Genomic DNA, 101,870 nt, shown 5'->3' on the forward strand with positions numbered 1-101,870 from the left:
ACTCAAGGCCACCCGGTTCGTCGGACGACTGGATCATGAGGAACTGTTGGCGATGTTGCACCGCGCGGACGCCGCCGTGCTGCCCAGCCACTACGAGCCGTTCGGGCTGGCCGCACTGGAGGCCGCTGCGGCCGGAACCCCGCTGGTCGCATCGAACGTCGGCGGGCTGGGCGAGGCCGTGATCGACGGCGACACCGGTATGTCGTGTCCGCCGCGCGATGTGCCGGCCCTGGCCTCGGCGGTGTGCGCGGTGCTCGACGACCCGGCCGCGGCGCAACACCGCGCCGTGGCCGCCCGGGAGCGGCTCAGCGCCGACTTCGACTGGCACACCGTGGCCGACGAGACCGCGCAGGTCTACCTGGCCGCCAAGCGTCGCGAGCGGGAACCTCAGCCGCGCCGGCCGATCATCGAGCACGCGCTACCGGACCGGTAACGCCCGGGTGTGGGACCGGATCGCCGCCGTAGTCACGCACCATCGGTCGTGGCTGGTGGCACTGGTGGTCCTGGCCGCCTCCGCCGCACTAATGGCGTTGGGCGGCCACAACACCGACGCCACCGCCTCACCCACGCTGCTGCCCGGGTCCTCGGAGGCCGCTGCGGCCGCCGCGGCGCAGCGCGAGTTCCCCGGGGGCGATCGCGCGACCGCGATCCTGGTCGTCACCCGCCACGACGGCTCGGTGTTGACGCAGGCCGATCTGGCAGCGGTCGCGCAGGCCCGCGACCGGATGCAGCAGGTGCCGCAGGCACTACCCGGCCCGCCGGCGCCGGCACCGGTCTCCGCCGATGGCAAAGCGGCGATCGCCACCGCACAGCTGAGCACCGCGCTATCCGGATTCGAGCTTCGTGACACGGTGCAGACGCTGCGCGAGGCGGTCAGCGACGGGCTGCCCGGTCCGCTGAGCGCGCACCTGACCGGCGGCCCCGCCTTCGGCGCGGACATCGCCAATGCCTTCTCCGGCGCCAACATCACCTTGCTGGCGGTGACCGCGCTGGTGGTCGCCCTGCTGTTGATCGTCACCTACCGCTCCCCGGTGCTGTGGCTGCTGCCACTGCTGGTCGTCGCCCTCGCCGACCGGGTCGCCACCGTGGTGGGCGGGCTGATCGCGAATGCGACCGGGGCCACCTTCGACGGCTCGACGTCCGGGATCACCAGCGTGTTGGTGTTCGGCGCCGGCACCAACTACGCACTGCTGCTGATCTCGCGTTACCGCGAGGAATTGCGCCGCTCCCCAGAGCACCGCAGCGCGCTGCGCGCCGCCGTCCGTGCCGCCGGCCCGGCGATCGTGGCCAGCAACGCCACGGTGGTGCTGGCGCTGCTGACCCTGATCGCCGCGAGTATTCCGAGCACCCGCAGCCTGGGCATCTGCGCGGCCAGCGGGCTGGTGGTGGCCGCGGTGTTCGTTCTGCTCGTGCTGCCCCCGCTGCTGGCGTTGTGCGGACGAAACGTCTTCTGGCCGTTCATTCCCCGTGTCGGCGAGGGCTCGGCGAACACCGGCTGGCGCCGGGTCGCCGACGCGGTGGGCCGCCGGCCGCTCCCGGTCTGCGTGATTGCGGTGGTGGTGCTGGCGCTGTTGACGACCGGGTTGTTCGGGGCCCGGATCGGCCTTTCCCAAACCGAGCAGTTCCGGGTCCGCGCCGACTCGGTGACAGGCTTCCAGACCCTCGCCGAACACTTCCCGGGCGGGGCATCCGACCCGACGGTCATCATCGGGTCCACTGCCCGCACAGCACAGCTGCGGGAGGCCATCACGGCGGTCCCCGGGGTGACGTCGGCGGTTCCCACCGGCGCGTCGCCGGCCGGCTCGACCCGGTGGTCGGTCGTGATCGACGCCGCGCCCTCGACCGGCGGCGCCTTCGACACGGTTACCGCACTGCGGGATTCGGTCCGCACCGTGGACCCCGGTGCGCTGGTGGGCGGTGCCGACGCCCAGGGCCTCGACATCCGCGACGCCGCAGACCGCGACCGCAAGGTGCTGATCCCGGCGATCCTGGCGGTAGTCCTGGTGGTGCTCTACGTGCTGTTGCGGGCCGCGCTGGCCCCGCCGGTGCTGGTCGCCGCGACCGTGCTCAGTGCGATGGCCGCACTCGGACTGGGCGGCTGGGCCAGCATCCACTTGTTCGGTTTCCCCGCGCTCGACGACGGCACACCGCTGTACGCGTTCCTGTTCCTGGTCGCGCTCGGGGTGGACTACACCATCTTCCTGGTGACGCGTGCCCGCGAGGAGAGCGGCGAACACGGCACCCGCGCCGGAATGGTGGCCGCGGTCGCCGCCACCGGCGGCGTGATCACCAGCGCGGGAATCGTTCTGGCGGCGGTGTTCTGCGTGCTCGGCGTATTACCGCTGATCGTGCTGACCCAGTTGGGCATCATCGTCGGGGTCGGGATCCCGCTGGACACCTTCGTGGTGCGGACCCTGGTCATTCCGGCATTGTTCACCCTGATCGGCGACCGGATCTGGTGGCCGTCCAGACCCGTCCGACTCTAAGCGCTTGTCGCGGCCGCGATTCCGATGTCGATCCATTCGCCGAGCCGACGCCTGCTGCGCAGGTACTCGCCATCGATGTGGACCCAGCCGCGCATGGTCCGCCCGCCCATCTGCATGGGCTGCGCGGCGGTGGTTCGCAAAAGCTGTTCGGCGCTGTTGGCACCGACCCGCACCAGCAGCCCGCCCTCAGCGCTGGCCGCGACCGCGATTCTGCCGGCGACGAGGAACGCCAGCCCACCGAACATCGCTTGTTCGCGGACCGGTGGACCATCGGCGAACATCTCCCGCACCCGGGCCGCCAGCTGCCCGTCGTAGGCCACTATGACCCCGACTGTGCGTGCCAGCGCCGGATCGCCTCGGCGAACTGCTCGGGGGCATCGGAGGGCACAAAGTGGCCGGCACCCTTGACGATCACGGTCTCGTGATCAGCCAGCGTCTGCTCCCACCGCCGTAATTCGTTGTCCCCGAAGGCGAAGTCGGCGTCGCCCCAGATGATCAGCGCCGGGAGCGCCGCTATGTCGGGCAACCCGGATTCGATGTCGGCGAGGAAGGCGCGGCTGGCGGTGATCTCGCGGGGAAACACCGCCGAGGCCTCCCGCCGTGCGGCGCTGTCGAGGGCTTTCTGGTAGTGGGCCATCTCCTCGCCGGTGGGCTTGGTGAGCCGGTGGCCGACGGGGATCATGACGTTGACGAAGAGGTTGAACTGCCGGATCAGCAGGCGTCCGATCGGGCTGCCCATCACGTGGGACATGATCTGCACCAGCGGAGCACCGACCGGCCAGGCCCAGGTGTTGGTCAGTACCAGCCGGTCAAAGACCTTCGGGTGTTGCTGCACCGCGGCCAACCCGATCGGCCCGCCCCAGTCGTGGGCCACCACCGTGACCCCGCTCAGCGCGAGTGCTTCGACGAACGCCCCGACCACCGCAGCGTGTTCGGCGGGCAGATACCGGTATCCGGGCGCCGCCGAGGACAGCCCGAATCCGGGGTAATCCACCGCAACGCAACGAAAGTCTGGTCGTAATGCTGCGATGACCTCACGGTAGTCGAACGACCAGGTCGGGTTGCCGTGCAAGAACAGCAGCACCGGCCCCGATCCCTCATCCACGTAATGCACGCGGTGCCCGCCGAGGTCGAGGAATCGGCTCTCGAACGGGAACAACTCGTCGTCGACCCAGGCGGGCCTCTCCGCGACCGTCATGGCCACCCCTCCTGACTGACTTGATATAATCAAGTGAACTTTATAATAGCAAGTAGGTGGCGATGAGTCGAGACTACGGTCAGTACTGTGGACTGGCCCGGGCCCTGGATGTGGTGGGCGACCGATGGAACCTGTTGATCGTCCGCCAGCTCCTTACCGGACCGGCCCGCTACCGCGAGTTGCGCGACGGGCTGCCGGGGATCGCGACGAACCTGCTGACCGATCGCCTCCGCGACCTGGAGACCGCCGGTGTGCTCGAACGGCGCTTGTCCGACGACGGCCGCGCCGTCACCTACGCGCTCACCGAATGGGGCGCGCAACTGCGCGAGCCCATCTACGCGCTGGTCCGCTGGTCGACGCCGCTGATGATCCGCGGCCCGCAGGGCGACGAGTTTCGGGCCGAGTGGCTGCTGCTGGCACTCCCCGCGCTGTTCGCCGGCCGCAAACCTGCGGATCGCTCCACCGTGGGAGTCGCCGTGGACGGCGGAATGGTTCAGCTGCGAGCCACCAAGTCCGGCATCGAGGTGGGCATGCCCGACGGGCGCGAGCTTGACGCCGTGCTGCACACCGAGGCATCCGTGGCTCTCGGGCTCGCGGCAGGTGTGTTGTCCCTTGATGATGTTGCCGCCCTGGTGGAGATCGACGGTGACGAAGCAGCCCTGCGAACCCTTTTCGGCGCGCCCGGCAAGGCGTCTACAGTGCCGCCAGATACCGCACCCGGTCCGCGATAACCCGTTGCGACACATCGGTATCGGGTGCCAGCAGATCGAACGCGTGCGGGCAGCCGGGGTACAGGTGCAGCTCGACGGGGACGCCGGCGGCCAGCAGCCGGTGCGCGAAAATAACGTCTTCTTCGGCGAAGATGTCCAGCCCGCCGACGTCGAGATAGGCCGGCGGCAGACCGGTCAGGTCATCGGCGCGGGCCGGCGCGGCATAGCCGTCGGCGGCCGCACCGGCCAGCAGCGCACCCCAGCCGGTGACGTTGTCGTCATGGCTCCAGGTGAGCAGGGTGCTCGCAGCGTCGGCGCCATCACACGTCCGGTCGTCGAGCATCGGGTAGATCAACAGCTGAGCCGCGATCGCCGGGCCGCCTCGGTCCCGGGCCAGCAGGCACACACCGGCGGCCAGCCCCCCACCGGCGCTGTCGCCCATCACGGCCAGCCGGGCGGCGTCGACGCCCAACTCGGCGGCATGACCGGCCAGCCAGCACAGCGCCGCATAGCAGTCCTGAAGCGGAACCGGATGCGGAAACTCCGGGGCGACCCGGTAGTCGACGACCAGCATCGGCACCCCGGACGCTGCGACGTAGCCGCGCACCGCCGCGTCGTAGAGCGCACCCAGGCGTGCCCAGTCCAGGATCATCCCGCCGCCGTGCAGATACAGTGCCGCACTTCCCGGCTGCTCAACGCCCGAGCACCGATACCATCGCAGTCCGAGCGTGCCGCCCTCGTAAGTCAGCGAGAACTCTTGGACCTCAACGCCGGTGACCGGTGGCCGAGACGCCAACACCTGGTTGAACAGGTGGCCCGCGTTGCGGCGACGCGTGGCGACGTCCCCGACCGCCGGCGGGGGCACCTGCTCGGCGCCGTCGCGCATCGCCAGCAACGCCGCGAGCACCTGAGGGTCGGGCGGTCCGGCCATCAGCGCTCCGTCTCCATCGGTGGATCGTGTCGTCCGCTACGGTAACGCCGGAGGAGGTGACCGGTCAGTCCCATGCCACTACTGAGCGCCCTGCGCCTGAACATGACCAATGTCCCCGGCGCCGAGCATGCCGAGCGTTACCGGACGGCGCTCGAGATGGCGTCCTACGCCGAGGCCCACGGGGTGACCGCGATCGGTTGCGAAGAACATCACCTCGCGGCCACCGGATGGTTACCGGCCCCGCTGCTGATGGCCGCTGCCGTTGCCGGATGCACCACGACCATCCGCATCAGCGTGGGCGCGCTGCTGGTGCCGCTCTACGATCCGATCCGGCTGGCCGAGGACATCGCCGTGCTGGATCAGCTATCCGCCGGACGAGTCAGCTTCGTGGCCGGAATCGGATACCGCCCAACCGAATACCAGGCCGTCGGCAAGGATTTCCGGCGACGTGGCCGGCTGATGGACGAATGCCTGACCGTGCTGCTGCAAGCCTGGGGCGAGGAACCGTTCGAGCTCCACGGCCAGCTGATCGACGTGACACCCAAGCCGTACACCAAGCCGCACCCGATGCTGCTCATCGGCGGCATGAGCGTCGCGGCGGCCCGGCGGGCGGCCCGGTTCGGGCTGCCGTTCTCGCCGCCGATGCCGATGCCCGACCTCGAAGCGGTCTATCTGGCCGAACTCGCGCGCAACGGCACGCAGGGGTTCGTGTTCAGCCCCGAAAACGGCAACACCATCACGCATCTGAGCGCCGACCCGGACAAGGCCTGGGCCCGCTGCGGCGACTACTTCCTCAACGAGGCACGCGAATACGCCTCCTGGGCGGTGCCGGAAGTGCCGCGCCCCAACGAAACCCCGGTGGTCTCCGTCGCGGAGCTACGCCGGGCCGGCACGGTGGAGGTACTGACGCCAAAGGAGCTGATCGCACAGTGCCGCGCCGGCCGGACCGGGGTGACCCTGCATCCGCTGATCGGCGGCCTACCGCTCGACGACGGCTGGGAGAGCCTGCGTCTGCTGGCCGAACAGGTGCTGCCGGAACTGGAAACCTGACGCCTCACGCCTGGACCGCGGCCGCGGGGACCATACGATCGGCGCCCCAGCTGCGCTGGAGGTAGCCCAGCACCCGGTCCAATTCGGTCTGGGTCACCGCGGCCTGCTCGCCCGGTTCCAGCGGATCGAAGTGGAAGATGTAGAGCCGCGACGCGAACTGCTCGAACGGCAGCGACGCCTCGCCGAAGCGTTCACCGTGCCCAGCGGTGCTGACCACCACACCGTCGCCCCAGTCCTGCCCACTGTCGTTATTCGGGTTGTAGAAGTACACCCGCATGGCCCCCTCGGGGTCCAGGCCCACCCGCAGCACGGTGATCGCATGCCAGCCGACGAAGCGGGCGGCGCTGTCGGTCACGGCGATGCCGGCCGGCTGCGGGTGGATCAGCGGCTGATTGCCGTTGTAGAACGGGTGGTAGGCGGCGTAGAAGTGCCGCAGAAACCCTTCGAGCTCAACCAGATTGCCGGTCGCGACGTCGACGTTGATGCGGAAGCCGCGCCCGGACCACCAGCCGTGGAACTCCGGATTGACCCACCGGTGCGGGTCGCCGTCGCGGCCGACGCACCGCCGGAACATCTCGGCGTAGATGCGGTCCAGATGCGGCACCACCAGCAACGAGACCGGATCGAGGTCGACGGGAAGGTGGGCGGCCACCCCGTCCCCGCTGTCCTTCGACGAGATCGGCTGCCCCTCGAAGTGCATGACGATCTCGTCGTCGCGCGCCGCCCAGGCGATCGTCTGCAGCAGGTAGTCGGGATCGTTGTAGGACCACATCGACAGTGCGCGCGCGGCTTGGCAGGTCGGGTTGTCACCCTGCCCCACCCCGAGCGGCAGCCCGAGCATCGACAGCGTCCCCGCCAGCAGCCAGGTGTGCGGATCCTGCGCCGGTCCGAACACCTGGGTGAGCCGCTCCCGGGACGCCTTGGAGACCGGCAGCGCCAATTGACGCCACAGCGACGGCGCCACCGGCGGCTGGTAGAGGATGCCCCGCTCCAGCAGCAGCGCCAGCCCGTAGATGCACTGGGCCGTCTCGACGTGCACCGCCCCCGAGATCAGGCTGTGCACCAGATCGTGGAAGCAGAGCAGGCTGTCCCGGCCGGTGCTGGACAGCCCCAGCGCCTCGCCGAGCAGATAGTCGCTCTTTTCCAGCAGGAAACGCAGCAGCACCGCGTGATACGGCGACACCAGCCCGGTGTCATGCATCGACCGCGCGAAGCCGGCCGCCTCGTACTGCAGGGTCGGCTCGTCCATCGATTCCAGCCGGCTGAGATAGACCTGGACCCCGGGATCTTCCCGACAGCCGTCGGTGGTGCCGTACAGGCTGGTGATCAACCGATCGGTGCCCACCGCACCGCTGCCCAGATCGATGCTGGGATCACTGCGCACGATCGAGATCTGGGTGATCATCGCCTTGATCTGGTCGACCTGGATGGGCCGCTGACGCAGAATCCGCCAGATCTCCTCGACCAGCCGGTCCAGAACGCCTTCGTAACCGATCTCCTCGACCAGGTACCCGAACAGGTCGCGGGTCAGCCGCGCCATCCGGCCCTGCAGTTCGCGCTCCGCCTCGGTCGGCGGGGCCAACAACAGCGACAGGTTGATCGCCAGCACCTGCGCCAGATGGTGCCGCGCCTGCTCCGCGGTGATCAGCGGATGGCTGTACTCGCCGTTGGCCACCGCGAGCAGACGCAGTTCGTTGACCGCCTCCAGCACCACGGTGTCAGGATTCGCACTGCGCAACGAACCGGTGGTCAGCACCGGCAGCAGGGTGCGCGGCGACGCCCAGTCCGTGCCCAGGAACAGCCCGGCCTCTTCCAGCGCCGCACTGCGAGCCCGTACCGCCGCACAGCCACCCGGCTGCAGCAACACCAGCCGCAGCCCGTCCAGAACACGGCGCAGCCGGTCCGCCTTGCCGAGCGTTCCAGCCTCCGCCAACGCCCTGGTCGCGTCGTCGAGCCTGCTCAGACGACTTTCCAGGGTCGCTAGGTCACCGATTGTCTGGCCCTCCGGTGAATTCCCAGTCAACTCAACGGGTTCCTCACGTGCGTGCCGCCTCAGAGGTAGAAGTCAAGCTCTTCTTGCCGCTTGAGCAACTGCCGCATCTCATACGGATCCTCACCGAAGAAGTAGACCAGACCCCAGTGAGTGCCGAACGCGGTGCGCTTGGTGACAGTCTCTTCGAGCGGTGCGGTGAGTTCGTGCGATTCGAAGTATTGGTGGTCCTCGGTCTCCTCCGGGATGGCAAGGGTGCTGACCACCCGGCGGCGCGGATACACCCCGAAACAGCCCGCGTGCCCTTTGGCGTCGATGACCTCGCGCGGGAAGAACTCCTGCAGTTCCTCCTCGGTGGTCTTCGGGTCGAAGGCCAGCACCAGCGCCTGGTAGCCGTTGAATCCGTAGACGCGCTCCAACAGTTCGAAGACCTTGAAACCCGGCGGCCGGTAGGCGACCTCACCGAAGTACATCTCTCCGTCGCTGGTCACAAAGTACTCGGGGTGGACGAAGCCGAAATCGATGTCGAACGTCTTGATCAACTTCTCGATCTGAGCGGTGATCTGCGGCCGGTAGCGTTCCAATTCCGGCGACGCCGGTACGAATACCGAATAGCCGAGGGTGACGTACTCGGAAATATTGAGAAACCGGATCTTCCCGTTGTGCACCCACGCCTCGACGGCAAACTCCCAGCCGTCGAGATGCGATTCCATCAACGCCGGGAATTCTTCGTCGGGAATCGAGTCGATGTCATCGGGAGCCCGGATCACCCGGTGGCCGAGGCAGCCGGCCTTGTCGAAGGCCTTGAAATGGATCGGGTCGTTGGGGTCACCGTCGAGTTTCAACAGCGTCTGGTTGACCCGTTTGAGGAACCGGATGACGTCGTCGCGGTCGTGCGCCTCCTCGAAGATGCCGACCCGAATTCCACCCAGCTGAGCACGGCGCTTCATCAGCGATTTGTCGCGTAGCAGCATCGCTTGACCGAGCAGCCGCGGGTTGTCCAGCAGGACGGAGTTGATCGCCCCCGCCCATTCCACGGTCTCCTCGAAGAGCGGGATCGCGACGTCGACGCCGCGCTCCTTGAGTGTTTCGGCGATCTCCATCGACCGCTCGTTCAGGCGCTCGAAGTTCCAGGCGATGTAGGGAATATCGTGCTGCTGACAGTATTCTTCGGCCCAGTCCGGCGCGACGACCACATATCGGCGGTCGAAACGGTCCACTGCATCGATGGCGTTCAAACTCCAGCCGAGTAACGCGATATAACCCTTCTCCGGGTTGCGGTGGTTCTCGTCATTGCGGGTCTTCGAAACATCTGCCAAATCCGTCAAAGTGCCCTCCCTCTTTTCGACCCTCTTCGCATGCGATCCGCGCCCCACGGTACCCGCGGCGTAGCGCCGCTGAGCGGGTCACCGAAGGCTGATCGGCCCGCCGCTGCGGTCAAGGCCGGGGCTGACCGCCCGCCGACCGGACCGGCTGATCCCCGGCCGATCCACCTGGTCAAACCGCTGTTTCTTCGCCACTTAATGGTTAACCGGCTCCCCATTGTTTGGGTGCAAACCACGGCGGGTACCGCCCAAACCGACGGGCCTGCGGAAGGAGCGTCCGTGGTCGAACGACACACGTGTTCGCTCATCGGCGAAGTCGGCTTGCCGCAGAATTCCTGCGCGGACAGCAAGTGCTTCCAGAGCTGGCAGGCGCACATTCGGCGCAATGTGCTCGCCGCCGTCGCCGATTTCGTGGCGGCTCGCCGTTCGGCTCAGCTCGGCGGTACCGGCGTGCCCATCGCCGGCGACATCTTGGCCGACTTCGTCGACGGCGGCAAATGCCTGCGCTCGACGTTCACCTACCTGGGCTGGCTCTGCGGAGCCGGCGCCAGTCGGGCCGCGCTGGCAGCCGCGTCGAGCATGGAGTTGCTGCACACCTTCGCGCTGATGCAAGACGACGTGATGGACGACTCCGCCACCCGACGCGGCCGGCAGACGGCGCACCGGCAGTTCGCGGACTGGCATCGCCGGCGCGGCCTGTCGGGGTCGTCGCGACGATTCGGCCAATCCGGCGCCGTGTTGCTGGCCGACCTGTGCTTGATCTGGGCCGAGCAGATGCTGCGCGAATCCGGCTTGGAGCGCGAGCAGCTCCAGCGGGCCTGGCCACGCTACGACGCGATGCGCACCGAACTCGCGGTGGGTCAATTCGCGGATCTGGCAAGCGATCTGAGTGACTGTCCGGAGCTGGACGTCGTCCTTGATGTCGCGCGGCGCAAGTCGGGGAACTACACGGTGCGCCGTCCGCTGGAGATCGGCGCAGCCATGGCCGGCTGCAGCGACGCCACCCTGGCCGGGTTGGGTACCTACGGCGGCGAGGTCGGCGAAGCATTCCAGCTGCGAGACGACCTCTTGGGAGTGTTCGGCTCGCCCGACACCACCGGAAAGCCCAGCGGCGACGATCTGCGCGAGCGCAAGCCGACCAGTGTCGTGGTCACCGCCTACCACATGGCCGACGCGCCGACCCGACGCGAACTCGCCGAACTGATGAAGCAAGCCGACGTCGACAGCCGTGCCGTCGACCGGTGGCGCGCGCTGATCGTGCGCACCGGCGCGGTGGAGGCCATCGAGAAGATGATCGCCGAGAATCTGGTAACCGCCCGGATTGCGCTGGACGACATAACAATCGGGGACAACGTTCGGACCGCGCTGGCCCATATGGCCACCGCCTGCACGGAGCGTTCCCGATGACGCGCACCGTAGGCGGCCGCACCGACCATGTCGTGGTGGTCGGTGCGGGCCTGTCGGGCCTGTCGGCGGCACTGCACCTGGCCGGGCGCGGGCGAGAAGTCACCGTGATCGAGCGGGAGCCGTGGCCGGGCGGACGCGCCGGCCGGCTGGACGTCGGCGGCTACCGGATCGACACCGGCCCCACGGTGCTGACCATGCCCGACCTCATCGAGGAGGCGTTCGCCGCCGTCGGCGAATCGCTCACCGACCGACTGAATCTACTCGCCGTGGATCCGGCTTACGAGGCCAGATTCGCCGATGGCAGCACGCTGAACGTCCACGCCGATGCCGACCGGATGGCCTGCGCGGTCGAGGAGTTCGCCGGCCCCGGCCAGGCTGCCGGATACCTCAAGTTGCGGGACTGGCTGACCCGGCTGTATCGCATCGAGATCGACCGCTTCATCGGCGCCAACTTCGACACTCCGCTGGCTCTGCTGAATCCGCCGTTGATGCGGCTGGCCGCAATCGGCGGATTCCGCGCCTGGGACACCATGGTCAAGCGGTACGTCAGCGACCCGCGGTTGCGCCGGGTGTTCACCTTCCAGTCGCTCTACGCCGGCGTGGCACCCCAAGACGCGCTGGCGGCCTACGCGGTGATCGCCTATATGGACACCGTTTCCGGCGTGTTCTTTCCGGTTGGCGGAGTCCGGGCGCTGCCGGATGCCTTGGCTGCCGCAGGTTCTCGCGCCGGAGTGCGGTTCACCTACGGTGCGACCGTCACCGCACTGGAACGCCGCGGAGACCGAATCGTTGCGGTCCGCACCGACCGTGATGATGCGATCCCCTGCGATGCGCTGGTGCTGACCAGCGAACTGCCCCAAACCTATGAACTGTTGGGCCGCACGCCCCGTCGCCTCCGAGCGCTGCGGGCCTCGCCGTCGGCGGTGGTGGTACACGTGGGCTGCGATCGGCTGCAGCCGGCGACCGCGCATCACACCATCCTGTTCGGCGAGGCGTGGCATGAGACATTCACCGACATCATCGGCGCGGGACAACTGATGCGCGACCCGTCGCTACTGGTCACCCGCCCCACGGCCAGCGATCCGGGCCTGGCCCCGGCCGGACGTGACCTGCTGTACGTGCTCGCGCCCGCGCCCAACCTGTCCACCGGGACCGTCGACTGGCCGGCGGTCGGGCCGGCCTATGCAGCGGGCCTGGTCGACACGGTGCGTGATCGGCTGCAGCCGACTCTACGCGACAGCGCCGAACTGCTCGAGGTCGTCACCCCCGCCGACTGGGCCCGCCGCGGGATGGCGGCGGGCACGCCGTTCGCGTTGGCGCACACCTTCAGCCAGACCGGACCGTTCCGCCCGGCCAACACCATCCGCGGCATCGACAACGCGGTGCTGGCCGGATCGTCGACGGTACCGGGCGTGGGGGTTCCGACCGCGCTGATCTCCGGGCGGCTCGCCGCCGACCGCATCACCGGAAGTGTCCGCCGCCACGCCTCGCACCTCGACCTGAAAGCACCCTTGCCATGATCCACACCGAGTTGGCCGCCGCCGGCATCGACGACCCGCAGTTGCGCGCGGCGTATCGCCGCTGCCGAGAAATCAACGCCGCCCACGGCCGCACCTTCTTCCTGGCCACCCGGCTACTGGCACCGGATCAACGCCCCGCGGTCCACGCCCTCTATGGATTCGCCCGCTACGCCGACGACATCCTCGACGACCTGGACCCGGACATCGGCGCCGAGGTTCGTGCCGAGCAACTCCAACGACTCGCCGATCGGTTCTTCGCCGAGGACGAGCGGCACGACGATCCGGTGCTGGCCGCCGTCAGCCACACGGTGCGCCGGTATGGCATCAGCACGGATCTGTTCGACGACTTCCTGGCCTCGATGCGGATGGACCTGACCGTCACCGACTATCCCGACCGTGACGCACTCAACCACTACATGCACGGATCAGCGGAAGCCATTGGTCTGCAACTGCTTCCGATTTTGGGGGCGATCGGACCAACCGACGAGGCCGCCCCCTACGCGGCGGCGCTCGGGCGCGCCTTCCAACTCACCAACTTCCTGCGCGATGTCGACGAAGACTTGATGCGGAACAGGATCTACCTACCCGCCGACGAACTCGATTCCTACGGCGTCGACCGAGAGTTGCTGATGTGGTGCCACAGCGCCCACCGCACCGATACCAAGGTGCGCAGCGCCCTGACGGCCCAACACGCGATCGCCCGGCAGACCTACCGATTCGCGTCCCGCGGGATCGCGCTCCTGGCGCCGCGGTCACGTCCTTGTGTGGCAACGGCTTTGACGCTGTACTCGGCCATCCTCGACCGCATCGAAGACAGCGGCTACGCGGTGTTCAACCGCCGGGCGACCGTTGGCAACGCACGACGGGCGCAAGTCGCAGCCGTCGGCCTGCTGCGTGCCTGGCGGGCGCGGGCCGGCACTACCGCCGGGTCGGGACCCGCAGAGTTCGGTGCGGCATGACCGATCGATGGCAGTATCTGCTGGTGTTGGGCGCCTGCCTCGCCATCACCGCACCGCTGGAAGTGTTCGGCGGCGGCGTCTACCGACGACCGCGCCGGACGCTGCGCGCCGTGCTCCCGGTTGCCGCGGTATTCCTGATCTGGGACGAAGTGGCCGTCGCAGCGCAGGTATGGACCTACGATCCGGCATACATCACCGGGCTGCATATCCCGTTCGGGGTGCCGATCGAAGAAGTGCTCTTCTTCATTGTGATTCCGCTCTGCGCGCTGCTGACCTACAACGCGGTCGACGGCATTCTCGCCAGGATGCGACGACGATGAGCGGTCTGGGTTACACCGCGCCGGCCATACTGAGCGTAATAGCCGTGTGCGCGTTGGAATTGGGCTGGCTGCGCACCGGACTGTTCCGGCGCCCGGCCTACTGGCTGGCGATGCTGATCGCGCTCGGCTTCCAGGTGCCGGTCGATGGGTGGTTGACCAAACTCAGCGCTCCGATCGTCAGCTATGACGAGCGGCACACCAGCGGACTGCGATTCCCGTTCGACATTCCGGTCGAAGACTTTCTGTTCGGCTTCGCCATGCTGACCGCGGTGCTACTGCTCTGGGAGCGTCAACGTGCGCCCCGCTGATCAGCGCGGGCAGCGCATCGACCTGCCGGCAGCATTCGACGCCGGCTCCGGCAGCTACGACCGCCTGGTCGACGCGAACCCCGGCTACCACGACCACCTGCGTCTCTCCGCACGCCGTCTGCGGTTGCCCGGACGCGGCACCGGGCTGCGGCTACTCGACGCCGGATGCGGCACCGGCGCCTCGACAGCGGCCCTGCTGTCGGTGGCCCCCGACGCCGAGATCGTGGCCGTCGACGCCTCGGCGGGCATGCTGGACGCCGCGCGCGCAAAACCGTGGCCGGAATCGGTGCGGTTCATCCACGCCCCGGTCGAGGAGCTGAGCCAACACGGGGTCGCCGGGCCCTTCGACGGCATCCTGGCCGCCTACCTGGTGCGAAACCTGGCCGATCCCGATGCCCAGCTGCGACGGTTCCGACAACTGCTAAGACCGGGCGGCACGCTGGCGGTCCACGAGTATTCCGTGCGCGATTCACCGGCCGCGATCGCGACGTGGCATGCGGTGTGCTGGGGCATCATCATTCCCGCCGGATGGTGGCGCAGCCGGGACACCACCCTGTACCGCTACCTGTGGCGCAGCGTGCTGGCCTTCGACGGCGCGGCGGCCTTCCGACAGCGTCTCGGCGACGCCGGGTTCACCGCGGTGCACAGCGAAACGGTGCCCGGCTGGCAGGCCGACATCGTTCACACCTTCCTGGCGGATGTACCGCGATGAGCGATCCACGCCGCCAAACACACCGGGCCACTGACGGATTGCCCAACGCCGCGGCCTTGCCGTCGCGGCCGCGGGTGGTGATCGTCGGCGCCGGCATCGCCGGGCTGGCCGCCGCGACCGGGTTGGCCGAACGCGGTGTCGCGGTCGTCGTCGCCGAACGGGAGAACTACCTCGGTGGCCGGGTCGGCGGCTGGACCGAACATCACGACGGCACCGAGGTCGCCATGAACCGCGGCTTCCATGCGTTCTTCCGCCAGTACTACAACCTGCGGGCTCTGCTGCGGCGGATCGACCCGCAGCTGCGCATGTTCACTGCTGTCGACGATTATCCGCTCGTCGACGGCGCGGGCCGACTCGACACGTTCCGGGGCCTGCCGCAGCAGCCGCCGTGGAATGCATTGGCGTTCGCGTTGCGCAGCCCCACGTTTCGGCTGCGCGACCTGGTCCGGTTGAATGCGCGAGCGGCCGCGCCACTGGCCGCCGTCTCGGTGCCGGAGGTCTACGAAGCACTTGACGGCATCGACGCGGACACCTTCCTGCGGGCCATCAACTTCCCCGAGGCTGCACGGCATCTGGCCTTCGAGGTGTTCTCCCGCAGCTTCTTCGCCGACCCGGCCGAGCTATCGGCCGCCGAACTGGCGACGATGTTCCACATCTATTTCCTGGGCTCCAGCGAAGGGTTGATCTTCGATGTCCCCGACGCCAATTACGACGTGGCATTGTGGAACCCGCTGCGGCGCTATCTGGAACCCGCCGGGGTCGAGTTCCGGCTCGGCGTCGAGGTGCTGCGCATCGAAGCCGACCCGGTGCCGTCGTTTCGGATCGTGGACACGAAGGGCGAATGCCTCGACGCCGACGCGGTGGTATTGGCCACCGATGTGACAGGCCTGCAGCAGATCGTTTCGGCATCCCCGGATTTGTGCGATGAGCGGTGGCGCACGCGGATACAGAGGCTGCGCACCGCGCCACCGTTCACGGTCCACCGGCTATGGCTGGATCGCCCGGTCGCAGCCGACCGGCCGGCGTTTCTGGGAACCGCCGGCCACCCGCCGCTCGACAACATCAGCGTGCTGGAGCGCTACGAACACGAGGCGAGCACCTGGGCGCGCGAGCGGCGTGGCTCGGTCGTCGAATTGCACTGCTACGCCAACGGTTCGGCCAGTTCGGCAGCGACCGCGGTCCGTCAGCTGCACGCGGTGTATCCGGAGACCGCCCGGGCCGGCGTGTTGGCGCAACGGGAGCTGCACCGCGCCGACTGCCCGCTGTTTCCGCCCGGATCGCACGCGGACCGACCCGGGATCAGCACCCCGCAGCCGGGCCTGGTGCTGGCCGGTGACGGGATCCGGATCGACCTGCCGGTGGCCTTGATGGAACGCGCCGCCACCACGGGCTTCAGTGCCGCCAATCACTTGCTGAGGCAGTGGCGGCTTGCCGGTCACGACCTGCACACCGTGCCCAACCAGGGTCGATCACGGCCGCTGAGGTGGCTGGCGAACCAGCGAAGGCGAAGTGCCACATGAGCCTTCACCGAGACCTACGGCGGCGATGGCCGAAGAACTGGCCGCTGCAACTTCTGCCCTCGCAGTCGTGGGCGGCGCAGCCACCCACCTACTCCGACGCCGATCCGGCCGTCATCAACGCCGCGCTCCGCCGCGCCCAACGTCGAGCGACCGGCAACTGGTACGCCTTCGCCGCCAGCCGCGATGTGCGCCCCGACCGACCGCTGGGCACCACCGTCGCAGGCGTCGAGATCGTGGCGTGGCGCGATCCGCAGCACCGGTTGGCTGTCGGGCCGCGCAGTTGCCCGCATCTCGCCGCCGACCTGGCCACCGGGCGGGTACTCGACGGCGTCCTGATCTGCCGCTGGCACGGGCTGCCACTGGACGGCAGCAGCTGCGTACTGGGCTGGCGGCCGATGACCAGCCACGACGACGGCGTGCTGGCCTGGGTGCGCCTTGATGCCGTCGGCGGCGAAGAACCCCTGGAGCAGCCGGTGCTTCCGGCCAGACCGACGGGCGACACCTTGCACGCCGTCGCCCGGCTGGTCGGCATTTGTGAGCCCGCCGACATCATCGCCAACCGGCTCGACCCGTGGCATGGCGGGTGGTTTCACCCCTACTCATTCAGCAGGCTGGAAGTGCTGGCTACCCCGACCGAGCAGGACGATCGCTTTTTGGTAGCCGTCACCTTCCGGATGGGGCGCTTCGGTGTACCGGTCATCGCCGAGTTCACCGCGCCCGATGCCCGTACCATCGTGATGCGCATCGTGGAAGGCGAAGGGGTGGGCAGTGTCGTCGAAACCCATGCCACACCAATCGGTTCCACCGCCGACGGCCGCCCGCGCACCGCGGTGCTGGAAGCCACCATCGCGCGCTCGGAACGGCCTGGGTTTCAGCGCGCCCTCACCGCGGCTGCGGTCATCACACCGCTGATGCGGTTGGCCGCAACCAGGTTATGGCGCGACGACCTGGCTTATGCCGAGCGCCGCTACCAGGTGCGGGCCACGCAGTGATCGGGTCTCACCCTCCGGAGTGGTGCGCTTTGATCGCCAACCGCTCAAACGGATTGCGCCTGATGCCCGACGGCGCCATGATCAGGCCCTCTGACGTCAGTGTCGGCTGCGGAGCCTCGCCGCCGGCCAAGACGGTTTCCACCGCGCTGCGCAGCCTGCGACTCACCTGCGTGTAGAAGTACAGCTGGAGTCGCCTCCCGAAGATCTCGAAGCCGGCCCGTATCACCGGGTTCGCAATCGGGGCGCGCCGCGAGTAGGCGCTCAACACGAGGTGCACCTGCCCGCTCTGCTCATCTTTGGTCACTTCGTAGAGCAACCGGCCCTGCTCCAAATGCCCTTCAAGGGTCTGGTAGGCCCATCCCCACGCCCGCTTGCCGTCTCGGTAGCCGTCGACCACCTGCGTCACCCGCACCCCCACATAAAACCGCAGTCCGGCAAACCGCGCCTCGAGCAACATGTCTCGGCCCAGCAGTTCACTGTCGGGCCGGTACACCGCGCGGATGATGCGCGGGTCGGCAAATTCATACTCGCGCACCAGCGTGCAGGCGATGTCCCACGGCCCCCCGGGCACCGGTGGGCCGGGCGGCTCGGTGGCGATGAAGGCGCTTGACTCATCGATATGCCAGTCACCGGGATTCCCGGGCCCGGGAGCGTCCGCTTCGTCGTAGTTGATCTTCAGATGCGCCAGCCTGGCCAGTGCGGCGGCGAAGTCGACGCGCCCGTGCCCTGCCTCGATCATCCGTCCACTCCGAAGCGCTGGGGCCCGGCGACCGTATCGGCGGCGACCCACAAGAATTGCGGCCACAACCCGACGAACAACGCCCTGCGTTCGGCGTTGCCTCGTTCTGCCTGGTCAACCGATTTGGCTCGGATCCATAACGTGACGCTCAATCCGACCGAGCCGACCGAGGCGCCCCGTAACGCGGTGCTCAACCACAGCCGTGCGGTCCAGGGCCCTTCCAGAGTCATGGCAACGCGATACCCGCTGAGGAATTGGGGTAACCCTCCGCCTACCGCCAGCGGCGGTGATCCCACGAAGGGGGCAGAACATGCACGCTCCCCGGCAGGTTCTGGCCGGCCTTGCGCGCTACGGCGTCGGCGTGCCGTTGGTCAGCTGGCGCTATCTGTGGTCGACCGTCCCGCTGCACCGCTCGACGGCGCCCGGCGATTACGGCGATGCGCCGCCCGCGGCGCCGCCCGAACACCTCGCTGACCCCGGCGGCCAACTGCTGGCCGGCGGAACCGGACCGCTGTATCACCGGGTGTTCGGCGTCGATATCGACGACGCGCGACTGCGCGCCGATCAGCTTGTCGGCATGCTGGCCGCCGACCTCAACAGCGCGGTGCCCAGCGAAGCCGCGGCGGTCGAACTCCCGGCTCACCGACACCGCGCACTGCACTCCGGGGACCGCATCACGTTCCGGATTCCGGGCCCGTGGAACGGCCCGGTGCGGGTACTTCATCGAGACAGCAACTCTTTTCGGCTGGGTACCCTCGCCGGCCACATGGAAGCAGGGCAGATCGAGTTCCGCGCTCACGACCGAAACGTCGGGCTGCGGTTCGAGATCGAGGTGTGGGCACGGTCGGCTAACCGGGTGGTGGATCTGCTCTACCGGCACCTGTGGGTCGGCAGCGAGATCCAAGTGAACATGTGGATTCGGTTCTGCCTATCCGCTGCCCGCCTCGCCGGCGGAAAGCCGCGAGACGGTGTCACGATCACGACCCGGGTCGTCGGTGAGCCGCGCGCCCTGGCCAGGTGTCTGCAAGCCGAACGGGCGGTCGAGCGCCGGCACCGGTGATCACGATCCGTCGGGCCATGGGTCGCCTCCCCCGTTGTCTCGTCACACGAGCGCTCTCAGCAACCCTTCGCAGTCGGCGACGGTCACAGTGACGCCGGGATGGCGCAGCAGGCCGGTCGGCTCGATCGCGCGAATCGGGGTGTGCAGCCTGATGCACACCCCCTGCTCGGCATTCGTCGCGAAGGTGATGCCCCGATCGGCAAGTGACAAGTGTGCCGGCCCCGCGGTTTTGAGAAAACGATACGGGCCGGTGAACCGAGCGTCGGCGATGTTGTCCCGCTCGACGTTCGCTCGCCACGGCCCGAATCGGATTGCCACGCCGCCGCTGCTCACTCGTACCTGGCATGTCGACGGGCTGACGCCGAAGAGCAACCCGGCGATCAGGTAGGGCCGGGTGAAGTGGAAGTCGAACGCTGGCAAATGCGTCACCCTGATCCGACGCTCAGGAGCGTTGCACGTCGCCGCGCCATGCTCCGGTTTCCACCGGCCGGCTTTCGATGAATTCTTTGAACCGCTCCATATCCCCGTGAACCCGACGGTCCAGAATGCCGAGTTTGTCGGCGACGTTTTCGACGAACCCCTCCGGGTCGATGTCCATCTGCGCCGTCACGCGGGTGACGTCATCGCTGATTCGGTGAAACGTGACGACGCCGGCGTGGTCGGGTCCGTCGTCCGAGTGCCACGCCACCCGCTCCTCGGGGTGCTGTTCGGTCACGGTCGCCCGGAATTCGCGGCTCGCGGGGCCGACGCTGATCCGCCACTTCAGGTGGGTGTCGTCGAGCTGGTCGACCCGCTCCACGCCCTCCATGAATTGCGGGAACGATTCGAACTGGGTCCATTGGTTGTAGACGGTGCGGATGGGGCGATTGACGTCCACCGCGGCGGTGATGTTGCTGGTCATGCTCTGCCCTCTCGATCGAAGTCCTGCCATTCGGCGCTGCCAGACCGGCTACCCGCACCGGGCCAGCAGTCAAACCTGCTGCCCAGCAGTGCTTTACACGAGACAGAAATGTTGACGGTCAGGCACCTTCCCAGCCGCAAGCGGTAGTCGTCATTCAGCGGCTAGCTGAACTGTGTGCAGTGCCGCGAGATCGGGCGTCCCGCAACCGTGCATGCAGATGCGCAGTTCCTCGATGAATCGGTGCAGCCAGGCCGACACCGAATCCGCCGATTCGATCGCGGCGGCCAGCAGCGGTCGCGCGATCGCGACGACGTCGGCGCCCAGGGCGAGCGCCTTGGCCGCGTCCATGCCGGTGCGGATGCCGCCGGAGGCGACCAGCGGGATCTCCGGCAGGGCATCCCGGACTTCGCAGATCGCCCGGGCGGTCGGGATGCCCCATTCGGCCAGATCCGGGTAGCGCAGGTGACCGTAACGGACATACTGCTCGACCCGCGCCCACGAGGTGCCTCCGGCACCCGCGACATCGATGGCCGCCACCGGTGGCCGCGGGCAGCACTTGAGCAGTTCGCCCACTGCTGCAGCGCCGATCCCGTGGCCGACCTCCTTCAACAGCAGCGGGTATCCGATCGCATCGGCGAATTCGCCTAGCCTGCCCAGCGAACTCGAGAAGTCGGTGTCGCCGTGGCGCTGCAGTGCCTCCTGTAATGGATTGGTATGCACCGCAAGAGCATCCGCCCCGACCCGGTCGAGCGCTGCAGCAATGGCCGGGGCCGCGGCTTGCGACAACTGCGCCAACCCGATATTGCCGATGAGCAATACATCGGGAGCCACATCGCGCACCGCGAAGCTGGCCGCCGCCTGTTCGGTCATGTCCGGGTCCAGCATGATTCGCTGCGAACCGAGCATCATCCCGATGCCCAGCTCCTGGGCGGCGGCGGCCAGGTTCCGGTTGATGGTTCCGGCCAGCGCGGGGCCGCCGGTCATGGCGCCGATCAACACCGGCGCTCGCAGCCGAACCCCGAGGAAGTCGGTGGCCAGGTCGATGCCGGTGAGGCTGGTCTGCGTCAGCGCGTTGTACGGCAACCGGTAGCGCTCCAGGCCCGTCGACACCTGTTCGAACTCAACGCGTTCGGTCAGGCACACATCGATGTGTCGCCGCTTGCGGGAGGCGATCAACTCGGGCTCCGCACTCATCGCGCTACCGCCGTCGGCGATTGAGCACCGAGATGTGCCCGGACAACACGGTGGCGAAGGCGCACCACAGCGGGTACAGCACCAGCGGTACCGCCCGCGCCTTATCGACGCTGACCGCTCGACGGGCAAGGTCGGCGCTGCTGACCGTGAGGATCGCACTCAGCAGCGTGGCGGCGCCGAAGCGCCGCCGGTTGAAGAACAACCACGACCATCCGGCGTTGAGTGCCAGGTTGCCGGCGAGCGCGCCCTGATAGGCGCGTTGCTCGCCGGCCTGCCCGGAGTCTCGCAACCGGTCGATCGCCGACGCCGAAACAATGGCGATGTCGGCGTAGAGCGCCGGCCACACCACCGGAAACACCTGCCGGGGCGGTTGATAGGCCGGCTTGCGGAGGTGGTCATACCACGTCGATCGGACCGCCGGGGTGGTCGCGGCGGCGCCGAGCGTGGAGGTCAGCAGGACGGCAGCCGCAGTGCCGACCAGGGTGGGGATGCGCATACCGGCCCTTTCACCAGACGTGTGGGTACCGCTGGCGTATACCCCGTGGCTGACGTTCGGACTCCTGGCCCTTCCGGGTTCGCACGCCGCGCTCGATGCGGATCAACCGCCACCCTAACGCGACCCGCGATCTTTTTCATTTTCTAAAATATTAATTCGGCGAACGTCGATTGCCCTTTGATCCGCTCTCCGGCTTCGGCCCGACAAACTGATACCGGCGCAGCGCTTCCCGGCGTTCGGCACCGTGGTCGACGATGGGGTCCGGGTAACCGGGCGGACGATGCCCACATTTGAGATGGACGTCGTCGATGTCGGCCAATTCCGGAATCCACCGTCGGACATAGGCGCCGTCGGGATCGAACTTGTCGCCCTGGGTGGTGGGGTTGAAGACCCGGAAATACGGTGCGGCGTCGGTGCCCGAACCCGCACACCACTGCCACCCATGCTGGTTGCTGGCCAGGTCTCCGTCGACCAGTTGCTCCAAGAACCAGCGCGCGCCCCACTGCCAGGGCAGGTGCAGGTCCTTCACCAGAAAGGACGCGGTGAGCATCCGGACCCGGTTGTGCATGAAACCGGTCTGGTTGAGCTCACGCATCCCGGCATCGACTATCGGAAATCCCGTTTCGCCGGCCTTCCACAATTCGAAAAGCCGTTGCGCCTCGGCGCCGGTGTCGGTCTCGATGGCGTCGAAATTCCGGTTCCAATTCCACCAGGCGCTGCGCGGCCAGTGATAGAGCACCGCCGCGTAGAAGTCCCGGAACCCCAGCTCGCGCAGATAGGCCTGGGCGCCGGCGCGGCGTAGATCCAAGTCGACCAGCATCGTGCGCGGGTGAATGGTGCCGAACTTCAGGTGCGCCGACATCCGGCTGCTCGCGCGGTCCGGGCGGTTACGGTCCTCGCTGTAGCGCTCCAGCCCGGTCTCGACGAAGTTCGTCCAGTGGCGTGTCGCCGCTGCCTCACCTGCCGCGATGGGCATCGGCAGTCCGGCGTCGGGAATGTCCACCGGTTCGGCCGATCGTGTCGACAGGTCTTGCGGGTCCAGCCAGCGCGCCGAGGTCCGGTCAGACCGGGCCGGGGTCCGCCACCCGTGCTCGCGCCAGCGCCGGAAGAACGGTGTGTACACCTTGAAGGGGTTGCCGTCGTCTTTGAGTACGCGTCCTGGGGAGACCAGGTAGGGCGATCCGGAGGCGACCAGCGGCACCTGCCCCAGAGCCGCCCGGACCCGCTCGTCACGGCGCCGGCCGAACGGCGCGAAATCTTCCGAAATGTGCACCGACGACGCGCCGATCTCGTTGGCTATCGACGGGATTCGCTGCTCGGGCGGTCCCCGGGTCACCAGCAGCCGGCCATCGAGGTCGTCGCGGAGCTGCCGCAGCGAGTCACCCAGGAATTGCATCCGGCGCGGGCCCGACGATGCCTCCAGCCGCGGATCGAGAACGAAGCAGGCCAGCACGTCGTTGCTGTCCGACGCCGCGGACAGCAACGCCGGCAGGTCATGCAGCCGAAGATCGCGGCGAAACCACAGCAGGGCGGGCATTGGTCAAGTCTGCCCGCCGGGGCGGCGCCAAGCAGCGCGATGGGGTTCCGGCCGGACCGCCTAGCTGCGCGCCGCTTTCTTGCGTTCGATGTCGGCCAGCGCGGCGGCCAGCTCGGCCCGCTCGGCGGCAGAGGTCTCCCAGGCCAGCTTGCGGTTCTTGACCACCTTGGCCGGCGCGCCCACCGCGATCGAGTAGTCCGGGATGACGCCCTTGACCACCGCGTGGGCGCCCAGTACGCATCCGCGGCCGATGCTGGTCTCGCGAAGGATGGTGACCTTGGCCGCCACCCAGGTGTCCGGACCGATCCGCACCGGGCTCTTGACGATGCCCTGGTCCTTGATGGGCACGTTGATGTCGTCCATCCGGTGGTCGAAGTCGCAGACGTAGCACCAGTCGGCCATCAGCACCGAGTCACCGAGCTCGATGTCCAGATAGGTGTTGATGACGTTGTCGCGGCCAAGTACCACTTTGTCGCCGAATCGCAGCGACCCCTCGTGCGCCCGGATGGTGTTCTTGTCGCCGATGTGCACCCAGCGGCCGATCTCCATGTACGACATCTCCGGGGTGGCCTGGATCTCCACGCCCTTGCCCAGGAACACCATGCCGCGGGTGATGATGTGCGGGTTGGCCAGCTTGAACTTCAGCAGCCGCCAGTAACGCACCAGGTACCAGGGCGTGTAGGCGCGGTTGGCCAACACCCAGCGCAGCGAGGCCAGGGTGAGGAACTTGGCCTGGCGGGGATCCCGCAGGCGCGAACCGCGCCAGCGTTTGTGGATCGGAGCACCCCACATGGTCGTCATGGCCGGAAAGCCTACGCGAGCGGGTTCGGCGCACGCGCTACCCTCACCTGGACTCGTTCACTCCGGGATTGGGGATTGCCACTGTGTTGCGGCGACGTGGTGTCCTGGCAGCCGTCGCGACGACGGCGGCGATAGCGGTGGCCGTGACGTTGGGCGGCTGCGCCAACACCGATTCGTGGGTGGACGCCGCGCCCGCGCCGGGCTGGCCCGCCCAGTATTCCGACGCCGCCAACAGCAGCAACACCGCCACTACCGGGGCCACCGACCTGCAATTGGACTGGACCCGCTCGGTCAAGGGCGAGCTGGGAGCCGGCCCTGCGCTGGGCGTGCACGGCTGGTTGGTGCTCAACGGGCAGACCGAGACCGGCTGTTCGCTGATGCAGTGGGAGAACGCCGACCACGGCAGACAGCGCTGGTGTACCCGGCTGCATCAGGGCGGCGGGTTCTTCGGCCCGCTCATCGACGGCTTCGACAACGTCTATGTCGGCCAGCCGGGTGCGATGCTGTCGTTTCCGCCCACCCAGTGGATCCGCTGGCGTGCACCGGTGATCGGGATGCCATCGACGCCGCGGATCCTCGGCGACGGCCTGCTGCTGGTGGTGACCCACCTCGGCCAGACACTGGTGTTCGACGCGCACCGCGGCACCGTCGTCGGAACCCCGCTGGACCTGGTGGACGGTGTCGATCCGACCGATTTCCGCCGTGGATTGTCCGACTGCGCCGCCGCCCGGCCGGACTGCCCGGTCGCGGCCGCCCCCGCCTTCTCACCGGCGAGCAACACCGTGGTGGTGAGCCTGTGGCGCCCCGGCGCCGACGAGTCCGGACTCGTCGGCATCAAGTACCACCCGGGTGGCACTCCCCTACTCACCCAGGAGTGGACCAGCGACGCCGTCGCCGCCGGAGTGCTGGCCAGCCCGGTGCTGTCCGCCGACGGCGCGACCGTCTACGTCAACGGGCGCGACCAACGGCTCTGGGCGATCAACGCCGCCGACGGGAAGGCCAAATGGTCGGTGCCGCTGAAGTTCCTGGCGCAGACCCCGCCGGCGGTGACGCCCGGCGGGCTGATCGTCTCCGGCGGCGGGCCGGACACCGACCTGGTCGCGTTCGCCGACCGCGGCGAGTACGCCGAGCAGGTGTGGCGCCGCGACGACACCACTCCGCTGTCGTCGTCGAGCCTGGCCGGAAAGGTCGGCTACACCGTCGTCGCCGGTACCAGTGTCGGCCCGGCCGGATTGTCGCTGCTGGTGTTCGACCCCAACGACGGCCACACCGTCAACAGCTATCCGCTGCCCGAATCGCGCGGGTTTCCGCTCGGGGTGTCGGTCGGCCACGACCGGCGGGTGGTGGTCGCCACCAGCGCCGGGCAGGTTTTCAGCTTCGCCCCCGCCTAAGGTGCGTTCGAGCGCCTCAGAGCCGTTACGGCGACCCGCCGCGCCCGGCTCCGCCGCGCTCGCGATCGCCTCAGACGGCCAGCGGCGGCAGCGCGGTGCGCGGCACCTTCACCGAGGTGGCACCGGCGCTCATCGGCAGCAGCTCGCCGGGCGAGAAGTAGAAGATCACGTCCTCGTTGGTGATGGCGAAGTTCTGGTAGTGCGACGGGTCCATTCCCGAGCCCGGCGAGATCAGGATCGCCGGCACACCGGTCTGGCGCTCGAGGTCGCGCTGCACGACCGGAAAGATCGCTTCCAGCGGCTTGCTGTTCGGCGCGAACAGCGTCTCGAAGGTGATCGGTTTGCGGGCGGTCAGGTCGTAGTTGAAGGACTGGTACCAGGTGGAGGGCTGCGGGCCGCCGAGGTCCTGGAAGATCTTGAGCACGACGCTCTGAGTTCCCTTGGGCGGCTGCCCCGACCGGTGCTGCTCAGAGGTGGCGTCCATTTCGTAGGGCATGTCGCGCGACCCGGGCGACTTGGCGACGGTCAGGAATCCGTCGCGGTTCTGTACCAGGTAGTCGGTCAGCGTCTGCTGATCGGGGTAGTCGACCGGGAACTTCATGTCCAGGGTGTAGCTGGAGTTCGAGGAGTGGACGTGACACAGCCCGCCGGCCTCGACGTTTCCGCCCAGTTCGGCACACGGCGAGGCCGCCATCGCCGAGGGCGGGCCTGGTATGCCCAGCCACCCGCTTACTGCCCCGCCCGCCAACAGGGCGGCCACCACGATGCGCATTGTCGGTTCGTCTCGCTTTGTCTCGACTTGCCGCAGCAAGCAGGAATGGCCCCGAAGCCGATAGCCTACCGGGCCGTTCACCGGGATGGACGGCAGATAAACGCAATTGCCCGAGCCGTTGTCCCGGCCCCGATGCGGGTGATGACCACCGACAGTGGCAGCTGTCCACGCAGCCGCAGCCGCCGGCGCAAGCCATCGGGGTCGGCCTGTACCTCGCGCACGCCGCGCACCAGGATCTCCAGGGTTCCGCAGTCGAGCGCCGCCAGCGCCTGACGCAGCCGCTTCTCACTGTAGGCCAACGTCTCGAGTACCTCGAATCCCCTTACCCCGCAAGGTAGTTCATCTCCAGACAGGTAGGCGATGTCGGGATCGAGCTGCCAGAGCCGGTGCCGGGCGCCGTACTGGCGTACCAGGCCAGCTCGCACCACCGCGCCGTCCGGATCGATGATCCACCGCCCTGCCGGGCGCACGTCGCAGTCGTCGGGTTCGGCGTCGGTGATCTGCTCGTCGCGGTCCAGGATCACCGCGCGGCGGCGTACACCGGGCCCGGACAGTCCGGGCGACCACAGGCAGGCCTCACGTACCGAGGTGCGCCAGGAGGTGACTTCGATCTCGCCCTGGAAGCCGAGCCTCTCGACCTTCTCGAAATCGATTCCAGGAGCGGTCTTTACGACGAGATTGCGGCCGGTGTAGGCGTCCAGCAGCCGGTCCAGGGCGGGTTCGTAATCGGCCGGATCGAAGCGACGCCGTCCACCACCGCGGCGGCCGGGATCGGCCAGCACCACAGTGTTGCGGGTGACCGGGGTCAACGCGTCGGCTTGAACAAGACCGACCATGGCCGCCCCGGCCAGGTTGTGGCGTGCCATGGCCAGCCGAACCGGGTCGAGGTCGCTGCCCAGCACAGCGGCGGTGACCTCGGACAGCGCCGCCAATTCGGTACCGACCGAGCAGGTCACGTCGTGCACGACGGCATCGGGCACGGTCGCGGTGATCCGCTGCGCGCGGTGTCGTGCCACCGGTGCGGCGCTGGCCTGTTGCAGCGCCTCGTCGGTGAACAGCCACTGCGAGGTGTCCGGCAGCTCGGCCAGCTTGGCCGCCGCCCGGCGCCGCAGCAGGACGGTCTCGGCCAGGGCCGGCGTCCGGTCACCGAAGCGACCCCGCAGGGTGGCGATGTCGGCGATGCGGGTGGCATCGGTGAGGGCAAAGCCCGCTACCTCGGCCAGGGCGGCGGTACCGGCCGCCGACCGCAGGTAGCCGACGTCGGCCAGCGAGAAGCGGTAGCTCAGGAGGGCTTGACCCCGGTGACCATCACGTTGTAGTACCAGCCCTTCGGCACAACCCGGCTCAACACGTTGGCGTCCACCCAGCTCAGGGTCGTCCAGCTGCGGAAGGCGAACCTCGCCCATTTGAAGCCCAGCTTGCCCGGCGGCACGGTCGACTCGAAGGTCCGGACCGGCCAGCCCAACATGGCGGCGGTGAACTCTTCGCTGGCGGTGCGCACCTCGACCGCACCGGCGTTGCTGGCCATCCGCTCCAGATCGCTCGGCTCGAAGGTGTGCAGGTCGACCACCCACTCCAGGGCCGCCGCCCGCGAGTTCTCGTCGAGCTCTTCCTGCGGCCGACGCCAGGAGCCCATCCCGGGCAGCTTCATCGCGGCGACCGTGGTCTTCCAGGTCAGGTCGGCCAGCCGGCGGGCGTAGAAGTTGCCGACCGTCGTGGGCTCGCCGGCGAAGATGAACCGGCCGCCGGGCTTGAGCACCCGCACCACCTCACGCAGCGACAGCTCGACGTCGGGGATGTGGTGCAGCACCGCGTGACCGACCACCAAGTCAAAAGTGTTGTCCTCGTACGGGATGCCCTCGGCGTCGGCGACCCGGCCGTCGATCTCCAGGCCGAGGCTTTGACCGTTGCGGGTGGCGACCTTGACCATGCCCGGCGACAGGTCGGTCACCGAGCCGCGTCGCGCCACCCCGGCCTGCATCAGGTTCAGCAGGAAGAACCCGGTGCCGCAGCCCAGCTCCAGAGCCCGGTGATACGGAAGCTTGTCCCGGTCGGCCGCCGGCACGATCACATCGAAGCGGCCCCGGGCATAGTCGATACAGCGCTCGTCATAGGAGATCGACCACTTCTCGTCGTACTGCTCGGCCTCCCAGTCGTGATAGAGCACCTGAGCGAGCTTGCTGTCGTGGCGGGCGGCCTCCACCTGCTCGGCGGTGGCGTGCGGGTTCGGCGTCGGGTCCGTACTCGTCATAGCGAGTCAGCCTAACGGCTGGGCCGACCTCGGGTTAGATCGCTCCCAGCAAGCCGTCGGCGAGTGAGTCCGCGGCCCCGCCGGCGCTGCCCCCAAACGCGCCGGTGATGGTGTCGATCACCGACTGCGGGAAGGCCTCGTACGCGGCGAGGACGTCATTGAATCCGGTCTGCAACGCCGCGCTGATGTCGCTCTGGTCACCACCCTGGATGGCCTCCCAGAGGTGCCACAACGCGATCTGCGGCGCCGTGATCAGGTTGCGGTAGTCGACGAGCAATCCGGTGATCAGATCCGGCGTCGCCGGCACGGCGATGCCGTCCCAGCTGACCAGGGTCCAGCCGTCGGTGGGGTTGCCCGCCAGGATGGCCTCGCCCGCGTTGGGAGGCGGGCCGCCGTTTTCCAGCACCGTCTGCAGAATCGGCCAGATATCGGGGTTCTTGACGTTCATCAGAATCCAGATGGCGATGTCCCCGCCGCTGGAAGACGCCACCGCGGTCGTCGGGCCGTCAGCCGCGATGGTGTTGTCGTACATCGTCTGGACGGCTTGGTTGACCTGATCCTCGAAGACCACCCCGTTGTAGTTGGTGCCGGGCTCCGAAACCAAGAGGTTGCCGAGGATCCATGAGGCCATCGGCAGGAAGAAGTTGGCTTCGGTGATCAGGTCGCGGGGGTGTCCTTCGAAGAGGCCGGCGGGGATCTCGTTGAGATCCGGCAGCACCGTCACGGCCGGCATCCCGGAAAGTGCGGCCAGCGCGGCCATGGTCTCTTGTGTCCGGACCAGCTCCGAGGCGTAGATGCCGGCGATACCGCCCGGAAACTCCTGCTGAATGTCCTGGGCGACCTGCGCGGCCTGTTGTTCTCCCAGGTCGGTGAGGTGGGCGCCGGGCGGCATGGTGCCGAGAATGCCATTGAGGTCGTCGGTCGATTGCCCGTGCCGCACGAAATCCAGCGTGATGTCCTCGGCGGTGAGCTGAACGTCAAAGGCGAGCGCGCCGGCGGGCGGTGGTACCGGCGTCCCGGCGACAAGGCCGGCGCTGACCAGCGTGACCCCGGTGAGCACCCACGAATGGTTGACAAGTCGCTGCATGTCCGTCTCCCCTGGCAGGACATTTATGTGACTCGTACCACGATACATAGACCGTAGCGAGCGCGCCAATACCTAGATTTCAGGGAAATCCGATCTCGGCCTTCAGATGCCGTATCCGGGCGCCGGGGGTTCACCGCCGCGCCCGGCCAAGCCCTGGGTTCAGCTCGCCAGCGCCGCCACCACGTCGCCGACCGCGTCGCCCGTGCTGCTTCCGGCGCCGTCGCCCATCGACCCGGTGATGGTGTCGATCACCGACTGCGGGAACGCTTCGACCGCGGCGACGACTTGGCTGAAGCCGGTCTGCAGCGCCGCCGTGATGTCAGCGGAGTTGCCGCCCTGGATCGCCTGCCAGATGTTCCACAGCGCAATCTGCGGCGCGGTGACCAGGTCGCGGTAGTCGACGAACAATCCGGTGATCAGGTCCGGGGTCGCCGGGACGGGTGTCCCGTCCCAGCTGACCATGGTCCAGCCGTCGGTGGGGCTGCCCTGCAAGATGGCCTGGCCCGCGTTGGGCGGCGGACCGAGGGTTTGGAGCAGCTGCTGCAGAAGCAGGAAGATGGGCGGGTTCTTGACGTTCATCAGGGCCCAGATCGCGATCGGCCCGCCGCTGGAGTAGGCCACATCGGTCATCGGGCCGTTCGGGTCGGCAATGGTGTTGTTGTAGATCGTCTGGACGGCTTGGTCGACCTGCTCGTCGAACACCACCCCGTTGAAGTTGGTGCCGGGCTCCGCTACGAAGAGATTGCCCAGAACCCACGCGGCCATCGGCGCGAAATAGCCGATCTCGGTGAGCAGGTCGCGTGGCTGGCCTTCGAGGATCCCGGCCGGGATCTCGTTGAGCCCCGGCAATGTCTGCACGTCCATGCCGAGCGCCTGGGCCAGCGGGGCCGCGGTCTCCTGGGTCCGGACCAGCTGCGAGTCGTAGATGCCGGCGATGCCGTCCGGGTATTCATTCTGAATGGCAGCGGCGACGTCGGCGGCCTGCGTTTCGCCCAAATCGGTGAGGTGAGAGCCGGGTGGGAGCGTGCCGAGAATGCCGGTGGCGTCGTCGGTCGACTCCCCGTGACGCACCAGATCCAGCGTGATCTGCTCGTCGCCGGCGGCGAGCTGGATATCGGGAATGTGCGCGGCGGCGGGCGGGAGCCCCGGTGTGACGGCGACAAGGCCGGCGCCGATCAAGGTGATCCCGGTGGTGATCCACGAACGGATCTCGAGTCGCTGCATGTCCAATCCTCCCCCGACAGGACATTTGTGACTGAATTCACAGTACGTATTCGGCAAGGAGCTGCGCAATACGCAATTCTCAGCTATAAGCGGGGTCGGTCTTCAGGCGCCGGCGCGCCGGCCTCTCGAACACGGCAAAGCCGGGCGTTGCGGGGCCCACCCGCCGCGCCCGGCTAGGCACCAGCTGCGGTTCAGCCGGCCAGCGCCGCCACCACGTCGCCGACCGCGTCGGCCGCGCTGCTGCCGGCGGCATCGCCCATCGACCCGGTGATGGTGTCGATCACGGCCTGCGGGAACGCGGCGAACGCGGCGAGCACGTCGTTGAAGCCGGTCTGCAACGCGGCGGTGATGTCGGCGGGATCGCCGCCCTGCAGGGCTTCCATGATGTGCCAGCTCGCCATCTGCGGCGCGACCATCAGGTCGCGAAAGTCGACGAACAGCCCGGTGAGCAGCCCGGGGTTTTCCGCCACCTCGGTTCCGTTCCAGCTGACCAGGGTCCAGCCGTCGGTCGGGTTGCCTTCGATCACGACCTGACCGGTGTTGGGCAGCAACCCTTGCATCAACGACTTGAAGTAGATCTCGAAATCGGGGTTCTTGACGTTCATCATCACCCAGGTGGAGATCGCCGCCGCGTGGGAAAACGCCACGCTGTTGAGGTTGCCGTCGGCGTCGACCGGGCCGCCGTTGTTGTAGATCGTCTCGACGGCGTCGCTGAATCGGTCCTGGAACGCCATCCCGTTGGTGTCGATCGTCGAACCCAGCTGCGGCACCCAGTACTGGCCGAACATCCACGCCAGCGGCGCCACCAGGTACAGCATCGCCATCGCCTGGTTGGACTGCGAGCTGCCTTCCAGGAGGCCGGCGTTGAGTTCGTTGAGACCGGCAAGGACCGTCGGCGAAGTCTCCGACGCGCCGGCGGCCGTCAGCCAGTCGGTCGCGGTCTGCTGAGTCCGGATGAACTCCGACGCGTAGACCCCGCCGTAGAAGCTCGGGTCGGCCAGGCGCAGCGGGTTGTCGGGGTCGGCGAGATAGGCCGCCTGGGTCGCACCCTCATCGGTGAGCGCCGCCCCCGGCGGCAGCGTTCCGATGACGCCCTCGACGTTGTCCACCGACTGACCGTGCCGCACCAGGTCGAGCACCATGTCGGCGGCCGCGAGCTGGATGCCGGGCATGGCCGTGAGGGCGGGCAGCGGCCCGCCTACCGGCGCCACCGGGGCGACGGCGAGAAGTCCGGCGCCGACGAGGGCGATTCCGGCGGTGATCCACGGGCGGGTGTGGTTCATGACGTTCCCTTCGGCGAGCGACAGGTTTTCGTTACGCTACGGCGCGTAGCGCAAATGGATTCCCTGAGGCTAATCTGATGTTTTCCTCACTGTCAATGGGTTGCCGGAGAATTCGGGCCGCCGAGTTGGGACTAGCCGCTCAGCGCCCCGCTGAAGGTGTCGATAACCGCCTGCGGGAAGGCGGTGATCGCCGCGACGACCTGGTCGAATCCGGTCTGCAGGGCGGCGGTGATGTCGGCCTGGTCGCCGCCCTGGAAGGCCTCCAGGATGTGCCAGGCGGCGACCTGCGGCGCCGTGGTGAGATCGCGCCAGTCGACGAACAATCCGGTGAGCAGGTCCGGGGTTGCCGACACCTCGTGCCCTTCCCAGCTGACCAGCGTCCAGCCGTCGGTCGGATTGCCCTCGATCACCACCTGGCCGGTGTTGGCCAGCGGAGTGTGGGTGTCGAGCAACTCTTTGATGACCAGCCCGAAGTCGGGGTTCTTGACGTTCATCAACGTCCAGATCGCGATCGTGCCCGCGTGGGCGAACACCGCGCTGCTCAGCGGGTTGTCCGGGTCGGACACGGTGTGGTTGTAGACGGTTTCGATCGCGTCGGTGACGCGGTCGTTGAACGCCACCCCGTTGGGGTCGATCGCGGATCCCATCATCGGTACCCAGTACTGACCCATGACCCACATCAATGTCGGTAGGGCGTAGGCGATCTGGGTGAGCGTGTCGAGTTCGCGCCCTTCGAACCACCCCGCATTGATCTCGTTGAGCCCGGCCAGGTGCGTGACGTCCATTCCCAGCAGATCGGACAGCGGCTGGGCGGTGTGCTGGGCGCGGATCATCTCCGAGGCGAAGAGCCCGGCGATCCCGTCCGGGAACGCCTCATGAATCGCCGGGGCGACGTCTGCCGCCTGCTGCCGGCCGAGCTCGGTGAGCTCCGCACCCGGCGCCAAGGTGCCCAAATAGCCTTCGGCGTTGTCCACCGACTCGCCGTGGCGCACCAAGTCCAGGGTGATGTCCTGGGCGGTCAGCAGTATGTCCACCGCGGCGACGTCGGGCAGCGGCGTCGCGACCGGGGTGGCAGCGACAGCTCCCGCGGCGACCAGCGCAGCGGTCGCGGTGATCCACAGACGGGTGGCAAGTGGCTGCATTGGTCTCTCTCCCTGACGCCGGCACGCGGCGAACATCGCCGCGTGACTGAACGTTAGCTGATAAGAGAGTTAGAACGGGCGATTATCGGGGGTTTTCGCCGAGTCCGGCGGCGAACGCTTGGGCGTAGCGGCGGCGGTCCGCCGCGGCCCGCTCGGCTGGGGACAGCGTGGCCACGGAGTCGATCGATGCCTTGGCCGCGGCCAGCGCCTGCCGCGGGGCATCGACAAACCGGCCGGCCCAACTCATCGCCGCGTCGTAGACCGTGTCGGGGGCGACCATATCGTCGATCACGCCCAGTGCCAGCGCCTCCTCGGCATCGAAGAACCGCCCGCTGTAGGCCAACTCCTTGGTGCGGCTGGCCCCGATGGTGCGGGTCAATCGGGCCAATCCCGCCCCATCGGCAACGAGGCCGGCCAGGATCTCGGTGGCGCCGAACTTGACGTTGTCACCACTGACCCGCCAGTCCGCCGCCAACGCCAGCGCCAGGCCGCTACCCAGCGCGTACCCGGTGACCGCGGCCACCGTCGGCTTTCCGATCGCCGCCACCGCCTCCACGGCCTCCTGTCGGACGGCCGCGAAGCGCTCGGCCTCGGCGGGGATCAGGGTGCGAAGTTCGGGAACGTCGTCACCGGCGCAGAAGATCTCGTGGCCACCGAACAACACCACCGCGGCGACGTCGTCGCGCGCCGAGACCTCCGCGGCCGCCTCGGTGATCTCCCGGTAGACCTGACGGGTCAAGGCGTTGCTCGGCGGACGCGACAGCACCAGGGTGGCCACTCCGGCCGGCGACGGGTGGAGCGTGACGAATTCGCTCATCCGGGCCACCGCGTTCCGCGCGCCTCGTTATAGCGCGTCGAGTCGAAGAACTCGATCTCCCAATTGTCGCCATGCCGGGCCAGCCTCGGCTGGGTCACCACGATCTGGCGCTCCAGCGTCAACACGTCCTGCACGCTGCGCCCGACCAGCGAATCCAGTTGGGTCCAGGTCGGCGGCAGCAGGAAGCTGCGCCCGGCCGCGAAGTCGGCGATCGCGGCGTCGGGGGTGACCCAGCCGGCGCGGTCGGACTCGGTGTTCTCGCCGTCGGCACGCTGCCCGCCCGGCAGCGCGGCAACAAAGAAATAGGTGTCGTAGCGGCGGGTGCGCTCGGCCTCTGGTGTCACCCAGTTCGCCCACGGCCGCAACAGCTCGGCGTGCAGCACCAGATTCTCGGTGCGCAGGAAGTCGGCGAACGACAGCTCGCCGACGGCCAGCGCGCGCCGGGAGTCGGCATACACCGACGCATCGGCGACGACGCGCTGCGGATCGTCGGCGGGGCCGGCGAACAGCACACCGGATTCCTCGAAGGTCTCCCGCACCGCCGCGCACACCAGCGCTGCGGCCAGATCGATCTCGACGCCGAAGCGCTGCGCCCACCAGGACGGGTCCGGCCCGACCCAGGCGATCTCGGTGCTGCGGTCGCGGTCGTCGACCCCGCCGCCGGGAAACACCATCACCCCGGCGGCGAACTCCATGGCGGCGTGGCGGCGCATCAGGAAAACGTCGAGCGCGGTGTCCCCGTCACGCACCAGCATCACGGTCGCGGCGGGTCGCGTCGGCAGGGGTGGTGGCTGGTTCATGCCTGCCTCCGATGAGCGGCCCGGCCGCGGGTCCGGCGGGCGAAGTATCGCCCGTCGATGACGTCCAAGGAGATCGACTGACCGAACGCGGCCGTCAGGTTCTCGGCGGTCATCACATCGCTGAGCAGACCGGCCGCCACGGGGCGGCCCTCGGCCAGCAGCAGGCAGTGACTGAAACCGACCGGAATCTCCTCGACGTGGTGGGTGACCAGCACGATCGCCGGCGCGTCCGGGTCGGCGGCCAGATCAGCCAGCCGGGCGACCAGTTCCTCCCGGCCACCCAGGTCCAGGCCCGCCGCCGGTTCGTCGAGCAGCAGCAGCTCGGGGTCGGTCATCAGGGCGCGGGCGATCAGCACCCGTTTGCGCTCACCCTCGGACAGCGTGCCGTAGGTGCGGTCGGCCAGGTGTTCGGCGCCCAGACTCTCCAGTAGGTCCACGGCGCGGTCGTGATCCATGGCGTCGTAGCGTTCCCGCCAGCGCCCCAGCACCGCATAGCCCGCCGAGATGACCAAGTCGCGGACGGTTTCGTGGTCCGGAATCCGCTGAGCCAGCGCCGAGGAGCTCAATCCGACCCGAGCTCGCAGTTCGGTGGAGTCGACCCGGCCCAGTTGCTCGCCGAGCACAAAGGCCGCGCCCGAGGACGGGTGTTCGGTGGCGGCGGCGATCCGCAACAGCGAGGTCTTGCCGGCGCCGTTGGGCCCGATGATCACCCAGCGTTCGTCGAGCTCGACCGACCAGTCCAGCGGCCCCACCAGGGAGCGCCCGTCCCGGCACAGCGAAACGCCCTCGAAGTGGATCAACAGATCTTGGTCGGCCGCCGCAAGCGGGCCGGGGCGTCCGGTGTCGGGCACGGCCCTATGGTGCCGTACCCCGACCCGGTGGCGACCGGCCGGGGTGCCGGTATCACCGGCCGCCGTGCAAAAAAGGTCGTTGTCATTTCCGCGACAGTGCGCGCACACTGTCGCCTGAGCAATGTTTAAGGGGGGTTCGATGCTTCTCTTTCCCGCCGCACTCGCCGTCGGGCTCGCCGCCGGTCTCCTCGCCTCCCCGCTGCCGGACGCCCAGGAGCAGGCGATACGGCTCACCGCAGCCGACGGCACGTCTTCGCTGGGCGGCGGCACGGCCCTCATCCTGGGTGGCAGCGGCTTGCCGACGCCGAGTCAGACCTACGCCGACTTCGCCGTCAACCAATACCTGGCACCCCACGGCTTCACCGGCACTACGCAGATCGTCACCACCCCCGAAGGGCTCTACCCGTTCCTGGGCCCGTTCGGCCTGGGGTTCGACAAGTCCGAGGCGCAGGGCGCCCAACTGCTGGTCAACGCCATCCAGGACCAGATCGCCGACGGACACGTGGACGCCGCGAACCCGGTGGTCGTGTTCGGCTATTCGCAGGGCGCCGACGTCGAGACCGTCGCCATGTCACTGCTCGCCGAGCAGGGCGTTCCCCGCGACCTGGTGCACTTCGTACTGGTCGGTGATCCCGCCAACCCCAACGGCGGCATGCTGGAACGGTTCAACCTGCCGGACGACAGCATGCCGACGATCCCGAGCCTGGGGCTCACGTTCAGCGGCGCCACCCCGGACGATCTGTATCCCACCGACATCTACACCCACGAGTACGACGGTTTCGCCGACTTCCCCCGGTACCCGATCAACTTCCTGGCCGACCTCAACGCGGCGCTGGGCATCGTCTTCGAACACACCACTTACCTGGGGCTCACCCCCGAGGAAATCGCCGACGCGGTAGCGCTGCCGACCTCGACGGCCGATACCTTGACCAACTACTACATGCTGCCGGCCGACACCCTGCCGCTGCTGGCTCCGCTGCAACTGCTGCCGTTCATCGGTAACCCCCTGGTAGACCTGCTGCAGCCGGCACTGCGGGTGCTGGTGAACCTGGGCTACGGCAACCTCGAGCACGGCTGGGATCAGGGCTTCGCCGATGTGCCCACGCCGCTCGGATTCCTACCGGATGCCAGTGTGCTGCAACAGGTTCCGCAAGCCCTGGCCGACGGCCTGGTGAAGGGCGTCACCGACGCGTTCAAAGATCTGACCGACCCGAACAACTACGTGTACTTCCTGCCGTCATGGGCCGAACAACTCGTCAAATCCGCGGAAATGCTTCCGGGAAGCCAGTTCTCGGTGCTGTCGATGGTGCCCACCACTTGGGGGGACCTCTTCGGCGCCTTCCCACCGCACACCGGAATCCCACCACTGGACATGCTCAGCGCGGTGCTGTTCACGCTGCCGCAACTGGACTACCAGATCTTCACCAGTGAACTCGCCGACGGAAACCTGCTCGACGCCATCGGCACCCCGATCGCCGCTGACCTCGGGTTGCTGCCGCTGATCGTGGTGGGCGCGCTGTTTTAGGGGGCCACGCCGATGGCGGCGACCCGCAGCGCCCGGCTCCGCCGCGCTTGCGATCGCCGCTACTCCGGCGGGATCTCGACCCGGCGCAGCACCCCGTCGTGCGCGTCGGCGGCCTCGATCTCCGCGCGGGTGACACCCAGCAGGAACAGCACCGTGTCCAGGTACGGGTAGCTCAGCGATGCGTCGGCGACCTCGCGCAACGCCGGTTTGGCGTTGAACGCCACGCCCAGCCCGGCGGTGGCCAGCATGTCGATGTCGTTGGCGCCGTCGCCTACCGCGACGGTCTGCTCCAGCGGCACGCCGGCCCGGTCGGCGAACTCGCGCAGCGCATCGGCCTTGCCCGCCCGGTCCACCACCGGCCCGATCACCCGGCCGGTGAGTTTGCCGTCGACGACTTCCAACTCGTTGGCGGCGACGAAGTCCAACTTCAGTTCGTCGGCCAGCGGAGCGATCACCTGGCGGAAGCCCCCGGAGACCACCCCGCACTTGAAACCCAGCCGGCGCAACGTGCGCAATGTGGTGCGCGCCCCGGGCGTGAGCTCGATCTGCTGGGCCACTTCGTCGATGACACCGGCGGGAAGCCCGGCCAGCGTCGCCACCCGGTGATGCAGTGACTCGGCGAAGTCGAGTTCGCCGCGCATGGCGGCCTCGGTGATCGCCGCGACCGCGTCCCCGGCGCCGGCGCGCGCGGCCAGCATCTCGATGACCTCGCCCTGGATCAGAGTGGAGTCGACATCGAAGACGATCAGGCGCTTGGTCCGCCGCGACAGGCTGGCGTCCTGGAAGGCCACGTCGACCCGCTGCTGCGCGGCGACCTGGCTCAACGCGAACTGCAACTGGCCGGCCGCGCCGGGGGGCACCGAAACCCGCAGTTCCAAGCCGGTGACCGGGTAATCCGAGACGCCCCGGATCATGTCGATGTTGGCGTCGATCTCCGCGATCTCGGTGGCCAGCGCTCCGAGGGCGGCGGCGGTCACCGGCCGCCCCAGCACCACGATCCGGTGCGTGGACGGCACCGCGATGATCGGGGCGTCGTCGCTGCGTTCGATCGTGACGTCCAGCCCGACGCCGTGGATGGCCGCGGTGACCTCGGCGGCCAATGCCGTCCCGTCGGCCACCTCCGGTACCGCCGACACCAGCACGCCCAGCGTCAGCCGGCCGCGGACCACGACCTGTTCGACGTTGAGCAGCTCGATCTGATACCGCGACAGCGCTTCGAACAGCGCCGACGTCACGCCCGGCTGATCGACGCCGGTGACCGTGATCAGCACCGGAACCTTGGGCATGCTCACCCGCGGCGGCGGCCGGACCGGACCCGGCGCCACCTCACCCCCAGCGGGCTCATCAAGCGTTTGCGGGCTCGTACAGCTCGTCGCCGGGGTGACGGCCGACGTGCGCCTCGGCACGCAGCCGATCGATCATGTGCGGGTAGTGCAGCTCGAAAGCCGGGCGCTCCGAACGGATCCGGGGCAGCTCGGTGAAGTTATGCCGCGGCGGCGGGCAGCTGGTCGCCCACTCCAGCGAGTTGCCGTAACCCCACGGGTCATCCACGGTGACGACCTCGCCGTAGCGCCAGCTCTTGAACACGTTCCAGGTGAAGGCCAGCATCGAGGCACCCAGGATGAAGGCGCCGACCGTGGAGACGATGTTGAACGGCTGGAATCCGTCGGTGGGCAGGTAGTCGGCGTAGCGGCGCGGCATGCCCATGTTGCCCAGCCAGTGCTGGATCAAGAAGGTGGTGTGGAACCCGATGAACGTCAGCCAGAAGTGCAGCTTGCCCAGCCGCTCGTCGAGCAGCCGCCCGGTCATCTTCGGGAACCAGAAGTAGATTCCGGCGAACGTGGCGAACACGATGGTGCCGAACAGCACGTAGTGGAAGTGCGCGATCAGGAAGTAGCTGTCGCTGACGTGGAAGTCGATCGGCGGGCTGGCCAGCATGACGCCGGTCAGGCCGCCGGCCAGGAAGGTGACGATGAAGCCGAGCGAGAACAGCATCGGCGTCTCGAACGTCATCTGGCCCCGCCACATGGTGCCGATCCAGTTGAAGAACTTCAGCCCGGTCGGGATGGCGATCATCAGGGTCAGCAGCGCGAAGAACGGCAGCAGCACCGCACCGGTGGCGTACATGTGGTGCGCCCACACCGCCGTCGACAGCCCGGCGATGCTCATCGTCGCGTACACCAGGGTGACGTAGCCGAAGATCGGCTTGCGGGCGAAGACCGGGATCACTTCGCTGACGATGCCGAAGAACGGCAGCGCGATGATGTACACCTCGGGATGGCCGAAGAACCAGAATAGGTGTTGCCATAGCAGCTCGCCGCCGTTGGCGGAGTCGTAGATGTGCCCGCCCAGGTGCCGGTCGACGGCCAGGCCGAGCAGGGCCGCGGTCAGCAGCGGGAAGACGATCAGCACCATGATCGAGGTGACCAGGATGTTCCAGGTGAAGATCGGCATCCGGAACATCGTCATCCCGGGGGCGCGCATGCACGCCACGGTGGTGATCATGTTGACCCCACCGAGGATGGTGCCCAGGCCGGCGACGGCCAGGCCCATGATCCACAGGTCGGCACCGGCGCCCGGTGAGTGCACCGCGTTGCTCAGCGGGGTGTAGCCGGTCCAGCCGAAGTCAGCCGCGCCGCCGGGGGTGATGAAGCCGGCCAGCGCGATGGTCGCGCCGAACACGAACAGCCAGAACGAGAAGGCGTTGAGCCGCGGGAACGCCACGTCCGGGGCGCCGATCTGCAGCGGCAGCACCAGGTTGGCGAAGCCGAACACGATCGGGGTGGCGTAGAACAGCAGCATCACCGTGCCGTGCATGGTGAACAGCTGGTTGAACTGCTCGTTGGACAGGAACTGCAGGCCCGGTGCGGCCAGCTCGGTGCGCATCAGCAGCGCCAGCAGGCCACCGATGAAGAAGTACACCATGCAGGCGACGCAGTACATGATGCCGATCAGCTTGTGATCGGTGGTCGTGATCATCTTGTAGAGCAGGCTGCCCTTGGGACCCATCAAAGGGGGGAACGGCCGACTCGGCTCGAGTTCTGCGCGCGGGGGTGCTTCGGCGGTCAACATTCCTCCAAACATGGGCATCCCGGAACTTGGGTCGAATCCTAACCCCGAGCCTCTCCGCGCCGGTATAGCCCTCCTACAAACTGTCGTATTCGTCTCCTCCCCGGGCCGCTGGCGAGCGGGTGTTACCGTCACCGCGTGATCAGGGCGGACCGGCGGACAGTGTCCGCGGCAGCATTGGCCGTGATGCTGATCACGGTCTCGGGTTGTTCCGGCGATGGCGCGGAAACGGCCCCGACGTCCACCACCACCACCATGGTCGCCGGCGCCGGAGTGCTCGGCAACGACCGCCGGCCCGACGAGTCCTGCGCCCCGGAGCCGGCCCGGGCCGATCCGGGACCACCGATGCGGTCGGTCCACAACGCGGCCGGGGTGGAGCCGACCGGCGTCGAGGTACCCGAGGACGCAGAGCGCATCGTGGTGCTCTCCGGCGATCAGCTCGATGCGCTGTGCGCGCTGGGCCTCCAGTCCCGCATCGTCGGGGCCGCGCTGCCCGACGGCGCGGAGAGCCAGCCGTCATATCTGGGCGCCGTGGTGCACGGCCTGCCGGCCGTGGGCACCCGCAGCAATCCCGACACCGACGCCATCGCCGCATTGCGCCCGGATCTGATCCTGGGGGCACAGGGCCTGACGCCGGGATATGCCGAGCTGGCCTCGATCGCCCCGACGGTGTTCACCGGCGCGCCGGGCGCGGCCTGGGAGGACAACCTGCGCGGGGTCGGCGCCGCGACCGCGCGCAGCGGCGCCGCCGACGAGGTGCTGGGCAGGTTCAGCGAGAAGGCCGATGCCACCGGCGAGTCCAGCGACGCCACCCACTTCCAGGCGTCGGTGGTGCAGCTCACCGACAACGGCCTGCGGGTGTACGGGGCGGCCAACTTCGCCGCCAGTGTGCTCAAGGCGGTCGGGGTGGACCGGCCGCCGGCGCAGCGGTTCACCGACCAGCCCTACCTCGAGATAACCGCGGGTGACGGCGATCTGGGCGGCCGCGCGGACTTCTCGGCGGCCGACGGTGACATCGTCTACGTGTCGTTTGCCTCGCCGGCGGCCAAGGCGCGAGCGGCCACCGTGTTCGACAGCGTCTCCTGGCGCCGGCTGGCGGCCAACCGTGACAGCCGGGTGTTTGTGGTGAACAACGAGGTGTGGCAGACCGGGCAGGGACCGATCGCGGCCCGCGGAGTGGTCGACGATCTGCGCTGGGTGAGCGCGCCGATCAACTGAGCGGCCGCTGCGCGATCAGCTGCCGCAGTTCGGCTGAGGCCCGCTGACGGGCCTGCTCGGCCTCATCGCGAAGCCGGCGCACCTCGGAGTCCAACTCACCGACCCGGTCTTGCAGGGCGTTGAGCTCACGCACCTGCCGGTTCCGCAGTTCGCCTTCGGCGCCCTCGGTGCCGAGCACCCGCAGCTGTTCGGCGATGCGGCTCTGCGCGGTGTAGACCTCGTCGCGCTGTTCTTCGGCGCGTTCGCGTTGCGCGTCGAGCCGGCGAGCGTTGTTCTGATGCGCCAGCACCTGCGAGAGCGCGCCGACCGTCCCAGCGTCCAATGACCGGCCGGCCAGCCACTGCTCCAGCCGGCCCGGTTCCAGGTCGTCGTAGCCGATCTCGGATGAGACCGGCCAGGTCTGCAGCACCGTCGCTTCGGCGCTCTGGTGTCCGGCCACCGGGACGCCGAACCGGCACCAGCTCCCGTCCCGGCCGGCCTCAGTGGCGCCGTCCTGCGCGGTGACGGAGTGCTGAGGAGGCACGAACAGTTCGAAGATGACGTCCGCCGGGTCGTCGTGGTCGTTGTCCGCGTGCAGCGTGTGTCGCCGCTCGCAGCGCTGCTCCTCGATCACGGCGTCGGCGGTCAGCCGGATCCGGGTGGTGACGGTCTCAAAGCTCGCGAAGCTGTGGCAGCGAATCGCGAGATCCTTGGCGAACGCCAGCCGCACCTCGGCGTCGCGCGCGGTGAAGCCCAGCATGGCCTCTCCGGCGTAGCCGTCCTGTTCGTAGATGACGGCCGGGCCTTCTTCGAGCACCACGCCGGTGGTGTTGGTGAACGCCAGCACAATGTCGGGGGCGGCCCCGCGGTCCTCGCGCCACACCACCTCCCGGCGAACCGCGTCGACGGGCGCCACCGCCAGCGGGACCATCGCCGCGCCGCCCCGCTTCAACGACACCGGCGCGCCCAGCCGGTATTCGAAATACTCACCGCGGTCTTCGGTTTCGACGTCAGCGGCGGCCGCGTCGTAGCCGCCGGCCGTGAGCATGACGTCCGCCCCCAACCGCGGCGCTGCGGCCATGGCACTGTGGGCGCGCCGGGGCGCCGCGATGCGCTCGCTCTCCTCCACCACCACCCGCTGCACCCGGCGGCCGTGGTAGAGGTCGATGTCGAACGAGATCGGTTGGCCGGTAGTCAAAGTCACCTCGACGTCGGCCAGATCCTCATCGATCGGGTTGTGGATGATGCCCGTCGCCACCAGGGTCACCGTGTCGCCGTCGCGGATCACCCGGTAGGACACCCGCCACATCGGCGCGGCCACCAGATAGGACATCCTGAAGTCGTCGGCGGCACCCCGGATCTGCACGGTGACATCGCAGTTGTGGCCCGCCGTGGCGGCGCGCGACCGGTCGATCAGGTAGTCCAGATCGTCTTGGGACGCCGCCTCCAGCACGTCGAGACGCCGGGCGTCGGCGAGGTCGACCAGCGTGAGCGCGCCGGATTCGGACCGCAGCACCAGCAGCCGGCTGTGCTTACCCGCACCGGCCGCCCCGTCCACACCGATCACCGCACCGCGATGCGCCTGGTCGCCGCAGTGCACCTCGACGGCTCGGCCGCGCAGCGCATCGAGCAGGCCGACGAGCGCCTCCCCCGAGTCCAGCAGCAGATTGCGGTCGGCCAGTTCGGTGTCCGGATCCGCCGGGGTGTCGAAGCAGACCGCGCCGACCGACGCACTCCCGCCGACGGCGTCGACGGTCAGCGACTTGAGCACGTCCTTCATGTCGTCGCGACGAAAGGTCAGCGCGAAGTCGCCGTCCACCGGCCCGCGGCGACTCACGAAGGCCACCCCGTGCTTGTAGAGGACGAGGCGATCGACTTTGGGGCGAGTAACCATTGGCGCACGATAACGTGCGGCACCGACATCATTTTCACGCCGCAAGACGGCACCGAAAATTGCACCACCGTCGACATTGCAGCGAACTCTCAGCCTTACCGCTCAACTTCACAGCAATGCGTCACACGCATTCGCTGACGTGCACCGCTTTCCGGGTGCGAGGAAACGGAAACCTGCTGTATCGCAAGGCTTTCCTTCCGGATGACGCTTCCCGCCGGGGCCGGCGACCGCCCGTGTGATCGGCGTGGTGTCTGGCCACTTCGTTTTCGGCGACGGCTAACCGCGGCCGCAGTACGCTCATTCCGTGCCGGAAACGTCATATGCCAAGTGCGGCGACCTCAGCCTGGCCTATCAGCTATTCGGCGACGGGCCGATCGAGTTCGTCATCGTCGGGCCGTTCGTCACCCATGTCGAGCTGGCCTGGACCCTCCCCCAATTCAAGGCGTTCGTCGACCAGCTCGGTACGTTCTGTCGCGTTGCCTGGTTCGACAAGGCCGGGGTCGGGCTGTCGGACCCGGTGCCGAAAGTTCGCACGCTCGAGGAACGAGCATCCGAGATCGAGGCGGTCATGGATGCGGTCGGCTTCGAACGGGCCGTGGTGTGCGGTCTGAGTGACGGTGGACCGGTCGCCATCATGTTCGCGGCGACATGGCCGACGCGGACGAGGGCGCTAATCCTTTCCGGCACAGTTCCGTATTGGGGTTTCGAGGGCTGGGACGACCTGGATCGAGACCCGGCGGAGCTGCGGGCGCTTTTTCTTGCCGAGCTCGGTGCGGACTACACGCCGTCGATCGAGCAGCTCGCCCGCTTCCAGCAAGCCGGTCGCACGGTGCGGTCCGGGTGGGGCAACGGTGAGACAGCCAGCATCAGTGCCCCATCGTTTCGGTCCCTACGCCAGCTCGCGATGTGCGAACGCATGTGTGCGAGCCCGGGAATGGCGCGGGCATCCTTTGAGGCGGCGTTTCTGATCGACGTGCGGCCGATCCTGCCGACGCTCACGGCACCCACCCTGGTCATCCATGCCCGGGAGGACCCCGCGGTTCCGGTGCAGGGCGGCCGGTATATCGCCGCACATATCCCAGGCGCGCGATACCTGGAGGTCGAGGGTATCGACCACGCACCCTTTCTGACCGAGCCGGACAAGATCCTGACGGAGGTCGAAGAGTTCCTCACCGGCAGCCATGCGGCGCCGGCGCAGTCACATCGGGCCCTGCGCACCGTATTGTTCACCGACATCGTCGCGTCGACGCAACGCGCCGCGGCGACCGGCGACGACCGGTGGCGAGCGGTGCTGCAGCGCTTCGGTGAAATCACCGCCGAACTCACGGAGCGATTCAGCGGCGCGGTGGTGAAGAGCACCGGCGACGGCTACCTCGCCACGTTCGACGGCCCGACGCAGGCGATCCGCTGTGCCGAGGCGTTGCAGACCGACGCCGACGCACTGGGCATCGAGATCCGGGTGGGCATCCACACCGGTGAGTGCGAACTGATCGACAACGACATCGCCGGGATGGCCGTGCACATCGCCGCGCGGATCGTCGGCCAGGCCGGCGCGGGCGAGATTCTGGTGTCGCGTACCGTGCGCGATCTCGTCGTCGGCTCGGGCACGGGCTTCGAGGACCGCGGTAGCGTCGAGCTTCGCGGCGTTCCCGGCACCTGGCAACTTCTGGCCATCGATCGCAACGGCCCGGCGGCCGGATCAGCCGAGGCCGAACTGGCCTCGACGCCGACTCCCGGCCCGCAGGCCTCGATGCGCCGCTCGGACCGGGCCGTAGCCGTGATGGCACGGCAGACACCATGGATCCTGCGCGGGGCAGCCCGTATCGCGCTGACCACCCGCCGCAAATCGAACGCCCGGCACGTCGACCCGCGGCGGGATGTGTCAAAGATTACGTAGCTGCCCCGGCACGCCCTCACGCTGGGCAAATAGGCATCGCGATCGCGCCTAGCCCGGGAACGGACAACCACCACACAATTTACTTCGCTAGGCTATATAAAAACGCCGAGTCGCGAAGAGAGATAATCACCGATGAGCACCGTTTCCGCTTATGCCGCCACGTCGCCGACCGACCCGCTGAGCAAGACCACCATCACCCGCCGGGACCCCGGCCCGCACGACGTCGCCTTCGACATCGCTTTCGCCGGCATCTGCCACTCCGACATCCACACCGTCAAAGCCGAGTGGGGCCGCCCGCAGTACCCCCTGGTGCCCGGACACGAGATCGCCGGGGTGGTGACCGCGGTCGGTGCGCAGGTCACCAAGTTCAAGGTCGGCGACCGCGTCGGCGTCGGCTGCTTCGTCGACTCCTGCCGGGAATGCCCCAGCTGCCTGGCCGGCCACGAGCAGTACTGCACCGGCGGCGGCATGGTCGGCACCTACGCCGGCGTCGGCCGCGACGGCCAGCCCACTCAGGGCGGCTACAGCGGTGCGATCGTGGTCGACGAGAACTACGTGTTGAGCATCCCGGACGAGATTCCGCTGGACGCCGCCGCGCCGCTGCTGTGCGCAGGCGTCACCACCTACTCTCCACTGCGCCACTGGAATGTTGGCCCCGGCAAGCGAATTGCGGTCGTCGGCCTCGGTGGACTGGGTCACCTGGCCGTCAAGCTGGGTGCCGCGATGGGCGCTGAGGTGACGGTGCTGTCGCAGTCGCTGAAGAAGATGGAGGACGGGCTGCGGTTGGGCGCCGAGCACTACTACGCCACCAGCGACCCCGAGACGTTCAAGAAGCTGCGCGGCAACTTCGACATCATCCTCAACACCGTCTCGGCGAACCTGGATCTGGGCGCGTACCTGAACCTGCTCACCCTGGACGGCACGCTGGTCGAGTTGGGCATGCCCGAGGGTGCGCTGGCGGTGCCGCCGGGCCCGCTGGTCCGGATGCGGCGCAGTGTGTCGGGGTCGTTGATCGGCGGGATCGCCGAGACCCAGGAGATGCTGAACTTCTGCGCCGAGCACGGGGTGCGCCCCGAGATCGAAGTAATCGAACCGGACTACGTCAACACCGCCTACGAGCGGGTGCTGGCCTCCGACGTGCGCTACCGCTTCGTCATCAACACCGCGTCACTGCGACAGGTCTGAGCTGGACTTCTGCCTCACACGTAGCGGCCCCGCCCGGCCAGGGCGCCCGCCAGGGTCTGCACCAGGTAGACGGCGAGCATCATCAGCCACGGCACGGTCCAGCCGCCGCTCACGTGGTGCAACAGACCGAACAGGAAGGGGCCGACGCCGGCCAGCAGGTAGCCGAAACCCTGCGCCATCCCCGACAGGCGCGCGGTGTCCTCGGCGTCGCGGGCGCGCAGCGCAATCACGGTGAGCGCCAAGGAGAAAACGCTCATTCCCAGCCCCACCAGCACACTCCACAGCAGCGGTGCGGCGGCCGGCGCGATCAGCAGACCGAGTATTCCGGCGATGCCGAGCACGCCCAGGCCGACGATCCATCCGCTTTGGCTGTCGCGGCGGGCGGCCAGCGGCGAGACGATCAGGCTGATCGGCACCGCGATCAGCGAGATCAACCCGAGCAGCAGTCCGGCGCGCGTTTCGCTGGTGCCGTTCTCGATCAGCACCTCGGGCAGCCAGCCCATCACCACGTAAGCCAGGAACGACTGGGTGCCGAAGAACAGCGTGACGGTCCAGGCCAGCTTGCTGCGCAACAGCGACCGGCCCTTTGTCGCGACCGCGGGTGCGGGTGCGGCGGTGGCCGCCCGCTCGAATCCGCGGGCCCCCACCACCCAGGCCGCCAGCGCCAGCAACGCCAGCGCGCTCCATGCCCCCAGCGCCGAGCGCCAGCCTCCCAACGCGTTGTCGAGTATCGGGGTGACCGCGGAGCCCAGTGCTCCTCCCCCTTGCAGCGCCGCGGTGTAGATACCCGTCATCAGACCGACCTGCGCCGGAAACGACCCCCGGATGATGACCGGGATCAGCACGTTGATCAACGCGATGCCGGCGGTGGCCACCAGTGTTCCGCCGAGCACGACCAGAGGTCCGTCGCACACCCGGATCAGCAATCCCGCCACGAGGGTGAGCAGTGCCGCCGAGACCGTGCGGCCCAATCCGATCCGGCGGGACAACCACGGCGCGCCCAGTCCGGCTCCGGCGAAGCACAGACCCGGCAGGGTGGTCAGGACGCCGGCCCAGGTGTCCGAGACACCCAGTGCTGCCCGCATCTCCGGGAGCAGCGGCCCCACGCTGGTGATCGCCGGGCGCAGGTTCAGCGCGGTCAGCACCACCGCGACGGTCAATAGCGCGCCGCCGGCCGCCATCGTCGCCGGCCGGAACTCGGCGGCACCCTCGAGTTCCAGTTCGAGATCATGCTCGTACTGGTCGCGTGTTGCGGTACGGGGCGCGCGGGTCACCTGAAGTAGGATCGCATACATCCTATGATTGGATGAAGGGAGGATGCTGTGCCGTTGGTCACCACTCGCCGCACCGGCTTGGTAGATCAGGTGATCGAACAGCTTCGCGCCTCGGTGACCGGCGGCGAATGGCCGGTCGATTCACGAATCCCCACCGAGCCGGAACTCGCCGATGCGCTCGGCGTCGGCCGCAACACCGTGCGCGAGGCGGTCCGGGCACTGTCCCATAGCGGCATCCTGGAGGTCCGCCAAGGTGACGGGACCTATGTGCGCGCCACCAGCGAGGTGTCCGGTGCAGTGCGCCGGCTGTGCGGCTCTGAGCTGCGCGACGTGCTGCAGGTACGGCGCTGCCTGGAGGTGGAGGGGGCCCGTCTGGCCGCGACCGCCCGCACCGACGACGACCTGGCCGCATTGCGCGCCCTGTTGGATCGCCGCGACAGCCACCAGCAGCAGGGCCGACACTCCGACTTCGTTCGGTCGGACACCGATTTTCATCTCGCGGTGGTGCGCTGCTCGCACAATCCGGTGTTGACCGAGCTGTACTGCGGGCTCACCGAGGTGGTGATGGCCAGTGTGGCCACGACGAGCGCCACACCGGTGCATTCGGACCAGATCCGGCACCGGGGCCTGGTGGAGGCGATCGCCGCCGGCGACGTCGAGGCGGCCGGACGCGAGGCGGGCGGATTCCTCGACGAGCTGTTAAATCGGCTGCCGCCAAGCTGAGTCGCTCAGGTGCGCCGAATTCCCAACACCCGCAGCAGTTCCGGCCGGCGCAGGATGAGCGCGATCCACACCAACACGCCGACATACACCCCGGACAACACGAAACCCGCCAGCGGCTTGTCGGCATGCAGGTTCATGGTCACCGCCCCGCCCAGGTAGGCGGTGAGGCCAAGGGCACCCAGCACGGCGGTGCGCGGAATCAGGAAGACGATCAGACACACCAGCAGGACCCAGCCGATCACCGCGGTCTTGTCCGGGGAGAAGCCGAGCGCTTCGGTGCCTTCGCGGGCGAAGGACACACCGAGGATCTTCGGGATGCTGTCGAACGCAAAGAACAGCCCCAGCAGAGCGGTGAGCCCGGCTCCGGCGGTCCATGCCCGAGAGCGTCGCGGCGTGGTGGCGTCGCTGTTTGTCGTCATCCTGCACTCCTCGAAGGTGATCGTGATGAGATCGGCGTGACTGCAACACTATGCGGTTGCCGAGGCTTCCGGCTCGCGGGCGTGTAGCCGCAACGCGGTGTAGGCGAACATGATCAGCGCGGTCGCCACCAGCAACAACAGTCCGACGGTGTAGTCGTTGCGCACCGGATCGTAGGTCGCGCCCATCACGATCGGCGGGAAGTAGCCGCCCAATCCCCCTGCCGCGGAGACGATTCCGGTGACAGCTCCCAGTGAGCCGGCCGGAGCGCGGCGGGTCACCCACCCGAAGACGCCACCGGTGCCGATACCCAACCCAACGGCCAGCGTGATGAACGTGGCCGCCGACCAGACGTCGGGCGGCGGCTTGAGAGCGGCGACGGCGGCCATCACCGCGGTGACCGCCAGCGAAGCCAACACCACGTACTTGGGCGCGATACGGTCGGCCAGCGCGCCGCCGACGGGCCTGGCCAACACCGCGGCCAGCGCGAACGCGGCGGTGCGTTCACCGGCAGCCACCTGCGAGAACCCGTAGATGGTCTTGATGTAGATGGGCAGGTAGTTGCTGAACGCTACGAAGCCGCCGAACACCACGCCGTAGAGCAGCGACATCTGCCAGGTGACCCGCAGCCCGGCAGCCGCCTTGAGCTTGGGCACCACCGGCGCGGTGTTGGGAGAGAAGTACTCGCCGTTGCTCATCACCACGACGCACACCACGACGGTGACCGCCAGCGCGGCCGCGACCATGTAGTGGGTGTACAGCAACCCGAATCGCCGCGCCATGCGCGGGGTGAAGAACGCCGACAGCGCCGTGCCTGCCATGCCCATCCCGAACACACCCGTGGAGAAACCGCGGCGAGCCGGCTCATACCAGTTGTTGGCGAACGGAATACCGATCGCGAACACCGTCCCGGGTATGCCCAGCAGCAGAGCCGAGGCCAGCACCAGTGGATAGGAGCCGGCGGCTTCGGCCGCACCCACCGCCAGCACCGGCCCGATCGAGGCCAGCGACACCCCGATGAACATCGTGCGGCCGCCGAACCGATCGGTCAGCGGCCCGGCCACCATCCGGCCCAACGAGCCGGCCAGGATCGGGGTGGCGACCAGCATCGCGACCTGGGTACTGCCCAGCGACATCCGCGCCGCATCGGTCATGGCCACCGGGCCGATGAGATTCCAGGCCCAGAAGTTGATCATCGACACCCAAGTGGCCAGGGCCAGCTGCACACCCCGGCGGGCGCCGAGATCTGGTCGATCAACGCTCCCCACTGGAATATGCAAACACCGTGAAGCGCGGTCGACTCGTCATTCGCCCAAAAAGGCGACGCGCGGGCCGGCGTTCAGCCACGCAGAGCGGTGCGGAATCTGTCCCGGTAGGCCTTCGGGGAGACGCCGAGGTGATCGACGAACACCCGTCGCAGAGTTTCGGTGCTGCCGAAGCCCGCGAGCCGTGCGGCGTCGGTGACGCTGTGGCCGGCGTCCAGGGCGGCCCGCGCGGCGTCGACGCGGACCTTTTCGACATAGTCGGCCGGGGTCATTCCCAGCTCGGATCGAAACAACCGGGTCAGCTGCCGCGTACTGAGACTGGCCCGGATGGCAAGCGAGCTGACCCGGTGATCGGCGCCGGGATCGGCGGCAATCGCGTCGGTAACCGCTCGCAGCGCGGACTGCGGGGCCGGGTCGGCCTCGACCAGCGTGGAGAATTGCGACTGCCCGCCGGCGCGCTTGAGATAGACCACCAGCCACCGGGCCACGGCCCGGACCAGCTCGGCGCCATGGTCGATCTCGACCAGCGCCAGCGCCAGGTCGATACCCGAGGAAACCCCCGCCGAGGTGAACACCTCGCCGTCGCGGACGAAGATCGCGTCCGGCTCGACGGTGACCTCGGGGAAGGCGCGAGCGAACAACCGGACGTCATGCCAGTGGGTGGTGGCGCGGCGGCCGTTCAGCAGACCGGCTTGCGCGAGAACGAAGGACCCGGTGCAGATGGAGGCCAGCCGGCGGGTGCGGCCCGCGACGGACTTCACCGCCTGCACCAGCTCCGGATCGATCGCACGGCGCGGCAGGTTGTCGGCGCCGGCGATCATGACGGTGTCGGCGGATTCGATCGATGACAGGGCGTCGGTAACACCTAAACGCGTCCCGATCGAGGTGGTGACGTCACCCCCATCCACCGAGGCGATCTTGATCCGGTAGTCGGCGCCGAACCGGTTGGCTTCGGCGAAGACTTCACCGGCTCCGGCGACATCCAACATCGTCACGTCGTCGAAGACGACGATCACCATGACCCGCGGTGGTGCGCTGGCGTCAGCCACGGCTTCATTGTGTCGCAATCTGAGGTTTTGACGGCTCGATCGCACCGCGTGGACCTAGCACATCGGCGGCAGGCTGGTTTCTGTTCGACCAACCAAGGAGACCGACTGTGACCATTCAGCGGATCGAGACCATCGCTGACGTCGTCATACCCGACACGCCGCTCGCCCGTGAGGCGACCGAGTTCATTCGCAGCGCCGAGGACGACGTGCTCTTCCACCACTCCCGACGGGTGTATCTGTTCGGCGCGCTGCACGGTCGCCGGTCGGGGCGACAACCAGATCTGGAACTGCTCTATGTGGCGGCGATGTTTCACGACTTCGGCCTCACCCCGCGTTACCGGAATTCGACCCAGCGTTTCGAGATCGACGGCGCCGACGCCGCACGCGAGTTCCTGGTGGCCCGCGGCATAGCGCAATCCGACGCCGACCGGGTGTGGCTGGGCATCGCACTACACACGACGCCGGAGATCACCGGACGCCTCGACACCGAAACGCACTTGCTCGCAGCGGGTGTCAAGACCGATGTGGTCGGTGTGGGCCGGGCTGATCTGGACGCGGCGCACATCGACGCGGTGGTCGCCGCCCATCCGCGCCCCGACTTCAAGAACCGCATTCTGGCGGCGTTCCACAACGGTATGAAGCATCGTCCGGAGACCACGTTCGGGACGATGAACGACGACATACTGGCCCATTTCGACCCGACGTTCCAGCGCGGCAACCTGGTCGACAGCATTCTCAACAGCCCATGGCCCGAATAGCGGAAAGGAGCAGGCAACATGGAGATCCACGAAGCGCTGTACACCACCAGGATGATGCGGCGGCTGCGACCCGATCCGATCCCACTGGACACCCAGGCCCGCATCCTGGACGCGGCCGTACGCGCACCCAACGGAGGTAACACGCAACGCTGGCACTTCCTCGCTGTCGACGACCCAAAACTCAAACGCGAGCTGGCCCAGTTGTTTCGACAGGCCCGCGCCGTCGAGTACGAGAAGTTTGCGACGGGTACGGGGCCGATGGTCGCTCCGGCTCCCGGCGCGGATCCGGCCCACCATGTCGAGACCATGCGCCGGATGAGGGGCTCCGGCGATTATCTGGCCGACCATTTCGAAGAAGTCCCGCTGTTGCTGTTCGTCTTCGCCATCGACGATCTCGCTGGGGCCAACATCTACCCGGCGATCTGGAGCGCGTTGCTCGCTGCCCGCGCCGAGGGCGTCGGCGGGGTCATGACAATGGTGCTCCGCAACTTCACCGACCGCGTCAACGAGCTGCTGGGCGTGCCCGTTGAGCAAGGCTGGACGATGTCAGCCATGCTCGCGCTGGGCTACCCCCGGGGTAAGTGGGGTGTCGCTGCCAATCGTCGTCCCGTGCAGGAGGTTTCATCACGAAACCGCTGGGGTGCACCGTTCGGCGTCGAGGTCCCGCAGCCGTTGTGGCCGCACGACTACCTGGCACCCGACCTGGCCACGGTCGGTTGAGAATGCTCCCCGGCCTCCAGCCCGCGGTCTTTAGAACTCCCAGTCTTCGTCTTCGGTGATGACGGCCTTTCCGATCACGTACGACGAACCCGACCCGGAGAAGAAGTCGTGGTTCTCGTCGCCGTTGGGGCTCAGCGCCGACAGGATCGCCGGGTTGACGTCGGTCTCGTCGCGCGGGAACAACGCCTCGTAGCCGAGGTTCATCAGTGCCTTGTTGGCGTTGTAGCGCAAGAACTTTTTGACGTCCTCGGTCAGCCCGACCCCGTCGTAGAGGTCCTGGGTGTACTCGACCTCGTTGTCGTAAAGCTCGAAGAGCAGCTCGTAGGTGTAGTCCTTGAGCTCTTGGCGCTTGGCCTCGTCCAGGGCGGCCAGTCCGCGCTGGAACTTGTAGCCGATGTAGTAGCCGTGCACGGCCTCGTCGCGGATGATCAGCCGGATCACGTCGGCGGTGTTGGTCAGCTTGCCCCGGCTCGACCAGTACATCGGCAGGTAGAAGCCGGAGTAGAACAGGAAGCTCTCCAGCAGCGTGGAGGCCACCTTGCGCTTGAGCGGCTCGTCACCGCGGTAGTACTGCATGACGATGGCCGCTTTGCGCTGCAGGTTGGTGTTCTCCTCCGACCAGCGGAAGGCCTCGTCGATCTCGTTGGTCGAGCACAGCGTGGAGAAGATCTGGCTGTAGCTCTTGGCGTGCACGGACTCCATGAACGCGATGTTGGTGTAGACCGCTTCCTCGTGCGGGGTCAGCGCGTCGGGGATCAGGCTGACCGCGCCGACGGTGCCCTGAATGGTGTCCAGCAGCGTCAGGCCGGTGAACACTCGCATGGTGAGCTGCCGCTCCTGATCGGTCAGCGTCCCCCAGGAGGGGATGTCGTTGGAGACCGGCACCTTCTCGGGCAGCCAGAAGTTGCCGGTCAGCCGGTCCCAGACCTCGAGGTCCTTGTCGTCTTGGACCCGGTTCCAGTTGATCGCCGAGACGCGGTCGATCAGCTTCACTTTTTCGCTCACCACAACCCCATTTCACCCGCGGGAAGCTAGGCCTCCGACACTACCCCTGGGGGCCGACAACCCGCGGCAACACAAGAAGTTGTGTCTGCGTGTCGCCTCAGCCCACTCCGGAAAAACGGTACTCGCCCGTCCGCAACGACCGGGTGGACTGCCAGTACTGCCAGGTCATCCCGCTCCACAGGGTGCGGTTGACGCCGTGCTCGTCGAGGTACCAGCTGTTGCAGCCGCCGGTCATCCACACCGAGCCGGCGAGCTTGTCCTGAAGCTCGGCGTTGTAGCGGTCCTGGGCGGCTCGGCTGGGCGCTAAGGCCTGCGCGCCGGCTTTGTCGGCGGCGGCGATCGCCTGGGCGACGTAGCGGATCTGCGACTCGATCATGAACACCACCGAGGTGTGGCCCAGCGCCGTGTTGGGGCCCAGCAGGAAGAACAGGTTGGGCATGTCGGCCACAGCGATACCGCGGTGCGCCTCCACTCCTTCACGGTTCCAGCGCTCCACCAGATCCTCGCCGTTCGGCCCGGTGATGCCGACGTAGGTGTAGGAGTCGGTGACATGGAATCCGGTCGCGTAGATGATGACGTCGACCGGGCGCTCCACGTTGTCGGCGGTGACGATGCCGCTCCGGGTGATGCGGGATATCCGGTCGGTGATCAGCGTCGTCGTCGGATCGGCCACCGCCCGGTAATAGTTGTTGCCGGAATAGAGGATTCGCTTGCAACCGGCCCGGTACTGCGGCGTCAGCTTGCGGCGCAGCTCTTTGTCGCGAACCTGGCGACGAATGTTCAGTTTGCCGACCGCCTCGATCAGACGCAGCAGGCCGGGCCGCTTGGTCATCGCGAATCCCACGCCTTCCAGCGCCCAGTAGATGCCCGCCCGCACCGCGTAGCGCAGGCCGGGCACCACCGCGAAGGCCTGTCGCACCGCATCCGGCAGCTGATGATGCGGCACCGGTACCACCCACGCGGGGGTGCGCTGGTAGAGCTGCAGTTCAGCAACCCGGTCGACGATCGCGGGCACGATCTGGATCGCGCTGGCGCCGGTTCCGATGACCGCGACCCTCTTGCCGGTCAAGTCCACGCTGTGGTCCCACTGCGCGGAATGGAATGCGGTACCGGCGAATTCGTCGATCCCGTCAATGTCGGGCAGCCGCGGAATGTGCAGACCACCGACGCCGGAGACCACGAACTGGGCCACATACTCCTGGCCGTCTTCGGTGAACACATGCCAGCGGAATTCGTCGTCGTCCCACGTCGCGCGGGTCACCTTCGAACCGAACCGGATGTGGCGACGCAGGTCGTATTTGTCGGTGACACCCTTGAGGTAGTCCAGGATCTCCGGTTGCGGGGAGAACAGCCGACTCCAGGTGGCCTTCGGCTCGAAGGAGAACGAGTAGAGGTGCGATGGCACGTCGCAGGCGCAGCCTGGATAAGTGTTGTCACGCCAGGTCCCGCCGATCTCGTCGGCCTTCTCCAGGATGAGGAACTCCACGCCCTGCTTCTGCAGCGCGATGGCCATGCCCAGGCCGGAGAATCCGGTGCCGATGATGAGCGCCCGAATGCGTACCGGTGCACGTTGGCCGGCGTCATCAGCGGTGTGATCGGTCAGCGTCATCGCGCGTCCCTCCCTTTTCGGGTATCGATGTTCAGTGTGTTTGCTGGACCTGAGTCCGTCAACGCCCGTGCCGCCTTCCCGGAGGGTGTGCGGGAAGGCGGCACGGCGGTTACGGCACTCAGCCCATCAGCGCTGCTGTGACCTGGTTGTTCAGATCGACCAGCGACTCCATCAGCGGTGAGTACGGGCTCAGGTCGAAGCTGTTGCCGGCGTTCAGGATTCCGGTCGACATGTCGTCCCGCGCGTTGAGCAGGCCCGCGATGATGCCGGTGGTCGGGTCGTCCCAGGCCATATCGAAGACCGTTCCGAGCCTTTCCATACCACCGGTCAGCGTCGTCAACGCCTGCGTCCAGTCGCCGGAGCTGAAGTCGCCCTGCAAACTCTGCCAGGTCTGGTCCGCGACAGCCTTCGAACTCATCATGGCCAGCAGTATCGGCATCTCGATGTCTTTGACCGCCAACGGCATATTGCCGACGAACGCCGCCATAGCACCGGCCGGATTGGTCAAGAACTCCGAAGCGACGGCGTCCAGGTTCGGCATCAGCGCGGGGTCGCTCATCCGGTCCCAGACCGTCGGCGCGTCAACCTGGCTGCCGAAGATCTTCTCGAAGTTCTCCTCGCCCATCGCGGCCATAACCTGGTAGCGCAGGAGGTTGGCCCCCAGCCAGGAGATGTCGTGGTCCTGGTCCTGGTTGTAGTTCCAATTGAACAGGCGCTCGTGCAGCAGCGCCGCCTGCTCTTCGGGGCTGACAAGGGGGTGATCGGCCGGCAGATAATCCTTGACGTCGGCGACATTCACCACCTGGGAGAACGTCTGGGAACCCGTCGGGTTGCCCTCCACGCCCTGCCAGCGAACTCCGAGCATTCCGTTGACGAGGCCGCCGGTGTCGATCCAGTTGGCGACCCCGGGATCTTTGGCGCTGACAACGTAGTAGGTGTATCCGTCAGGATCTTCGAACGTCTGGGTGCTGTTCAGGCTGCCTTGCGCGGTCACGATCGGGACGTTCTGCCCCCAGGCGTTGGCCAATTCCAGGCCGGAGTACCGGGCATCGAGGTTGGGCACCTTGACGATCAACGCCTCATCGTCATCCAGCTGGAAGTGCCCCATCGTGCTGTATTGACCGGGCATGAGTCCGTTGATCGCGGTGGTCGACGATGCGACCGGGGTCATCCAGTTGGGCGGTAGCGAATCGGGAATCCTGGTCTGGTCGTAGTAGACGGCATCGGCATTGGTGGTGGGAATATCCCTGGCGACGTTGCTCAACAGCGTCGTCAGTTGCTCGTCTGTGAGGAACGGTAGGTGGTACGTCGGCGCAACGCCCTCTTGCTGGAGCGAGAAGAAGTCGTGCGGCAATCCGGCGTCACCGATGGAGTTGCGAATGAGCATGGTTTCGGCACCACTGGTGTCGATCCAGTTCCCGTCATGCGGCGTGGAGCTGAAGGTGATCGTGTAGCTGCCGTCAGCATTCGGCGTGGCCCCGGACAGGCTGAGCACATGGCCGGTGGGCAAGTAGCCCTGCTCCGAACCGATCGTGCCCGACAGCGTTGTGAACGACACATCGAGGCTGCCGGCACCGGGGTGGACCGTCATCGTGTACGTGCCATCCGCGCTGATCGGGATGACGCCGTACTGATTGTCCGGGTTCACCAGGATGTAGAACTGTCCCGGGTCGGCCGAGTTGGCGTCCCACGGGAACCCCAGCAACCACTGGATCCCGGTATTGGGGCTGAACATCTCGCCGTATTGCAACGCCAGCTCGGTGGCCGCCAGGCCCTGGATGTACTGCGGCAGCGAGTCAATATCCGACGGAATGATGAACGGATACTGGCTGTTCGTGTCGTACACCTGCTGCTGTGCATCGAGCAGTTGGTCGATGATCGACTGCATGGCAGCCGTCGGCCCCGTCGCGGCGACCGCATGCGGGGTCGCCAACGTCATCGCCAGCGCCCCGGCCACCGCTCCCGGTGCCGTGGCGGCGACGACACGCAGCCGTTGCCGCAGCCGGCGCCGCTGGGCGGCTTTCTCGTTGGCGCGCTCGACGGCTGCGCGTTGGGTGGATCCGATGCGCGACATGTGGTCCTCCGGTATGTGGTCAAGGTGCGCTGTGACGGCTGTCACCTGATAGCGACCTGATTGTTCGCTGCGTCGAATCTCAGACGTAAGAGCAATTCGCACCGAATTGGCCGCATTGCCGCTGCATAGTGCACCACTGCCGCTAACCTCAGCTAATGGAGTGGGAGCGACCGTCCGAGCGGGTGTGCGAGCTGATCCAGCAGACCGCCCAGGCCTTGGTCAGCGGTCCCCCGGACGCGCTCGACGAGCTCCACGAAGCCACCCTGTCGGCGGTGTACACGCAAGCCATCGCCTCGGATCCGGTCCTCGCCGAAGGCATCCGTCGCAGCAACCGGTCCAACCTGATGCACTGGGCGGCCGCCAATCTCAGCCATCCCGGCGAGCCGGTAGCGGCCAACCTCTCGACGGAGGCACTGCTCATCGTCCGCGACGGGTTCCGCCGCGGTCTCGACGAATCGGCGGTGCTGGACGCCTATCGGGTCGGGACGAACGTGGCCTGGCGGTCCTGGATGCAGACCGCGTTCACCCTCACCCGCGACGCCGACGAACTGCGCGAACTGCTCGACGTGACCTCCCGATCGCTGACGTCGTTCATCGACGCCACCATCGCCGGAATCGGCTCACAGATGCAGCTGGAACGCGAGGCGCTGACCCGGGGAACGCACGCCGAACGCCGGGAGACCGTCGCGCTGATCCTGGACGGTGCGGCGATCACCAGGCAGCGCGCCGAGAGCCGGCTGGGTTACCGGCTGCAGCAGAACCACACCGCCGCCGTGATCTGGGGTGATCAGTCCACCACCAACCTGGCCGACCTGGACGCGGCGGCCGAGGCGCTGACCCGCACCGAGGGCGGGCAGCGCGCGTTGTCGGTGCTGGCGAGCGCAGTCACGCAATGGGTGTGGATACCCGGCCCCGCAGGCCCGGACCTGACGGGTGTCGCTGCTGCAGTGGACAACCTTCCTGGGGTGCAGATCGCGGTCGGGACAACAGCCGCCGGCATAGACGGATTCCGGCGCAGCCATCTCGACGCCGTCACCACTCAACGCATGATGATGCGGCTGGGTTCCTCCCAGCGCGTCGCGCGCTTCACCGATATCGAGTTGGTGGCCCTGATCAGCGCCGAACCCGAACAAGCGGACCGATTCATCACGCACACGCTCGGCGACTTCGCCTCGGCCGACGCCGAACTACAGCAAACCGCCCTCACGTTCATCCATCAGCAGTGCAACGCCTCACGAGCAGCAGAACGGATGTTCCTGCACCGAAATACGTTGCTGCGCAGGATCGCTCGCGCCGACGAATTGTTGCCGACGCCGTTGGCCGACAACAGCGTTCGGGTGGCGGTGGCGTTGGAGGCGCTGCGCTGGCGGGGCGCCTAGCGCCACAGGTCGCGCGACGACAGCTCAGGCGACCGGTTCACGGCGGACGGCCTCGTGGATCGGCTGATCGGGGTCCATCGCGATGCCGAGGTTCTGGGCGGTGCCGTTGACGACGTTGATCATGATCGTCGTCAAGTACTCCACGAACGTGTCGCGGGGCATTCGGCGCGGACTGTCCAGTTCGGGGCCCAGCCACCAGTCGGTGGCCGAGGTCGCCGTACCGAAGGCCGCGAACGCCGCCAGCTCCAGCGCCCCGCGGTTGAGGTCCAGCTCTTGGAGTTCGTTGCTGAGCATCTCGGCCATCGCCAGCGTGATCGTCCGGCCCTCGTTGAGGGTGCGCATCGTCGACTGGGACTGCGTGCGCACCCGCCCCTGGAGGAAAAACCGCAACACATTGGGGTGCTCGTCGACCAGCGTTACGTACTCTTCGACACTGCGTTGAATGATGTCGCGCAGCGAGTTGGTGGCGACGTCGATGGAGGCGAAGATCGCTGCCCACAGGTCGTCGCGCAGCCGGGTCCCGACCGCCTCGAACAGATCGTCCTTGTCGGTGAAGTGACGGTAGATCTTGGGCTTGGCCGTACCGGCTTCCTCGGCGATCTGCCGCACACTCACATCGGGACCGAGCCGGTCGATCGCGCCGAAGGCGGCCTCGACGATCTCGCCGCGGACCTTCTTGCGGTGCTCGCGCCAACGCTCACTGCGGGCATCGACCTTCTGCCCGCCATTGTCGGCCGGCTTGGGCCTGCTCGTTCCGCGCACGTCAAGCACCTTACCGCCTTGCCGTGGCTGACCTGGGGGAACCGCGCGGCGAACTGGTCCGTTAGCATCGGTAGACAGTTCCCGCGGTGCAAAAACGCGCATATTTGAGACGAGATGTAGTGACCCAACGATTCGACCTGGCCATCGTCGGCGGCGGCCCGGCGGGGTCGGCGGCGGCCTGGCAGGCCCGCCAGGCCGGTGCGAACGTCGTCGTCCTGGACAAGGCCGACTTCCCGCGCGACAAGCCCTGCGGTGACGGGCTGACCGCCCGTGCGGTCAGCTATCTGCAAAAGATGGGGCTGGCCGAAGAGGTCGACAAATTCCACCAGGTCAACCGGGTGAAGGTGTTCAGCCCCAGCGAGTGGGAGCTGTCGTTTCCCCGCCGCCCCGGGATGCCCAACCACGGCTACGTCGCGCGCCGGCCCGAGCTGGACACTCTGCTGCTCAAGCACGCCGAATCGGCCGGGGCGCAGGTCCGCCAGTCCGCCGAGGTCGCCGGACCGGTGCTCGACGACACCGGCCGGGTGGTCGGGGTGTTGCTCAAGAGCGGGGAGAAGGTGCTGGCCGATGCGGTGATCGCCGCCGACGGCGCCTACTCGCCGATCAAGCGGGCGCTGAAGCTGGACTCGGCCTACAACGGCTATTCGGCAATCGCGATCCGCGCCGAGATGCCGGCGGTGCGTCCCGACGTCGATTCCCTCGACATCTACCTGAAGCTGATGTTCCAGGGCGACCAACTGCCCGGCTACGGCTGGGTGTTCCCGCTGGGCGGCGGCCGGGTCAACATCGGTCTGGGCTATGTCAACAGCTACAAGAACTGGCAGGCCATCAACGCCACCCAGTTCCTCGGCGAATTCCTGGAGACCCTGCCGCGGGACTGGGAGCTGCCCTCGATCACCGAGCTGAAAAAGTCCAAGACGGTGCGGGCCTGGCGGCTGCCGATGGGTTTCACCGCATGGCCGCCGTGGCGGCCCGGCGTGCTGTTCACCGGCGACTCGTTGGGAGCGGGCCGGCCGACCTCGGGCGCCGGGATCTCCAAGGCGCTGGAGTCGGGGCTGGCCGCCGGTGAGTGCGTGGTCGCGGCGTTGACCAACGCCGGCCCAGACGACTTCACCAACTACGCCCAGCGGATGCAGGCCGCCTGGGGCCGGGAGTACCGGCGTGGCCGGTTCTTCCACAAGCTGGCCGGTCGGCCGGCGGTGGCCAACGCGGGCCTCAAACTGCTGGACAACGCGCGCTTCCGCGACGTACTGCTGACCCGGCTGTACCGGGGCCAGCAGGGACCGTCGCACACCTACTGAGCGGTGTCGGCTCGTTCCCCCGCAGCACAGTCGAGGACGCCCCGGCGGTGCCGGACGAGGGCGTAGATCGGTTCGGCGGCGACCGTGGTGAACGGCACCGCCAGGGGAAACTCGGTGCTCAGCGAGCTGAATTCGCAATGCCGAACACAGGTGGCCAGCGCCAGGGTGGCTTCCAGCATGGCGAAGTGATCGCCCACGCATTTGCGCGGTCCGCCGCCGAACGGCAGGTACTGCCAACGGTCGCGGCCCGCAGAGTTCTCCGAGCTGAACCGGTCCGGATCGAACTCGTCCGGGCGCTCCCACAGCGCCGGATCGCGGTGCAGCGCATAGACCCCGACTCCGACCAGGGAACCGGCCTGCACCCGGTAGCCGTCGACGGCGATATCGCGAACCGCTGTCCGGCCGTTCAGCGCGCCGGGCGGGCACAACCGCAGCGCTTCGTGCAGCACCTGCACGGTGTAGGGCAGTCGGGCCACATCATCTGGAGTCAGTTCCGCAGCCGGGAGCGCCGCGACCTCGGTGGCAACTCTGCGCTGGACGTCGGGGTGATTGCCCAACGCCCATAACGCGTAGGCCAACGTCGTCGCGGTGGTGTCGTGGCCGGCCAGCATGAACACGATCAACTCATCGCAGATCTCGCGGTCGGACAATCTACGCCCCGTTTCGGGGTCGACGGCGGTCATCAACCCGCGCACCAGCGGCGCGTCGAGCATCGGGTCCACCCGGCAGGTTTGCAAGATGTCGTTGGCGCATCGATGCAGCATGGCGCTGGCGGCTCGGGCCCGACGGCGCGCCGGCGTCGGCAACCAGCGCGGTGCCCGAACCGGAGCAAATGCGCGATCGGTGATGTACCCCAGCGCGACGCGCATCGACTCACCCAGCGCGGCGGCGCTCTCGTCGAGATCCACCCCGAGCACCGAGCGCCCGAGCGCCCGCAACGTCAGCTTGCGGCATTCAGCGTCCAAATCGACTGTGGTCCCGTCGCGCCACGCGGTGGCCACCATCTCGGCAGCCTGCGCCATGTGTCCGGCGAAGCCCCCGACGCGCCGCTTGGTGAACAACGGTTGCAGCATGCGTCGCCGCGGCAGCCACGGCTCGTTTCGGAGATCGAACAGGTTCGGGCCGAGCAGATACCGGATCTCATCATGCGTCGGGGCGCGGTCGACGTCGCCGCTGCTGAGCACGTCGTGGGCGCCCTGCGGTGAAGTCACCACCACAATCGGAGGCGACAGCCACGCCGGCGCCAGCACCACGCGGGTTACCGGCCCGCCGGCATCTCGCAGCTTTTCTATCCCGGTGTGCATCTGCCGGATCTCCCGCGATTGCCGCCAGCGCGGCAACGGGTTCTTCGGCGCCAGCGGCAATGCGCGAACATCGACATCGGACACGGTCATGGCGTGAGCCAATCAGGCCCGATGCGCCGCCGCCTCATCCGAATGGCTGAAATTTTCCCAGGAAATCGAAGGGATCATCCGAGCCAAGCGGCGGGAGAATGTCCGATATGGGACGGGATGTCCCGTGAGCAAGGAACCCGGGATGCGGCGATGGCGACTCTCGACGATTTTTCGCGAATAGTCGCGGCCGTCTACGGCTCAGTGATGGCTCCCGAGAACTGGACCGTAGCCCTGGGCGACCTTCGGCGCACGCTCGAGGGGCAGAGCTGCGCGCTGATTCGAGCAGACCCCGCGGGGCGGTCGGTGCAGGCCGCGCACCTGGCGCCGGAGGTGCGTGCCGATTACGAGCGGTACTACCACCGGATCGACTACGTGCTCGAAGCCGTCGAACAGGGCCCGGTCGGTGAACTACGCACGGGACGGTCGCTGGTCGCATTGCAGGCCCAGTCGGAGTTCCACATCGACTGGCTGCGACCCATGGAGATGACCGAGGGCTTGTTCGTGCGGCTCAGCGACGGCCCGGCACCGCTGGCGTTCCTTGCCGCAGGGCCACGTCCCATGGAGCCGTTCGCCCCGCTGCTCAGTGCCCTGGTACCCCATCTGCAACAGGCCCTGCGCAGCCAAGCACACCTGGAACGCCTGCACCGCCACACCGACGACCTCGATGCCGCCGCACAGGCGCTGGGCTACGCAATCATCGTCGTGACCCTCGAATCCCGCATCGCCTACGCCAACCCGGCCGCCGAACACCTGTTGCGGTCGGCCGATGGGCTTCAGGCCCGCGCCGGGCGACTCGAAGCTGCGGCCGCGAGCACCGACACTGCGCTCCAGCGCAGCATTCACAGCGCCCTGGCGCTCGGGGATGACCATCCGTCGGGAAACTCGCTGCTGTGCTCGCGCCCCTCGGGGCATCTCCCCTACATCATCGAGGTTCTGCCCACCGATCCGGCTGCCGCCTCCGGTCGTGGCCGCCGCGCCATCGTGATCGTCGCCGATCCTGAGCACGAATCCAACACCACACCAGCGTTATTGCGCCGCCACTACGGCCTGACAGCCGGTGAAACCGAGATCGCCGTCATGGTGCTGAACGGCGGCGGGGTCAAAGACATCGCCGAACGCATGTCGCTGTCGCAGGCCACCGTCAAGACGCATCTGCAGCACGTCTTCGACAAGACGGGAACCCATCGCCAAGCCGACCTCATCCGGCTGCTGCTCAGCTTGCGCTCGCCCTGCCGCTGAGCTCAGCGTCGACCGCGCTGGCCGGCCCCCGGCTTCCTTGCGACCTTGCCCGCCGCGGCGCGGGCGGCCTGCTTGGCGAGGGTCTTCTCCCGGGCGGTGCGTTTCGGTGCGGGCTGAGACTGCCCCCGCGAGGACCCGGGTTTACGGCCGCGCACGATGCCGACGAACTCGTCGACCAGTTCTGACCGAGACCCTTCCGCGAAGGCGAGCGCCACGGGGCAGGCGGGTGCGTCGGTGATCGGGCGGTAGGTCAGGTCCTTGCGGTGATACAGCCGCGCCAGCGACTGCGGAACGATGAGTGCGCCCATCCCGGCGGCGACCAGCTCTATGGCGTCTTTGGTGGTTTCGGGCCGGTGATCGACCGGGCTCCCCGGAGCGCTCGCCCACTCGACGACGTCGTCGAGTGGGAGCAGTAGCGGCTCGCCGTCGAGATCGGCGGCGGTGATTTCGTCAACGGCACTGAAAACGTGGTCGGTCGGCACCACCGCCACCGTCGTCTCGTCGTAAAGGGGAATGACGGCCAGCCCCGAGGTGTCGGTCGGCGGCCGCAGCAGCGCCACATCGACGGTGCCGGCCCGCACCGCGCCGGGCGCCTCTGCCGCGGCGACGATGTGCAGGTGCAGCGGCACCCCGGGGTGGCGCTCCGCCCAGATCCGGGCCCACTTCGCAGGTGTCCCGCCGGGGACGTACCCGAGGGTGAGAGAGAGCGGCGCCACCGCATCAGGCTACCGATACGCTGCTTGCATGAGCAGGCCGAACGCGCAGTCCATGAAACCCGCCACGGCGGCCAAGAAGCTGGACGTGTACTTGCCCGCGACGCCAGCGGAGTTCCAGGAGAACGCCATCACCCGCACCGAACTCGCCGCCCTGCAAGCGGATCCGCCGCAATGGCTCCAGGACCTCCGCCGCAACGGGCCGCATCCCAAGAACCTGGTGGCGGCCAAGCTGGGCGTCTCGATCGCCGCCCTGGCACGCAACGGCGTCGACAATGCACTCACCACCGAGCAGATCAATCAGCTGCTCGAGGAGAAGCCACCGTGGCTGGCGACCGAACGTGAGAGCTACCAGGAGGTGCTGCGCGAACAGCGACGTCTCAAGGCGCTGCATGCCGATCAGGCTCGCGAGAAGCGAGCCTGATCCGTCACAGCATGCAGCTGACGCAACCCTCCACCTCGGTGCCCTCCAGCGCCATCTGCCGCAGCCGGATGTAGTACAGCGTCTTGATTCCCTTGCGCCAGGCGTAGATCTGCGCCCGGTTCACATCACGGGTGGACGCGGTGTCCTTGAAGAACAGCGTCAGGCTCAACCCCTGGTCCACGTGCTGGGTGGCCGCGGCGTAGGTGTCGATGATCTTTTCGTAGCCGATCTCGTAGGCGTCCTGGTAGTACTCCAGGTTGTCATTGGTCATGTACGGCGCCGGGTAGTAGACCCGACCGATCTTGCCTTCCTTGCGGATCTCGATCCGCGACACGATCGGGTGGATCGACGACGTCGAGTGGTTGATGTAGGAGATCGACCCGGTCGGTGGAACGGCCTGCAGGTTCTGGTTGTAGATACCGTGCGCCTGAACCGATTCCTTGAGTCGCTGCCAATCGCTTTGCTCGGGGATCCGGATACCGGCGTCAGCGAAGAGCTGGCGCACCTTGACCGTCTTGGGTTCCCACACCTGGTTGAGGTATTTGTCGAAGAACTCGCCGGAGGCGTACTTGGACTTCTCGAATCCCGCGAATGACTGACCCCGTTCCAGCGCAAGGCGATTCGACGCCCGCAGCGCGTGGTAGAGCACGGTGTAGAAGTAGATGTTGGTGAAGTCGATGCCTTCTTCCGACCCGTAGTGGATGCTCTCCCGGGCCAGGTAGCCGTGCAGGTTCATCTGGCCCAGGCCGATGGCGTGCGACTGGTTGTTGCCCTGTTCGATCGACGGGACCGACCAGATGTGGGTCTGATCCGATACCGCGGTCAGCGCCCGGATGGCGACCTCGATGGTTTGGCCGAAGTCGGGCGAGTCCATCGCCTTGGCGATGTTGAGCGAACCCAGGTTGCAGGAGATGTCCTTGCCCACCTTGGCGTACGACAGGTCCTCGTTGAACACCGACGGCGTGGAGACCTGCAGGATCTCCGAGCACAGGTTCGAGTGGGTGATCTTGCCGGCGATCGGGTTGGCCCGGTTCACCGTGTCCTCGAACATGACGTAGGGATAGCCGGACTCGAACTGCAGCTCGGCCAGGGTCTGGAAGAACTCCCGCGCCTTGATCTTGGTCTTGCGGATCGCCGAGTTGTCGACCATCTCGTAGTACTTCTCGCTGACCGAGACGTCAGCGAACGGAACGCCGTAGACCCGCTCGACGTCATAGGGCGAGAACAGGTACATGTCATCGTTCTTCTTGGCCAGCTCGAAGGTGATGTCGGGGATCACCACCCCCAGGCTCAGCGTCTTGATCCGGATCTTCTCGTCGGCGTTCTCCCGCTTGGTGTCCAGGAACCGGTAGATGTCCGGGTGGTGGGCGTGCAGGTACACCGCCCCGGCACCCTGGCGGGCGCCGAGCTGGTTGGCGTAGGAGAACGAGTCCTCCAGCAGCTTCATGATCGGGATGACCCCGGAGGACTGGTTCTCGATGTTCTTGATCGGCGCGCCATGCTCGCGAATGTTGCTCAGCAGCAAGGCCACTCCCCCGCCACGCTTGGACAGCTGCAGCGCGGAGTTGATCGAGCGGCCGATCGACTCCATGTTGTCCTCGATGCGCAACAGGAAACAGCTCACCGCCTCGCCGCGCTGCTTCTTGCCGGAGTTCAGGAACGTCGGGGTGGCCGGCTGGAAGCGGCCGTCGATGATCTCGTCGACCAGTTGCTCGGCCAGCTTGGTGTCACCGGCGGCCAGCGTCAGCGCCACCATGCACACCCGGTCCTCGAACCGTTCCAGATACCGCTTGCCGTCAAAGGTTTTCAGCGTGTAGGAGGTGTAGTACTTGAAGGCGCCCAGAAACGTCGGGAACCGGAACTTCTTGGCGTAGGCCCGATCCAGCAGCGACTTGACGAAGTTGCGCGAGTACTGGTCGAGTACCTCGCGCTCGTAGTAGTCCTTCTGGATCAGGTAGTCGAGCTTCTCGTCCTGATTGTGGAAGAACACCGTGTTCTGGTTGACGTGCTCCAAGAAGTACTGACGGGCGGCCAGCACATCCTTGTCGAACTGGATCTTGCCGTCACTGTCGTACAGATTGAGCATCGCGTTGAGCGCGTGGAAATCCAGCTCGCCCTCCGGTGCGCTGCGGGTGGTGGCGGTTACCTGCTCTGCAGTTGCAGCGGTAGGTGGCATGCCTCGTCCTTCCAGAAATCGGCCAAGCCCGCGCGGACGGCGTGTACGTCCTCGTCGGTTCCCATTAATTCGAATCGGTATAGGTACGGCACCCCGCACTTGCGGGCGACCACGTCGCCGGCGTAGCAGAACTCCGCACCGAAGTTGGTGTTGCCGGCGGCGATCACGCCGCGCAGCAGGCCCCGGTTGTGTTCGTTGTTCAGAAAGGCGATGACCTGCTTGGGCACATAGCCGCCCGCAGCGTCGTCAGCGATGTTCGGTGTCCCACGGCCGCCGCCGTAGGTCGGCAGCACCAGCACGTAGGGGTGGTCCACCTCGATGCGCCCGTGCAGCGGAATCCGGATGGCCGGCAACTGCAGCTTCTGCACGAAGCGGTGGGTGTTCTCCGACACCGAGGAGAAATACACCAGGCTGCATTCAGAATCCGCAGACACGGCGACCCCCTTCAGCTCTCAGTCAAACTCCACCCGTACCCGACCCGCTGGTCGATTACGCGCTGAGCGCCGTCTGCGCCAGCGCCTTGATGCGGTCGGGCCGAAAGCCCGACCAGTGCTCGTCGCCGGCGACGACAACCGGGGCCTGCAGGTAGCCCAACGCCATCACGTAGTCGCGCGCCTCGGAGTCCAGCGAGATGTCGACGATCTCGTAGGCGATGCCCTGGTTGTCCAGCGCCTTGTAGGTCGCGTTGCACTGCACGCACGCGGGCTTGGTGTAGACGGTGATGCTCATGGGCGGCAGACTCCTCAGCGAATCGTCGACAACGAACGGATGACGGATCAGGTACTACGTTCAGCGGGCCGCCAGGACTCTGATTTTCCAGTTTCCCCAGCCGTGGCAGGGCACCCAAATCGGTGCCGATTGCCGCGGCCCGGATAACCGGAAGATCCCGGGCCTGTCGGTCCCCCGAACACTACACCTAGTGGTCACCCCGTGGTGTTAATACTAGATGTTCTGAACGACATTGTTGAAATTCGCTGGTCGCGAGGCTGCGGCACCGTCGCCCTTCGGCGTGTCGCATCTCACATTTAAGCGGTTCATCCTTCATAGCCGCAGGTCTACCACGGCCCACCGACAAGCCGTCGGGACAGCCGGCCGTCGACCGGTCACCAGCAAAGCGGCCCGGACGCCCGCTCAGCGCATCCCGGCGAGCACCGGTTCCGCCCGCTCGGCGGCAGCAACCGGGGCCGGTTGCCGGCGCTTGCCGCGCAGACGCCCCCTGAGCACGCCCACCAGCACCGGCAGCAGCGACACCGCCACGACCACCAGCAGGATCAGGTCGATGTGGCCCCGGACGAACGCCAGACCGCCGAGCAGGTACCCGAGCAACGGGAGACCCGCCCCCCATGCCAGCGACCCCGCCACGCTGTAGACCGTGAAGGTTCGATGCCGCATCCCGGAGGCGCCCGCTAACACCGGTACCAGCGTGCGCACCACCGCCAGGAAGCGCGCAAAAAAGACCGTCAGCGTGCCATGGGTCTCGAAGTACTGCTGGGCCCGGGCGATGTGGTGCCGGCCGAGTCGGCGTGCACCGGGACGCTCCAGCACCGCCGGTCCGGCTTTGGCGCCGATGTAATAGCCGCACTGGTCCCCGGCGATCGCGGCGACCGGCACTGTCAGCAACAGCAGCCACAACGGAACAACGGGGTCGGTTTGGGCGGCGAAAACGCCCGCGGTGAACAGCAGCGAGTCGCCGGGCAGGAAGAACCCCACCAGCAGGCCGGTTTCGATGAAGACAATGGCCAGCACCCCCAGCAGCCCGAACGTGGTGATCAGGGTGTCTGGGTTGGTGGTGAATGCCTCGATCATCGCTGGTCCTCCCAACCGACCGGGCTTGCTCTGCCGGCCCTGTCACCAGCTTGTCCGCCGGGCGCTGTGGCGGCGCTGAGAAGGCGGCGAACACCTGGCGAAGCTCTGCTGTACTGGTCTGGTCGGGAAGATATCGGGAGGGCGACGTCGTGCGAATCCTGCTGGTCGAAGACGAAACCCGGCTGGCCGAGACGGTGCGCCGGGGCCTGGTCAGCGAGGGCTTCGTCGTCGACGTCGAACTCGACGGCGCAGACGGTCTGGCCACCGCCCTCACCGGCGACTTCGACGTGATCGTGCTGGACATCATGCTGCCCGGCCTCAGCGGCTACCAGGTGGTCCGTGAGCTACGGGCGCAGCAGGTGTGGACGCCGGTGTTGATGCTCTCGGCCAAGGACGGCGAGTACGACATGGCCGACGCCTTCGACATCGGCGCCGACGACTACCTGACGAAACCGTTCTCGTTTGTGGTCCTGGTGGCGCGGCTGCGCGCCCTGACGCGGCGCGGTGCCCCGGAACGTCCGACGGTGCTCACCGCGGGAACCCTGTCGCTGGACCCGGCCCGGCGCCGGGTGACCCGCGGTGACACGGTGCTCACCCTGACGCCGCGGGAGTTCGGGGTGCTGCAGTTCCTGCTGCGGCACCGGGGCGATGTCGTCACCAAATCCGAGATCCTGCGGTCGGTGTGGGATTCGAACTACTCCGGAGACGACAACGTCGTCGAGGTCTACATCGGCTACCTGCGCCGCAAGATCGACGCACCGTTCGGGCTCGCCACCATCGAGACGGTGCGCGGCGCCGGCTACCGGCTGCGCTCCGACACCGAGGACTGATCGGGGCGATGCTGTTGCGGCAGTGAGACGGTGAACACCGCGCCACCGCCGGCCGCCTCCCCCACGGTGACACTGCCGTGGTGCGAACGCACCACTTCGCCGACGATCGACAGGCCGAGTCCGGTTCCGCCGGACGTCCGGGTGCGGGCCGCGTCGAGCCGGACGAATCGCTCGAAGATACGTCCCCGGTCGCCCACCGGTATTCCGGGGCCGTCGTCGGCAACCGTGATCACCACGCGGCCGGATTCCGGACGGCAGGTCAACGTCACCGTGCTGCGGGCATACCGGGCCGCATTGTCGACCAGGTTGCGGATCACCCGGGTCAGGGCCGCGCGGTCCCCCACCACCCGGCATGCCCGAATGTCGGTCACAGCGTTGATCTTTGGGGTGCCGTCCAGCCGGTTGGCCTCGGCCGCCAGCAGATCATCGATGTCGACGTCCTGGCGGCGCAGTCCCAGTGCGCCCTCGTCGGAGCGGGCCAGCAACAGCAGGTCTTCGAGCAGCTGGTTCATCCGCCGGGATTCCGGGAGCAGTGATTCATCGATCAGGTCGCCGTCGATCAGCTCGGGCCGGCCGGCCGCCAGCTCGAGCGCGGTGGTGATCGTGGCCAGCGGGCTGCGCAGTTCGTGCGAGACGTCGCTGACCAGACGCAGTTGGGCGGCCCTGCCGTGCTCCAGCCGGGACAGCATGGCGTTCATGGTCGTCGCCAATTCGGCTATCTCGTCACGAGTTCGGGGAACCGGCACCCGCTCGGTGAGGTCGGCGCTGGAGATCGACGCCACCCGGGTGCGGATCGCCTCCACCGGGCGCAACGCGGCACCCACCAACCGGAAGGTGCCCACCGCCACCAACCCGATAAGAAACGGTGCGCCGGCGCCCAACAGCGCGCCCACCTTGGCCACGATCGACTCGACCGGTTCGCGGTCCACCGCCACCAGGACGGTGACCTGCTCCCCGTCGGCGACGGCACCGCGGGCCGACACCCAGTACTCATCGTCGGTGGATGATTCGACGCGGCCCACGTAGCGCGCCTGGCCGTCATCGAGGTGCACCACGGCCACCGGCGATCGGGGAGCACCGTTGGAGGCGGCCCGGATCACCCCAGTCGCCCCGACCACCTGCACCACACCGATCTGCCCATCGGTGGCCAGCAGCGTCGAATCCAGGTCGTCGCGGCCATCAGAGGCCAACGCGGCGGCGATGCGTTCGGCACGCAGTGCCGCCGCGGTCTCGGCGGTCGATTCCAGTGACCGGTACAGCACCAGCAGCAGAACACCACCGGCGATGGCCAGGCACACCGTCATCACCACCGCCGCGGCCAGCGCCGAGCGGGACCGCACCCCGACATGCAGCATGCTCACCATCGTCGCCGGACGGCGCTGTGACACCGCTGAGGCCGCGGGTTAAGAACTGCGCAGCGAGCTCTTCGAGGGCCGCAACGCCCGGCTGAACAGCCCGTTGACCTGTCGCATGACCACGCTGTAGGGCAGCCAGGCCAGCCGCTTGAACGCGTAGAGCGCCCGGATGTCGCCGGAGGTGTAGACCAGGTAGCGGTTGCGGGCCACCCCCGCCAAAATCTTCTCCGCCGCCCGCTCCGGTGACACGGCATGGCCGGCAAAACGGCCTACCCATTTCTCCACGTGCGGATCGTCGCGATCGACGCCGGCGATCTCCACGGTGTTGACCAGTGGGGTCTTCACCGCACCCGGTACCACCACCGACACCCCGATGCGGTGACGGGCCAGGTCGAACCGCAGCACCTCCGACACCCCGCGCAGGCCGTACTTGCTGGCGCTGTAGGCGGCGTGCCAAGGCAGCGCCACCAGCCCGGCGGCCGAGGACACGTTCACCAGATGCCCGCCCCGCCCCGCGGCGACCATCGGCGGCAGGAACGTCTCGATGACGTGGATGGGGCCCATCAGGTTGATGTCGACCATCTTTCGCCACTGCTGGTGCGTCAACCGGTCGACGGTCCCCCACGCCGACACCCCCGCAATGTTCATCACGACGTCCATCGCCTCATGCCGCGCGTGAATCTCGGCGCCGAACGCCGCGACGTCGTCGTAATCGGCGATGTCGATCACCCGGTGCTCGGGAACCAGCGCACCCAGGGCCCGCGCATCGGCGACGGTCTCGGCCAGTCCCTCGGCATTGCGGTCGGTCAGATAGAGCTCGGCGCCGACCTCGGCCAGCCGCAATGCGGTTGCCCTACCGATCCCGCTCGCCGCCCCGGTGATGAAGCACCGCTTGCCCCGGTAGTACTCCGCTACACGTGTCATGGCTGCAGACGATACCGGCGGTACCGGACGCAGATGATCCAATCCCCTGCCGCGCTCGCGATCAGCGCGAGCCACCCCACAGCGCGGTGCGCCACAGCGCCTCGAGCACCCGCACGCCACGCGGCACATCGCCGTCGGCGCCCAGGAAGGCACTGTCACCGGCGAGCATGTAGGCGGTGGTGGCCGCCAAAGTCCGCACCAGGGCGGGGATGTCGTCGCTGATCGGGTTGGCGGTGCCGGCAGCGATCTCATCGTTGACCACGCCGACGATCTGATTGATCACCGCGTCGATCTGGGCGTCGAGCAGTTCGCGGATCTCGGCATCGCTGTTGCGCGCCAAGCTGCACGCCGTCATCACCGGATCGTTGTGGGCATACACCGCCGCCGCGCTGCCCACCATCCGTTCGGCGAAGGCCGCCGGTGATTCATCGGCACCGCGCGGCGCGAAGTAGTGGGTGAGTTCTTCGAGCTCTTGGGTCGCCTCGGCGAGGATGTGGGCGAGCACGGCGTATTTGGAGTCGAAGTAGAAATAGAAGCCCGAGCGCGCCACCCCGGCCCGGTCGCTGATGGTGCTGACCGACAGCTCCGCGAACGGCTTCTCCTCCAACAATTCCCGCACGGCGTGCACAATCGCCTGCCGCTGCTTGTCGCCGCGGCGCTGGGGCGCATCGTCGGTGGCCGGGCTGCCCGCGTCGGGCTGGGTACTCATTCTTTGCACCTTGCACCACGCCGCGCCGGATTCAAACTTGACACGCGTCAATTTTAATCTGAGGATGTGGTTGCGTGACAGTCGCCACACCTTGTCGCGCGCCGTGACGCCATGACCGAGAGGTAGTCAGCCGATGACGACCATGTCCACCCCTCAATATCTTCTCGACCAGGCTCGGCGCCGGTTCACCCCGACGCTGAACACCATTCCCGGCATGGGCGCCATCGAGAAGCGGCTGTTGACCGTGGACTGGAAGCAGAAGATGCTGGCCGAGCCCCCGGTCGGTAGCGGGCTCAAGCCCGTCATGGGCGACTCCGGGCTGCCCGTGCTCGGCCACATCATCGAGATGTTCCGTCAGGGTCCGGATTTCCCGCTGCACATCTACAAGAAGTACGGCCCGGTGTATTTCGCCGAGTCGCCGATCCTGCCGTCGATCGTCGCGTTGGGACCCGACGCCACCCAGGCCATCTTCACCAACAAGGCGAAGGACTTCTCGACGACGGGCTGGATCCCGGTGATCGGGCCGTTCTTCGACCGCGGCCTGATGCTGCTGGACTTCGACGAGCACCTGCATCACAAGCGGATCATGCAGGGGGCGTTCACCCGTCCGCGGCTGGCCAGTTACGTCGAGGACATGGACCGGGTGATCACCCGGATCGTGGCCGACTGGCCGACTGACGATACCCGGTTCCTTTTTCACCCCGCGGCCAAGGAACTCACCCTCGATGTGGCGGCGGTGGTTTTCATGGGCCACGAACCGGGCGAGGACCACGAGCTGGTGACCGCGGTCAACCACGCGTTCGAGCAGACCACCCGGGCGGGCGGAGCGATCATCCGCACCTCGCTGCCGCCGTTCAAATGGTGGCAGGGCCTGCAGGGCCGCAAGGTGCTCGAGGACTACTTCGCCGAGCGGGTGACCGAACGCCGGCGCGTCGAGGGCGCCGACATGCTGTCGGTGCTGTGCCACACCGCCGATGATGACGGCAACACGTTCAGCGATCAGGACATCGTCAACCACATGATTTTCCTGATGATGGCCGCGCACGACACCACCACGTCGACGGTGACGACGATGGCCTATCACCTGGCCGCACATCCGGAGTGGCAGGAGCGGGCCCGCGACGAGTCCACCCGGCTGGGCGACGGGCCGCTGGACATCGAGTCGCTGGAGAAGCTGGAGACCCTCGACCTGGTGATGGACGAGTCGCTGCGGTTGGTCACCCCGCTGCCGTTCAACATGCGCCAGGCCGTGCGCGACACCGAGCTGCTCGGGCATTATGTTCCGGCCGGCACCAACATCGTCACCTGGCCCGGGATGAACCACTGGCTGCCCGAGCTCTACACCAACCCGCGCCAGTTCGACCCGGAGCGGTTCCTGGAGCCGCGTGCCGAGCACAAGCAACACCGCTACGCCTGGGCACCGTTCGGCGGCGGCGCGCACAAGTGCATCGGCATGAACTACGGGCGCCTGGAGGTCAAGACCATCCTGCACCGGATGCTGCGCCGCTACCGGCTGGAGCTGAGCCGGCCCGGTTACCAGCCGCGCTGGGACTACGGCGGCATGCCGATCCCGATGGACGGTATGCCGATCGTGTTGCGGCGGTTGTAGATCGGGATCCCCCTACGCCAACGAGCATCACTGCACCGTCAACAATCGGTTGGCACAGCTGATGACCGCCTCCAGCGCGGAGTGCCCGGCATCAGGCGCAAACCCCACCGCCCACGCCGCGCCGCGCCCGTTCGAGCCATGGATGAACGTGGCGGTCTCGGCACCACACCGAAGCTGGTGGAAACCCAAGATTTCCAGGGTGATTCCGCGGTCATGAAGCATCGTGGTGAGCGCGGCCAGCGGCCCGTGCGCCGCGGCGGTGCAGGTACCGTTCACGCCGCGGACGGCGATGGTCGCTTGGTAGGTGCGCCCCTGCGGGCCCAGTCTGGCGGCCGGGCGCTCAGCATCGAGGCAACGCCATCGGCTCAGGCTCAGCGGCCCAGCGGCGCGGCCGTAGGCGGAGACGAAGCCGTCCCACGACAGCCGCGCGGCCTGGTCGCGCAGTTCACGTGGCAGCGGACCCCGGAATTGGTCGGCGAACGATGTTGTGGTCATATCTCGGTCTTTTCTGCTCGAGGAGAGTGACCGACGGGTAGTAGCCTCCGACCCACAGCGGGGGGTCGGTCTGAATCAGACCCCGCTGCGGGTGCTGGCTACTACAAGCAGATGACGCATGATCCGGCCAGGTTAGTCCCGCTGTAGTCGGCGTGCAACCCGATTATTCGGATCAATCCAGGATGCGTCGTGCCACGTTGGTGGTCACCAGATCGAGCAGTTCGTCGGCGCGACCGGCGAGAATGGTCCGGATCGCATACAACGAGAAGCCCTTGGCCTGCTCGGCGGTGATCGCCGGCGGAATCGACAGTTCCTGGCGGGCCGTGACGACGTCGACCACGGCCGGTCCGTCATAGTCGAACGCCTCGGCCAGTGCGGCTTCCAGGTCGCCGGGCTGCTCCACCCGGCGTCCGAACATGCCCAGCGCGCGGGCAACGGCGCCGAAGTCCGGATTCTGCAACTCAGTGCCGAAGTTGACGATGCCGGCGGCCTTCATCTCCAGCTCGACGAAGTTCAGCGACGAGTTGTTGAACACGATCACCTTGACCGGCAACCGATTCTGCGTCAGGGTCAGCAGCTCGCCGAACAGCATCGCCAGCCCGCCGTCGCCGGCCAACGCGACCACCTGCCGCTCGCGGTCAACCGTCTGCGCGCCGATCGCGTGCGGCAACGCGCACGCCATGGTGCCGTGGTTGAACGACCCGATCATCCGTCGGTGCCCGTTCATGGTGACGTAGCGTGCCGCCCACACCACCGGGGATCCGACATCGACGGTGAACACCGCGTCGTCGGCGGCCAACCGATTTGCTACGGCGGCAACGTATTCGGGACGAATAGGAGTGCGGTCGCGGTCATTGGACGCCAGTGCGTCCAGCCGCCGCCGGGTCTTGTCGTAGTGCCGCAGCGACTTTTCCAGATGAGTGCGGTCGTCCTTGACCGCCAGCAACGGGCGCAGCGCGGCGAGCGTGTCGGTGACCGTACCCACCAGTCCGAGGTCGATCGGGGCGCGCCGGCCCAGGTTTCGGCCGCGGATGTCGACCTGGATGATCTGCGCACGCTCGGGATAGAACTGCTGGTAGGGAAAATCGGTGCCCAGCATCAGCAGCACATCGGCTTCCCTGATCGCCTTGTACCCGGAGGCGAAGCCCAGCAGCCCCGTCATGCCGACGTCGTAGGGGTTGTCGTACTCGATGTACTCCTTACCGCGTAAGGCATGCACGATCGGGGCCGCCAAGGTGTGCGCCAGTTCGATGACCTGGTCGTGGGCACCGGCCACCCCGGCACCGGCCAGGATGGTGACGTTGGTGGCGGCGTTGAGCATGCCCGCCGCTGTCGCCAGCCCACGCTCGTCGGGATGGCATACCAACCGGGCGGGCAGTACCGGACGCGATCCCCAGGCGGTGTCGTCGTCGACGCGGTGGGAGAAGATCTCGCCCGGCACGACCACGACCGCGACCCCGTTCTCCTCGACCGCGGCGCGCATCGCCATCGCCAGGATTCGCGGCGCCTGCTCGGGGGCGCTGACCAGTTCGCAGTAGACGCTGCACTCGCGAAACAGGTTCTGCGGGTGGGTTTCCTGGAAGTAGTCCGAGCCGATCTCGGCGAGTGGGATGTGGGCGGCGATCGCCAGGACCGGCACCCGACTGCGCTGCGCGTCGAACAGCCCGTTGATCAGGTGCAGGTTTCCGGGCCCGCAGCTGCCGGCGCACACCGCCAACCCGCCGCTGAGCGCGGCGTCGGCGGCGGCGGCGAAGGCCGCGGTCTCCTCGTGACGCACCTGTTCCCAGGTGAAGTCACCGGCTCGCCGGATCGCGTCGGTGAAGCCGTTGAGGCTGTCGCCCGGGATCCCGTAGACGCGGCGCACTCCGCTGCGTTTGAGGGCGGCGATGACGTGGTCGGCGACGGTTGCCATTTCGCGTCCTCCTCACCACGAGCGAGCGTGCGCAGAATGCCAGTGCAGCCGGCGTGTCGTTGTGCAAACACGCTCCCCCGCAAGCGGGCCCCAGCTCGCGTCATGGGGAACGCTACTTGATCAGCGGGTCGCGGGGCATCCCCAGAATCCGTTCGGCGATCTGGTTGCGGGTGACCTCCGACGTGCCGCCGGCGATCGCGATGCCGCGCGCTCCCATCACCATCCGGCCTGCCATCGCGCCCGGACCGTCGTCGAGGGCGACGTCGGGTCCCAGCAGCGCCGCTCCGATCGCCGCACCGTCGCCCATGTGCTCGGCGAGCTTGAGTTTGGTGACGTTGCCCTCCGGACCGGGGCCGGCGCCGGCGATGCTGCGCGCCACCCGGCGCAGGTTCAGCAGCCGCAACGCGTGCTCGTCGGCGACGAACCGGCCGACGCGCACGTCGGCGTCGGCCACCGCCTGCCGGTGCTGCTGGGCCAGCGCGATCAGCCGCTGGTCGACACCGGCGGTGTAGGACCCGCCCCCGCCGATGCTGACCCGCTCGTTGCCCAAGGTGGCCCGGGCCACCTTCCAGCCCTCGTTGACCTCGCCGACGACGTCCTCATCGGGGACGAACACGTCGTTGAAGAACACCTCGTTGAATTCCGAGCCACCGGTGATCTGCCGCAGCGGCCGCACCTGCACGCCGGGGGCCTCCATGTCGACGATCACCATGGTGATGCCGGCGTGTTTGGGGACGTCGGGATCGGTCCGCACGGTCGCCAGCCCACGCCGGCACAGGTGTGCCCCCGAAGTCCACACCTTCTGGCCGTTGATCTTCCAGCCGCCGTCGACCCGGGTGGCCTTGGTCTTGACCGCCGCGGCATCCGAGCCGGCCTCCGGCTCGGAGAACAGCTGGCACCAGATCTCGTCCTGGCGCAGCGCCTTTTCCACGAACCGCTCGATCTGTGAGGCGGTGCCCTGCTGGATCAGCGTCAGGATCACCCAGCCGGTGATCGAATAGTCCGGCCGCTGGATCCCGGCGGCACCGAACTCCTGCTCGATCACCAGCTGCTCGACCGCGTCGGCGCCCCGGCCCCACGGCTTGGGCCAGTGCGGCATCACGTAACCGGTTTCGATCAGCCGGTCCAGCTGGGCCTCGGCGGCCAATCCGGCGATCTCGGCGGCGTCGGCGTGGATCTGCGTGCGCAGTTCCTCGGCCTCCGGCGGCAGGTCCAGGCTGTTGGCCCGGGTGATGCCGGCGGCGGCGCTTTCGAATACCGCCAAGGCCGGGGCGTCACCGCCGAACAGCGCCTGGACCGTCAGGGCTCGACGCAGCTGCAGGTGCGCGTCGTGCTCCCAGGTGTAGCCGATGCCGCCGTGCACCTGGATGTTCAGCTCGGCGTTGCGCACGTAGGCCGGGAAGGCCAGGGTGGCGGCGACCGCGGCGACCAGCCGGAAGGCGAACTCGTCTTCCCCGTCGGCGCGGGCGGCATCCCACACTGCTGCGGTGGCCGCCTCGGCGGCGACCAGCATGTTGGCGCAGTGGTGCTTGATCGCCTGGAACGTGGCGATGGTGCGGCCGAACTGCTCACGCACCTTGGCGTACTCCACCGCCGAGTCGGTGCAGTCGGCAGCGCCGCCGACCGCCTCGGCCGCCAGCAGCACCCGGGCGCGGGCCAGCGCCGATTCGCGCGCGCCGACCAGGGTGTCGTCGGCGCTCACCCCGACACCGGTCAGCGTGACCCGGCCGGAGCGGCGGGTCGGGTCGAGATTGCCGGGCACATCGACGTTGACGCCGGCCCGGTCGCGCTCCAGCACCAACACGTCGTCGCCGGCGGCCAGCAGCAGCACGTCGGCCAGTCCGGCACCCAGCACGATCCCGGCGTCGCCGGAGGCCACCCCGCCGTCGAGGGCGACGTCGCCGGCCAGGCCCACCCCGGCGGTGACCGAGCCGTCGATCAGCCCGGGCAGCAACCGCGCTTGCTGGTCAGCGGTGCCGTTGGCGGCGATTACCGCCGAGGCGATGACCGTCGGCACGAACGGACCCGGCGCCACCGCCCGGCCCAGCTCCTCGATCACTACCACCAGTTCGGGCAGCCCGAAGCCCGAGCCGCCGTGCGCCTCGTCGATATGCAGGCCCAGCCAGCCCAGGGCGGCCAGCTCCTCCCAGAACGGTGGCCGGCCTTCGTCGGCGGCGTCCAGCAGCGCACGCGCTGCCGCGCGAGCCTTCTGGGCGGTCAAGAATCCGCGGGCCACCTCGGCCAGCTCGCGATGGTCGTCGATTACTGCGATGCCCATTGAAGGTCTCCTGGTCTGTGTCTACTTGGGTGCGAACCGCTGCCCGGCGTCCAAGCGCAGGCACTGCCCGTTGAGCATCGGGTTGTCGACGACGGCGGCGACCAGCTTGGCGTACTCCTCCGGCCGGCCCAGCCGCTTGGGGAAGGCCGCGTCCTTGGTCAGTGCGCTGGCGAACTCGTCGGGGATGCCCTTGGTCAGCCCGGTGGCGAACAGACTGGGGGCGATCGCCAGCACCCGGATGCCCACCGAGCCGAGGTCCCGGGCCATGGTCAGGCACATGCCGGCGACGCCGGCCTTGGCGGCGGTGTAGGCGACCTGGCCGATCTGGCCCTCGAACGCCGCGATCGACGCGGTGTTGATGATGACGCCGCGCTCCTCGTCTTCGGGCTCGTTGACGCTCATGTGCGCTGCGGCGAGCCGGCTGATGTTGAACGTGCCGACGAGGTTGAGGTCGACGACCGACTGGAACGACTCCAGGTCGTGCGGCCCGGACTTGGACAGCGTGCGCTTGGCGATCCCGCCGCCGGCGGTGGTCACGATGACGTGCAGGCCGCCCAACGCCTGCACAGCGGTGTTGAGCACCTCTTCGGTGCCGGCGAAATCGGTGACGTCGACCGGGTAGAACTCGCCGCCGAACCCGGCCGCGACCTCTTTGCCCTCCGAACCCTCGCGGTCCAGCACCGCGACGCTGGCGCCGCGGGCCGCCAACAGCTCGGCGGTTGCCCGGCCCATCCCCGAGGCACCACCGACGACGACGACCTTCTTGCCACTGATCTCCATGCGGACTCCTTTAAGCAAGTACTTGAGTATCAAGAACAAGTTATCGTTCCGCTCGGAAACCGCTGCCACTCGGGCATCCGGCAGGCCTGGCAAGGAGGTAACCGTGGCCGCACCGACCGCCCCGGAGGTGATCGAGCGACGCGACGGCCCGGTGACCTACCTGCAGACCGACCCCGATCTGCCACCGGTCGCCGTGGTCGATCACTCGCCGATCTCCGCACGCCACAAACTGGCGTTCGGTGCGCTTGCCGTCGTCGGCGCGGTGGCGTGGGCGCTGATCGCCTTCGTGCGCGGCGAGTCGGTGAATGCGGTGTGGTTCGTCGTCGCCGCGGTGTGCACCTACATCATCGGATTCCGCTGCTACGCAAGGCTTATCGAACGCAAGATCGTGCAGCCCCGCGACGAGCACGCCACTCCCGCGGAGATCTTCGAAGACGGCACCGACTATCTGCCGACCGACCGGCGGGTGCTGTTCGGCCACCACTTCGCGGCGATCGCCGGCGCCGGTCCGCTGGTGGGCCCGGTGCTGGCCACCCAGATGGGCTACCTGCCGGGCACGATCTGGATCGTGATCGGCGCGGTGGTGGCCGGCTGCGTACAGGACTACCTGGTGCTGTGGTGCTCGGTGCGCCGGCGGGGCCGCTCGCTGGGGCAGATGGCCCGCGAGGAGCTTGGTGCGGTCGGCGGTGCCGCCGCGATCATCGGGGTGCTGGTGATCATGGTGATCCTGATCGCGGTGCTGGCGCTGATCGTGGTGCGTGCGCTGGCTGTCAGCCCGTGGGGCGTGTTCTCCATCGCGATGACGATTCCGATCGCGCTGTTCATGGGGATCTATCTGCGGTTCCTGCGGCCCGGGCGGGTCTCCGAGGTGTCGCTGATCGGCATCGTCGCGTTGCTGGGCGCCGTGGCGTCCGGCCGCTGGGTCGCCGAGACGTCCTGGGGTGCCGCGTGGTTCACGTTGTCGCCGGTGACGCTGTCGTGGTGCATCATCGGCTACGGCTTCGCCGCCTCGGTGCTGCCGGTGTGGTTGCTGTTGGCCCCGCGCGATTACCTGTCGACGTTCATGAAGGTCGGCACCATCATGCTGCTGGCCGTCGGGATCCTGATCGCCCAGCCGATGATGGCCGCTCCGGCCGTCTCGACGTTCGCCTACACCGGCGACGGGCCGGTGTTCGCCGGATCGCTGTTCCCGTTCCTTTTCATCACGATCGCGTGCGGGGCGCTGTCGGGGTTCCATTCGCTGATCGCTTCGGGCACCACCCCCAAGCTGCTGGAAAAAGAGAGCCAGATGCGGCTGATCGGCTACGGCGGCATGCTCACCGAGTCCTTCGTGGCGGTGATGGCCCTGATCACCGCGTCGATTCTGGACCAGCACCTGTTCTTCACGCTCAACGCTCCGGTCGCGGCGACCGGCGGGACTGCCGCCAGTGCCGCCGACTACGTCAACGGGCTCGGCCTCGGGGGGCCGCCGGTGACCGCCGATCAGATCAGCGAGGCCGCTGCGGCCGTAGGCGAGTCCTCGATCGTGTCGCGCACCGGCGGGGCGCCGACCCTGGCGCTGGGCATGGCCGACGTGCTGGGGCGGGTCTTCGGCGGTCCTGGCCTCAAAGCGTTCTGGTATCACTTCGCGATCATGTTCGAGGCGCTGTTCATCCTCACCACCGTCGACGCCGGGACCCGGGTGGCCCGCTTCATGTTGTCGGACGCCCTGAGCAACCTCGGCGGACCGCTGCGCAGACTGGCCAACCCGGGGTGGCGGATCGGAGCCTGGGGGTGCAGCGTGGCGGTGGTCGCCGGCTGGGGTTCGATCCTGTTGATGGGGGTGACCGACCCGCTCGGCGGAATCAACACCCTCTACCCGCTGTTCGGCATCGCCAACCAATTGCTGGCCGCGATCGCGTTGACCGTGGTGACCGTGATCGTGGTCAAGCGGGGCCGAGGCACCTCGAACCTCAAATGGGCACTGGTACCCGGCATTCCGCTGTTGTGGGATCTCGCGGTCACTATGACGGCGTCGTGGCAGAAGATCTTCTCGCCCGATCCGCGGGTGGGCTACTGGACACAGCACTTCGCCTACCGGGACGCCGAGCGGGCCGGTAAGACCTCGTTCGGCGCGGCGGCCGACCCGGCACAGCTGCACGACGTCGTGCGCAACACCTTCATCCAGGGCAGCCTGTCGATCGTGTTCGCCACCCTGGTCGCGGTGGTGTTCGTGACCGGAGTCCTGGTCTGTATCAAGGCGATTCGCGGTAGCGCGCCGATGACCGAAGCAGCGCCGGTGCTGTCGCGCCGGTTCGCCCCCGCCGGGCTGATCCCCTCGGCGGCCGAGCGAAAGATACAGGCGCAGTGGGACGCTCACACCCGCTAGTGCGCGCGGCCCGCCAGGTCGGCTGGTACTGGGCGACCCTGCTGGGCGATAACCACTACCGCCGTTACCTGGAGTACCGCCGCCGGGCCCATCCCGGGGAACCGGTGCTCTCCGAGCGGGACTACTGGCGCCGGCGTTATGACGCCGATCCCGGCGGACGGTGCTGCTGACCGGGCTCGTCAGGCATGATCGAGAGGTGGCTGACATCACCCGGCGGCGGGCGGCGCGCAATGCCAAGCTGGCCGGCCTGCCGCTGAGCTTCGCCGGGCGGGCCGCGCTCGGCTTGGGCAAACGGCTGGCCGGCCGGTCCAAGGACGACGTCACCGCCGAACTCATGGAGCAGGCCGCCGAGCAGATGTTCACCGTCCTCGGCGAGCTCAAGGGCGGTGCCATGAAGGTCGGCCAGGTGCTCTCGGTCCTGGAGGCCGCGGTGCCCGCCGAGTACGGCGAGCCCTACCGGGAGGCGCTGACCAAGCTGCAGAAGGGTGCCCCGCCACTGGCCGCGAGCAAGGTGCACCGGGTACTTGACGCCCAGCTGGGCACCCAGTGGCGGGAACGGTTCGGCTCATTCGACGACGACCCGGTCGCCGCGGCCAGCATCGGGCAGGTGCACCGGGCGGTGTGGGCCGACGGCCGCGCGGTAGCCGTCAAGATCCAGTACCCCGGCGCCGACGAGGCGCTGCGCGCGGACCTGAAGACCTTGCGGCGGCTGACCGGGATACTCAAGCCGCTGGCTCCCGGCGCGGACGTGCAGGGCGTCGTCGACGAACTGATCGACCGGGCCGATATGGAACTGGACTACCGGCTCGAGGCCGACAACCAGCGCGCGTTCGCCAAGGCCTACGCCGGGCACCCGCACTTCGCGGTGCCGCATGTGGTGGCCAGTGCGCCCAAGGTCGTGATCCAGGAGTGGATCGAGGGCATCGGCATGTCGCAGATCATCGCCGAGGGCACCGTTGAGCAGCGCGACCTGGCCGGTGCCCGGCTGGTCGAGTTGATCGGCGACGCACCGGCGCGGGTGGGCATGCTGCACGGTGACGCCCATCCGGGCAATTTCATGTTGCTGCCCGACGGCCGGATGGGTGTGATCGACTTCGGTGCGGTCGCACCGCTGCCCGGCGGCCTGCCGGTAGAGCTGGGCATGGCACTGCGCTTCGCCGGCCAGTACAACTACGACCTGCTGCTGCCCACGCTGGAGAAGGGCGGTTTCATCCAGCCCGGCGAGCAGATCGCGATCGAGCAGATCGACGAGATGCTGCGCCGCTACGTCGAGCCGGTGGCATCGGAGGTCTTCCACTTCAACCGCCAGTGGCTGCAGAAACTGGCTGCCGCGCAACTGGATCAGTCGATTCATCAGCTCAAGACCGCACGCCAACTGGATTTGCCGCCCAACCTGGCGGTGCTGACGCGGGTCGTCGCGACGACGGTGGCGATCTTGGCACAGCTGGACGCCCATGTGCCGGTTCGGGCGATCGCACTCGAGCTGCTGCCCGGTTTCGCCGCGTAGTACGCGAGGACCGGCCGCGCGGCCCGGCCGGCTGTGGCCAAACCTTAATGAAGACTTGACCGAGTCGTGGGCATGTGCGGCGGGGGTGGCAGGTCGAATCTCCTTACCATCAACGGCAATAACCTCAGTTTGTCTGGTCGGGAAGGTAAGCGGAGATGTGGAGATCGGTGCGCTCTGCCATTGTCGTTGTCGGGGTCGCCGTCACCACGGTGGTGGCCCCGCCGGTAAATAGTTCGGCTGCTTCCAGCCGTCCACCGGGCGGCGGCATCGCCGCAATCCAGCCGGCATCGGGTGCGGTTGTCGGCGTGGCGCATCCGGTGGTGGTGCGCTTCTTCACGCCGGTGTCAGACCGCAGGGCCGCCGAACGCGCCGTCGCGGTGCGGTCGACGCCGGCCATGGCCGGAACCTTTGAGTGGGTCGACGACACCGAGGTGCAGTGGGTTCCGGACCGCTACTGGCCGGCGCACAGCACCGTGAAGCTGTCGGTGGGCAAGCTCTCCGCTGACTTCAGCACCGGAGCGAAGGTGGTGGGCGTCGCCAGCATCTCCTCACACACCTTCACCGTGACCGTCGACGACGAGGAGGCCGGCCCGCTGCCGGCACCGCACCACCGCCCGCACTGGGGCGAGGACGGGGTGATGCCCGCTACCATGGGCAAATCCGAATTTCCCACGCCCACAGGCAACTACACCGTGCTGGCCAAGGACCGGAAGGTCCTGATGGACTCCAGCAGCGTCGGCATCCCGGTCGATGACCCCGAGGGTTACCGCTTCGACGTCGAGCAAGCGGTGCGCATCTCGCGGCGCGGACTCTATGTCCACGCCGCACCGTGGGCGCTGGGCTCGCTGGGCCTGGAGAACGTCAGCCACGGCTGCGTCGGCCTGAGCCCCACGGACGCCGAATGGTACTTCGAGCGGGTCAACATCGGCGACCCGGTGATCATCAAGGAATAGCTTCGCCTTCTGAGCGGATACCCCCGAAATCGACTTTCAGGGAATCGATCCCGTTGATCCAGGGCAGCGCCGAGCGTGTCCCGTCGTCGAGTCGGCGAATGCCGGGGATGATGTCTGCCAGGGCGCCGAACACCAGGTTGATCTGTAGGCGGGCGAGGTTCGCGCCGATGCAGTAGTGGGCGCCCGGGGCCCCGAAACCCAGGTGCGGGTTGGGACTTCGAAGGATGTCGAACCGGAACGGGTTGTCGAACACCTCCTCGTCATAGTTGGCCGAGCCGTAGAACATTCCGACCCGCTGGCCCTTGCGGATGTGCACCCCACCGAGGTCGACATCGCGCAGCGCCGTGCGCTGGAAGGAGATCACCGGAGTCGCCCAGCGAACCACCTCGTCCACCATGGTCGGTGGGCGTTCGGCCACGAACAACCGCCATTGGTCGGGATGGGCGAAAAACGCCAGCATCCCCTGCGTGGTGGCGTTGCGGGTGGTCTCGTTGCCGGCGACCATCAGCATCATCACGTAGTAGCCGAATTCCAGTGCGGTCAGCGCCTCTCCGTCGATGCTCGCGGTGACCAAAGCTGTCGCGATGTCATCGCGGGGGCGGCTCTTGCGGTCTTCGGCCATCTGGTAGGCGTAGCCCAGAAGCTCCGCGGAGGCCTGCATCCCGTCGGCTGCGGCCTGCGGGTCGCCGTTGCCACCGCCCACCAGCCGGTTGCTCCAGTCGAAGACCTGCTGGCGCTCATCTTCCGGAACACCGATCAGCTCACAGATGGTCGCCAACGGCAGCTGGGAGGCTACCTCGGTGACGAAGTCGCCGGTCTTGTGCTCGGCGGCGGCCGCGACGATCTCGCGGGCCTGGCGGTCGAGTGAATCCCGCATGCCTGCGACCACACGGGGTGTGAATCCGCGGGATACGATCCGGCGCAGCTTGGCGTGTTTGGGTCCGTCGAGAAACAGCATGATGTTGTCGCGGCTGGCGTCGTGAAGGTCTTGGTTGCTGGTGGTATTGGTCCGGATCAGCGAGGTGTTCTCGTGCGAGGAGAACACCTCATCCTGCAGCGAAACAGCTCGGACATCAGCGTGTTTCGTGACGACCCAGTAGCCCTCGTCGGGGTAGCCGGACGCCCCGAACGGCTGGTCGTTCCACCAGATGGGTTCGGTCTTGCGCAGCAGCGCAAACTCCTCGTGCGGGATGCGTTCGGCGATCAGCGCCGGGTCGGTGAAGTCGAACCCCTCGGGCAGCAGGCGAGGTGTCTGGGTCATCGTGTTGCCTCTCGGTCGGCCAGCGGTTGCCATGCGTCTTCGGCGCCGTCGATGAACCCGCCCGACGGGGCGGCGAAATGCGATCCGAGCAGCAGCGCCCGCTCGTCGGCGATACGGCGCAGCAGCTGCAGCCGGCTGGCTCGGGCGGCGGCGGGGTCCGCGTCGGGCAGGGCGGCGATGTCGGGGTCGGCGATCTGAATCGGGTGATGCACCACGTCGCCGCTGATGTACGCGACGGCGTCGTTGGACTCTATGCGCACCGAGACGTGACCGGGCGTGTGACCGGCGGTCGGTACCAGCTGGACATCGTCGGTCACCCGGTGATCGGGGCCGATGAGCCGCAGCTTGCCATGGTGTTCCAGCGGCGCAACGCATTCCGAGGGCGCGCGGTCCTGTCCGGCGAACCCGCACCAGTGCTCGTGCTCGGCCGCGGTCACCAGGTAGTCGGCGTTGGGAAACGCCGGCACCCACCGCCCGTTGCGCTCGGTGGTGTTACCGCCGGCGTGATCGCGGTGCAGATGGGTGCAGATCACCGCCGTGACGTCAGCGGCGGTAAATCCCGTGGCAGCCAACGATTCCCCGAAGCGGTCCGGTATATCCCGCTCCCGCAGGAAGCTCTCCGCAAAACAGGTGTCGACGAGCACGCGCGCCGCTGCGGATTCGATCAGGAAGGACTGGATCGCCATCAAGATGTTGCCGGAGGCGTCGATGTAGTCCGGCGACAGATTCGCCGGCAATCGGCCGGGCACGTTCGCGAACAGCCGCGACGGCGGGATCGGAATGACCGCCTGCAGCACCGCGTGGATCCGAACATCGCCGACAGTCCAGTGCTGCACGCCCGTGATCCCCTTCTCGCACGGCAATCGTATGACACAAATCCCTTGCTTCCATATGATTTGGTCATGATGGAACCGGTGCGCCCCGGTGGCTCGGCGGTCTGGTCGCCCTCGGTGGTGCCACCGATCGGAGTCGAGTTGAGCGACTCGCAGGCGCTGGCCGTGGCGTTTCGCCACCTCGCCGACATCGGCTTCGCCGAGAACATGGCCGGTCACATCACCTGGCAACCCGAAGGCCACAGCGAGATGCTGGTCAACCCGTGGGGGCTTTGGTGGGCCGAGCTCACCGCCTCCGACATCTGCACCGTCGACGAGGACGCCCGGGTGGTCGCCGGCCGCTGGGATGTCACCCCGGCCATTCATATCCATACCGAACTGCACCGCGCCCGCCCCGACGCCCGGGTGGTCATCCACAACCATCCCTACTACGTCAGCCTGCTGGCATCCCTGCACGCCCCGCCCGAACTGGTCCACCAAACCGGCTCGTTGTTCCTCGACGACCTGTGCTTTGTCGAGCGCTACGACGGCGAAATCGACAGCGCCGCCCGCGCTCAAGAGCTTGCCGGGCGCATCGGCGGTGCGAACCTGGCGATCCTGGCATCGCACGGGGTGATCGTCACCGGACGCACGCTTGCCGAGGCGGTCTATCGGTCAGCGACCATCGAACGGGTCTGCAAGCTGGCCTACCACGTCATGCTGACGGGTCGGACCCCCGCGCCGATGAAGCGGTCCGACATGGCCGGCATGCAGGCGTCGTTGATCGAACGCGCCGCCGACGTGTACTGGGCCGGCGCGGCGCGCATGACCATCAAGGCCGACCGACGCGTGCTGGACTGAGCAGAATCGAGGCTTGTGGGTGAAATCGATCGATGAACTCAGCTCCGACCCGAGCTTCACCACCGCCAAAGTCGGCGCCGAGCGCACCGTGACCTTCCTGCCCGAACCGCCACGCGCACACCGTCGCTACACGGTCATCTCGGTCGACGATCACATCGTCGAACCCCCCGACACCTTCGCCGGCCGCGTCCCGCGCAGCTTGGCCGACCGCGCGCCCCGAGTGGTCGAGACTGACAACGGCGGCCAGACCTGGATTTACGACGGCGCATCGCTGCCGAACGTCGGGTTCAACGCCGTCGTCGGCCGGCCGGTTTCGGAGTACGGTTTCGAACCCGCCCGGTTCGATGAGATGCGACGCGGCGCCTGGGACATCCACGAACGCATCAAAGACATGGACCTCAACGGTGTCTACGCCTCACTGAACTTCCCGTCGTTCCTGCCGGGCTTCGCCGGGCAGCGCCTCCAGTTGACGACGAAAGACCGCGACCTGGCGCTGGCATCGGTTCGCGCCTGGAACGACTGGCACCACGAGGTGTGGGCCGGTTCCTACCCGGAGCGCATCATCGGTTGCCAGCTGCCCTGGTTGTTGGATCCGAAGCTGGCCGCAACGATGATCTACCAGAACGCGGAGCGCGGTTTTCGCGCCGTCACGTTCAGTGAGAATCCGGCCATGCTGGGCCTGCCGACCATTCACTCCGGCCACTGGGACCCGTTCATCGCTGCTTGCGCCGAGACCGGCACCGTGGTCAACCTGCACATCGGCTCGTCCGGCTCGGCGCCGTCGACCACCGACGACGCACCGCCGGACGTGCAGGGCGTGCTGTTCTTCGCCTACGCCATCTCCGCGGCGGTGGACTGGCTGTACTCCGGACTGCCCAGCCGGTTCCCCGAGCTCAAGATCTGCCTGTCCGAGGGCGGAATCGGCTGGGTCGCAGGGCTACTGGACCGGCTCGACCACATGCTCAGCTATCACGAGATGTACGGAACCTGGAAGGCGCTCGGCGAAACCCTGTCGCCGGCCGAAGTGCTGCAGCGCAACTTCTGGTTCTGCGCGGTCGAAGACCAGTCATCGTTCTGCCAGCACGAGCGCATCGGCACCGACCACATCATGCTCGAGGCCGACTACCCGCATTGCGACTCGACCTGGCCGAACACCCAGCGTGTCATCCACGAGCAGATCGGCGGCCTGCCGCCGGAGGTGATCCGGAAACTGACGTGGGAGAACGCCTCTCGGCTGTATCAGCATCCGGTGCCTGAGGCGGTTCAGCACGACTCGGACGCGTTCTGAGATGGACACGGACTCCCCGTTGCGGGTCGCGGTGCTCGACGACTATCAGGGCATCGCCGAAACCGTGGACTGGTCACCCATCCCGCGGCCCGTCGACCTGCTGGCCCTGCGCGAACACATCGCACCCGGCGACGAACTCGTCGCCCGGCTGGCCGACCGCGAGGTCGTGGTGGCGATGCGGGAGCGCACCCCGATCGACGGCGACCTGCTGGGCCGGTTGCCGTCGCTGAAACTGCTGGTCACCACCGGGCCGTTCAACGCCGCCATCGACACCGCGGCCGCCCGCCGGCTCGGGATCACGGTGTGCGGCACCGGCGGCATCATCACCCCGACGGTCGAACTCACTTGGGCGTTGATCCACGCCCTGCAGCGCCACCTGATCACCGAGGACCGCGCGCTGCGCGCCGGCCACTGGCAACAGACCGTCGGCGCCGATCTCGCCGGGGCGACGCTGGGACTGGTCGGACTGGGGCGGATCGGTCGACGGGTCGCGACGGTGGGCCACGCCTTCGGCATGCGGGTCACGGCGTGGAGCCCGCATTTGACCGCCGAGCGTGCCGCCGAAGCCCAGGCGGAGCTGGTGGACCGCCGCAGCCTGTTCGCGACCGCCGACGTCGTGTCGCTTCACCTGGTGCTTTCCGAGACGACGCGGGGCGTCGTCGGCCGCGACGAACTCGCCGCGATGAAACCCAGCGCGATTCTGATCAACACCGCGCGCGGCGGCCTGATCGACGAGGTGGCGCTGATCGAGGCGCTGCGCGCGAACCGGATCAAAGGAGCGGGGCTCGACGTCTACGACGCGGAGCCCCTACCGGGCGGCCACCCCCTGACGCAGCTGCCCAATACGGTGCTCACTCCGCACCTGGGCTATGTCACCGAAGAATGCATGGACCGCTTCTACCGGGATATCGTCGACGATATTGTCGGCTATTGCGCGGGCACACCGCGACGCATTGTGACCGGTTGACGCATAGCAGTGATTCCTTACGACTAAAGCGCATTACGGTGTCGGACGTATAACAATTATGCGCTAAATATTGGGCATCGATAGCCGCCAATTCTGACGGCATAGAAAAGGGCCCGCAAGCTAATGCTTGCGGGCCCTTTCCGGGGGGCTATTTGGTGCCGCCGGCCAGCCCGATCGGGGCGCCGATGGCGTCGGTCAGCATACCGGCCACCGGGCTCGCCGCCGCGGCCCCGGCCGGCCCCGGCGCCACCAAAGGTATCGGCGGAGGCGCTCCGGGGATCGGTGGAATCGGAGCGATCGGCACCGGGGGCACCGGGCCGGGAGGAAGCCCCAGCGGCACCACGGGACCGGCCAGGGTGGTCAGGTCTGCGACGGCCGGTCCGCAGGCCGCCGCCGCTCCAGCGGGCAGCGCTCCTGCCGCCAGGGCCTCGCCGGCCGTCTGCGTCACCACGCCGCCGCACACCGGCCCACCCGTCGGCAACGGCGCCACCGAAAATGGCGCAGCCGCCGCACTGGCGCTGAAAATCAATGCACTCGCATATAAGCCAATACCGGCAAATATCGCGATACCGGGTCTCCCGAGGCTCTTCACTGCACACTCCGATTGTTAGTATCCAGCCCCCCGGACACGCAGTTTTTCGACTGCGAATGAACCGTATCACAGCGGTGTAAGTAACTCGGATTGCAATGCAATTCGTTACCGCACTGATACGGATCAGCGACCACGCGCATGAATTCCAGAACTCAACAAAATAAGTGGAGCTAAGGGGACTCGAACCCCTGACCCCCACACTGCCAGTGTGGTGCGCTACCAGCTGCGCCATAGCCCCGCGGTGTCGTGCTCATCGAAGCTACACCACCGCCATACCCAGGCTCAAAACACCTGGTCACTCAGCCCGAGATTCAGGCCGGGTGCTGGGTCTGATGCATCCCGTAGGGCACCGCGTCGAGCAGGGTGACCGTGACGTTGGCGCCGCTGGGCACCTGATAGCTGCGCTGCTCGCCGGGACGGGCCCCGGTGATCGCCTTGCCCAGCGGTGACTGCGGCGAGTAGACCTCCAGCCCGCTCTGGTCGTCGTCGCGCACCCCGAGCAGGAAGGTCTCGGTGTCCCCGTCGTCGTAGCGGACGGTGAGCACCATGCCGGGTTCGGCCACCCCGTCGTCCGGCGGGTCCTCCCCGACGACCGCGACCGACAGCAGGTCGTGGATCTGGTGGATCCGGGCCTGTCGGGCCTGCTGCTCGGTGATATCAGCGGTGCCCGAGCCCAGGTGCGGCTCGGACAGCTCAGCCAGCTCGGCCAGTAGCCGGTCCTTGGTCTGCTGTGTCATCCAGACACTTTGTGAATCAGCCATCGACGATCTCCTTTACGAACAGATTTGCTTGGGTACCAACTAGATTCAGCGCAGCGGATCGAGTTCACGCAATACGGCGGACTGCTTGCCGGTAGTGATCTGCTCGGCCAGCAGCCGGCCGGTCACCGGGCCGTGCGTCAGGCCCCACATCCCGTGGCCGCCGGCGACGTAAACGGTACCCGGGCACACCTCCCCCACCAAGGGCCGCCCATCGGGGCTGACCGGGCGCGGGCCCACCCACACGTCGGTGCGCTCCTCCCAGCGGACCCCGTCGAGCAGCGGCCGGGTCGCCGCCACGATGGCTTCGACGCGGGAGGGAACGATCGGGGCGTCCGGATCGCCGAACTCCATGGTGCCGGCGACGCGCAGTTTGGCGTTCAACGGTGTGCAGGCCACCCGGGCGTCGGGCAGGTAGATCGGGCCGGTGACCGGACCGTCGACCGGAACCGTGAAGGAATAGCCGCGTCCGGCCCGCACCGGCACCCGAGTCCAGCGGGCCGCCAGCTGCGACAGCCAGGCGCCGTTGGCGATCACCGCCGCTGCCGCCGTCAACGTCGTACCGTCACGGCCCGTCACCGCCACGCCGTCTCCGGACGGCGCCACGTCCACGACGTCCATCGTGTGCAGCGCGGCGCCGCGCTCGACTACCGTGCGTCCCAGCGCGGTCACGAACCGGCCCGGGTCGAGGAAGCGCTGACCGTCGATCTGCACGGCGGCGGCGACCGCCGACGACGCCAGCGGCACCCGTTCGCGCAGTGCCGCCCCGGTCAGTTCGGTGCAGAACACCGGCCGGCCGGCCTCGGAGAACCGCCGCAGCTCGTCGAGCAGACGCTCGGCGTCGGCCGAGGTGCGGAAGATCGCGGTGATCGGGGCGTCGGTGACCGGGGCATCCACCCCGTTGGACACCAGCACGTCGTAGGCCTCGATGCAGTCGGCGCTCAGCGGTGCGTTGGCCCGCACCGCCCGGCGCCACACCGACGGGCGGCTGTTCGCAGCGAAGCGGGCCAAAAAGCTCCACAGCGCCGGGCCCGCGTTGAGCGGGACCTGCAGCGGCGCGCCGCGGCTCAGCAGGGACCGCAGCCCGAAGCGCAGGTTGGCGGGCTCGTTGAGTGGAATGGCCAGTGCCGGGGAGATCCAGCCGGCGTTGCCCCACGACGAACCGGCCGCGACCCCGACCCGATCGACGACCGTGACCTCCACGCCGCGGTCTTGCAGGAACCAAGCGGTCGACAATCCGACGATGCCGGCGCCCACCACGATCACCGACCGTGGCGCGCCGTCGATCCGATTGCCCGCGCTCATTACTCCATGATGCGGCGATCGCCCGAAACGGCTTTGACCTAATCACACAACGAGGACGTCAGCCTTTGTCGAAAACCGACATGTCACCGGCCGCCAGCTCGACCATCGCCGCGAACCGGGTACGCGCGTCGTCGAGGCCCAGCGGCGTCACCTCCGCCATCTTGCGCAACCGGTAGCGCATCGTGTTCTCGTGCACGCCCAGCCGCTCGGCCGCCCGCGCCAGATCGCCCTGGGCATCGAGCCAGGCCCGCAGCGTCGCCACGTACGGCGTCCCGTGCGCCGCATCGTGGCGGCGCAGTTCCGCAACCGGCCCGCGGGCCGGCACCGTCCCGGCGCGCGCGGCGGTGTACAGCCGTCGCAGCACGATCTCGTCCCAGGCCTCGTCGTAGGCCGGCGGCACACCGTCGGTTGGGCCGGCTTCGTGCAACGCCAGACACTCCTCGGCCTCGCGGCGCGCCGCGGCCAGCTCGGCCACCTCGGCGACCGCACTGATCCCGGCCAGCACGCTGGCCTGATGCGGCAGCGCCGAGCGCAGCCCGCTCACCCATTGCCGGGCCTGCGCCGCGTCGTGAGCGGGCAGCACCGTATAAACCGTGTTGGCAGCCAGCGCGCTGCGGCCCGGACGTGACCAGCCGAACCCGGTGGTGACGGCCTCGAAAGTCAGCAACAGCCCGGCATGCGGCTGGGTGGCGATCCGGGTGTGCACGGCGATCACCCGCAGCGGCGCCTGCGGCAGGCCCAACCTGGCGAGCAGGGCGGCGGCGTCGGCCGGGTCGGTTCGGCCGTCCAGCAGCCGGCTGACCCAATCGGATTCGACCTGACGTTCCAGGTCCGCACTGGCCCGTGACCGCAGTAGGTGCAGTGCCACCGTGCGGGCGCCGTCGGCCAGTGCCGTCAGCCGGTGTCCGTTCAGCGGGGCCGGGCAGGCCACCCACACCGCTCCCAGCAGCTCGCGGCCGGCCCGTACCGCCACCACCATCCGGCCGGTCAGCCCGTGCTCGGAGTCGGCGGCGACAAACAGCGGCTCATCGTGGCGATCCAGATGCGCCAGCACGCCGCGTTTTTCGAACAGCTCCCGCAGCGGGCCGGCCTCCTGCCGGTTCAGGATCGTCGCCGCACGCGCCGGATCGGCGTGCCGCTGGCCCCGCGAGTAGGCCAGCACCCGGCCCAGCTGGTCTTCGACGGTGACCGCCCCACCGACGGCATCGGCCAGACTGTCGGCCACCGCGAACAGATCCGTTGGGCCGCGGCCAGAGTCGGTCTCCCTGCCCTCGAGCACCAGCCCGTAGACCACAGCGGCCAGCTCGCTCCAGGACACCGCGGGATCCACCACCAGCACCGCCAGTGACTCGCCCTCACCGGCGAATGCGGTCTTGTCCTCGCCGTCGCGCACCAGCACGGCGACGGCCTTGGCGGCCACCGCCCAGCGCACCGCCTCCTTTACCGAGCGGGCGCCGACCGCCAGCAGGACGTCGCCGATGACGGCGCGCTCACCGGTCACCTCGTGCATCACGACACTGCTCAGCGGCGTCGTCCGAGGGACGGAACAGAACCGCAGGCGAACCCCGTAGCTGCCCACCACGTTGACCAGCCGGTCCAGCGTCACCATCAACCGAGCCTAACCACGTCTCTCCGGTGATCCCGCCGATCGGACTGCGCGCCCGGGTCTCCGGTGCCAGCACCCAGGCCACCGCCGCCACCAGCAGCACCGCGCCGCTGATCACGAACCCCCATTCGAACGAGAGCCGCTGGGCGATCTGCCCGACCACCAGCGATCCGATGATCGACCCGAGGTCGGCCATCATCTGATAGGTGGCCACCGCGGTTCCGGCGCGAGCCTGGTTGCCGACCAGATCGGCGATGACGGCCTGCTGCGGCGCCCCGTACATGCCCGAGGCCAGCCCGGCCAGGTATGCCGCGACCAGGAACACCGCCAGCGAGCCGCTCGCACCGAGCAAGATCGTGGCGACCCCGGCCACCGCGAGCCCGAGGATGAGCGGGCCCCGCCGGCCGATCCGGTCGGACATGTGGCCGCTGGGCAGCACCGCGCACACGTTGCCGATCCCGATCGTGGCCAGCGCCAGGCCGGCGACGGCGGGCCCGCGGTCCAGGACTTCGGTGACGAACAGCGGCACCAACGCCACCCGCAGGCCGAATACCGACCAGCCGGTGGCGAAGTTCGACAACAGCGCCGACCGGTAGGCACGATGGCCCAGCGCCGCCCGCACCGACACCGTCGGCCCGGTCGACTCGGCCGGTTCGGCCAGATGCGAATTGCGCAGGCTGACGAACACGCCGGTGGCTGCCACCAGCAGCACCGAACCGTAGAACAGGAACGGCGCACTCAGGCCGAAACCCGCTGTCAGGCTTCCCAATACCGGACCGCCGACGGTGCCCAGCAGGAACGCGGTGGCGAACATCCCGGCAACCCGGCCGCGAGCATCCGGCGGGCTGATCCGGATCATCAGGCCCACCGCGGCGATGAAGAACATCGTCGACCCGACGCCGCCGAGCGCACGGAACACGAGCAGCTGCCAGTAGGTCTGGACGAAAGCGCAGGCGGTGGTCGACACCGAGACGATCAAGAGGCCGGTCACATAGACCCGGCGCTCCCCCAGCCGCTGCACCATCAGACCGCTCACCGGCGCGAAGCACAACCGCATCAGCGCAAACGCGGTGATGAGGAACGTCGTCGCGGAGATGCTCACCCCGAAATGGCGCGCATAGACCGGCAGGACCGGCGATACCACCCCGTAGCCGAGCGCGATCAAGAAGTTGGCGCCAAGTAGGACGAAGACCTCCCGCGGCAGCCGCATGCGGGCGGCCGGGGCGTTGGAAGTCACCCGCCGATTTTAGGCAACGGTTCGGCGGGGCCTGGAGGCCGCGGTAGGGATCGCTGTGAGCCGGGTCATCGGTCTGCCCCCGGTAATCTCAGGTCCGAGCAGACTTGATCATGAAGAGCTACCGCGGCGCAGGAGGGGCCCAGCGATGAATGACGACCCGGCGCGGCGGCCGGTGGTGTTGGCGCTGTGGGATCAGCGGGCCGCGTTCAAGCCGTTTGCCGTGGCCGGCGCGGTCGCGATCGTGGCCGGCGGCGGGTTGGCCGCCGCCATCGCCGCGCCGTCGCCGACCCGCCACGGTGTCTGGGCGGTCGCCTATCTGGTGCTCGTGCTCGGGGTCGGCCAGCTGGTGCTGGGTGCGGGCCAAGCGTTGTTGGCGGCCGAGCCACTGGCACCGGGCGCGGCTCGGGTCACCGCGTCGGCGTTCAACGTCTCGGGCGCGGCGATCGTGCTCGGTGTCGTCACCGACCACATCGTGGTGTTCAACATCGGTGCGGCGCTGCTTTTCGCCGTACTGGCGTGGTTGCTCTACGGGGTCCGGCGCACCGCGCGACGCGGCTGGGCGCTGGTCGCCTACCGGCTGTTCATCGCGGCGCTGACCGTGAGCATTCCGATCGGCATGCTGATCACCACCGCCGGCCGCGGCTAGGCCGCGTCCTCACTGTTGGGCCAGCAGCTTGGCCAGCACCGCAGCCTGGCTGCCGTCCAGATTGCGGGTCGCGGTCACCAGGGTGACGGTTTTCTTGCCTCGGATAAGCGCGCGCAGGGCGTTGAACGCTGTGGTGCCCTGCGGGGTGCGCAGTTCCGCTTGGTAGCGGGAGACGAACTCATCGAACCGCTCGGGCTGGTGGTTGTACCAACCGCGCAGTTCCCGAGACGGCGCCGCATCCTTGAACCACTGCCCCACCCGAGGGTCGTCCTTGCGGAATCCCCGCGGCCACACGCGGTCGACGAGGATCCGCTCGCCGTCGGCTTGGCTGGGTTCGTCGTAAACCCGGGCCACGCGGAACGTGGTTTTGGGGCTCATACCCCAGGGTATCGCCGGCAAGCCGGCCCCGGCTGCATGGCCGGCGGCGGACCGGAAAAAGAAAGCTGGCCAGAGCGTGTGCTCTGGCCAGCTTCTCGGGTGTGGAGCTGCCGGGAATCGAACCCGGGTCCTACGGCATTCCCTCAAGACTTCTCCGTGCGCAGTTCGCTATGCCTCTACTCGGATCTCCCGGTCACGCGAACAAGCCGAGATGACGATCCCAGTCGCTGTTGGTGTCCCGATAAATCCCGCGACCGGACGTATCGGTGGATCCCTCTAGTCGATGCCAGGGTCCGGGCCGAGGGAGGTCCCGGTCTGACAGGCCCGCTATCGCTTAAGCAGCGAGAGCGAAGTCGCTCTGGAGAGCGACCTTAGCCGGAGTAAGTGCAACCTTGGCGCTTACTTGGTTACAGCGACGCTTAACGGTGGTCTCCTGCCTGCACCGGCACGCTTCCCTTGATTCGACACACGCAGTCGAAACCTTTCAGCCCCCTGTCCTTGTTCTCTCTACGCCCGCCGATTCGGCGAGACAACCCATGGTACCGGTCTGCAACGACAGGATGCGGCATCTTTATTTCCGAGGTCACGCCGGTCAGCCGCGTCAGATAACGAAGTTCAGGTGCTCGACGATGCGGGCAGCAACCTCCCGGTCTCCGTCGAGGTCGACCGCCCTGGGAGCCGCGCGCCCGCCGGCGGCCCGGGTGAACGCCACCCCGTCCATCCGGATCACCGCGGTAGGCGCCTGGCCGCCGAAGTCGTCGACAACCTGGGCGCGGCCCTCGACCGCCACCCGGATGGTCCGCGCCAGTGGCCCGGTCAGCTCGAGGGCCACCCGGGAGCCCTGCGGCGCCCCGCCGAGCTTGCCCACCACCCGTCCCATCGCGGCGGCCATCTCATCAAGGGCCAGCCGAGCCGCCGGGCCGACCAGCTCCGCCCCGGAGGCGGGCAGTCCCAGCCCGTCCCGGATGTCGAGCTCATGCATCCAGCAGTCGAAGACCCGCACCCGGATGAACCGTCCGTAGCTGTCCGGCCCCACCGGCGTCATAGTCGGCGCGTTCCAGTCGTCGTCGGATAGTGCCGCCAGCACCGCACGCCGCTGCTGCGTCACCGTCCGGAACCGCCCCAGGATCTCCGCCGGAGATTCGCCGCGCAGGTGACGGACCCAGCACTCGTTGTTGGCACCGATCTCGTTGCGAACATGTTCGAGGGCCGAGACGTCGAGATCGCTTTGCGGAGTGGGTGTTCCGAGCAGCATCGATTCGGTTCCGACAATGTGTGCCACGACATCGCGCACCGACCAGCCAGGCAATGGCACCGGCTGCGTCCACTGCTGGTCGGTCAAACCGCCCAGCAACTTATCGAGGCCATCCCAGCAGGCGAAAAGCCCTGCCAGCACGTCGGACTTGTCGAGCCGGGTCGGGGCGGGGCCGGTCATGGGATCCGATGCTAAACCCGCCGCTACCCGGCGGTGATCATCGCCACCGAAACGACGGCCGCCACCATGCCGATCACTTGCCCGCGGTGCACCCGTTCCCGCAACACCACGATGGCCAACACCACGGTCACCGCCGGGAACAGCGAGATCAGCATGCCGCCCAACGACAGGGGTGCATTCCGCAGCGCCCCCAGCATGGCGACGTTCGCACCGGTATCCATCAGCCCGGCGGTCAGCGACAGCTTCATCGGCGTTCCCGACGGCAGCCGCAGATCACGAGTGGCGGCCGCAATGATGCTGATTACCACCAGCGCCGCCAACCTCGCGAACATCAGCGGCCACAACACGGACTCGGCCGGTGCCTTCTCGATGAACACGAAGTTCAGCCCGAATCCCACCCCCGCGCCGATGGTCAGCCACGCCACCTTCGGGGTGAACCGGTGCGGCCGGATGTCCTCGTCGGTGACTTCCCGGCTCACCAGGACCACCGCGATCAGCGCCAGCATGATGCCGGCGCCGGCGACCAAGCTGGGCCGCTCGCCTTGGAGCAGTCCGGCCGTGACCGGCACCGCGGCCGTCACGACGGCGGACAGCGGCGAAACCACCGAGATGGGGCCGGACCTCAGAGCCGCGTAGAACCACCAGCTGGCCAGCCCCAGCGCCACGCCGCAGGCCGCCCCCCAGCCGACAGCACCCGGACGGATCGGGCCGCCGGTCGCAACCGCCACCGCCGTCAGCCCCACCAGCGCCAGCGGGGTGGACACCAGCAACACCTGCAGCGGTGACACCCTCCGCGACGCGAGGCCGCCGACGAAGTCGCCCGTCCCGAAGCCGGCCGCCGCTACCAGCGCCAGCGAGGCGCCGATCACATGCCCTTGGCGCGGCGTCCCAGCGCGCGGGTGACCTCGCGCTGGGCGTCACGGCGGGCCAGATCCTGCCGCTTGTCATGGGCCTGCTTGCCGCGGGCAAGCGCCAATTCGACTTTCACCTTGCCTTCGGTGAAGTACACCGCCAGCGGCACCAGGGTCAGGTTGCCGTCGCGGATCTTGCCGATGAGCATGTCGATCTGGCGCCGGTGCAACAGCAACTTGCGGGTGCGTCGCGGGTCGTGGTTGGTCCAACTGCCGTGCCGGTACTCGGGAATGTGCATGTTGCGCAGCCACACCTCCCCGTCGTCGACGGTCGCGAACGCATCGACCAGCGAGGCCTGACCGGCCCGCAAACTCTTCACCTCGGTGCCCAGCAGCGCTACCCCGGCCTCGTACACGTCGAGAATCGAATAGTTGTGACGTGCCTTGCGATTCGAGGCAACGATCTGCTTGCCGTCCTGCTTCGCGCTGCGCTTGCCCGCCGCCTTCTTGGCCACCACTACCGCCGGACGTACAGGCGAAGCGTCACATACGACGTCGCCGCGGCCATCGCTGCGCCCAGTAACAGCAGGATCGGTGAGATGTAGAGGATGTCGGCATAGTCGATACGCGCGATCAGATGTGCTTGATAGAACTGGCTGAGCGCATTATCGAGGAACAGTGCCCGCACCACGATCAAACCGATCACCGCGATGATGACACCGACGGTCGCAGCCAGCACCGCCTCCACCAGGAACGGCAACTGGGTGTACCAGCGACTGGCCCCCACCAGACGCATGATCGATACCTCGGTGCGACGGGTGTACGCGGCGACCTGAACCATGTTGGCGATCAACAACACCGCACCGATCGCCTGCACCAGGGCGACGGCGAAGGCGGCGCTGCTCAGCCCGTCGAGCACTGCGAACAGCCGATCGATCAGCTTCTTCTGGTTGAGCACGCTGAGCACACCGGGCTGGTCGACCATCGCGGCGTCGAAATCCGTACTCTGCTCGGGGTTTTCCAGCTTGACGATGAACGACGCCGGAAAGGAGTCCTTGCTCGCCACGTCCTTGAACTCCGGGAACTTGCGGATCGCGTCGGCGTAGGCGTCGTCGGAGTTGAGATAGCGCACCGACTTCACGTCGTCGCGGGCCTCGATGCGCTCGCGCAGCGCCTTGCACGCCGGCGCTTCACAGTTCGGGTCCTCGGCCGCGACGTCGGGGTTCAAGAACACCTGCGATTCGACGCGGTCCAGGTAGATGTTGCGGGACTGGTCGGCAAGGCGCACTACCAGCAGACCGCCGCCGAACAGACCGATCGAGATCGCCGTGGTCAGGATCATCGCCACCGTCATGGTGACGTTGCGGCGCAGCCCGGTCAGGACTTCATTGAAGAGGAATCCGAAGCGCATGTCAGCGGTCCATCCCGTAGACACCGCGCTGTTCGTCGCGCACCAGCCGTCCCAGCGACAGCTCGACGACCCGTTGGCGCATCGAGTCGACGATGTGGTGGTCGTGGGTCGCCATCAGCACGGTGGTTCCGGTGCGGTTGATCCGCTCCAGCAGATCCATGATGTCCGCGCTGGTGTCCGGGTCGAGGTTGCCGGTCGGCTCGTCGGCCAGGAGCACCAGCGGCCGGTTGACGAAGGCCCGCGCGATCGCCACCCGCTGCTGCTCACCGCCGGACAACTCGCCGGGCAGTCGGTTGGCTTTGCCGGACAACCCGACCATCTCCAGCACCTCCGGGACCACCCGGTTGATCATCTCCGGCTTCTTGCCGATGACCTCCAGGGCGAACGCGACGTTCTCGAACACCGTTTTCTGCTGCAGCAGCCGGAAATCCTGGAACACGCAGCCGAGCACTTGGCGCAGGCTCGGGACATGGCGGCCGGGCAGCTTGTTGACGTGGAACTTCGATACCTGGATATCGCCCCTGGTCGGGGTCTCTTCGGCCAGCAGCAGGCGCATGAACGTCGACTTGCCCGAACCGGACGGCCCGATCAGGAACACGAACTCGCCCTTGTCGATCTTGACGTTGATGTCGTCCAGTGCCGGACGGGCCGACGATTTGTACTGCTTGGTGACATGGTCGAGCGTGATCATCACGGCACGCAGTTTAGCCGTGCGGCATGCCGCCGCCGGTCAGGCCAGGTCTACGGTGCCGCGGGATGCGAAGTCGTCGGCGCCGGTCCTGCCGGGGCGGTGCTGGCGGCGCGGTTCATCACCTGGGCGGCGCGCCGGGTCACCCGCCGGCTGGAACTGGGCTTTCAGGCCAGCGACGCGCTGGTGCGTTCGGAGGCCTCCAAGCACCGCCAGGCCGTCGCCTCGGTGATCTCCTGGGTCACGGTGGCGATGCTCGGTGTGGTGGTGGCCGTGCAGATCACCGGGATCCTCGACATCCCGGTCGGGTCGTTGGTGGGACCGGCCGCGGTGATCGGTGGGGCGATCGGCTTCGGCGCCCAAAAGCTGGTGCAAGACCTGCTCAGCGGATTCTTCATCATCACCGAAAAGCAGTACGGCTTCGGCGATCTGGTGCAGTTGAGCATGATCGGGGCGCCGGAGGAGGCGCTGGGAACGGTCGAAGACGTCACGCTGCGGGTCACCAAATTGCGCAACGCCGACGGCGAGGTGTTCACCGTCCCGAACGGCAACATCGTGCGATCGCTGAACCTGTCCAAGGACTGGGCGCGTGCGGTCGTCGATATCCCGGTGCCCACCAATGCCGACCTGAACCGGGTCAACGAGGTGCTGCACCAGGTGTGCGAGAACGCGATGGAGGCCGACGCCCCGCTGCGCGACCTGCTGCTGGACGAGCCGTCGATCATGGGGGTGGAGAGCATCGAATTGGGTGTGGTCAATCTGCGGATGGTGGCCCGCACCCTGCCCGGCAAACAGTTCGAGGTGGGACGCCGGCTGCGGATCCAGGTGGTGCGTGCGCTGGCCTCGGCCGGGGTGGTGACCGCGGGTGACGTGGAGCAGGTGGAGGCGCCGTGACGAACAAGCCGGACAAGCCGGCGGCCGCCCGGTCGGAGGGCGCCGGGCTGCGCTGGCCGACGCATCTGTTCAACGGCCGGGTCCGTACCTCCACGTTGCTGCTGGTCATCGCGTTCATCGCGGTGTGGTGGGTGTACGCGACCTACCGGGTGGAGCCGACACCGCCGGCCGCACCGCAGGTGGTGCCGCCCGGCTACGTCCCCGACCCGGCCTACACCTGGGTGCCGCGGACCAAGGTGCAGCAGCCGCCGGAGACCTCCACCGAGACACCCACCCCCACGCCGACCACGACCGAGCCGCCGACCGAGCCGCCGACCCCGTCGCCGGTGCCCGGGTTCCCGTTCTGCCCACCGTTCTGCCCGCCGCCCACCCCGGCGGCGCCGATGCCGCCCGAGCTGGCCCCCGGGGCCGCGCCCGAACCGTCGCACCCTCCGGCGGTCCCCGGCGGCTGCTTCCCGCCCAGGTGATGAACCGCGCCGCCAGCACCGCCCCGATCAGCAGCACGACAACCCGAACCCCTTGCTTGTGGCT

96 protein-coding genes, 1 tRNA gene and 1 other RNA gene are annotated in these 101,870 nt (G+C 67.8%); 37 read left to right on the forward strand and 61 right to left on the reverse strand.

Going from position 1 to position 101,870, the window contains the following annotated elements:
- Both A5648_RS01235 and A5648_RS01240 read left to right on the forward strand, forming a co-directional pair.
- Nucleotides 1–433: glycosyltransferase family 4 protein (locus A5648_RS01235; RefSeq protein ID WP_131810498.1), on the forward strand; the 433-nt coding region annotated here is incomplete at its 5' end.
- Nucleotides 434–440: 7 nt separating this feature from the next.
- Nucleotides 441–2,486, forward strand: coding sequence for an MMPL family transporter (locus A5648_RS01240; protein WP_082966264.1), 2,046 nt, complete (start codon nt 441–443; stop codon nt 2,484–2,486).
- Here A5648_RS01240 and A5648_RS01245 read toward each other — a convergent pair.
- Nucleotides 2,483–2,806 (reverse strand): TfoX/Sxy family protein, encoded by a 324-nt coding sequence (locus tag A5648_RS01245; RefSeq protein ID WP_065022804.1) that lies wholly within the window; start codon nt 2,804–2,806, stop codon nt 2,483–2,485. The genes A5648_RS01240 and A5648_RS01245 overlap by 4 nt on opposite strands.
- Nucleotides 2,806–3,684 carry an alpha/beta fold hydrolase gene (locus A5648_RS01250; RefSeq protein WP_065022805.1) on the reverse strand — a complete coding sequence of 293 codons (879 nt, stop codon included), beginning with the start codon at nt 3,682–3,684 and terminating at the stop codon, nt 2,806–2,808. Before A5648_RS01250 ends, A5648_RS01245 begins: the two co-directional genes overlap by 1 nt.
- Nucleotides 3,685–3,746: 62 nt before the next feature.
- On the opposite strand from A5648_RS01250, the gene A5648_RS01255 reads away from it, so the two are divergent.
- On the forward strand, nt 3,747–4,415 hold the full coding sequence (locus A5648_RS01255; protein WP_065022880.1) for a winged helix-turn-helix transcriptional regulator: 669 nt from the start codon (nt 3,747–3,749) through the stop codon (nt 4,413–4,415).
- Here the strand turns inward: A5648_RS01255 and A5648_RS01260 are convergent.
- A complete protein-coding gene (locus tag A5648_RS01260) occupies nt 4,378–5,325 on the reverse strand; it encodes an alpha/beta hydrolase (RefSeq protein WP_065022806.1) in 948 nt (315 codons plus the stop codon). The genes A5648_RS01255 and A5648_RS01260 overlap by 38 nt on opposite strands.
- 72 nt (nt 5,326–5,397) lie before the next feature.
- Here A5648_RS01260 and A5648_RS01265 point away from each other — a divergent pair, with 72 nt between their 5' ends.
- Nucleotides 5,398–6,375: an LLM class flavin-dependent oxidoreductase gene (locus A5648_RS01265; protein ID WP_065022807.1), complete on the forward strand. Its 978-nt coding sequence runs from the start codon at nt 5,398–5,400 to the stop codon at nt 6,373–6,375.
- A gap of 4 nt (nt 6,376–6,379) precedes the next feature.
- On the opposite strand, the gene A5648_RS01270 is transcribed toward A5648_RS01265, so the two are convergent.
- A complete protein-coding gene (locus A5648_RS01270; protein ID WP_342707232.1) occupies nt 6,380–8,308 on the reverse strand; it encodes a hypothetical protein in 1,929 nt (642 codons plus the stop codon).
- Nucleotides 8,309–8,427: 119 nt separating this feature from the next.
- Nucleotides 8,428–9,468, reverse strand: coding sequence for an ATP-grasp domain-containing protein (locus A5648_RS01275; protein WP_234787249.1), 1,041 nt, complete (start codon nt 9,466–9,468; stop codon nt 8,428–8,430).
- 447 nt (nt 9,469–9,915) lie between these two features.
- On the opposite strand from A5648_RS01275, the gene A5648_RS01280 reads away from it, so the two are divergent.
- Genes A5648_RS01280 through A5648_RS01315 form a run of 8 tightly spaced genes read left to right on the forward strand, consistent with a single transcriptional unit; the run spans nt 9,916 to nt 17,428 of the window.
- Nucleotides 9,916–11,097 carry a polyprenyl synthetase family protein gene (locus A5648_RS01280; protein ID WP_428844296.1) on the forward strand — a complete coding sequence of 394 codons (1,182 nt, stop codon included), beginning with the start codon at nt 9,916–9,918 and terminating at the stop codon, nt 11,095–11,097.
- Nucleotides 11,094–12,617, forward strand: coding sequence for a phytoene desaturase family protein (gene crtI, locus A5648_RS01285; RefSeq protein ID WP_065022809.1), 1,524 nt, complete (start codon nt 11,094–11,096; stop codon nt 12,615–12,617). Before A5648_RS01280 ends, crtI begins: the two co-directional genes overlap by 4 nt.
- A complete protein-coding gene (locus A5648_RS01290; RefSeq protein WP_065022810.1) occupies nt 12,614–13,576 on the forward strand; it encodes a phytoene/squalene synthase family protein in 963 nt (320 codons plus the stop codon). The genes crtI and A5648_RS01290 overlap by 4 nt, the downstream gene beginning before the upstream one ends.
- Nucleotides 13,573–13,896 carry a lycopene cyclase domain-containing protein gene (locus A5648_RS01295; protein ID WP_065022811.1) on the forward strand — a complete coding sequence of 108 codons (324 nt, stop codon included), beginning with the start codon at nt 13,573–13,575 and terminating at the stop codon, nt 13,894–13,896. The genes A5648_RS01290 and A5648_RS01295 overlap by 4 nt, the downstream gene beginning before the upstream one ends.
- Complete coding sequence (locus A5648_RS01300) at nt 13,893–14,204, forward strand: lycopene cyclase domain-containing protein (RefSeq protein WP_065022812.1); 312 nt, start codon at nt 13,893–13,895, stop codon at nt 14,202–14,204. The genes A5648_RS01295 and A5648_RS01300 overlap by 4 nt, the downstream gene beginning before the upstream one ends.
- Complete coding sequence (locus A5648_RS01305; RefSeq protein ID WP_065022813.1) at nt 14,191–14,916, forward strand: class I SAM-dependent methyltransferase; 726 nt, start codon at nt 14,191–14,193, stop codon at nt 14,914–14,916. Before A5648_RS01300 ends, A5648_RS01305 begins: the two co-directional genes overlap by 14 nt.
- Nucleotides 14,913–16,436 (forward strand): FAD-dependent oxidoreductase, encoded by a 1,524-nt coding sequence (locus A5648_RS01310; protein WP_065022814.1) that lies wholly within the window; start codon nt 14,913–14,915, stop codon nt 16,434–16,436. Before A5648_RS01305 ends, A5648_RS01310 begins: the two co-directional genes overlap by 4 nt.
- A complete protein-coding gene (locus A5648_RS01315; RefSeq protein ID WP_065022815.1) occupies nt 16,433–17,428 on the forward strand; it encodes a DUF5914 domain-containing protein in 996 nt (331 codons plus the stop codon). Before A5648_RS01310 ends, A5648_RS01315 begins: the two co-directional genes overlap by 4 nt.
- A 7-nt stretch (nt 17,429–17,435) precedes the next feature.
- Here the strand turns inward: A5648_RS01315 and A5648_RS01320 are convergent, their stop codons facing one another.
- Complete coding sequence (locus A5648_RS01320; protein WP_065022816.1) at nt 17,436–18,167, reverse strand: DUF1990 family protein; 732 nt, start codon at nt 18,165–18,167, stop codon at nt 17,436–17,438.
- A gap of 310 nt (nt 18,168–18,477) precedes the next feature.
- Here A5648_RS01320 and A5648_RS01330 point away from each other — a divergent pair, with 310 nt between their 5' ends.
- Nucleotides 18,478–19,227, forward strand: a complete 750-nt coding sequence (locus A5648_RS01330; protein ID WP_065022818.1) for a DUF1990 family protein — start codon at nt 18,478–18,480, stop codon at nt 19,225–19,227.
- Between the two features lie 42 nt (nt 19,228–19,269).
- Here A5648_RS01330 and A5648_RS01335 read toward each other — a convergent pair whose 3' ends face one another.
- The 6 genes from A5648_RS01335 to A5648_RS01360 all read right to left on the reverse strand — a co-directional run bounded on the left by A5648_RS01335 (nt 19,270) and on the right by A5648_RS01360 (nt 24,156).
- Nucleotides 19,270–19,656, reverse strand: coding sequence for a hypothetical protein (locus A5648_RS01335; RefSeq protein ID WP_082966265.1), 387 nt, complete (start codon nt 19,654–19,656; stop codon nt 19,270–19,272).
- Between the two features lie 13 nt (nt 19,657–19,669).
- Nucleotides 19,670–20,128 carry an SRPBCC family protein gene (locus A5648_RS01340; protein WP_065022819.1) on the reverse strand — a complete coding sequence of 153 codons (459 nt, stop codon included), beginning with the start codon at nt 20,126–20,128 and terminating at the stop codon, nt 19,670–19,672.
- 150 nt (nt 20,129–20,278) lie between these two features.
- A complete protein-coding gene (fni, locus tag A5648_RS01345) occupies nt 20,279–21,322 on the reverse strand; it encodes a type 2 isopentenyl-diphosphate Delta-isomerase (RefSeq protein WP_065022820.1) in 1,044 nt (347 codons plus the stop codon).
- 4 nt (nt 21,323–21,326) lie between these two features.
- On the reverse strand, nt 21,327–21,818 hold the full coding sequence (locus A5648_RS01350) for a TspO/MBR family protein (RefSeq protein WP_065022821.1): 492 nt from the start codon (nt 21,816–21,818) through the stop codon (nt 21,327–21,329).
- A gap of 151 nt (nt 21,819–21,969) precedes the next feature.
- The gene (locus tag A5648_RS01355) at nt 21,970–23,355 is read right to left on the reverse strand and encodes a cryptochrome/photolyase family protein (protein ID WP_065022822.1); all 1,386 of its coding nucleotides are present in this window, start codon (nt 23,353–23,355) and stop codon (nt 21,970–21,972) included.
- Between the two features lie 60 nt (nt 23,356–23,415).
- The gene (locus tag A5648_RS01360; protein ID WP_065022823.1) at nt 23,416–24,156 is read right to left on the reverse strand and encodes an acyltransferase; all 741 of its coding nucleotides are present in this window, start codon (nt 24,154–24,156) and stop codon (nt 23,416–23,418) included.
- Nucleotides 24,157–24,260: 104 nt separating this feature from the next.
- Here A5648_RS01360 and A5648_RS01365 point away from each other — a divergent pair, with 104 nt between their 5' ends.
- Nucleotides 24,261–25,547, forward strand: a complete 1,287-nt coding sequence (locus A5648_RS01365) for a PQQ-binding-like beta-propeller repeat protein (RefSeq protein WP_109470646.1) — start codon at nt 24,261–24,263, stop codon at nt 25,545–25,547.
- Nucleotides 25,548–25,617: 70 nt separating this feature from the next.
- Here the strand turns inward: A5648_RS01365 and A5648_RS01370 are convergent, their stop codons facing one another.
- The 10 genes from A5648_RS01370 to A5648_RS01415 all read right to left on the reverse strand — a co-directional run bounded on the left by A5648_RS01370 (nt 25,618) and on the right by A5648_RS01415 (nt 35,774).
- Complete coding sequence (locus A5648_RS01370) at nt 25,618–26,319, reverse strand: esterase (protein ID WP_065022825.1); 702 nt, start codon at nt 26,317–26,319, stop codon at nt 25,618–25,620.
- Between the two features lie 77 nt (nt 26,320–26,396).
- The gene (locus tag A5648_RS01375; protein WP_165607283.1) at nt 26,397–27,605 is read right to left on the reverse strand and encodes a THUMP-like domain-containing protein; all 1,209 of its coding nucleotides are present in this window, start codon (nt 27,603–27,605) and stop codon (nt 26,397–26,399) included.
- Complete coding sequence (locus A5648_RS01380; RefSeq protein WP_065022826.1) at nt 27,602–28,570, reverse strand: class I SAM-dependent methyltransferase; 969 nt, start codon at nt 28,568–28,570, stop codon at nt 27,602–27,604. Before A5648_RS01380 ends, A5648_RS01375 begins: the two co-directional genes overlap by 4 nt.
- Nucleotides 28,571–28,604: 34 nt before the next feature.
- Complete coding sequence (locus tag A5648_RS01385; RefSeq protein ID WP_065022827.1) at nt 28,605–29,657, reverse strand: histidine phosphatase family protein; 1,053 nt, start codon at nt 29,655–29,657, stop codon at nt 28,605–28,607.
- 159 nt (nt 29,658–29,816) lie between these two features.
- On the reverse strand, nt 29,817–30,881 hold the full coding sequence (locus A5648_RS01390; RefSeq protein WP_065022828.1) for a histidine phosphatase family protein: 1,065 nt from the start codon (nt 30,879–30,881) through the stop codon (nt 29,817–29,819).
- A 191-nt stretch (nt 30,882–31,072) separates the two neighbouring features.
- Nucleotides 31,073–32,164 carry a histidine phosphatase family protein gene (locus A5648_RS01395; protein WP_065022829.1) on the reverse strand — a complete coding sequence of 364 codons (1,092 nt, stop codon included), beginning with the start codon at nt 32,162–32,164 and terminating at the stop codon, nt 31,073–31,075.
- Nucleotides 32,165–32,295: 131 nt separating this feature from the next.
- A complete protein-coding gene (locus tag A5648_RS01400) occupies nt 32,296–33,306 on the reverse strand; it encodes a histidine phosphatase family protein (protein WP_065022830.1) in 1,011 nt (336 codons plus the stop codon).
- Between the two features lie 82 nt (nt 33,307–33,388).
- Nucleotides 33,389–34,123, reverse strand: coding sequence for an enoyl-CoA hydratase (locus A5648_RS01405; RefSeq protein ID WP_082966276.1), 735 nt, complete (start codon nt 34,121–34,123; stop codon nt 33,389–33,391).
- The gene (locus A5648_RS01410) at nt 34,120–34,923 is read right to left on the reverse strand and encodes an NUDIX hydrolase (RefSeq protein ID WP_065022832.1); all 804 of its coding nucleotides are present in this window, start codon (nt 34,921–34,923) and stop codon (nt 34,120–34,122) included. Before A5648_RS01410 ends, A5648_RS01405 begins: the two co-directional genes overlap by 4 nt.
- A complete protein-coding gene (locus A5648_RS01415) occupies nt 34,920–35,774 on the reverse strand; it encodes an ABC transporter ATP-binding protein (protein WP_065022833.1) in 855 nt (284 codons plus the stop codon). The genes A5648_RS01410 and A5648_RS01415 overlap by 4 nt, the downstream gene beginning before the upstream one ends.
- Before the next feature lie 139 nt (nt 35,775–35,913).
- Here A5648_RS01415 and A5648_RS01420 point away from each other — a divergent pair, with 139 nt between their 5' ends.
- Nucleotides 35,914–37,299: a PE-PPE domain-containing protein gene (locus A5648_RS01420; RefSeq protein ID WP_065022834.1), complete on the forward strand. Its 1,386-nt coding sequence runs from the start codon at nt 35,914–35,916 to the stop codon at nt 37,297–37,299.
- Nucleotides 37,300–37,358: 59 nt separating this feature from the next.
- Here A5648_RS01420 and serB read toward each other — a convergent pair whose 3' ends face one another.
- Nucleotides 37,359–38,585: a phosphoserine phosphatase SerB gene (gene serB, locus A5648_RS01425; protein ID WP_065022835.1), complete on the reverse strand. Its 1,227-nt coding sequence runs from the start codon at nt 38,583–38,585 to the stop codon at nt 37,359–37,361.
- A gap of 58 nt (nt 38,586–38,643) precedes the next feature.
- Complete coding sequence (gene ctaD / locus A5648_RS01430; protein ID WP_064854812.1) at nt 38,644–40,368, reverse strand: aa3-type cytochrome oxidase subunit I; 1,725 nt, start codon at nt 40,366–40,368, stop codon at nt 38,644–38,646.
- A 186-nt stretch (nt 40,369–40,554) separates the two neighbouring features.
- On the opposite strand from ctaD, the gene A5648_RS01435 reads away from it, so the two are divergent.
- Complete coding sequence (locus tag A5648_RS01435; RefSeq protein WP_065022885.1) at nt 40,555–41,586, forward strand: iron-siderophore ABC transporter substrate-binding protein; 1,032 nt, start codon at nt 40,555–40,557, stop codon at nt 41,584–41,586.
- On the opposite strand, the gene A5648_RS01440 is transcribed toward A5648_RS01435, so the two are convergent.
- The gene (locus tag A5648_RS01440) at nt 41,579–43,459 is read right to left on the reverse strand and encodes a hypothetical protein (protein ID WP_065022836.1); all 1,881 of its coding nucleotides are present in this window, start codon (nt 43,457–43,459) and stop codon (nt 41,579–41,581) included. The genes A5648_RS01435 and A5648_RS01440 overlap by 8 nt on opposite strands.
- 304 nt (nt 43,460–43,763) lie before the next feature.
- Here A5648_RS01440 and A5648_RS01445 point away from each other — a divergent pair, with 304 nt between their 5' ends.
- Entirely contained in the window at nt 43,764–45,356 is a 1,593-nt protein-coding gene (locus A5648_RS01445; RefSeq protein WP_065022837.1) for an adenylate/guanylate cyclase domain-containing protein, read from the forward strand.
- 132 nt (nt 45,357–45,488) lie between these two features.
- Entirely contained in the window at nt 45,489–46,541 is a 1,053-nt protein-coding gene (locus tag A5648_RS01450) for an NAD(P)-dependent alcohol dehydrogenase (RefSeq protein ID WP_065022838.1), read from the forward strand.
- A 14-nt stretch (nt 46,542–46,555) separates the two neighbouring features.
- Here the strand turns inward: A5648_RS01450 and A5648_RS01455 are convergent, their stop codons facing one another.
- Complete coding sequence (locus tag A5648_RS01455; protein ID WP_065022886.1) at nt 46,556–47,722, reverse strand: CynX/NimT family MFS transporter; 1,167 nt, start codon at nt 47,720–47,722, stop codon at nt 46,556–46,558.
- A gap of 141 nt (nt 47,723–47,863) precedes the next feature.
- Between A5648_RS01455 and A5648_RS01460 the strand changes: the two genes are divergently transcribed.
- Entirely contained in the window at nt 47,864–48,538 is a 675-nt protein-coding gene (locus A5648_RS01460) for a FadR/GntR family transcriptional regulator (RefSeq protein WP_065022839.1), read from the forward strand.
- A 5-nt stretch (nt 48,539–48,543) separates the two neighbouring features.
- On the opposite strand, the gene A5648_RS01465 is transcribed toward A5648_RS01460, so the two are convergent.
- The 3 genes from A5648_RS01465 to A5648_RS01475 form a co-directional block, all read right to left on the reverse strand.
- Nucleotides 48,544–48,957, reverse strand: coding sequence for a DoxX family protein (locus A5648_RS01465; RefSeq protein WP_065022840.1), 414 nt, complete (start codon nt 48,955–48,957; stop codon nt 48,544–48,546).
- A 48-nt stretch (nt 48,958–49,005) separates the two neighbouring features.
- A complete protein-coding gene (locus A5648_RS01470) occupies nt 49,006–50,151 on the reverse strand; it encodes an MFS transporter (RefSeq protein ID WP_207511569.1) in 1,146 nt (381 codons plus the stop codon).
- A gap of 143 nt (nt 50,152–50,294) precedes the next feature.
- The gene (locus tag A5648_RS01475) at nt 50,295–51,239 is read right to left on the reverse strand and encodes a GlxA family transcriptional regulator (RefSeq protein ID WP_065022842.1); all 945 of its coding nucleotides are present in this window, start codon (nt 51,237–51,239) and stop codon (nt 50,295–50,297) included.
- 152 nt (nt 51,240–51,391) lie between these two features.
- On the opposite strand from A5648_RS01475, the gene A5648_RS01480 reads away from it, so the two are divergent.
- Both A5648_RS01480 and A5648_RS01485 read left to right on the forward strand, forming a co-directional pair.
- Nucleotides 51,392–52,027 carry an HD domain-containing protein gene (locus A5648_RS01480; RefSeq protein ID WP_207511571.1) on the forward strand — a complete coding sequence of 212 codons (636 nt, stop codon included), beginning with the start codon at nt 51,392–51,394 and terminating at the stop codon, nt 52,025–52,027.
- An 18-nt stretch (nt 52,028–52,045) separates the two neighbouring features.
- Complete coding sequence (locus A5648_RS01485; RefSeq protein ID WP_065022844.1) at nt 52,046–52,747, forward strand: nitroreductase family protein; 702 nt, start codon at nt 52,046–52,048, stop codon at nt 52,745–52,747.
- A gap of 30 nt (nt 52,748–52,777) precedes the next feature.
- Here the strand turns inward: A5648_RS01485 and nrdF are convergent, their stop codons facing one another.
- The 3 genes from nrdF to A5648_RS01500 form a co-directional block, all read right to left on the reverse strand.
- Nucleotides 52,778–53,752: a class 1b ribonucleoside-diphosphate reductase subunit beta gene (nrdF, locus tag A5648_RS01490; RefSeq protein WP_207511561.1), complete on the reverse strand. Its 975-nt coding sequence runs from the start codon at nt 53,750–53,752 to the stop codon at nt 52,778–52,780.
- A gap of 97 nt (nt 53,753–53,849) precedes the next feature.
- On the reverse strand, nt 53,850–55,361 hold the full coding sequence (locus tag A5648_RS01495; RefSeq protein WP_065022845.1) for a flavin-containing monooxygenase: 1,512 nt from the start codon (nt 55,359–55,361) through the stop codon (nt 53,850–53,852).
- Nucleotides 55,362–55,479: 118 nt separating this feature from the next.
- Nucleotides 55,480–57,435, reverse strand: a complete 1,956-nt coding sequence (locus tag A5648_RS01500; RefSeq protein WP_065022846.1) for a hypothetical protein — start codon at nt 57,433–57,435, stop codon at nt 55,480–55,482.
- 155 nt (nt 57,436–57,590) lie between these two features.
- Between A5648_RS01500 and A5648_RS01505 the strand changes: the two genes are divergently transcribed.
- On the forward strand, nt 57,591–58,814 hold the full coding sequence (locus A5648_RS01505) for a PucR family transcriptional regulator (RefSeq protein ID WP_065022847.1): 1,224 nt from the start codon (nt 57,591–57,593) through the stop codon (nt 58,812–58,814).
- A 24-nt stretch (nt 58,815–58,838) separates the two neighbouring features.
- On the opposite strand, the gene A5648_RS01510 is transcribed toward A5648_RS01505, so the two are convergent.
- The gene (locus A5648_RS01510) at nt 58,839–59,576 is read right to left on the reverse strand and encodes a TetR/AcrR family transcriptional regulator (RefSeq protein ID WP_065022848.1); all 738 of its coding nucleotides are present in this window, start codon (nt 59,574–59,576) and stop codon (nt 58,839–58,841) included.
- A 119-nt stretch (nt 59,577–59,695) separates the two neighbouring features.
- On the opposite strand from A5648_RS01510, the gene A5648_RS01515 reads away from it, so the two are divergent.
- Nucleotides 59,696–60,877 carry an NAD(P)/FAD-dependent oxidoreductase gene (locus A5648_RS01515; protein ID WP_065022849.1) on the forward strand — a complete coding sequence of 394 codons (1,182 nt, stop codon included), beginning with the start codon at nt 59,696–59,698 and terminating at the stop codon, nt 60,875–60,877.
- Here the strand turns inward: A5648_RS01515 and A5648_RS01520 are convergent.
- Nucleotides 60,871–62,271, reverse strand: coding sequence for a cytochrome P450 (locus A5648_RS01520; RefSeq protein ID WP_065022850.1), 1,401 nt, complete (start codon nt 62,269–62,271; stop codon nt 60,871–60,873). The two genes, A5648_RS01515 and A5648_RS01520, sit on opposite strands and share 7 nt — an antisense overlap.
- Nucleotides 62,272–62,292: 21 nt before the next feature.
- On the opposite strand from A5648_RS01520, the gene A5648_RS01525 reads away from it, so the two are divergent.
- On the forward strand, nt 62,293–63,510 hold the full coding sequence (locus tag A5648_RS01525; RefSeq protein WP_082966267.1) for a helix-turn-helix transcriptional regulator: 1,218 nt from the start codon (nt 62,293–62,295) through the stop codon (nt 63,508–63,510).
- A gap of 2 nt (nt 63,511–63,512) precedes the next feature.
- On the opposite strand, the gene A5648_RS01530 is transcribed toward A5648_RS01525, so the two are convergent.
- Nucleotides 63,513–64,226, reverse strand: coding sequence for a LysR family substrate-binding domain-containing protein (locus A5648_RS01530; RefSeq protein WP_065022851.1), 714 nt, complete (start codon nt 64,224–64,226; stop codon nt 63,513–63,515).
- Between the two features lie 28 nt (nt 64,227–64,254).
- Between A5648_RS01530 and A5648_RS01535 the strand changes: the two genes are divergently transcribed.
- Nucleotides 64,255–64,647 carry a DUF5997 family protein gene (locus A5648_RS01535; RefSeq protein ID WP_065022852.1) on the forward strand — a complete coding sequence of 131 codons (393 nt, stop codon included), beginning with the start codon at nt 64,255–64,257 and terminating at the stop codon, nt 64,645–64,647.
- Nucleotides 64,648–64,651: 4 nt separating this feature from the next.
- On the opposite strand, the gene nrdE is transcribed toward A5648_RS01535, so the two are convergent.
- From nrdE to A5648_RS01555, 4 genes are all read right to left on the reverse strand, one after another.
- Complete coding sequence (nrdE, locus tag A5648_RS01540; protein WP_082966268.1) at nt 64,652–66,823, reverse strand: class 1b ribonucleoside-diphosphate reductase subunit alpha; 2,172 nt, start codon at nt 66,821–66,823, stop codon at nt 64,652–64,654.
- The gene (gene nrdI / locus A5648_RS01545) at nt 66,790–67,257 is read right to left on the reverse strand and encodes a class Ib ribonucleoside-diphosphate reductase assembly flavoprotein NrdI (protein WP_064854715.1); all 468 of its coding nucleotides are present in this window, start codon (nt 67,255–67,257) and stop codon (nt 66,790–66,792) included. Before nrdI ends, nrdE begins: the two co-directional genes overlap by 34 nt.
- Before the next feature lie 55 nt (nt 67,258–67,312).
- A complete protein-coding gene (locus tag A5648_RS01550; protein ID WP_065022854.1) occupies nt 67,313–67,552 on the reverse strand; it encodes a redoxin NrdH in 240 nt (79 codons plus the stop codon).
- A gap of 402 nt (nt 67,553–67,954) precedes the next feature.
- Nucleotides 67,955–68,629 (reverse strand): DedA family protein, encoded by a 675-nt coding sequence (locus A5648_RS01555; protein WP_065022855.1) that lies wholly within the window; start codon nt 68,627–68,629, stop codon nt 67,955–67,957.
- A 149-nt stretch (nt 68,630–68,778) separates the two neighbouring features.
- On the opposite strand from A5648_RS01555, the gene A5648_RS01560 reads away from it, so the two are divergent.
- A complete protein-coding gene (locus A5648_RS01560; RefSeq protein WP_065022856.1) occupies nt 68,779–69,459 on the forward strand; it encodes a response regulator transcription factor in 681 nt (226 codons plus the stop codon).
- Here the strand turns inward: A5648_RS01560 and A5648_RS01565 are convergent.
- The 3 genes from A5648_RS01565 to A5648_RS01575 all read right to left on the reverse strand — a co-directional run bounded on the left by A5648_RS01565 (nt 69,429) and on the right by A5648_RS01575 (nt 72,447).
- Complete coding sequence (locus A5648_RS01565) at nt 69,429–70,814, reverse strand: sensor histidine kinase (RefSeq protein WP_234787247.1); 1,386 nt, start codon at nt 70,812–70,814, stop codon at nt 69,429–69,431. The genes A5648_RS01560 and A5648_RS01565 overlap by 31 nt on opposite strands.
- Nucleotides 70,815–70,862: 48 nt before the next feature.
- Nucleotides 70,863–71,738 (reverse strand): SDR family oxidoreductase, encoded by an 876-nt coding sequence (locus A5648_RS01570; RefSeq protein WP_065022858.1) that lies wholly within the window; start codon nt 71,736–71,738, stop codon nt 70,863–70,865.
- A gap of 61 nt (nt 71,739–71,799) precedes the next feature.
- Complete coding sequence (locus A5648_RS01575) at nt 71,800–72,447, reverse strand: TetR/AcrR family transcriptional regulator (RefSeq protein ID WP_065022859.1); 648 nt, start codon at nt 72,445–72,447, stop codon at nt 71,800–71,802.
- 133 nt (nt 72,448–72,580) lie between these two features.
- Between A5648_RS01575 and A5648_RS01580 the strand changes: the two genes are divergently transcribed.
- Nucleotides 72,581–74,056, forward strand: a complete 1,476-nt coding sequence (locus A5648_RS01580; RefSeq protein WP_065022860.1) for a cytochrome P450 — start codon at nt 72,581–72,583, stop codon at nt 74,054–74,056.
- 27 nt (nt 74,057–74,083) lie between these two features.
- Here A5648_RS01580 and A5648_RS01585 read toward each other — a convergent pair whose 3' ends face one another.
- From A5648_RS01585 to A5648_RS01600, 4 genes are all read right to left on the reverse strand, one after another.
- Entirely contained in the window at nt 74,084–74,551 is a 468-nt protein-coding gene (locus A5648_RS01585; protein WP_065022861.1) for a homocitrate synthase, read from the reverse strand.
- A gap of 172 nt (nt 74,552–74,723) precedes the next feature.
- On the reverse strand, nt 74,724–76,463 hold the full coding sequence (poxB, locus tag A5648_RS01590) for a ubiquinone-dependent pyruvate dehydrogenase (protein ID WP_065022862.1): 1,740 nt from the start codon (nt 76,461–76,463) through the stop codon (nt 74,724–74,726).
- 112 nt (nt 76,464–76,575) lie between these two features.
- Nucleotides 76,576–78,741 carry an acyl-CoA dehydrogenase gene (locus A5648_RS01595; protein WP_065022863.1) on the reverse strand — a complete coding sequence of 722 codons (2,166 nt, stop codon included), beginning with the start codon at nt 78,739–78,741 and terminating at the stop codon, nt 76,576–76,578.
- A 21-nt stretch (nt 78,742–78,762) separates the two neighbouring features.
- A complete protein-coding gene (locus A5648_RS01600) occupies nt 78,763–79,521 on the reverse strand; it encodes an SDR family NAD(P)-dependent oxidoreductase (RefSeq protein WP_064854723.1) in 759 nt (252 codons plus the stop codon).
- Nucleotides 79,522–79,624: 103 nt separating this feature from the next.
- Here A5648_RS01600 and A5648_RS01605 point away from each other — a divergent pair, with 103 nt between their 5' ends.
- The 4 genes from A5648_RS01605 to A5648_RS01615 all read left to right on the forward strand — a co-directional run bounded on the left by A5648_RS01605 (nt 79,625) and on the right by A5648_RS01615 (nt 84,349).
- The gene (locus tag A5648_RS01605) at nt 79,625–81,889 is read left to right on the forward strand and encodes a carbon starvation CstA family protein (RefSeq protein ID WP_065022864.1); all 2,265 of its coding nucleotides are present in this window, start codon (nt 79,625–79,627) and stop codon (nt 81,887–81,889) included.
- A complete protein-coding gene (locus A5648_RS22255; protein ID WP_234787248.1) occupies nt 81,868–82,059 on the forward strand; it encodes a YbdD/YjiX family protein in 192 nt (63 codons plus the stop codon). Before A5648_RS01605 ends, A5648_RS22255 begins: the two co-directional genes overlap by 22 nt.
- 26 nt (nt 82,060–82,085) lie before the next feature.
- Complete coding sequence (locus tag A5648_RS01610; protein ID WP_065022888.1) at nt 82,086–83,396, forward strand: macrolide-binding ATPase MABP-1; 1,311 nt, start codon at nt 82,086–82,088, stop codon at nt 83,394–83,396.
- Nucleotides 83,397–83,551: 155 nt separating this feature from the next.
- Entirely contained in the window at nt 83,552–84,349 is a 798-nt protein-coding gene (locus tag A5648_RS01615) for a L,D-transpeptidase (protein WP_065022865.1), read from the forward strand.
- Here A5648_RS01615 and A5648_RS01620 read toward each other — a convergent pair.
- Nucleotides 84,339–85,610, reverse strand: coding sequence for a cytochrome P450 (locus A5648_RS01620; protein ID WP_065022866.1), 1,272 nt, complete (start codon nt 85,608–85,610; stop codon nt 84,339–84,341). The genes A5648_RS01615 and A5648_RS01620 overlap by 11 nt on opposite strands.
- On the reverse strand, nt 85,607–86,446 hold the full coding sequence (locus A5648_RS01625; RefSeq protein ID WP_065022867.1) for an MBL fold metallo-hydrolase: 840 nt from the start codon (nt 86,444–86,446) through the stop codon (nt 85,607–85,609). The genes A5648_RS01620 and A5648_RS01625 overlap by 4 nt, the downstream gene beginning before the upstream one ends.
- Nucleotides 86,447–86,512: 66 nt before the next feature.
- On the opposite strand from A5648_RS01625, the gene A5648_RS01630 reads away from it, so the two are divergent.
- From A5648_RS01630 to A5648_RS01640, 3 genes are read left to right on the forward strand one after another with little or no spacing between them, the layout of a single operon-like run.
- Nucleotides 86,513–87,283 (forward strand): class II aldolase/adducin family protein, encoded by a 771-nt coding sequence (locus A5648_RS01630; protein ID WP_065022868.1) that lies wholly within the window; start codon nt 86,513–86,515, stop codon nt 87,281–87,283.
- A 19-nt stretch (nt 87,284–87,302) separates the two neighbouring features.
- Entirely contained in the window at nt 87,303–88,571 is a 1,269-nt protein-coding gene (locus A5648_RS01635) for an amidohydrolase family protein (RefSeq protein ID WP_065022869.1), read from the forward strand.
- A gap of 1 nt (nt 88,572) precedes the next feature.
- Nucleotides 88,573–89,538, forward strand: a complete 966-nt coding sequence (locus A5648_RS01640; RefSeq protein WP_207511563.1) for a D-2-hydroxyacid dehydrogenase family protein — start codon at nt 88,573–88,575, stop codon at nt 89,536–89,538.
- A 148-nt stretch (nt 89,539–89,686) separates the two neighbouring features.
- Here A5648_RS01640 and A5648_RS01645 read toward each other — a convergent pair whose 3' ends face one another.
- From A5648_RS01645 to A5648_RS22260, 6 genes are all read right to left on the reverse strand, one after another.
- Nucleotides 89,687–89,986 (reverse strand): hypothetical protein, encoded by a 300-nt coding sequence (locus A5648_RS01645; RefSeq protein ID WP_131810500.1) that lies wholly within the window; start codon nt 89,984–89,986, stop codon nt 89,687–89,689.
- Between the two features lie 309 nt (nt 89,987–90,295).
- Nucleotides 90,296–90,368 (reverse strand) — tRNA-Ala (locus tag A5648_RS01650).
- Nucleotides 90,369–90,441: 73 nt separating this feature from the next.
- On the reverse strand, nt 90,442–90,891 hold the full coding sequence (locus tag A5648_RS01655) for a GreA/GreB family elongation factor (protein ID WP_065022871.1): 450 nt from the start codon (nt 90,889–90,891) through the stop codon (nt 90,442–90,444).
- Nucleotides 90,892–90,936: 45 nt separating this feature from the next.
- Nucleotides 90,937–92,193 (reverse strand): NAD(P)/FAD-dependent oxidoreductase, encoded by a 1,257-nt coding sequence (locus A5648_RS01660; protein ID WP_065022872.1) that lies wholly within the window; start codon nt 92,191–92,193, stop codon nt 90,937–90,939.
- A 58-nt stretch (nt 92,194–92,251) separates the two neighbouring features.
- Entirely contained in the window at nt 92,252–93,802 is a 1,551-nt protein-coding gene (locus tag A5648_RS01665; protein ID WP_065022873.1) for a PucR family transcriptional regulator, read from the reverse strand.
- Nucleotides 93,684–95,009 carry an MFS transporter gene (locus A5648_RS22260; protein ID WP_082966270.1) on the reverse strand — a complete coding sequence of 442 codons (1,326 nt, stop codon included), beginning with the start codon at nt 95,007–95,009 and terminating at the stop codon, nt 93,684–93,686. Before A5648_RS22260 ends, A5648_RS01665 begins: the two co-directional genes overlap by 119 nt.
- Before the next feature lie 172 nt (nt 95,010–95,181).
- On the opposite strand from A5648_RS22260, the gene A5648_RS01670 reads away from it, so the two are divergent.
- Nucleotides 95,182–95,682 (forward strand): hypothetical protein, encoded by a 501-nt coding sequence (locus tag A5648_RS01670; protein ID WP_082966271.1) that lies wholly within the window; start codon nt 95,182–95,184, stop codon nt 95,680–95,682.
- 9 nt (nt 95,683–95,691) lie between these two features.
- Here the strand turns inward: A5648_RS01670 and A5648_RS01675 are convergent, their stop codons facing one another.
- The 7 genes from A5648_RS01675 to ftsE form a co-directional block, all read right to left on the reverse strand.
- The gene (locus A5648_RS01675) at nt 95,692–96,060 is read right to left on the reverse strand and encodes a DUF488 domain-containing protein (RefSeq protein ID WP_065022874.1); all 369 of its coding nucleotides are present in this window, start codon (nt 96,058–96,060) and stop codon (nt 95,692–95,694) included.
- A gap of 99 nt (nt 96,061–96,159) precedes the next feature.
- Nucleotides 96,160–96,552: a transfer-messenger RNA gene (gene ssrA, locus A5648_RS01680) on the reverse strand.
- 109 nt (nt 96,553–96,661) lie between these two features.
- Nucleotides 96,662–97,495, reverse strand: a complete 834-nt coding sequence (locus A5648_RS01685; RefSeq protein WP_065022875.1) for a maleylpyruvate isomerase family mycothiol-dependent enzyme — start codon at nt 97,493–97,495, stop codon at nt 96,662–96,664.
- Between the two features lie 23 nt (nt 97,496–97,518).
- Nucleotides 97,519–98,364, reverse strand: a complete 846-nt coding sequence (locus tag A5648_RS01690; protein WP_082966272.1) for a DMT family transporter — start codon at nt 98,362–98,364, stop codon at nt 97,519–97,521.
- Complete coding sequence (gene smpB, locus A5648_RS01695) at nt 98,361–98,861, reverse strand: SsrA-binding protein SmpB (RefSeq protein WP_065022891.1); 501 nt, start codon at nt 98,859–98,861, stop codon at nt 98,361–98,363. The genes A5648_RS01690 and smpB overlap by 4 nt, the downstream gene beginning before the upstream one ends.
- Before the next feature lie 2 nt (nt 98,862–98,863).
- Nucleotides 98,864–99,757: a permease-like cell division protein FtsX gene (gene ftsX / locus A5648_RS01700; RefSeq protein ID WP_065022876.1), complete on the reverse strand. Its 894-nt coding sequence runs from the start codon at nt 99,755–99,757 to the stop codon at nt 98,864–98,866.
- A 1-nt stretch (nt 99,758) separates the two neighbouring features.
- Nucleotides 99,759–100,448 (reverse strand): cell division ATP-binding protein FtsE, encoded by a 690-nt coding sequence (ftsE, locus tag A5648_RS01705; RefSeq protein ID WP_065022893.1) that lies wholly within the window; start codon nt 100,446–100,448, stop codon nt 99,759–99,761.
- Here ftsE and A5648_RS01710 point away from each other — a divergent pair.
- Both A5648_RS01710 and A5648_RS01715 read left to right on the forward strand, forming a co-directional pair.
- Entirely contained in the window at nt 100,431–101,339 is a 909-nt protein-coding gene (locus A5648_RS01710; RefSeq protein WP_342707233.1) for a mechanosensitive ion channel family protein, read from the forward strand. The genes ftsE and A5648_RS01710 overlap by 18 nt on opposite strands.
- Entirely contained in the window at nt 101,336–101,806 is a 471-nt protein-coding gene (locus A5648_RS01715) for a hypothetical protein (protein ID WP_065022878.1), read from the forward strand. The genes A5648_RS01710 and A5648_RS01715 overlap by 4 nt, the downstream gene beginning before the upstream one ends.
- Nucleotides 101,807–101,870 lie beyond the last annotated feature (64 nt).

It is taken from the genome of Mycolicibacter sinensis, assembly GCF_001673565.1.
In the GTDB taxonomy this organism is placed as follows: Bacteria; Actinomycetota; Actinomycetes; order Mycobacteriales; family Mycobacteriaceae; genus Mycobacterium; species Mycobacterium sinense_C.

Excerpts from the sequence above, each read along its gene's own strand:
- A5648_RS01295 (WP_065022811.1), top strand. The coding sequence starts at position 13,573 with ATGACCGATCGATGGCAGTATCTGCTGGTGTTGGGCGCCTGCCTCGCC.
- A5648_RS01620 (WP_065022866.1), bottom strand. The coding sequence starts at position 85,610 with ATGACCCAGACACCTCGCCTGCTGCCCGAGGGGTTCGACTTCACCGAC.
- serB (WP_065022835.1), bottom strand. The coding sequence starts at position 38,585 with ATGCCCAAGGTTCCGGTGCTGATCACGGTCACCGGCGTCGATCAGCCG.
- A5648_RS01475 (WP_065022842.1), bottom strand. The coding sequence starts at position 51,239 with ATGGTGATCGTCGTCTTCGACGACGTGACGATGTTGGATGTCGCCGGA.
- A5648_RS01390 (WP_065022828.1), bottom strand. The coding sequence starts at position 30,881 with ATGCAGCGACTCGAGATCCGTTCGTGGATCACCACCGGGATCACCTTG.
- A5648_RS01685 (WP_065022875.1), bottom strand. The coding sequence starts at position 97,495 with ATGACCGGCCCCGCCCCGACCCGGCTCGACAAGTCCGACGTGCTGGCA.
- A5648_RS01450 (WP_065022838.1), top strand. The coding sequence starts at position 45,489 with ATGAGCACCGTTTCCGCTTATGCCGCCACGTCGCCGACCGACCCGCTG.
- nrdE (WP_082966268.1), bottom strand. The coding sequence starts at position 66,823 with ATGCCACCTACCGCTGCAACTGCAGAGCAGGTAACCGCCACCACCCGC.
- A5648_RS01380 (WP_065022826.1), bottom strand. The coding sequence starts at position 28,570 with ATGACGAGTACGGACCCGACGCCGAACCCGCACGCCACCGCCGAGCAG.
- A5648_RS01370 (WP_065022825.1), bottom strand. The coding sequence starts at position 26,319 with ATGCGCATCGTGGTGGCCGCCCTGTTGGCGGGCGGGGCAGTAAGCGGG.
- A5648_RS01615 (WP_065022865.1), top strand. The coding sequence starts at position 83,552 with ATGTGGAGATCGGTGCGCTCTGCCATTGTCGTTGTCGGGGTCGCCGTC.
- A5648_RS01260 (WP_065022806.1), bottom strand. The coding sequence starts at position 5,325 with ATGGCCGGACCGCCCGACCCTCAGGTGCTCGCGGCGTTGCTGGCGATG.
- A5648_RS01485 (WP_065022844.1), top strand. The coding sequence starts at position 52,046 with ATGGAGATCCACGAAGCGCTGTACACCACCAGGATGATGCGGCGGCTG.
- A5648_RS01500 (WP_065022846.1), bottom strand. The coding sequence starts at position 57,435 with ATGTCGCGCATCGGATCCACCCAACGCGCAGCCGTCGAGCGCGCCAAC.
- A5648_RS01385 (WP_065022827.1), bottom strand. The coding sequence starts at position 29,657 with ATGCAGCGACTTGTCAACCATTCGTGGGTGCTCACCGGGGTCACGCTG.
- A5648_RS01660 (WP_065022872.1), bottom strand. The coding sequence starts at position 92,193 with ATGAGCGCGGGCAATCGGATCGACGGCGCGCCACGGTCGGTGATCGTG.
- A5648_RS01595 (WP_065022863.1), bottom strand. The coding sequence starts at position 78,741 with ATGGGCATCGCAGTAATCGACGACCATCGCGAGCTGGCCGAGGTGGCC.
- ftsE (WP_065022893.1), bottom strand. The coding sequence starts at position 100,448 with ATGATCACGCTCGACCATGTCACCAAGCAGTACAAATCGTCGGCCCGT.
- A5648_RS01580 (WP_065022860.1), top strand. The coding sequence starts at position 72,581 with ATGACGACCATGTCCACCCCTCAATATCTTCTCGACCAGGCTCGGCGC.
- A5648_RS01465 (WP_065022840.1), bottom strand. The coding sequence starts at position 48,957 with ATGACGACAAACAGCGACGCCACCACGCCGCGACGCTCTCGGGCATGG.
- A5648_RS01265 (WP_065022807.1), top strand. The coding sequence starts at position 5,398 with ATGCCACTACTGAGCGCCCTGCGCCTGAACATGACCAATGTCCCCGGC.
- A5648_RS01675 (WP_065022874.1), bottom strand. The coding sequence starts at position 96,060 with ATGAGCCCCAAAACCACGTTCCGCGTGGCCCGGGTTTACGACGAACCC.
- A5648_RS01630 (WP_065022868.1), top strand. The coding sequence starts at position 86,513 with ATGATGGAACCGGTGCGCCCCGGTGGCTCGGCGGTCTGGTCGCCCTCG.
- A5648_RS01505 (WP_065022847.1), top strand. The coding sequence starts at position 57,591 with ATGGAGTGGGAGCGACCGTCCGAGCGGGTGTGCGAGCTGATCCAGCAG.
- A5648_RS01710 (WP_342707233.1), top strand. The coding sequence starts at position 100,431 with ATGGTCGAGCGTGATCATCACGGCACGCAGTTTAGCCGTGCGGCATGC.
- A5648_RS01310 (WP_065022814.1), top strand. The coding sequence starts at position 14,913 with ATGAGCGATCCACGCCGCCAAACACACCGGGCCACTGACGGATTGCCC.
- A5648_RS01640 (WP_207511563.1), top strand. The coding sequence starts at position 88,573 with ATGGACACGGACTCCCCGTTGCGGGTCGCGGTGCTCGACGACTATCAG.
- A5648_RS01495 (WP_065022845.1), bottom strand. The coding sequence starts at position 55,361 with ATGACGCTGACCGATCACACCGCTGATGACGCCGGCCAACGTGCACCG.
- A5648_RS01435 (WP_065022885.1), top strand. The coding sequence starts at position 40,555 with ATGCTGATCACGGTCTCGGGTTGTTCCGGCGATGGCGCGGAAACGGCC.
- A5648_RS01565 (WP_234787247.1), bottom strand. The coding sequence starts at position 70,814 with ATGCTGCATGTCGGGGTGCGGTCCCGCTCGGCGCTGGCCGCGGCGGTG.
- A5648_RS01340 (WP_065022819.1), bottom strand. The coding sequence starts at position 20,128 with ATGACCAGCAACATCACCGCCGCGGTGGACGTCAATCGCCCCATCCGC.
- A5648_RS01395 (WP_065022829.1), bottom strand. The coding sequence starts at position 32,164 with ATGAACCACACCCGCCCGTGGATCACCGCCGGAATCGCCCTCGTCGGC.
- A5648_RS01585 (WP_065022861.1), bottom strand. The coding sequence starts at position 74,551 with ATGACCACAACATCGTTCGCCGACCAATTCCGGGGTCCGCTGCCACGT.
- A5648_RS01535 (WP_065022852.1), top strand. The coding sequence starts at position 64,255 with ATGAGCAGGCCGAACGCGCAGTCCATGAAACCCGCCACGGCGGCCAAG.
- A5648_RS01255 (WP_065022880.1), top strand. The coding sequence starts at position 3,747 with ATGAGTCGAGACTACGGTCAGTACTGTGGACTGGCCCGGGCCCTGGAT.
- A5648_RS01315 (WP_065022815.1), top strand. The coding sequence starts at position 16,433 with ATGAGCCTTCACCGAGACCTACGGCGGCGATGGCCGAAGAACTGGCCG.
- A5648_RS01410 (WP_065022832.1), bottom strand. The coding sequence starts at position 34,923 with ATGAACCAGCCACCACCCCTGCCGACGCGACCCGCCGCGACCGTGATG.
- A5648_RS01320 (WP_065022816.1), bottom strand. The coding sequence starts at position 18,167 with ATGATCGAGGCAGGGCACGGGCGCGTCGACTTCGCCGCCGCACTGGCC.
- A5648_RS01455 (WP_065022886.1), bottom strand. The coding sequence starts at position 47,722 with ATGGCGGCCGGCGGCGCGCTATTGACCGTCGCGGTGGTGCTGACCGCG.
- A5648_RS01555 (WP_065022855.1), bottom strand. The coding sequence starts at position 68,629 with ATGATCGAGGCATTCACCACCAACCCAGACACCCTGATCACCACGTTC.
- fni (WP_065022820.1), bottom strand. The coding sequence starts at position 21,322 with ATGAGTGCGGAGCCCGAGTTGATCGCCTCCCGCAAGCGGCGACACATC.
- A5648_RS01300 (WP_065022812.1), top strand. The coding sequence starts at position 13,893 with ATGAGCGGTCTGGGTTACACCGCGCCGGCCATACTGAGCGTAATAGCC.
- poxB (WP_065022862.1), bottom strand. The coding sequence starts at position 76,463 with ATGGCAACCGTCGCCGACCACGTCATCGCCGCCCTCAAACGCAGCGGA.
- A5648_RS01655 (WP_065022871.1), bottom strand. The coding sequence starts at position 90,891 with ATGGCTGATTCACAAAGTGTCTGGATGACACAGCAGACCAAGGACCGG.
- A5648_RS01440 (WP_065022836.1), bottom strand. The coding sequence starts at position 43,459 with ATGGTTACTCGCCCCAAAGTCGATCGCCTCGTCCTCTACAAGCACGGG.
- A5648_RS01400 (WP_065022830.1), bottom strand. The coding sequence starts at position 33,306 with ATGCAGCCACTTGCCACCCGTCTGTGGATCACCGCGACCGCTGCGCTG.
- A5648_RS01250 (WP_065022805.1), bottom strand. The coding sequence starts at position 3,684 with ATGACGGTCGCGGAGAGGCCCGCCTGGGTCGACGACGAGTTGTTCCCG.
- ftsX (WP_065022876.1), bottom strand. The coding sequence starts at position 99,757 with ATGCGCTTCGGATTCCTCTTCAATGAAGTCCTGACCGGGCTGCGCCGC.
- crtI (WP_065022809.1), top strand. The coding sequence starts at position 11,094 with ATGACGCGCACCGTAGGCGGCCGCACCGACCATGTCGTGGTGGTCGGT.
- A5648_RS01360 (WP_065022823.1), bottom strand. The coding sequence starts at position 24,156 with ATGACGACCATGTGGGGTGCTCCGATCCACAAACGCTGGCGCGGTTCG.
- A5648_RS01275 (WP_234787249.1), bottom strand. The coding sequence starts at position 9,468 with ATGGAGATCGCCGAAACACTCAAGGAGCGCGGCGTCGACGTCGCGATC.
- A5648_RS01665 (WP_065022873.1), bottom strand. The coding sequence starts at position 93,802 with ATGGTGACGCTGGACCGGCTGGTCAACGTGGTGGGCAGCTACGGGGTT.
- A5648_RS01570 (WP_065022858.1), bottom strand. The coding sequence starts at position 71,738 with ATGACACGTGTAGCGGAGTACTACCGGGGCAAGCGGTGCTTCATCACC.
- A5648_RS01350 (WP_065022821.1), bottom strand. The coding sequence starts at position 21,818 with ATGCGCATCCCCACCCTGGTCGGCACTGCGGCTGCCGTCCTGCTGACC.
- A5648_RS01330 (WP_065022818.1), top strand. The coding sequence starts at position 18,478 with ATGCACGCTCCCCGGCAGGTTCTGGCCGGCCTTGCGCGCTACGGCGTC.
- A5648_RS01355 (WP_065022822.1), bottom strand. The coding sequence starts at position 23,355 with ATGCCCGCCCTGCTGTGGTTTCGCCGCGATCTTCGGCTGCATGACCTG.
- A5648_RS01550 (WP_065022854.1), bottom strand. The coding sequence starts at position 67,552 with ATGAGCATCACCGTCTACACCAAGCCCGCGTGCGTGCAGTGCAACGCG.
- A5648_RS01290 (WP_065022810.1), top strand. The coding sequence starts at position 12,614 with ATGATCCACACCGAGTTGGCCGCCGCCGGCATCGACGACCCGCAGTTG.
- A5648_RS01405 (WP_082966276.1), bottom strand. The coding sequence starts at position 34,123 with ATGAGCGAATTCGTCACGCTCCACCCGTCGCCGGCCGGAGTGGCCACC.
- A5648_RS01470 (WP_207511569.1), bottom strand. The coding sequence starts at position 50,151 with ATGATCAACTTCTGGGCCTGGAATCTCATCGGCCCGGTGGCCATGACC.
- A5648_RS01525 (WP_082966267.1), top strand. The coding sequence starts at position 62,293 with ATGCGCCGCCGCCTCATCCGAATGGCTGAAATTTTCCCAGGAAATCGA.
- A5648_RS01575 (WP_065022859.1), bottom strand. The coding sequence starts at position 72,447 with ATGAGTACCCAGCCCGACGCGGGCAGCCCGGCCACCGACGATGCGCCC.
- A5648_RS22260 (WP_082966270.1), bottom strand. The coding sequence starts at position 95,009 with ATGCGGCTGCCGCGGGAGGTCTTCGTCCTACTTGGCGCCAACTTCTTG.
- A5648_RS01670 (WP_082966271.1), top strand. The coding sequence starts at position 95,182 with ATGAATGACGACCCGGCGCGGCGGCCGGTGGTGTTGGCGCTGTGGGAT.
- A5648_RS01520 (WP_065022850.1), bottom strand. The coding sequence starts at position 62,271 with ATGACCGTGTCCGATGTCGATGTTCGCGCATTGCCGCTGGCGCCGAAG.
- A5648_RS01420 (WP_065022834.1), top strand. The coding sequence starts at position 35,914 with ATGCTTCTCTTTCCCGCCGCACTCGCCGTCGGGCTCGCCGCCGGTCTC.
- A5648_RS01600 (WP_064854723.1), bottom strand. The coding sequence starts at position 79,521 with ATGGAGATCAGTGGCAAGAAGGTCGTCGTCGTCGGTGGTGCCTCGGGG.